Source organism: Kitasatospora sp. NPDC034035 (genome assembly GCF_055575755.1).
In genome coordinates this window covers 115,344-228,814 of sequence record NZ_JBVISA010000001.1, presented here as the reverse complement: position 1 = coordinate 228,814, position 113,471 = coordinate 115,344, and the positions used below count along the sequence as shown (strand labels likewise).

General features: G+C 73.2%; 101 protein-coding genes (1 of these 101 only partly in view). 50 read left to right on the top strand and 51 right to left on the bottom strand.

The window, feature by feature from the left end; translation table 11 throughout:
* Positions 1-1,078, top strand: partial view of an FAD-dependent oxidoreductase gene (locus ACZ52J_RS00990; RefSeq protein WP_360501950.1) — the 3' portion only. Its footprint begins 287 nt before the window's first position; 1,078 of the gene's 1,365 nt are visible here — the last part of the coding sequence; the start codon falls outside the window, past its left edge; the stop codon is at positions 1,076-1,078.
* Between the two features lie 144 nt (positions 1,079-1,222).
* Here ACZ52J_RS00990 and ACZ52J_RS00985 read toward each other — a convergent pair whose 3' ends face one another.
* From ACZ52J_RS00985 to ACZ52J_RS00975, 3 genes are all read right to left on the bottom strand, one after another.
* Complete coding sequence (locus ACZ52J_RS00985) at positions 1,223-1,840, bottom strand: TetR-like C-terminal domain-containing protein (RefSeq protein ID WP_465614900.1); 618 nt, start codon at positions 1,838-1,840, stop codon at positions 1,223-1,225.
* Positions 1,841-2,779: 939 nt separating this feature from the next.
* A complete protein-coding gene (locus tag ACZ52J_RS00980) occupies positions 2,780-4,843 on the bottom strand; it encodes a sensor histidine kinase (protein WP_465614899.1) in 2,064 nt (687 codons plus the stop codon).
* A 134-nt stretch (positions 4,844-4,977) separates the two neighbouring features.
* Positions 4,978-5,172, bottom strand: coding sequence for a hypothetical protein (locus ACZ52J_RS00975; protein WP_465614898.1), 195 nt, complete (start codon positions 5,170-5,172; stop codon positions 4,978-4,980).
* Positions 5,173-5,397: 225 nt separating this feature from the next.
* Here ACZ52J_RS00975 and ACZ52J_RS00970 point away from each other — a divergent pair, with 225 nt between their 5' ends.
* From ACZ52J_RS00970 to ACZ52J_RS00940, 7 genes are all read left to right on the top strand, one after another.
* Complete coding sequence (locus tag ACZ52J_RS00970; RefSeq protein ID WP_465614897.1) at positions 5,398-6,765, top strand: amidase family protein; 1,368 nt, start codon at positions 5,398-5,400, stop codon at positions 6,763-6,765.
* A gap of 125 nt (positions 6,766-6,890) precedes the next feature.
* On the top strand, positions 6,891-7,751 hold the full coding sequence (locus tag ACZ52J_RS00965) for an alpha/beta fold hydrolase (protein WP_465614896.1): 861 nt from the start codon (positions 6,891-6,893) through the stop codon (positions 7,749-7,751).
* Between the two features lie 356 nt (positions 7,752-8,107).
* Positions 8,108-10,909: a helix-turn-helix transcriptional regulator gene (locus ACZ52J_RS00960; RefSeq protein ID WP_465615279.1), complete on the top strand. Its 2,802-nt coding sequence runs from the start codon at positions 8,108-8,110 to the stop codon at positions 10,907-10,909.
* A gap of 144 nt (positions 10,910-11,053) precedes the next feature.
* Positions 11,054-11,551: an SsgA family sporulation/cell division regulator gene (locus ACZ52J_RS00955; RefSeq protein ID WP_465614895.1), complete on the top strand. Its 498-nt coding sequence runs from the start codon at positions 11,054-11,056 to the stop codon at positions 11,549-11,551.
* 128 nt (positions 11,552-11,679) lie between these two features.
* Entirely contained in the window at positions 11,680-12,108 is a 429-nt protein-coding gene (locus ACZ52J_RS00950; protein WP_465614894.1) for an SRPBCC family protein, read from the top strand.
* A 303-nt stretch (positions 12,109-12,411) separates the two neighbouring features.
* A complete protein-coding gene (locus tag ACZ52J_RS00945; RefSeq protein ID WP_465614893.1) occupies positions 12,412-12,879 on the top strand; it encodes an SsgA family sporulation/cell division regulator in 468 nt (155 codons plus the stop codon).
* Positions 12,880-13,055: 176 nt separating this feature from the next.
* A complete protein-coding gene (locus ACZ52J_RS00940) occupies positions 13,056-13,922 on the top strand; it encodes a Bax inhibitor-1/YccA family protein (protein ID WP_465614892.1) in 867 nt (288 codons plus the stop codon).
* A gap of 377 nt (positions 13,923-14,299) precedes the next feature.
* Here ACZ52J_RS00940 and ACZ52J_RS00935 read toward each other — a convergent pair whose 3' ends face one another.
* The 3 genes from ACZ52J_RS00935 to ACZ52J_RS00925 form a co-directional block, all read right to left on the bottom strand.
* Entirely contained in the window at positions 14,300-15,913 is a 1,614-nt protein-coding gene (locus ACZ52J_RS00935; protein ID WP_465614891.1) for a tannase/feruloyl esterase family alpha/beta hydrolase, read from the bottom strand.
* A gap of 163 nt (positions 15,914-16,076) precedes the next feature.
* Positions 16,077-16,781 (bottom strand): cytochrome b/b6 domain-containing protein, encoded by a 705-nt coding sequence (locus tag ACZ52J_RS00930; RefSeq protein WP_465614890.1) that lies wholly within the window; start codon positions 16,779-16,781, stop codon positions 16,077-16,079.
* Positions 16,729-17,451 (bottom strand): molybdopterin-dependent oxidoreductase, encoded by a 723-nt coding sequence (locus tag ACZ52J_RS00925; protein WP_465614889.1) that lies wholly within the window; start codon positions 17,449-17,451, stop codon positions 16,729-16,731. Before ACZ52J_RS00925 ends, ACZ52J_RS00930 begins: the two co-directional genes overlap by 53 nt.
* Before the next feature lie 433 nt (positions 17,452-17,884).
* On the opposite strand from ACZ52J_RS00925, the gene abc-f reads away from it, so the two are divergent.
* The 3 genes from abc-f to ACZ52J_RS00910 all read left to right on the top strand — a co-directional run bounded on the left by abc-f (position 17,885) and on the right by ACZ52J_RS00910 (position 20,815).
* Positions 17,885-19,519 (top strand): ribosomal protection-like ABC-F family protein, encoded by a 1,635-nt coding sequence (gene abc-f / locus ACZ52J_RS00920; protein ID WP_465614888.1) that lies wholly within the window; start codon positions 17,885-17,887, stop codon positions 19,517-19,519.
* 134 nt (positions 19,520-19,653) lie between these two features.
* Positions 19,654-20,217, top strand: coding sequence for a CGNR zinc finger domain-containing protein (locus ACZ52J_RS00915; protein WP_465614887.1), 564 nt, complete (start codon positions 19,654-19,656; stop codon positions 20,215-20,217).
* Between the two features lie 130 nt (positions 20,218-20,347).
* Complete coding sequence (locus ACZ52J_RS00910) at positions 20,348-20,815, top strand: hypothetical protein (RefSeq protein ID WP_396288244.1); 468 nt, start codon at positions 20,348-20,350, stop codon at positions 20,813-20,815.
* Positions 20,816-21,203: 388 nt separating this feature from the next.
* Here ACZ52J_RS00910 and ACZ52J_RS00905 read toward each other — a convergent pair whose 3' ends face one another.
* Positions 21,204-21,629: an Ohr family peroxiredoxin gene (locus tag ACZ52J_RS00905; protein WP_465614886.1), complete on the bottom strand. Its 426-nt coding sequence runs from the start codon at positions 21,627-21,629 to the stop codon at positions 21,204-21,206.
* Between the two features lie 283 nt (positions 21,630-21,912).
* Between ACZ52J_RS00905 and ACZ52J_RS00900 the strand changes: the two genes are divergently transcribed.
* The 4 genes from ACZ52J_RS00900 (at position 21,913) to ACZ52J_RS00885 (ending at position 25,880) form a co-directional block, all read left to right on the top strand.
* Entirely contained in the window at positions 21,913-23,433 is a 1,521-nt protein-coding gene (locus tag ACZ52J_RS00900; protein WP_465614885.1) for a DUF2079 domain-containing protein, read from the top strand.
* A gap of 99 nt (positions 23,434-23,532) precedes the next feature.
* Entirely contained in the window at positions 23,533-23,940 is a 408-nt protein-coding gene (locus ACZ52J_RS00895) for a GntR family transcriptional regulator (protein WP_360501900.1), read from the top strand.
* A gap of 36 nt (positions 23,941-23,976) precedes the next feature.
* A complete protein-coding gene (locus tag ACZ52J_RS00890) occupies positions 23,977-24,879 on the top strand; it encodes an ABC transporter ATP-binding protein (protein WP_465615277.1) in 903 nt (300 codons plus the stop codon).
* Entirely contained in the window at positions 24,876-25,880 is a 1,005-nt protein-coding gene (locus ACZ52J_RS00885; protein ID WP_465614884.1) for a hypothetical protein, read from the top strand. The genes ACZ52J_RS00890 and ACZ52J_RS00885 overlap by 4 nt, the downstream gene beginning before the upstream one ends.
* 81 nt (positions 25,881-25,961) lie before the next feature.
* Here the strand turns inward: ACZ52J_RS00885 and ACZ52J_RS00880 are convergent, their stop codons facing one another.
* Positions 25,962-26,336: a zinc ribbon domain-containing protein YjdM gene (locus ACZ52J_RS00880; protein ID WP_465614883.1), complete on the bottom strand. Its 375-nt coding sequence runs from the start codon at positions 26,334-26,336 to the stop codon at positions 25,962-25,964.
* A gap of 169 nt (positions 26,337-26,505) precedes the next feature.
* Between ACZ52J_RS00880 and ACZ52J_RS00875 the strand changes: the two genes are divergently transcribed.
* On the top strand, positions 26,506-27,354 hold the full coding sequence (locus ACZ52J_RS00875) for a universal stress protein (RefSeq protein ID WP_465614882.1): 849 nt from the start codon (positions 26,506-26,508) through the stop codon (positions 27,352-27,354).
* Between the two features lie 25 nt (positions 27,355-27,379).
* Here the strand turns inward: ACZ52J_RS00875 and ACZ52J_RS00870 are convergent, their stop codons facing one another.
* The gene (locus ACZ52J_RS00870; protein ID WP_465614881.1) at positions 27,380-28,471 is read right to left on the bottom strand and encodes a hypothetical protein; all 1,092 of its coding nucleotides are present in this window, start codon (positions 28,469-28,471) and stop codon (positions 27,380-27,382) included.
* Between the two features lie 103 nt (positions 28,472-28,574).
* Between ACZ52J_RS00870 and ACZ52J_RS00865 the strand changes: the two genes are divergently transcribed.
* The 3 genes from ACZ52J_RS00865 to ACZ52J_RS00855 all read left to right on the top strand — a co-directional run bounded on the left by ACZ52J_RS00865 (position 28,575) and on the right by ACZ52J_RS00855 (position 30,197).
* Positions 28,575-29,042, top strand: a complete 468-nt coding sequence (locus ACZ52J_RS00865) for a nucleoside deaminase (protein ID WP_360501884.1) — start codon at positions 28,575-28,577, stop codon at positions 29,040-29,042.
* A gap of 36 nt (positions 29,043-29,078) precedes the next feature.
* On the top strand, positions 29,079-29,642 hold the full coding sequence (locus tag ACZ52J_RS00860; protein WP_465614880.1) for a YbaK/EbsC family protein: 564 nt from the start codon (positions 29,079-29,081) through the stop codon (positions 29,640-29,642).
* Between the two features lie 117 nt (positions 29,643-29,759).
* Entirely contained in the window at positions 29,760-30,197 is a 438-nt protein-coding gene (locus tag ACZ52J_RS00855; protein WP_465614879.1) for a universal stress protein, read from the top strand.
* Between the two features lie 78 nt (positions 30,198-30,275).
* Here ACZ52J_RS00855 and ACZ52J_RS00850 read toward each other — a convergent pair whose 3' ends face one another.
* Positions 30,276-30,575 carry a hypothetical protein gene (locus tag ACZ52J_RS00850; RefSeq protein ID WP_360501876.1) on the bottom strand — a complete coding sequence of 100 codons (300 nt, stop codon included), beginning with the start codon at positions 30,573-30,575 and terminating at the stop codon, positions 30,276-30,278.
* 123 nt (positions 30,576-30,698) lie between these two features.
* Here ACZ52J_RS00850 and ACZ52J_RS00845 point away from each other — a divergent pair, with 123 nt between their 5' ends.
* The 3 genes from ACZ52J_RS00845 (at position 30,699) to ACZ52J_RS00835 (ending at position 33,725) form a co-directional block, all read left to right on the top strand.
* Positions 30,699-31,958 (top strand): MFS transporter, encoded by a 1,260-nt coding sequence (locus tag ACZ52J_RS00845; RefSeq protein WP_465614878.1) that lies wholly within the window; start codon positions 30,699-30,701, stop codon positions 31,956-31,958.
* A gap of 35 nt (positions 31,959-31,993) precedes the next feature.
* Positions 31,994-33,178, top strand: coding sequence for a CopD family protein (locus ACZ52J_RS00840; protein WP_465614877.1), 1,185 nt, complete (start codon positions 31,994-31,996; stop codon positions 33,176-33,178).
* A gap of 163 nt (positions 33,179-33,341) precedes the next feature.
* A complete protein-coding gene (locus tag ACZ52J_RS00835) occupies positions 33,342-33,725 on the top strand; it encodes a cupin domain-containing protein (protein ID WP_465614876.1) in 384 nt (127 codons plus the stop codon).
* 20 nt (positions 33,726-33,745) lie between these two features.
* Here ACZ52J_RS00835 and ACZ52J_RS00830 read toward each other — a convergent pair whose 3' ends face one another.
* The 4 genes from ACZ52J_RS00830 to ACZ52J_RS00815 all read right to left on the bottom strand — a co-directional run bounded on the left by ACZ52J_RS00830 (position 33,746) and on the right by ACZ52J_RS00815 (position 38,052).
* Entirely contained in the window at positions 33,746-34,960 is a 1,215-nt protein-coding gene (locus tag ACZ52J_RS00830; protein WP_465614875.1) for an ABC transporter ATP-binding protein, read from the bottom strand.
* A 40-nt stretch (positions 34,961-35,000) separates the two neighbouring features.
* Positions 35,001-35,834, bottom strand: coding sequence for a carbohydrate ABC transporter permease (locus tag ACZ52J_RS00825; protein WP_465614874.1), 834 nt, complete (start codon positions 35,832-35,834; stop codon positions 35,001-35,003).
* Positions 35,831-36,676, bottom strand: a complete 846-nt coding sequence (locus tag ACZ52J_RS00820) for a carbohydrate ABC transporter permease (RefSeq protein WP_360502014.1) — start codon at positions 36,674-36,676, stop codon at positions 35,831-35,833. The genes ACZ52J_RS00825 and ACZ52J_RS00820 overlap by 4 nt, the downstream gene beginning before the upstream one ends.
* A gap of 98 nt (positions 36,677-36,774) precedes the next feature.
* Complete coding sequence (locus ACZ52J_RS00815; protein ID WP_465614873.1) at positions 36,775-38,052, bottom strand: ABC transporter substrate-binding protein; 1,278 nt, start codon at positions 38,050-38,052, stop codon at positions 36,775-36,777.
* A gap of 271 nt (positions 38,053-38,323) precedes the next feature.
* On the opposite strand from ACZ52J_RS00815, the gene ACZ52J_RS00810 reads away from it, so the two are divergent.
* Positions 38,324-38,725, top strand: coding sequence for a hypothetical protein (locus ACZ52J_RS00810; protein ID WP_465614872.1), 402 nt, complete (start codon positions 38,324-38,326; stop codon positions 38,723-38,725).
* Between the two features lie 182 nt (positions 38,726-38,907).
* On the opposite strand, the gene ACZ52J_RS00805 is transcribed toward ACZ52J_RS00810, so the two are convergent.
* Both ACZ52J_RS00805 and ACZ52J_RS00800 read right to left on the bottom strand, forming a co-directional pair.
* On the bottom strand, positions 38,908-39,522 hold the full coding sequence (locus ACZ52J_RS00805; protein WP_465614871.1) for a cytochrome b/b6 domain-containing protein: 615 nt from the start codon (positions 39,520-39,522) through the stop codon (positions 38,908-38,910).
* Positions 39,506-40,219 carry a molybdopterin-dependent oxidoreductase gene (locus ACZ52J_RS00800; protein ID WP_360501854.1) on the bottom strand — a complete coding sequence of 238 codons (714 nt, stop codon included), beginning with the start codon at positions 40,217-40,219 and terminating at the stop codon, positions 39,506-39,508. Before ACZ52J_RS00800 ends, ACZ52J_RS00805 begins: the two co-directional genes overlap by 17 nt.
* A gap of 665 nt (positions 40,220-40,884) precedes the next feature.
* On the opposite strand from ACZ52J_RS00800, the gene ACZ52J_RS00795 reads away from it, so the two are divergent.
* The 7 genes from ACZ52J_RS00795 (at position 40,885) to ACZ52J_RS00765 (ending at position 51,152) form a co-directional block, all read left to right on the top strand.
* Complete coding sequence (locus ACZ52J_RS00795) at positions 40,885-41,664, top strand: hypothetical protein (protein ID WP_465614870.1); 780 nt, start codon at positions 40,885-40,887, stop codon at positions 41,662-41,664.
* Positions 41,661-43,043: a lanthionine synthetase C family protein gene (locus tag ACZ52J_RS00790; protein WP_465614869.1), complete on the top strand. Its 1,383-nt coding sequence runs from the start codon at positions 41,661-41,663 to the stop codon at positions 43,041-43,043. The genes ACZ52J_RS00795 and ACZ52J_RS00790 overlap by 4 nt, the downstream gene beginning before the upstream one ends.
* Positions 43,040-46,408 (top strand): lantibiotic dehydratase, encoded by a 3,369-nt coding sequence (locus ACZ52J_RS00785; RefSeq protein WP_465614868.1) that lies wholly within the window; start codon positions 43,040-43,042, stop codon positions 46,406-46,408. Before ACZ52J_RS00790 ends, ACZ52J_RS00785 begins: the two co-directional genes overlap by 4 nt.
* Positions 46,409-46,645: 237 nt before the next feature.
* Positions 46,646-48,187 (top strand): MFS transporter, encoded by a 1,542-nt coding sequence (locus tag ACZ52J_RS00780; RefSeq protein WP_360501844.1) that lies wholly within the window; start codon positions 46,646-46,648, stop codon positions 48,185-48,187.
* Between the two features lie 129 nt (positions 48,188-48,316).
* A complete protein-coding gene (locus tag ACZ52J_RS00775) occupies positions 48,317-48,706 on the top strand; it encodes an SCO5389 family protein (protein WP_360501842.1) in 390 nt (129 codons plus the stop codon).
* A gap of 229 nt (positions 48,707-48,935) precedes the next feature.
* Positions 48,936-49,976, top strand: a complete 1,041-nt coding sequence (locus tag ACZ52J_RS00770) for an LLM class flavin-dependent oxidoreductase (RefSeq protein WP_465614867.1) — start codon at positions 48,936-48,938, stop codon at positions 49,974-49,976.
* A 159-nt stretch (positions 49,977-50,135) separates the two neighbouring features.
* A complete protein-coding gene (locus ACZ52J_RS00765) occupies positions 50,136-51,152 on the top strand; it encodes an NADP-dependent oxidoreductase (protein ID WP_465614866.1) in 1,017 nt (338 codons plus the stop codon).
* 74 nt (positions 51,153-51,226) lie between these two features.
* Here the strand turns inward: ACZ52J_RS00765 and ACZ52J_RS00760 are convergent, their stop codons facing one another.
* A complete protein-coding gene (locus ACZ52J_RS00760; protein WP_465614865.1) occupies positions 51,227-51,688 on the bottom strand; it encodes an SsgA family sporulation/cell division regulator in 462 nt (153 codons plus the stop codon).
* A 384-nt stretch (positions 51,689-52,072) separates the two neighbouring features.
* On the opposite strand from ACZ52J_RS00760, the gene ACZ52J_RS00755 reads away from it, so the two are divergent.
* A complete protein-coding gene (locus ACZ52J_RS00755) occupies positions 52,073-54,889 on the top strand; it encodes a helix-turn-helix transcriptional regulator (protein ID WP_465615275.1) in 2,817 nt (938 codons plus the stop codon).
* An 89-nt stretch (positions 54,890-54,978) separates the two neighbouring features.
* Positions 54,979-55,440, top strand: a complete 462-nt coding sequence (locus ACZ52J_RS00750; RefSeq protein WP_465614864.1) for a hypothetical protein — start codon at positions 54,979-54,981, stop codon at positions 55,438-55,440.
* 92 nt (positions 55,441-55,532) lie between these two features.
* On the opposite strand, the gene ACZ52J_RS00745 is transcribed toward ACZ52J_RS00750, so the two are convergent.
* The 11 genes from ACZ52J_RS00745 to ACZ52J_RS00695 form a co-directional block, all read right to left on the bottom strand.
* Positions 55,533-56,366 (bottom strand): alpha/beta hydrolase, encoded by an 834-nt coding sequence (locus ACZ52J_RS00745; protein ID WP_465614863.1) that lies wholly within the window; start codon positions 56,364-56,366, stop codon positions 55,533-55,535.
* 233 nt (positions 56,367-56,599) lie between these two features.
* Complete coding sequence (locus ACZ52J_RS00740; protein WP_465614862.1) at positions 56,600-57,208, bottom strand: response regulator transcription factor; 609 nt, start codon at positions 57,206-57,208, stop codon at positions 56,600-56,602.
* Positions 57,205-58,440, bottom strand: a complete 1,236-nt coding sequence (locus tag ACZ52J_RS00735; protein WP_465614861.1) for a sensor histidine kinase — start codon at positions 58,438-58,440, stop codon at positions 57,205-57,207. The genes ACZ52J_RS00740 and ACZ52J_RS00735 overlap by 4 nt, the downstream gene beginning before the upstream one ends.
* A gap of 15 nt (positions 58,441-58,455) precedes the next feature.
* Complete coding sequence (locus ACZ52J_RS00730; RefSeq protein WP_465614860.1) at positions 58,456-58,911, bottom strand: hypothetical protein; 456 nt, start codon at positions 58,909-58,911, stop codon at positions 58,456-58,458.
* A 69-nt stretch (positions 58,912-58,980) separates the two neighbouring features.
* Positions 58,981-59,556 (bottom strand): GNAT family N-acetyltransferase, encoded by a 576-nt coding sequence (locus tag ACZ52J_RS00725; RefSeq protein ID WP_465614859.1) that lies wholly within the window; start codon positions 59,554-59,556, stop codon positions 58,981-58,983.
* Positions 59,540-60,475 (bottom strand): class I SAM-dependent methyltransferase, encoded by a 936-nt coding sequence (locus ACZ52J_RS00720; protein WP_465614858.1) that lies wholly within the window; start codon positions 60,473-60,475, stop codon positions 59,540-59,542. The genes ACZ52J_RS00725 and ACZ52J_RS00720 overlap by 17 nt, the downstream gene beginning before the upstream one ends.
* Positions 60,476-60,610: 135 nt before the next feature.
* Positions 60,611-61,099 (bottom strand): Pycsar system effector family protein, encoded by a 489-nt coding sequence (locus ACZ52J_RS00715; RefSeq protein WP_465615273.1) that lies wholly within the window; start codon positions 61,097-61,099, stop codon positions 60,611-60,613.
* A gap of 59 nt (positions 61,100-61,158) precedes the next feature.
* Positions 61,159-62,118, bottom strand: a complete 960-nt coding sequence (locus ACZ52J_RS00710; RefSeq protein ID WP_465614857.1) for a hypothetical protein — start codon at positions 62,116-62,118, stop codon at positions 61,159-61,161.
* Positions 62,102-64,285: a hypothetical protein gene (locus ACZ52J_RS00705; protein WP_465614856.1), complete on the bottom strand. Its 2,184-nt coding sequence runs from the start codon at positions 64,283-64,285 to the stop codon at positions 62,102-62,104. Before ACZ52J_RS00705 ends, ACZ52J_RS00710 begins: the two co-directional genes overlap by 17 nt.
* Positions 64,282-65,259 carry a hypothetical protein gene (locus ACZ52J_RS00700; protein ID WP_465614855.1) on the bottom strand — a complete coding sequence of 326 codons (978 nt, stop codon included), beginning with the start codon at positions 65,257-65,259 and terminating at the stop codon, positions 64,282-64,284. Before ACZ52J_RS00700 ends, ACZ52J_RS00705 begins: the two co-directional genes overlap by 4 nt.
* Before the next feature lie 120 nt (positions 65,260-65,379).
* A complete protein-coding gene (locus ACZ52J_RS00695; protein ID WP_465614854.1) occupies positions 65,380-66,072 on the bottom strand; it encodes a Crp/Fnr family transcriptional regulator in 693 nt (230 codons plus the stop codon).
* Positions 66,073-66,507: 435 nt separating this feature from the next.
* On the opposite strand from ACZ52J_RS00695, the gene ACZ52J_RS00690 reads away from it, so the two are divergent.
* From ACZ52J_RS00690 to ACZ52J_RS00670, 5 genes are all read left to right on the top strand, one after another.
* Complete coding sequence (locus tag ACZ52J_RS00690) at positions 66,508-68,184, top strand: ATP-binding protein (RefSeq protein ID WP_360501815.1); 1,677 nt, start codon at positions 66,508-66,510, stop codon at positions 68,182-68,184.
* Positions 68,185-68,201: 17 nt separating this feature from the next.
* Positions 68,202-68,588, top strand: coding sequence for a roadblock/LC7 domain-containing protein (locus tag ACZ52J_RS00685; protein ID WP_199807809.1), 387 nt, complete (start codon positions 68,202-68,204; stop codon positions 68,586-68,588).
* 95 nt (positions 68,589-68,683) lie between these two features.
* A complete protein-coding gene (locus tag ACZ52J_RS00680; protein ID WP_360501812.1) occupies positions 68,684-69,043 on the top strand; it encodes a DUF742 domain-containing protein in 360 nt (119 codons plus the stop codon).
* Positions 69,024-69,647 carry a GTP-binding protein gene (locus ACZ52J_RS00675; RefSeq protein ID WP_465614853.1) on the top strand — a complete coding sequence of 208 codons (624 nt, stop codon included), beginning with the start codon at positions 69,024-69,026 and terminating at the stop codon, positions 69,645-69,647. The genes ACZ52J_RS00680 and ACZ52J_RS00675 overlap by 20 nt, the downstream gene beginning before the upstream one ends.
* A gap of 11 nt (positions 69,648-69,658) precedes the next feature.
* A complete protein-coding gene (locus ACZ52J_RS00670; RefSeq protein WP_465614852.1) occupies positions 69,659-71,194 on the top strand; it encodes a cytochrome P450 in 1,536 nt (511 codons plus the stop codon).
* 82 nt (positions 71,195-71,276) lie between these two features.
* On the opposite strand, the gene ACZ52J_RS00665 is transcribed toward ACZ52J_RS00670, so the two are convergent.
* From ACZ52J_RS00665 to ACZ52J_RS00655, 3 genes are all read right to left on the bottom strand, one after another.
* Positions 71,277-72,911 carry a purple acid phosphatase family protein gene (locus tag ACZ52J_RS00665; RefSeq protein WP_465614851.1) on the bottom strand — a complete coding sequence of 545 codons (1,635 nt, stop codon included), beginning with the start codon at positions 72,909-72,911 and terminating at the stop codon, positions 71,277-71,279.
* A 179-nt stretch (positions 72,912-73,090) separates the two neighbouring features.
* Positions 73,091-73,918: an SAM-dependent methyltransferase gene (locus ACZ52J_RS00660; RefSeq protein WP_465615271.1), complete on the bottom strand. Its 828-nt coding sequence runs from the start codon at positions 73,916-73,918 to the stop codon at positions 73,091-73,093.
* A 191-nt stretch (positions 73,919-74,109) separates the two neighbouring features.
* On the bottom strand, positions 74,110-75,462 hold the full coding sequence (locus tag ACZ52J_RS00655) for an MFS transporter (RefSeq protein ID WP_465614850.1): 1,353 nt from the start codon (positions 75,460-75,462) through the stop codon (positions 74,110-74,112).
* 145 nt (positions 75,463-75,607) lie between these two features.
* Between ACZ52J_RS00655 and ACZ52J_RS00650 the strand changes: the two genes are divergently transcribed.
* Positions 75,608-77,212 carry an alpha/beta hydrolase gene (locus tag ACZ52J_RS00650; protein ID WP_465614849.1) on the top strand — a complete coding sequence of 535 codons (1,605 nt, stop codon included), beginning with the start codon at positions 75,608-75,610 and terminating at the stop codon, positions 77,210-77,212.
* A 77-nt stretch (positions 77,213-77,289) separates the two neighbouring features.
* Here ACZ52J_RS00650 and ACZ52J_RS00645 read toward each other — a convergent pair whose 3' ends face one another.
* Positions 77,290-77,640 carry a 5-carboxymethyl-2-hydroxymuconate Delta-isomerase gene (locus tag ACZ52J_RS00645; RefSeq protein WP_465614848.1) on the bottom strand — a complete coding sequence of 117 codons (351 nt, stop codon included), beginning with the start codon at positions 77,638-77,640 and terminating at the stop codon, positions 77,290-77,292.
* A gap of 417 nt (positions 77,641-78,057) precedes the next feature.
* Positions 78,058-79,128 carry a phosphatidylinositol-specific phospholipase C domain-containing protein gene (locus tag ACZ52J_RS00640; protein WP_465614847.1) on the bottom strand — a complete coding sequence of 357 codons (1,071 nt, stop codon included), beginning with the start codon at positions 79,126-79,128 and terminating at the stop codon, positions 78,058-78,060.
* Between the two features lie 324 nt (positions 79,129-79,452).
* Between ACZ52J_RS00640 and ACZ52J_RS00635 the strand changes: the two genes are divergently transcribed.
* Positions 79,453-80,097, top strand: coding sequence for a dihydrofolate reductase family protein (locus ACZ52J_RS00635; RefSeq protein WP_360501787.1), 645 nt, complete (start codon positions 79,453-79,455; stop codon positions 80,095-80,097).
* Between the two features lie 79 nt (positions 80,098-80,176).
* On the opposite strand, the gene ACZ52J_RS00630 is transcribed toward ACZ52J_RS00635, so the two are convergent.
* Together ACZ52J_RS00630 and ACZ52J_RS00625 are read right to left on the bottom strand one after the other, a co-directional pair.
* Positions 80,177-81,055 (bottom strand): geranyl diphosphate 2-C-methyltransferase, encoded by an 879-nt coding sequence (locus tag ACZ52J_RS00630; RefSeq protein WP_465614846.1) that lies wholly within the window; start codon positions 81,053-81,055, stop codon positions 80,177-80,179.
* Positions 81,056-81,138: 83 nt separating this feature from the next.
* Positions 81,139-82,527: a family 2 encapsulin nanocompartment cargo protein terpene cyclase gene (locus ACZ52J_RS00625; protein ID WP_465614845.1), complete on the bottom strand. Its 1,389-nt coding sequence runs from the start codon at positions 82,525-82,527 to the stop codon at positions 81,139-81,141.
* Positions 82,528-83,179: 652 nt separating this feature from the next.
* On the opposite strand from ACZ52J_RS00625, the gene ACZ52J_RS00620 reads away from it, so the two are divergent.
* Positions 83,180-84,505, top strand: coding sequence for a radical SAM protein (locus ACZ52J_RS00620; RefSeq protein WP_465614844.1), 1,326 nt, complete (start codon positions 83,180-83,182; stop codon positions 84,503-84,505).
* A gap of 116 nt (positions 84,506-84,621) precedes the next feature.
* Here ACZ52J_RS00620 and ACZ52J_RS00615 read toward each other — a convergent pair whose 3' ends face one another.
* Both ACZ52J_RS00615 and sph read right to left on the bottom strand, forming a co-directional pair.
* Positions 84,622-85,425, bottom strand: a complete 804-nt coding sequence (locus ACZ52J_RS00615; protein ID WP_465614843.1) for a thioesterase family protein — start codon at positions 85,423-85,425, stop codon at positions 84,622-84,624.
* A gap of 161 nt (positions 85,426-85,586) precedes the next feature.
* Complete coding sequence (gene sph / locus ACZ52J_RS00610) at positions 85,587-86,582, bottom strand: sphingomyelin phosphodiesterase (RefSeq protein ID WP_465614842.1); 996 nt, start codon at positions 86,580-86,582, stop codon at positions 85,587-85,589.
* Between the two features lie 275 nt (positions 86,583-86,857).
* Between sph and ACZ52J_RS00605 the strand changes: the two genes are divergently transcribed.
* Complete coding sequence (locus ACZ52J_RS00605) at positions 86,858-87,559, top strand: hypothetical protein (protein ID WP_465614841.1); 702 nt, start codon at positions 86,858-86,860, stop codon at positions 87,557-87,559.
* Positions 87,560-87,634: 75 nt separating this feature from the next.
* The gene (locus ACZ52J_RS00600; RefSeq protein ID WP_465614840.1) at positions 87,635-88,207 is read left to right on the top strand and encodes a PH domain-containing protein; all 573 of its coding nucleotides are present in this window, start codon (positions 87,635-87,637) and stop codon (positions 88,205-88,207) included.
* A 75-nt stretch (positions 88,208-88,282) separates the two neighbouring features.
* Here the strand turns inward: ACZ52J_RS00600 and ACZ52J_RS00595 are convergent, their stop codons facing one another.
* Positions 88,283-89,023 (bottom strand): hypothetical protein, encoded by a 741-nt coding sequence (locus ACZ52J_RS00595; RefSeq protein ID WP_360501766.1) that lies wholly within the window; start codon positions 89,021-89,023, stop codon positions 88,283-88,285.
* Positions 89,024-89,483: 460 nt separating this feature from the next.
* On the opposite strand from ACZ52J_RS00595, the gene ACZ52J_RS00590 reads away from it, so the two are divergent.
* Positions 89,484-90,674, top strand: coding sequence for a hypothetical protein (locus ACZ52J_RS00590; RefSeq protein WP_465614839.1), 1,191 nt, complete (start codon positions 89,484-89,486; stop codon positions 90,672-90,674).
* A 65-nt stretch (positions 90,675-90,739) separates the two neighbouring features.
* Here ACZ52J_RS00590 and ACZ52J_RS00585 read toward each other — a convergent pair whose 3' ends face one another.
* Positions 90,740-90,946, bottom strand: a complete 207-nt coding sequence (locus ACZ52J_RS00585) for a hypothetical protein (protein WP_465614838.1) — start codon at positions 90,944-90,946, stop codon at positions 90,740-90,742.
* Between the two features lie 95 nt (positions 90,947-91,041).
* Complete coding sequence (locus ACZ52J_RS00580) at positions 91,042-91,731, bottom strand: ribonuclease H family protein (RefSeq protein ID WP_465614837.1); 690 nt, start codon at positions 91,729-91,731, stop codon at positions 91,042-91,044.
* A 173-nt stretch (positions 91,732-91,904) separates the two neighbouring features.
* On the opposite strand from ACZ52J_RS00580, the gene ACZ52J_RS00575 reads away from it, so the two are divergent.
* Positions 91,905-92,141, top strand: a complete 237-nt coding sequence (locus tag ACZ52J_RS00575) for a hypothetical protein (protein ID WP_465614836.1) — start codon at positions 91,905-91,907, stop codon at positions 92,139-92,141.
* Here ACZ52J_RS00575 and ACZ52J_RS00570 read toward each other — a convergent pair.
* Complete coding sequence (locus ACZ52J_RS00570; protein WP_465614835.1) at positions 92,117-93,835, bottom strand: PLP-dependent aminotransferase family protein; 1,719 nt, start codon at positions 93,833-93,835, stop codon at positions 92,117-92,119. The two genes, ACZ52J_RS00575 and ACZ52J_RS00570, sit on opposite strands and share 25 nt — an antisense overlap.
* A 160-nt stretch (positions 93,836-93,995) precedes the next feature.
* On the opposite strand from ACZ52J_RS00570, the gene ACZ52J_RS00565 reads away from it, so the two are divergent.
* Positions 93,996-94,487 (top strand): Lrp/AsnC family transcriptional regulator, encoded by a 492-nt coding sequence (locus ACZ52J_RS00565; protein WP_360501750.1) that lies wholly within the window; start codon positions 93,996-93,998, stop codon positions 94,485-94,487.
* A gap of 61 nt (positions 94,488-94,548) precedes the next feature.
* Here the strand turns inward: ACZ52J_RS00565 and ACZ52J_RS00560 are convergent, their stop codons facing one another.
* Entirely contained in the window at positions 94,549-95,190 is a 642-nt protein-coding gene (locus ACZ52J_RS00560) for a TetR/AcrR family transcriptional regulator (RefSeq protein WP_465614834.1), read from the bottom strand.
* Between the two features lie 89 nt (positions 95,191-95,279).
* Here ACZ52J_RS00560 and ACZ52J_RS00555 point away from each other — a divergent pair, with 89 nt between their 5' ends.
* Positions 95,280-95,915 (top strand): NAD(P)-dependent oxidoreductase, encoded by a 636-nt coding sequence (locus tag ACZ52J_RS00555; protein ID WP_465614833.1) that lies wholly within the window; start codon positions 95,280-95,282, stop codon positions 95,913-95,915.
* Between the two features lie 85 nt (positions 95,916-96,000).
* Positions 96,001-96,447, top strand: coding sequence for a tRNA (N6-threonylcarbamoyladenosine(37)-N6)-methyltransferase TrmO (gene tsaA / locus ACZ52J_RS00550; RefSeq protein WP_360501742.1), 447 nt, complete (start codon positions 96,001-96,003; stop codon positions 96,445-96,447).
* A gap of 14 nt (positions 96,448-96,461) precedes the next feature.
* Here tsaA and ACZ52J_RS00545 read toward each other — a convergent pair whose 3' ends face one another.
* From ACZ52J_RS00545 to ACZ52J_RS00510, 8 genes are all read right to left on the bottom strand, one after another.
* On the bottom strand, positions 96,462-97,619 hold the full coding sequence (locus tag ACZ52J_RS00545; RefSeq protein ID WP_465614832.1) for a baeRF2 domain-containing protein: 1,158 nt from the start codon (positions 97,617-97,619) through the stop codon (positions 96,462-96,464).
* 104 nt (positions 97,620-97,723) lie between these two features.
* Entirely contained in the window at positions 97,724-98,164 is a 441-nt protein-coding gene (locus ACZ52J_RS00540) for an ATP-binding protein (RefSeq protein WP_465614831.1), read from the bottom strand.
* 57 nt (positions 98,165-98,221) lie between these two features.
* On the bottom strand, positions 98,222-98,848 hold the full coding sequence (locus tag ACZ52J_RS00535; protein ID WP_465614830.1) for a hypothetical protein: 627 nt from the start codon (positions 98,846-98,848) through the stop codon (positions 98,222-98,224).
* A 106-nt stretch (positions 98,849-98,954) separates the two neighbouring features.
* Positions 98,955-101,420, bottom strand: coding sequence for a PP2C family protein-serine/threonine phosphatase (locus tag ACZ52J_RS00530; RefSeq protein ID WP_465614829.1), 2,466 nt, complete (start codon positions 101,418-101,420; stop codon positions 98,955-98,957).
* Between the two features lie 22 nt (positions 101,421-101,442).
* Positions 101,443-105,306 (bottom strand): HAMP domain-containing protein, encoded by a 3,864-nt coding sequence (locus ACZ52J_RS00525; RefSeq protein WP_465614828.1) that lies wholly within the window; start codon positions 105,304-105,306, stop codon positions 101,443-101,445.
* 210 nt (positions 105,307-105,516) lie between these two features.
* Entirely contained in the window at positions 105,517-105,888 is a 372-nt protein-coding gene (locus ACZ52J_RS00520) for an STAS domain-containing protein (protein WP_465614827.1), read from the bottom strand.
* Positions 105,889-106,048: 160 nt separating this feature from the next.
* Positions 106,049-106,507 carry an ATP-binding protein gene (locus tag ACZ52J_RS00515; RefSeq protein WP_396288247.1) on the bottom strand — a complete coding sequence of 153 codons (459 nt, stop codon included), beginning with the start codon at positions 106,505-106,507 and terminating at the stop codon, positions 106,049-106,051.
* Positions 106,508-106,518: 11 nt separating this feature from the next.
* On the bottom strand, positions 106,519-106,959 hold the full coding sequence (locus ACZ52J_RS00510) for an STAS domain-containing protein (RefSeq protein WP_465614826.1): 441 nt from the start codon (positions 106,957-106,959) through the stop codon (positions 106,519-106,521).
* A 387-nt stretch (positions 106,960-107,346) separates the two neighbouring features.
* On the opposite strand from ACZ52J_RS00510, the gene ACZ52J_RS00505 reads away from it, so the two are divergent.
* The 3 genes from ACZ52J_RS00505 (at position 107,347) to ACZ52J_RS00495 (ending at position 110,071) form a co-directional block, all read left to right on the top strand.
* The gene (locus ACZ52J_RS00505) at positions 107,347-108,021 is read left to right on the top strand and encodes a phosphoribosyltransferase (RefSeq protein ID WP_465614825.1); all 675 of its coding nucleotides are present in this window, start codon (positions 107,347-107,349) and stop codon (positions 108,019-108,021) included.
* A gap of 76 nt (positions 108,022-108,097) precedes the next feature.
* The gene (locus ACZ52J_RS00500; protein ID WP_465614824.1) at positions 108,098-108,700 is read left to right on the top strand and encodes a GNAT family N-acetyltransferase; all 603 of its coding nucleotides are present in this window, start codon (positions 108,098-108,100) and stop codon (positions 108,698-108,700) included.
* Between the two features lie 483 nt (positions 108,701-109,183).
* Positions 109,184-110,071 carry a S1 family peptidase gene (locus ACZ52J_RS00495; protein ID WP_465614823.1) on the top strand — a complete coding sequence of 296 codons (888 nt, stop codon included), beginning with the start codon at positions 109,184-109,186 and terminating at the stop codon, positions 110,069-110,071.
* Between the two features lie 147 nt (positions 110,072-110,218).
* Here the strand turns inward: ACZ52J_RS00495 and ACZ52J_RS00490 are convergent, their stop codons facing one another.
* On the bottom strand, positions 110,219-113,464 hold the full coding sequence (locus ACZ52J_RS00490) for a bifunctional cytochrome P450/NADPH--P450 reductase (RefSeq protein WP_465614822.1): 3,246 nt from the start codon (positions 113,462-113,464) through the stop codon (positions 110,219-110,221).
* Positions 113,465-113,471: the final 7 nt, after the last annotated feature.

Genomic DNA, 113,471 nt, shown 5'->3' with positions numbered 1-113,471 from the left:
CTACGACGCCGTCGTCTTCGCCACCGGCGCGACGGCCGACCGCCCGCTGGACCTGCCCGGCATCGAGCTGGACGGCTCCTACGGCGCGGCCGACTTCGTCTCCTGGTACGACGGCCACCCGGACGTGCCGCGCAACTGGCCGCTGGAGGCCGAGAAGGTCGCGGTGCTCGGCGTCGGCAACGTCGCACTGGACGTCGCCCGGATCCTCGCCAAGACCGCCGACGAGCTGCTGCCCACCGAGATCCCCGGGAACGTCCACGAGGGCCTGCGGCACAACCGCGCCCGCGAGGTGCACGTCTTCGGCCGCCGCGGCCCGGCCCAGGCCAAGTTCAGCCCGATGGAGCTGCGCGAGCTGGACCACTCCCCGACCATCGAGGTGATCGTCAACCCCGAGGACATCGAGTACGACGCCGGCTCGATCGCCGAGCGCCGCGCGGTCAAGCACGTCGACCTGGTCGCGGCGACGCTGGAGAACTGGGCGATCCGCGACGTCGGGGACCGCCCGCACCGGATCTTCCTGCACTTCTTCGAGTCCCCCGTGGAGGTCGTCGGCGAGGACGGCCGGGTGGTCGGGCTGCGCACCGAGCGCACCGAGCTGGACGGCACCGGCAACGTGCGCGGCACCGGCCGCTTCACCGACTGGGACGTGCAGGCGGTCTACCGGGCCGTCGGCTACTACTCCGACGAGCTGCCCAAGCTGCCCTTCGACCCGGTCTCGGGCACCGTCCCGCACACGGCCGGCCGGGTCGAGGACGGCGACGGCTCGCACCGCTCCGCCACGTACGTCACCGGCTGGATCAAGCGCGGCCCGGTCGGCCTGATCGGCCACACCAAGGGCGACGCCAACGAGACGGTCGCCTGCCTGCTGGACGACCACGCGGCCGGCCGTCTGCCCGGCGCCGTCGAGCCGGACCCGGCGGCGGTCGAGGAGCACCTGCGCGGCCAGGGCGTCCGGTACACCACCTGGGCGGGCTGGCAGCTGCTCGACGCCCACGAGCGCGCGCTCGGCGAGGCCGAGGGCCGCGAGCGGGTGAAGGTCGTCGAGCGCGAGGAGATGCTCCGCCACAGCGGGGCGTGAACGCGGCCCGCGCCTTCACCGAAAATCCCGGGAATTACCCCGGAATGAGCACCAGGCCGATAACCGGATGGGCACCGGCCCGATTCCGGCCGATTCCGGGGCCGGAATTCCGAGGGCTGCTGCCGATCGTCCTACCCGCGCCCGTCACGGACGGACGATCGGCAACAGCACCTCGTCGACGATCTCCTCCGGATCGAGCTGCACCGCGTCCCCGCCGCACATCTTGATCCGGTACAGCATCAGTGCCGGCACCAGGTCGGTGACCAGCGGGGTGACCGCCCCGGGGCGGACCTCGCCGCGTGCGGCGCCGTGGTCCAGCACCTCGGCCATCAGCGCGGTCGTCGGCTCGACCACCCGCTCGAACACGATCTCCACGAAGGCGTGCGCCCGCTGGTGGTCGAGCTCGCTCATGATCGCCCGGACCGCGGCGCCCAGCTCGCTGAACATCGCGGCACGCAGCCTGGCCACCACCTCCAGCAGGTCCCCGCGCAGGCTGCCGGTGTCGGGGGCCGACGCGCCGGGCGGCAGGCTGTTCCGCAGCGCGTCCATGACCAGTTCCTCCTTGGAGGACCAGCGGCGGTAGAGCGCGGCCTTCCCGGTCTGCGCAGCGGCGGCCACCCCCTCCATGGTCAGCCGGGCGTAGCCGTCGGTGGTGAGCTGCTGGAGGACCGCCTCGTAGATGGCGCTCTCCAACGCCTCGCCGCGTCGCCGCAGCGGGGCGCCCGTCACCGGTCCTCGCACGGCATCCGTATCAGCGGTCATGGCTGCGCACCTTCTTCAGTCGCCCTTCCTCGATCCCACCGGTACACACATTCTCCCGCGCCGTGGTTCTCCGATCCGCCAGTATCCGCGAATGGTGAAAGGCGCTCGGCCGCCCAAGCAATGGCGAATGCGTTTTCTCCCTCACGGGCCCACTGTCACGGGCCTACTGTCACGGGCCTACTGTCGATGTTAGTGAACGAACCCGTTCCCTCCCACCCCCTCCGCCTTTGCACCCTTGCACCGAGTTCCCAAGTAGCCGAGTTGCAAAGGATGTTCGCCCCGCTACGCTTCCAGAAGAGGCTCCCGCGGTTGCCCGGGCCCGGCCGTCCGCCGAGTCGCCCCCCAGCGCACCGCACCCGCGCCGCACCCGCGCCGAACCCACCCCCCGACCGGAACGCGGGGGTGTCCCGTGCAACGCAGCGGCACCCGGCCGCGGAGGTGCCGGACACCAGACCAGCCACCGCCCGCACCGGCATCACGCACGGTGACCGTCCTCGCGCTCAGCGGGACCGGGACAGGACCCTCGCCCCATGCGGATGGGGCAGGACCGGCGGTGGCATGGAGGAGCAGGTCGGAGCGGCCGGCCTGCGGAACCCACCGTGGAGGTCACCATGACCGACAGAACGGTCGGCACGGCGCTGATGGCGGCCGGTGCGGCCGCGCTCTTCGCCGCCGTGAGCCTCGCCGCAGCCGCCCGGGCGTGCAGGTGCCCGGTCAGGAGCGTCGAGAGCGTCAAGGGTAGCCGCAGGCCGAAGCCGCGGCCCCACCTCGGGCACGGTCACGGCGGCGGCCCGGCCAAGCCCCATTGCCCCAATCCGCCGAACTGCAATTGATTCCGTTGTCAACCCTTGTGCTCCTTAGATCCCCCGCAGGTCCCGCCCCCGGCCGACCGCCCGTCGCGCCGGGGGCGGTGGCGTGCCACCGAAGGGGCGTCCGCGCTCAGCCGCCCGCGGGCCGGCGCGGGAGGACCGCGTGCACCCGGGTGCCGCGGCCCAGGGCGTCGACGGTGCAGCTGCCGCCGATCTCCGCAGCCCGCTCGGACATCGACCGCAGTCCCACCCCCGGGTGCGCCGGGCCACTGCGGCCCGGGCCCTGCCCGTCGTCCTCGACGACGAGTTCCAGCGCCCCGGCGTCCACCCGGACGGACACCGTGGCGCTGCTCGCCCGGGCGTGCCGCAGCACGTTGTTGAGCGCCTCCGCGGTGATCCGGTAGACGGCGACCTCCACGGCCGCGGGCAGCTCCGGCAGCGGATCCGGCTCCAGCCGGGCGGTGACGGCGAGGTCGGCGCCGCTGAAGGTCTCCGCGAGCCGGTCCAGCGCCCGGGACAGTCCGTAGTCGCCCAGCGCGGTGGGCCCGAGCCGGTCGGTGACCCGCCGGACCTCCCGGACCGCCGAGGCGAGGTCGTCCGCGACCCGCTCCAGCGCGCCGGAGAACAGCGCCGGGTCGTCCACCGCGGCCGCCCCCTGCAGCCGCAGCCGCAGGCCGGCCAGCAGCGGGCCGAGTCCGTCGTGGATGTCGCGGCGCAGCTGGCGGCGCTCCTCCTCGCGGGCCGCGACGATCTGCTCGCGGCTCGCCCGGAGGTCCTCCATCAGCTGGAGGGAGGCGACGGCGGGCGCGGCCTGGTCGGCGAGCGAGCGCAGGATGTCGCGGTCGCTGTCGTCGAGGGTCTGCTGGCCGGGGCGCGGGGCGACGGTGAGCCGTCCGATCTCGGCGCCCCGGTGGACCAGGGCGAAGCCCTCGCCGCGGCCGGAGCGGTCCCCGACAGCGGCCAGCGGGCGTTCGCCGCCACGGGTGGAGACGGTCAACGCCACACCGGACAGCCGGAGTTCGTCACTGACCGTGGCGCACAGCACGGCCGGCACGTCCTGCGGGTCGACGGTCTGGCTGACCCGTCCGGCGAGGCTGCGCAGCACCTGGTACGGCTGGGCGCGCGCGCCGTAGTACCAGCGGTCGACGACGCCGGAGGCCCAGCCCACGCCCCGCGGCAGGCCGGCCGCGAGCAGGAAGACGAGGGCGACCAGCAGCAGCGCCCCGGCACCGCGCCGCCCGGGCATCAGCATGGTGGAGAGCACACAGGCCACCAGCACGAACACCACGACCAGTCCGGCGGCGATCAGCAGGCCGACCAGGACCCGCCGGGCCGCCCGGTCGAGCCGCCAGGAGCCGTCCCGGACGACGACGGCGGCCAGGGTGAGCGTCCACAGCGCGGAGGCCACCGCGAAGGCGACGTACGAGGGCGTGCTCTGGTCGTCGAAGTAGTAGCCGAGTTCGGCGCCGCCCCACAGCAGGTAGACGCCGAGGGCGAGCAGGACGTTCTGCCGGCGCCGCTTGGGCACCCCCCGGGTGCGGGCGAGCGGGACCAGGATCACCAGGACGGTCAGCACCACGAACACGACGAGCTGGGTGAGGTGCATCCGGTCGTTGAACGTCCGCAGCCACTCGGCGACGGTGCTGCCGGCGAGCGGGTTGGGCCGGCCGAACACCGTGGGCTGGTAGACGTAGTAGCCGGCCTGGGGCAGCATCCACAGGGCCAGGGCGCCGATCGCGTACCACCACCGGCGGCTCGGCAGGGTCCCGTACGGCAGCCACAGTGGCAGCGCGTGCCAGATGGTGCCGCTGACGGCGTATCCGGCCGACACCAGGACCACCACGGCTCCGACGACCCGCGAGTCGCCCACCTCGCCCCAGACCGGGGCCTGGGCGGCGAGCGGCACGATCAGCGCCGTCCCGTACGCGAGCAGCACCCAGCCGAGCTGGTTGCCCGGGCGGTGCGCGTGCAGCAGCACCCCGCCCGCGACGGCGGCGAGGCCGTAGCCCAGGACCGCCAGGTGGTGGGCGGGTTGGGAGATCCCGGGGACGCCCTGGTGGCTCAGGACGTAGCCGATCCACAGACCCCCGGCCACCAGGCAGACGACGGCGCACAGACCCGCCATGGCCAGCTGCCGCTCCGCCGGGCCGGACCGGGGCCGCCCCCAGGCTCTCCGCGCACTCTCCGCAGCCATGAGCACCCTTTCCTCTCCGCGACCCACCGGATGCCAGCAGTCTCCTGCACCCGGTGTCCCGGGCACATGAGGCAGTGGCCCCGGCGGGGCGCGGCACCCCGGACGGGGGCCGAGGGGGTGGTCTCCGCCGGCGCCTACAGGCTCAGGTCGACGGCGAGGCAGTTGTAGAACGTCCAGGAGCCTTCGGGGTTGTACGGGTCGCCTGCCTGGCCGCCCGGCCCGGTGTCCACCCCTTCGGTCATGTCCTCGAAGCGGATGCGCTCGGGCAGGCTGCCGTAGCGCGCGTGCCGCGCTTCGGCGGCGGGGTCGCGGGCGAGGTCATCGTTCATCCGCTCAGCGTGCGCCTTGATACATCACCTGTCAAGGTGGTGACGCTTCCGGGGTGCCCGCTCGCCGAGGCGGCCGGACACACGTGTTTGACCGATTCCCCACTCTCCGAGGCCCTGCCTGAGGCATCGTTACCCGGGGCGGGCCACGGCGGATTCGTTCACGACACACTCGTCCACGAACACACTCGTCCACCCACACGAAGAGCAGTGCGAAGGAGAACGTTCATGGTCAACCCGGACACGGCCGGCCAGGGCCTCGCGCAGGAGACGGTGTCGGCGGCGCTCGACCGCGCCGCCGCGACCGCCCACCTCAACGCGTTCATCGCACTCGACGCCGAGGGGGCACTCGCCGAGGCGGCCCGTCACGACACCCGGGGCGATGCTCGGGGTGACCAGGAGGGGCAGGCCCACTGGTGCCTCGTCGTCAAGGACAACATCCATGTCGCGGGGCTGCCCAACACCGCCGGCACCCCCGCGCTCAAGGGCTTCGTCCCCGACGCCGACGCGCCGGTGGTCCGATCCCTGCGCGCGGCGGGGGCGATCGTCCTCGGCAAGACGAACATGCACGAGCTGGCCCTGGGTGCCACCTCCTGCAACCACACCTTCGGCGCCGTCGGCAACGCCACCGACCCGGCCCTGTTCGCGGGCGGCAGCAGCGGCGGTACGGCCGCGGCGGTGGCAGCGGGCGTCGCGGAGGCCGGGCTCGGCACCGACACCGGCGGTTCCATGACCATCCCGGCCGCCCTCAACGGGATCTACGGCCTGCGCCCCAGCGCCGGGCGCTACCCCTCGGCGGGTCTCACGCCACTGTGCCCCACGCGGGACACGCCCGGTCCGATGGCGAACACCCTCGACCGCCTCCTGACGCTGGACACCCTCCTCACCGGGGAGACCGGGAGTCCGCAGGACCCGGAACGCCCGCTCCGGCTGGGCCTGCCGAGGCACGTGTTCACCGAGGACCTGGAGGGCCCCGTCCGGGACGCCTGGGAGGCGGCCGTCGACCGTCTCGCCGCGGCGGGGCACACCTGGGTCCCCGTGGACACGGCACACCTGGTCGCGTACGACTCCCGGATCGGATTCCCGCTCGTCTTCGGCGAGTTCGCCGCCGCTCTCGGCCGCTACCTCGAGGAACACCGCGCCGGGCTCACGCCGGCCGACGTCCTCGACACGGCGGGCGACCCGGTCATGGCGGAGACGCTCCGGGCGACCGCCCTGCCCAGCGGCCCGGGGCACCCGGGGCCCGCCGCGCTGCAGGGGGCGCTCGCGCAGCGGCAAGCGATGCAGGCGGCCTACGCGGACCTGTTCGCGGCCGACGGTCTGGACGCGATCCTCAGCCCCACCGTCCCGGTATGCGCCCGGCCGCTGCGCCGCTTCGAGGACTCCCTCCCCCTCAACGGGCAGGACGCGCCCACGTTCTTCACCCTGATCCGCAACACCTCCCCCGCGGCCACGGCCGGTCTGCCCTCGGTGACGGTGCCGCTTCCCGTCACCGCGTCCCCGCCGGTCGGACTGCAGCTGATCGGGCGTCGGATGGCCGACCGGGACCTGCTGTCGGTGGCCGTGCGGGTCGACGCCCGCCTGCGGCACGGGTAGCCGGCCCGACCCGTCACCACCTTGACAGGTGACTCGACGCCACGACAAACTCATCACCAGTCAGAGCGGTGACGGGTCGGCGCGTCCGGCCCGTCCACTGCCGAAATGTCCGAAAGGGGTTTGTCGTGGTGAGCATCAAGGGTGGACGCAAGCGAGTAGTGACGGGTGCGGTCTCGGCGCTCACGGCGGGTCTCGCGCTCTGCGCGCTCACCCTCCCGAGCTCCGCCAGCGGCGCGACCGGCGCCGCCGAGGCCGACGGCTTCGGCGGCCGCGCCAAGCCGACCATCGTCCTGGAGCACGGCGCCTTCGCCGACGGCTCCAGCTGGAACGCCGTCGTCGCCGAACTGCGGGCCGACGGCTACCCCGTGGTCGCCGCCGCCAACCCGCTGCGCGGTCCGGCCTCCGACGCCGCCGCCCTGCGCACCGTCCTCGACCACATCAAGGGCCCGAAGATCCTCGCCGGACACTCCTACGGCGGCAACGTCATCAGCGAGGCCGCCACCGACGACCCCGACGTCAGGGCCCTCGTCTACGTGGCCGCCTTCCTGCCCGCCCCCGGCGAGACCGCCCTGGAGCTCACCGGCAAGTACCCGGGCTCCACCCTCCCCGACGCCCTCGACCCCGTCACCTACCGGCAGGGTGACGGCAGCACCGGCACCGACCTGTACATCCGGCAGGACAAGTTCCGCCACCAGTTCGCCGCCGACGTCCCCGCCGGCCAGGCCGCGCTGATGGCCGCCGAACAGCGCCCGATCGCCCAGGCCGCGCTGGAGGAGAAGGCCACCAGCGCCGCCTGGCAGACCAAGCCCAGCTGGTCCATCGTCACCACGCGCGACCTCAACATCCCCGCCGCGGTGCAGCGTTACATGGCCGAGCGGGCCCACGCCCACACCACCGAGGTGGCCGCCTCGCACTCCGTCGCCGTCTCCCGCCCCCGCCTCGTCGCGGACGTCATCGAGCAGGCCGCCCGCGCCACCGCCCGCTGACCGCCCCACGCCCGGTCCCGCCGCCCAGTACCGCCGGAAACGGCCGTACTGGGCGCAGCCGTGCGGCGGGCCGCAGCGGGTCGCGACGGGTCGCACCGGGCCGCGGCGGCTTCGGGCAGCACACATGTGTCTCGCCCCGGGCGCGGCCGGAGGCTGCGCCACCCGAATATGTTGGCCTGTACCAGGTGACGGAACACCTGCGGGACATCTAGTCTCTTGCGTCAGGGTGGCGGACATGTGTCGGACGACCACCGGCTCGGAAGACCGCACGCAGCGTGTGGACGAAGACGCGTCGGCGGGTGTCAGTCGCCGCGGCGCGAAGGATGTGGGGAACGTTGGAATCGATCGACCGGACCATGGTCGGCCGCGCACACGAGCAGGAGGTGCTGTCCGACTTCGTGACGGCCTCCGGGGGCCGGGCCCTCGTCCTGCGGGGTGACACGGGAGTGGGAAAGAGCACCCTGCTGGACCACGTCGCCGACCTCGCGTCGGGCCGACGGCTCAGCGAGGAGCACGCCAAGGAGCACGGCGAGGATCCCGGCCAGCGGCACCGGGTGATCAGGGCGGTCGGGGTCGAGGCCGAGTGGGAGCTGCCGTTCGCCGGCCTGCACCAGTTCCTCTACCCGCTGCTCCCCGACATGGACCGGCTGGACGACGGCCACCGGGCGGTCCTGGACGTCGTGTTCGGCCGGAGCGAGGGGCCGCCGCCCTCGGTCATGACCCTCGGCATCGCCGTCCTCGACCTGCTCTCCCTCGCGGCCTCGCGGCGGCCCCTCCTGCTGGTGCTCGACGACGGCCAGTGGCTGGACACCCCGAGCACCGAGGTGTGCGGGTTCGTGGGGCGACGGCTCACCGGCAGTTCGGTGAAGCTCGTCGTCGGCCTGCGTTCCGACGTGCCCTCCGGCTTCGACACGGCCGCGCTGCCCCGACTGCCGGTGACCACGCTGTCGGAGCGCGCCTCGGAGGAGCTCCTGGACCTGCACCACCCCGGCCTGGACCCCCTGGTCCGCCGCCTGGTCCTGGACGAGGCCCAGGGGAACCCGCTGGCGCTGCTGGAACTGCCGCCCCACGTGCTGCGCAGCGGCCGACCGGCCGGCGACCGCGCAGAGCCGTTCGGGTACGCCGGCATCCCTTTGCCCCGGCGCCTGCAGCAGGTGTACGGCGCCCGCATCGAGGCGCTGGGTGGGGCCGTGCGCGCGGAGCTGCTGCGCGGTGCCCTGGACGGCGCCGGTGCGGGCACGGCGGGTGCGGCCGGCAACTCCCGCCGTACCCGCTATCGGATGACGGACGCCGCCGAGGCCGCGGACGGCGGGCTGCTGGACGTCGACCCGTTCAGCGGCGACCTGGTCTTCCGGCACCCGCTGGTGCGGTCGACGGTCGTCCAGCTGGCGACCCCCAACGAGCGGCGCGCGGCGCACGCGGTCCTCGCGCGGGTGCACCGCGAGGACGTGGAACGGCACGCCCTGCACCTGGCGGCCTCGATGGTCGACCCGGACGAGCGGGTCGCGGCCGCGCTGGAGGCCGCCGCCGACTCCGCGACCCGGCGCGGCAGCGCGGTGGCCGCCGTGGCCTGGCTGACCCGGGCGGCGGAGCTGAGCGAGGGTCACCGGGAGCGATCCCGGCGGCTGGGCGACGCGTCGTTCATCGCCGGTCACGCCGGTCTGCTGGACCGGGCCCAGCAGCTCGTCCGCTCGGACGGCGCGGCCGGGACGGGCGAGTCGCCGGCATCGGTGGTCGCGTCGGCCTACGTCGCGCTGTACGAGGACGGGGACGTGCGCTCCTCGCGGCGCCAGGTCCTGGCGGCGATCGAGGGCGTCCGCGACGGCGGGGTGCGGGAGCCGAGCGAGGCGCTCGCCCGGCTGGTCAACCTGCTCCTGGCCATCAACCAGTACGCGGGCGACGAGACGGCGTGGGAGCGGACCCACGAACTCCTCGGCTCGCTGGGCGACCTGGTGTCCGCCAACTCCCGGATCTACCAGGACGCGTGGGGCGACGTGGTCCGGCGCGGGGCCGGGGTGCGGGCGCGGGTGGAGCGGGAGTTCGCCGACCTCGGCAGGCTCGAGCCGTGGGACATCAGCCGGCTGTCCGTCGCCGCGTACCACGTGGACACCCTCAGCCAGTACCGGCCGCACCTGCAGCGCACCGTCGACCGCGAGGTGGAGACCGGCGCCATGGTGTCCGGCATGACCATGCTGCACCTGATCATGCTCGACCAGATCGCCGTCGGTGAGTGGGACGAGGCCGAGCGGACCGGAGAGCGCGGACTGCGGCTGACGACGGCGCACGGGCACGCCCTCTTCGCTCATCACACCCGCGCGTACCTCGGCCTGCTGGCCGCGCTGCAGGGCCGGGCGGAGCGCGCGCGGGAGCTCCAGGCCGCCGTCGACGCCTGGGCCCGCCCGCGCGGCGTCGGCTTCCTCACCCAGATAGCCGACGCGATCGGCACCACCGCCGCCCTCGGCGAGGGCGACTACGAGGCCGCCTACCTCCACGCCATCGGCATCACGCCCCCCGGCTCCTTCGCGCCCTACGCCCACCAGGCCTCCCGCACGCTCCTCGACCTCGTCGAGGCGGCGCTGCACACCGGCCGCTCCGAGCAGGCCCGTCGGCACGCGCTCGCCGCCCGCGAGGCCGACCTGCCCGACATCTCGCCCCGCCTCGCCGTCATCACCCACGGCGCGCTCGCCATGACCGCCACCGACCCGGCCGAGGCCGCCGAGATGTACCGTCGCGCCGAAAGCCACCCGGCCGCACCCGGCTTCCCGTTCGAACTCGCCCGCATCCGCCTCGCCCACGGCGTCCGCCTGCGCCACTCCCAGGGGCGGAAGGCGGCCCGACCGGCACTGACCCTCGCCGCCGAGGCGTTCGAACGGCTCGGTGCGGCCGCCTGGGCCGAGCGCGCCCGGGTCGAACTGCGCGCCGCCGGCGCCTCCCCGCTCGCCTCCTCGACCCATCTCGCGGCCCTGACCTGGCAGGAACGCCGGATCGCGGACCTCGCCGCCGGCGGTCTCACCAACAAGGAGATCGGCGCCCGGATGCACCTGTCGCCGCGCACGGTCAGCTCCCACCTCTACCGCGTGTTCCCCAAACTGGGCATCACCTCCCGGGCCGCCCTGCGCGACGCCCTGGGCACGCTGCCCGACGAGCGGAACGCGTGAACTCCAGCATCGCCCGGACGGGGGCCGCGGACGACAGTCGAATGACTGAAGATCGACGGTCGACTTACCTATGTACGGCGACGCCGGGACGGCGAGAGTGGGGCGGACCGACGTCCGTCACACACAGGGAAGGACCCACCCGTCATGAGCGGCCACCGGCCAGGTGCCCGGGCGAACCGAACGACACCCGGCGTACCCGACCTCACCCTGGACATCGAGCGCGTCCTGGGCCTCTCCGCCCGGCAGGCGGTCCGGGCCGGGTTCCGGTACGACCCGGAGCACCCCTTGGTGGTGTCCGTGGAGTTGCGCGTCGACGGCGGCCCCTGTGTGCGGTGGCGCATCGGTCGGGACCTGCTCCGGCGCGGGCTGTCCGCGCGCAGCGGGCTCGGCGACGTCCAGGTCCGGCCGTCGGAGCGCATGGACGGTACGGAAGGGGCGGACGGTACGGAAGGGGCGGAGGGTACGGACCGGGCGACCGCGTGGCTCCGGCTGGTCTCCGCCGACACCGCGGCCCTGTTCGAACTGCCCGTCGCACCGCTGGCGGAGTGGCTGGCGCACACCTACGAGGCGGTCCCCGCGGGACGCGAACTCGCCGCCGTCGACTGGGACACCATCACCACCGGCCTGCTCGACGCCCGGTGACCCCGGCCCCCTCTCCCCGAGCGGCATCATGACACCTCAGCATCGTCACCTCCTTGACTGGTGACGCCTTGCCATGGAACTCTTTCGCCACCGGCCAGAACGGTCACTCTTCGGTGAGGAAACCCCACATGACAGTCGTACGGTTCCATCTCGTCTCCACGCTCGGCCCGGAGGAGGTCCTGGCGGTACTGACCGACTTCGGCCCCTCCCGCGCCGAGACCTGGCCCACGATCGACGCGAAGCACTTCGAGGTCCACGACCTCGGCGACACCTGGGCCGAGGTCACCGAGGGCACCGCCGCCGCCTGGGAACGCGCACGGTACGAGTGGAAGCCGGGCGGCGACACCGTCACCATCACCACCCTCGACTCCAAGCTCTTCGGAGCCGGCGGCGGCTGGGTCTTCCGGATGACCTCCGAGGACAACGGCACCCGGGTCGACGTCGAGCTCACCCGGCAACCCACCACCGTCAAGGGCAAGGTGCTCGCCGCCCTCCTCCCGGTGGCCGCTCCCCCGTCCCTGCGCAAGTCCTTCGCGGGGCCCCTGCGGGCCAAGTGACCTGTCCCGCAGCCCTGTTCGGCGGGGCCACGGCGGAAAACGGAAGACCGAGAGGGGCCGACAGCGCGAGCTGTCGGCCCCTTCGCCATGCCCATTCCGAGCCCCGAGGTCGACGCGGCGGGCGGTGGAACCGTCAAATGACGGTGCGTCCGACAGGCCGCGCGCGGCACGCCGAGCCGTCCCGGCCGCGTGAACTCCCCCGCATCGCACCGGGCCTTCACCGTCAAGTGACCGATGTGCGGGGGCCGCCCCGGGCGAAGAGTGGGGGCCGCACAGTTCGCACCTCGGAGGGGAACGCCTGCCATGTACCGCGACCAACCGCCCCTGTGGGCACGTTCGACGCCCGCGCACCTGCCCTCGCTGCTCCTGGACATCGACCGGATGCTCGACGAGTTCACCCGGCTTCCCGTGCAGGCGGAGTTCCGGTTCGATCCGGCGACGCCCGCGGTGATCACCGTCGAATTCCTCGCGGAACGCGGCCCGATCCTCATCTGGCGGTTCGGCCGCGAGCTCCTGCACCGCGGCCTGACGACGATGAGCGGCTGCGGCGACGTCCGGATGTGGCCGGCGCAGCCCGACGAGCGGGCCTCCTCCTGGCTGCTCCTCGAAACCCCGGAGCTGGAAGCCCTGTTCGAGCTGCCGACCGGGCGGCTGGCGGCCTGGCTGGACGCCACCTACCGGATCACCCCGGCCGAGGCGGAGCTGGACGGGATCGACTGGGACGGATTCCTCCGCGGGCTGCTCGACCGCCCGGGAGCGCCGTCCGAATGAGCCCGGCCGGCCACTTGCCCTGAGGATGACTTGCCGCCCCGTTCGTCACCTGTCAGAGTGGTGACGAATACGGTGTCGTCGATCCACGGGCGAGCAAGTTCACACGTGTGCCGCCCCGGTGGCCCATGACGACGCCGCACCGCAGGCCGCACACGCGGCGGACCAGGAGGAATGACATGAAGAGCACCAACCCGGTCTTCTCCCGTTGGGGCGCCGCCCGCGCCGCCACCCTCACCGACGCCTCGGTGCGTCAACCGGTCGGCGCCATGGCCGGAGGCCCGTCGGCGGGCGGCTTCCGGACCGCCGACACCCTCACACCTGACGCTCCGACCGCTTCCACCGCTTCCACCGCTTCCACCGCGATGACCCTGGACGACGTCGTCATACGCACCGCGACGACGCTCGGCGCCGTGACGCTGGCGGCGGTGCTTTCCTGGCTCCTCCTGCCGGTCGACGAGGCGCACCTCGGCCTCTCGTACGGGATAGCCGTGGGTGCCGCCGTCGTCGCCTTCGCGCTGTCGATGCTCCAGGCCGTCAGGCGGCTGCCGTCCCCGGCCCTGATCCTCGGATACGCGGCGTTCGAGGGCGTCTTCCTCGGCGTGGTCTCCAGCGCGACCTCGACCTACCTCGCCCCGGGCATGGTCGTTCAGGCGGTCCTCGGCACCTTCACCGTGTCGGCAGCCGTGCTCGTCGCCTACCGGATGCGCTGGATCCGGGTCACCCGCCGGTTCGCCGGGTTCCTCACCGCCGCCGCGGCCGGCTTCCTCCTGCTGCTCCTCGCCGACCTCCTCTTCTCCGCCTTCGGCGCGGGCCACGGCCTCGGCTTCCACAGCGGCGGCCTCGGCCTCCTTTTCGGCGCGATCGGGGTCCTGCTCGGGGCGGGCTTCCTCGCCCTGGACTTCCGGCAGGTGGAGGACGCCCTCGCCGAGGGCGCGCCCCGCGAGGACGCGTGGCTGGCCGCCTTCGGTCTCACCACGACGCTGGTGTGGATCTACCTCGAGGTGCTGCAGGTCCTGACCATCTTCAACAACAACGACAACTGAGCTTCCCCGCTGGGGTTTTCCCCGACCGGGTTCCCCCGACGCCGGAGGGGCATGCGCGCCGCGCATGCCCCTCCGGCGTGTCCGCCCACGGGCCGATCGACGCGCTGCCGCCGTCTGGCGAGCTCGACCCCGCCGAGGCCTCCGAGGCCTTCGACGCCCCTCTGCCCCTCTGCCCCGCTGCCCCGTTGCCCCTGCCCGCCTGCCTGCCTGCCTGCCTGCCTGCCCGCCACGGTCATCGCCGATGCCACGCACCCGGGCCACGGAACGATGCCACGCACGCGGGCCACGGAGCAACGCGACCGACCCGGGCCGCGGGAACGCAAAAGGTCCCGGCCCGCGCCACGGGGGGCGCGGGCCGGGACGGTACCGGAGGGGATTCAGTGCCGGGAGGGAAGGACGCAGCGGAAGCTGGTGGCGGCGGCCGGGTCGCCGTGGCCGGTGTAGTGGGACACCTTGGGGTAGGCGCACACGTCGCGGCTGACGTTCTGCCCGGCGGCGTCGACCAGGGTGGCGGGCAGCGTCCTGGGGGCCTTGCCCTGCTCGACCCAGGCGGTCAGCGCGGCGAGGTCGTCGATGGTGCCGGCGCCCTTGTTGAGGCCGCAGTGGCTCGCGCCCGGGACGAGGAAGAGCCGGTAGAAGTCGTCGACCCGCTTGGTGCCGCCCATCGTCCGCTCGACCTGCCGGCGGTAGTCGACGGTTCCCTGGGTGGGGATGTACTGGTCGGCTTGGCCGTGCCAGGTCAGGAGCTTGCCGCCGGAGTCGCGGAAGGCGGAGAGGTCGGGGTCGTCGGTGCCGATGATCCGGTCGTACTCGGCCCGGGACTGCTCGAACAGCTGGGTGAACTGGTCGTAGGTGATGGTCGAGACGTCGAACGACGGCTGCTTCTTCAGCCAGGTCGTGACCCAGAGCTTGGGCACCGGGAACGGTGCGCCCTTGGCCACGCCGTTCGGGTCGGGGGCGGTGCCGGCCAGTGCCGACAGGTCGGCCCCGACCGGGACACCAGACCATAGCTTCCGGCCCGAGGCGGTGCGCGGGCCGTCCCATATCTTGCGCACCACGGCCGCGTCGGCCGCCGTGATGGTCAGCTCCTTGCCGTTGCACACCACCTTGGTGCCGATCAGCCGGCGGGGGTCGAAGTCGCACCGCGCCGCGTCGTTGACGAGGTGGTCCTTGACGCCGTCGAGCGGGTCGCAGGCCTCGACGGCGGCGTCGGTGAAGGCCTTGAACTCGCAGGCGGACGGGTAGGTCTTCTCGTTGTTCATGACGACCTGCGGCCACAGGGTGGCGACTTCGAACTCGTCCCAGTTGACGGCGGGCGCGTTGGCGAGGATGCCGTCGAAGTCGTCGGGGTAGCGCTGGGCTTCCATGTAGCCCTGGCGTCCGCCGGTGGAGCACCCGTTGAAGTAGGAGTAGGCGGCGCCCCGGCCGTACGCGGCGGCGACGACCTCCTTGCCGACGATCGCCGCCTCGTGCTGGGACCGGGAGGCGAGGTTCTCGAGCAGCGCGGTGTTGACCTGCCCCTTGCCGTTCAGCGCCCAGCTGACGTCGACGGCGTCGCCGAGCCCGGCATCGGTGGTGGTCCCGGCGTACCCGTTCTTGACCGCGGTGCCCAGTCCGACGTTGTTGTCCCCGGCCGCGTAGGCGCTGCCGCCGACGGCCTGGAAGCGGCCGTTCCAGCCGCTCAGGGGGAGCCAGGTCCGCACCTTGGCATGGTCGTTGTCGCCGGGGTGGGTGATCGTGACGGTCACCTCGCAGTAGGCGGGGACGCCGGTCACCACGCCGCCCACGACCCCGGTCCCGTCGATGGTGCCGCCCTCCTGGCGGAGCGCCGTCACGGACTCCACCGTGGTGCCGGCGGGGGCCCGCACCGACACCGGCGAGCAGGAGAACGTGGCGGGTACGGAGCCGCTCCGGGCCTCCGCCGCCGCCATCGGCAGGTTCGCCGCGGCCAGGGCGGCGCCGGTCGCGAGCACGATCAGGAATCTCTTCATGGGTATCCCGTCCAGGTAGGTAGGTAGGTGTGTGCCCGGCCGCGAAGAAAGCGTGTGCGCGGCACATGAGCAGGGGGCTGGTCGAAAACATATCACCGGTCAAACAGGTGACGGTAGAGGTGTGGTGACGACAGGTCCGGTGGCGACGAGGGTCCGGTGACGCTCAGGCGTCCGACCGGTCCCGGGGCAGCCACCGGGAGTGGTGCCGCTCGGCCCAGGACCGGCGGACGTACCCGGTACGCATGCCGCGCCTCGACTCCGGGTCCTGGAACGCCTTGCGCAGATGCCCGATCAGCACGATGGCGATCGCCCAGGCCAGGACGTCGTGGACGAAGATCGCGCTGGTGCGGGAGATGGACGGCAGCAGCCCCGTGAACCACATCAGCAGTCCGGTGAACGCCATCACCAGCACGGCGCCGGCGATCCAGCCCGCGTAGAGCTTCTGCCCCGCGTTGAACTTGCCCGCCGGGCGCGCCCCGGGTTCCGTCCGGCGCCTGCGGGCGGCCCGCAGCCACTCCCGGTCGTACGGCGCGAAGCGGTTGAGCCTGCACAGGTCCGCGCGGAACTCGGCGGAGAGCAGCCCGAGCAGGAAGGGCAGCGGCAGCAGGATGCCCGACCACTCGTGGACCGTGACCATCAGGTAGCGCCGGCCGACGAGTTGGGCCAGCGGCCCGAAGTACAGGCAGGCGGCGGAGGCCAGGCAGGCGAGCATCAGCCAGCCGGTGGCCCGGTGGACCATCCGCTCGGCGGTGCTGAAGCGGCGGACCCGGTCGACGCGGTGAGGCCGCCTCGCCGGGCCGGTCCGCCGCGTCGCGTCAGGCCGCCTCGCCGTGCCGGTCCGCATCGTCGAGCCAGCCGTCGACCGCATAGCCGCGCTCCTCCCAGTAGCCGGGGACGACCTTGTCGGTGACCGAGATGCCGGACAGCCACTTGGCCGACTTGTAGAAGTACATGGGCGCCACGTAGAGGCGGACCGGTCCGCCGTGGGCGTGGGTGATGGGCGCGTCCTGCATGGTCAGCGCCACCAGGACGTCCGCGCGGCGGGCCTGCTCCAGGGTGAGGCTCTCGGTGTAGGCGCCGTCGAAGCAGGTGAACCGGACCGCCGCGCCCGGGGAGCGCACTCCGGCGGCGTCGAGGAGGTCGGCCAGCTTCACCCCCTCGAAGGGCGTCCGGTCCACGCGCCAGCCGTCCGTGCAGAGCACGTCGTGGACGACCCGGGTCTGCGGCAGGGCGCGCAGGTCGCCGAGCGTGTAGGTCATCGGCCGGTCCACCAGTCCGTCGATCCGCAGTTCGTAGGTGGTCCCGTCCTTCTGCGGCACCGAACCGACGACGCTGTAGTAGCGGAAGCCGCCCGGGTTGGGCAGCAGTCCGGTCAGGCCCGTCGCGTCGTGCTCCGAGGCGGCGGCCAGGAACCGCTCCCAGCCGCGTTGAAGGTACGGCGCCGCGGCGAGCCCCGCGGCGCCCGCGCCGAGCATGCCGAGCACGGCACGCCGCCCGACCGGCGCGCCCTCGGCTCTCCGCTTCGGTTTTCCCGTCATGGTCAGTGCGCTCCTTCGAGGTGGCAGCCGCGCCGACGAGGCCGGAAACCCAGGCCGTCCGTGGTCGCGGGAACATACACACGTGTGAACATCGTCGAACCGTCCCAGCATCATCACCGGCTCAACTGGTGACGATGCTGACATGGCCCTCCATGGCTGTCAACGAGCCGACACCGCCGGGCCGGTGAGAAATGACGGCTGCCTACGAGCGACACCTGCTACGCTGCATGTGACCTGACGTTCGTGTGATCGAGGAGTGGCAGACATGGCGGGTGACGACGACATCTCCGGGTGAGACCCGGATCTGACGGCCACCGGCCGGCGCTTCAGGAACGCCGCAGCCGAAGTGGTCCGTTTCGTCGTCCCCCCTTCCCCGTGTCTGCCCAGGGCAGAGCTCTCACTCCTGCCCTCAGTCTCCTTCGAGGTCACCTCCATGTCCGACGCCGCCATCGTCTGCTCCAACCTCTCCTTCGCCTGGCCGGACGACACCCCGGTCTTCCACGACCTGTCCTTCACCGTGCCCGCCGGCCGGACCGGCCTGGTCGCCCCCAACGGCTCCGGCAAGAGCACCCTGCTCAAGCTGATCGCCGGCGAACTCACGCCCACCACCGGCTCGGTGACGGTCGGCGGCACCCTGGGCTACCTCCGGCAGAGCCTCCCCCTGACCGGAGAACTCACGGTCGCCGAGGTACTCGACATCGCCGAGGTCGTCCGGGCCATCGACGCCGTGGAGTCCGGCGACGTCGACGAACGGCACTTCACCACCATCGGCGACGACTGGGACATCGAGGAGCGCACCCGCGCCCAGCTCGACCGGCTCGGCCTGGGCCACCTCGCCCTCGACCGCAGCCTGAGCACGCTCAGCGGCGGCCAGATCATCTCCCTCGGCCTCGCCGCCCAACTGCTCAAGCGCCCCGACGTCCTGCTGCTCGACGAGCCGACCAACAACCTCGACGCCGACGCCCGGCACAAGCTCTACGACGTGCTGACGGACTTCAGCGGCTGCCTGCTGCTGGTCAGCCACGACCGCGCGCTGCTCGACCGCATGCAGGGCATCGCCGAACTCGACGGCGGCGAACTACGGTTCTACGGAGGCGACTTCACCGAGTACGAGGAGGCCGTGCGGGCCGAGCAGGAGGTCGCCGAGAAGAACGTCCGCAACGCCGAGCAGGAGCTGAAGCGGGAGAAGCGCGAGATGCAGCAGGCCCGCGAACGCGCCGAGCGCCGCGCGAGCAACGCCGCCCGCAACCTCAAGAACGCCGGTCTGCCCCGCATCTTCGCGGGCACCATGAAGCGCGGCGCCCAGGAGGCGGCGGGCCGGTCCGGCCAACTGCACGCGGCCCGGGTCAGCGACGCCAAGTCCCGGCTCGACGAAGCCGGGCGCGCGCTGCGCGAGGAGCAGCGACTCTCCCTGGAGCTGCCCGACACCCAGGTGCCCGCCGGGCGCAACCTCTTCCTCGGCGAGGGCCTGCAAGTCCGGCATGCCGGCCGGGCCGTGTTCGCCGACGGCGGCGTCGACCTGAACATCCGCGGCCCCGAGCGCATCGCGCTCACCGGGCCCAACGGCGCGGGGAAGTCCACCCTGCTGCGGCTGATCACCGGCGACCTCACGCCGGACGACGGGCGGATCACCCGCAGCGACGGCCGGATCGCCTACCTCTCGCAACGGCTGGACCTGCTGGACCCGGACCTCACCGTGGCGGAGAACCTCGCCGCGTTCGCGCCCGAGCGGCCCGAGACGGAGCGGATGAACCTGCTCGCCCGCTTCCTGTTCCGCGGCGCCCGGGCGCACCTGCCCGTCCGGGTGCTCTCCGGCGGCGAGCGGCTGCGCGCCACCCTGGCCTGTGTGCTGTGCGCCGAACCGGCCCCCCACCTGCTGCTGCTCGACGAACCGACCAACAACCTCGACCTGGTCAGCGCCGGCCAGTTGGAGAGCGCGCTCCAGGCCTATCAGGGCGCCTTCCTGGTGGTCAGCCACGACGAGCGGTTCCTCACCGAGATCGGGGTGAACCGCCGGCTGCGGCTGGCCGACGGGGCGCTGCGGGAGACCGGGGGCCCCGGGGTGTGACCCGCCGGTGTGTGGCGTGGCCCGCGTCCGAGGCTTCGTGCTCGGCGGGCCCGCCACCGCTCACAGTCCGTAGACGGCCCCCACCCGCCTGCCCGGTTCTTGCGCCCCTCACAGTCACCTGTCAGGATGGTGATGTGAACCTTGACCATGTCTTCGTGTGCGGGCACCCGGCCCTCGACTTCGCGGCGACCCTCCGCGCGCGGCGCTCGACCCGGTTCGAGATGTTCGTGACGCCCGAGCGGCTGAACGCCTGGTACCTGGACTGCGGACTCGTGGACACCATCACGCCCGGCGGCGAGCAGGACGTCCGGGACGCGAAGACCGTGCGCGAGGCCGTCTACCGCCTCGTCACCAACCGCCTCTCCGAGGAGGAGTTCGACCGCGAGGCCCTCGCCGTGCTCAACGGCGCCGCGCGCAAGGCCCCCGTGACGCCGCAACTCACCATGACCGGGCGGCACAACGAGGCGACGCCCGAGCAGGCCCTGGCCACCGTCGCGCGACACGCCGTCGAACTCCTCAGCGGCCCGGACGTCCCCTTGATGAAGGAGTGCGGCAACCCGGAGTGCACGCGGATCTACATCGACCGCTCCCGGGGCATGCGCCGCCAGTGGTGCGGCATGGATTCCTGCGGCAACAAGATCAAGGCCGCCGCCTACCGCGCCCGGAAGAAGACCGCGCCGGCCCTGGGTGTGCGCTGACCCCACCCACCGACATGTTCCGCCCCGACCGCGCCGGCACCCTCGGCATGGGTACCATGCAACACCACCCATCTCGAGGAAGTGAACGGTTGTGACCCGCCAACCAGCCTCCACACTCCGGTCCCGGTACGTGGAACAGGTCGCATCGGACCTGGAGAAGAACCACCGGCGACAGCAGGAGCTGGAGGAAGCGATCAGGGTGTTGAAGCAGGAGGAAGCCCTCCTGGTCGACATCCTGTCCCTCGCCGAGCGGTACGAGGGCTTCTCTGACCCGTCACGTCTGCCCGAACAGACCCAGGACGAGCCCGTCGCCGCGCAGGCGCGACCGGCGGCGCACGCGACGAAGGCCGACGCGAAGGAGAACTCGCGCCGGCCTCTGCTCGGTGACCTCCTGGCGGACCTGCTGGGTCACCACGACGAGCCCTGCCCCGCGAAGGAGTTGCGCGAGGAGCTCATGGCGACGTACCCGAAGCGCAACCCGACGCCTCAGGTGGTACGGAACACCCTGGAATCCCTCGTGGCCAAGGGGCGCGTCCGGCGCCACAAGCAGGAGCGCACCGTCCTGTACACCCTCGTGACGCCGGGCGTTACCGACTGACCCACCGGCCCGCCGGCGCCACCACCCTCACCTGCGGCAGGTCACACGCGCCGCGTCACACGAAGTACCACGCTCCGGGACCGTACCCCGACGACACCACGGTTTCCGCCCAGTTCCACACCTGCGCGCCGTCCGGCCAAGGCCGCTCCCCTGAACGCTCCGGGCCCCGGCTCCGGCTGCGCCGCTCCGCAGGGCCCGTGGAACACCGGCCAGGGGCGTGACGACGGTGCGCGGCCGCCCGTTGATACGTGTGTGTCGTGGCGGCCATCTCCGGCCCTCGCTCTCCGGTCGGCGGTTCGGTGTGACGGCGGTGCTGCGTGACGGTGTGACGGTGGGAGCGGGTCCCGTGCGGCGGGGGTTCCGCACGGGACCCGCCGTCTTGGGGGGATCAGGCGGCGGCGGCGTTGATGGTGACGGGGATGTTGTCGCGCGTGGCCTTGGAGTACGGGCAGATCTGGTGGGCGGCGCGGGCGAGTTCCTCGGCGGTGGCCTGGTCCACGCCGCCGAGTACCGGGGTGAGGACCGCAGAGAGCGAGAACTCGTCGTCGTCGCCGTGGGTGAGCGTGATCTCGGCGGTGATGGTGGTGCTGGTCAGCCGGATCCTGCGGAGGGAGGCGGCGCGGCGCAGGGCGCCGAGGAAGCACGCGGCCCAGCCGGCGGCCAGGAGCTGCTCCGGGTTGGTCGCGGTGCCGGCGCCGCCCAGCTCCTTCGGGAGGGCGAGGCCGGTCTCCAGCAGGCCGTCGGAGGACCGGACGCGACCGCCGTTGCGGCCCTCTCCGTCGACGTTGACGACGGCGGTGTAGCTGACTGCCATGGTGCGCTCCCCATCTGGGTCGAAAGGTATCCGTCCGCCGTCTGACCGGGGCCAGGCCGGGGCCGGGGCCGGGGTCGAGACACGTTTCTCGTCACCGGTTGAGGCGGTGATGAAATGATGGCAGCCACCCACATCACCAGTCAAGACAGTGACGCACACCTGCCTCACACTCCGACCCGAACACCAACCCGAACACCGACCCGCACCGGCGACCCGATCTTGACGCCCGCTCAGACCTTCCATCACCCTTTCACTAATCGAATAGTGAAAGGGTTCTTTGTCGATGCCCCTGGCCCTCTCCCCGCACAGCCCGCCCCGCCCCCTCCCGCCCGCGGCCCCGCTCCGACGGGCCGCCCTGCTCGCCCGCCGCCCTGCCGCACTGGCCTGGGGCCTGGCGGCGGGCTTCGCCGCGCTCTACGCCTGCGTCGCCGTCAACCGGCACCGGCGCGGCCTCACCAAGGCCTACGACCTGGGCATCTTCGAACAGGCCGTCCGGGCGTACGCGCACCTCCGGCCGCCGATCGTGCCGCTCAAGGGGCCCGGCTTCCACCTGCTCGGGGACCACTTCCACCCGCTGATCGCCGTCCTCGCCCCCGCGTACCGGGCCTTCCCGACCCCGCTCACCCTCGTGGTCGCCCAGGCGCTACTCATGGCGCTGGCCGTCGTCCCGCTCACCCGCTGGGCCCACGAGGTGGCCGGGCCGCGGGTGGCACTGCTCGTCGGCTGCGCCACCGGGGCCTCCTGGGGGATCGTCAGGGCGGCGGCCGACGACTTCCACGAGATCGCGTTCGCCGTCCCGCTGCTCGCCTTCGCCGCCACCGCGCTCGGCCGGCGCCGCCCGCTCGCCGCCGCGCTCTGGTCGCTGCCGCTGCTGCTGGTCAAGGAGGACCTGGGGCTGACGGTGGCCGCCGTCGGCCTGCTGATCGCCTGGCAGGCCCGGCAGGCCCGGCGCTCTCCGCTGCCGGGGCTCGCCCTGGCCGCCGTCGGCGTCGCCACGACCGCGCTGACCGTGCTCGTGGTGCTGCCCGCGTTCAACCCGAGCGGGGGCTTCGACTACTGGCAGCAGTTGGGCGGCGGCGGACAGCCCTCGGTCTGGGCCCTGCCGTTGCGGCTCGGGTGGCCGCCGGTCAAATGGCTGCTGTTGTTCCTGCTCGCCGCCACGGCCGGCTTCCTCGGCCTGCGCTCGCCGCTCTTCCTGCTCTGCGTGCCCACCCTGGCCTGGCGGCTCTTCTCGGCCAACCCGCACTACTGGGGCGTCAGTTACCACTACAGCGCGGTGCTGATGCCGATCGCGCTCGCCGCCCTGGTCGACGCCGTGCGCCGCTGCGGCGGCCCGCGCCCGGCCGACCCACCGACCCTGACCACCCTGACCGACCCACCGCCCCGGACCGCCCGACCCGCCCCGCTCCCCCGCCGTGCCCGGCGCGCACTCACCGTCAGCGCCCTGGTGACGGCCGTGACGCTGCCGCTCTACCCGCTGCACGAGGTGGTGATGCCGGAGGCCTGGCGCACTTCGCCCCGGCTCACCGAGACCCGGGCGATGCTCCGGCTGATACCGGACGACGCCACGGTGGCCGCCTCCAACCGGCTGGCGGCCCAGCTCACCAGCCGGGCGGAGGTCACCCTGGTGTGCCGGGAGCCGGTGTGGCCGGGGCCGGAGTGGGTGGCCGTCGACCTGCGCGACCCGAGTGTCCAGGCCCCGTGCGCCATCGCCGACACCACCCGCATGCTGACGGTGTACCAGGGTTTCGGCTACCGGCGGCTGGTCGAGCAGGACGGGCTGCTCCTGCTCAAACGCCCCTGACCGGGCCGCTCCTCCCGCCCCCGCCCTCGGTCCGTCTTGACCATCGCGCCGCAGTGGGCCACCATTCCACTATTGAACTAGTGAAAGGCCGGAACGCCGGTGATCGAGTACCGCATCGAGCGGCGCAGCGGCGTCTCCACGTACCAGCAGATCGTGCAGCAGACCAAGCAGGCTCTGCGGCTCGGACTGCTGCAGCCCGGAGACAAGCTGCCGACCGCCCGTGAGGTGGTGGAGCTGACCGCGATCAACCCCAACACCGTGCTGAAGGCCTACCGCGAACTCGAGCGCGAGGGGCTGGTCGAGCCCCGCCCGGGGCTCGGCACCTTCGTCCGGCGCTCGCTCGCCCGGCCGGAGGCGGCGGCCGACGGTCCGCTGCGCGCGGACCTGGTCGGCTGGGTGGACCGGGCCCGGGAGGCCGGGCTGGAGCGCGAGGACATCTCCGCGCTGATGGCCTCCGTCCTGGAGCAGCGTTTCGACACCGGGGTCTCCCCGGAAACACCGAACTGAGAACAGTGGGGGGACCGGGTGGAAGACCCGACAATCATGACGCCCGCGCTGGAGGCCGCCGGCCTCGGCAGGCGATTCCGGGGCGACTGGGCCCTGCGCGACTGCGACTTCACCGTCCCGGCCGGGCGGATCTGCGGCGTGGTGGGCCCCAACGGCGCGGGCAAGAGCACCCTGCTCTCCCTCGCCGCCCGCCAACTCTCCGCCACTGAAGGTGAGTTGCGCGTGTTCGGCAAACCGTCCGGCACCCCGGACGAGCGCGCCCGGGTCGCGTACGTGGCGCAGGACAAGCCGCTCTACCCGGGCCTGACCGTCGCCGAGACGCTACGGATGGGCCGCGAGCTCAACCCGGCATGGGACCACGAGACTGCCCAACGCATCGTCGACCAGGGCGAGTTGCGACCCAAGGCGCGGATCGGCTCGCTCTCCGGCGGCCAGCGCACCCGGGTCTCCCTGGCGCTCGCCCTCGGCAGGGTCCCCGACCTGCTGCTGCTCGACGAGCCGATGGCCGACCTCGACCCGCTCGCCCGGCACCAGCTCATGGGCACCCTGATGTCGGCCGCCGCCGAACGCGGCACCACCATCGTGGTCTCCTCGCACATCCTCCCCGAGCTGGACGGCGTCATCGACCACCTGCTGCTCGTCCAGCGCGGAGGGATCCGGCTGGCCGGCGACCTGGACGATGTCCTGGACGGCCACCAGCTGCTCACCGGGCCCGCCGAGGCCGCCGACCTCCCGGCCGATCTGGTGGTCGAGCAACGCGTCGGCGGCCGCCGGGCCACCGCGCTGGTACGCACCGGGGAACCGCTCGACGGCCCGTGGGAGAGCGAGCGGCCGAGCCTGGAGGACCTGCTGCTCGGCTATCTGCGCGCACCGGCCGATCCGCGACCGGACACCACCCCGGCGAACGACCAGCACCGGAACGAGAAGGCCGCCGCATGAGTACGAACGTCCTGCCCGACCGCGCCACCGCGCCCGTGGGCCGCCGCCCCGCCACCCCTCGACTGCGCGGACTTCTCTGGCTGTCGATCCGTCAGAACCGCGCCCTGCTGTGGGCATTGGCCGCCCTGCTGGTCCTGGTGGGGGCCGACCTCCTCTGGATCCACCTCGTCAGCAGCCACATCGTGGGCGTACTGCGGCGGACCGGCTGCTACAGCCCCGAGAGCTGGTCCGGCGCCCGGTGCTGGAACTTGCTCTCGCCGATCGACCGGCCGACCTTCTGGTACACCCAGGTCCTCCAGCCCGCGGTGACCGCCGTCCCGCTGCTCATCGGCGTCTTCGTCGGCGCGCCACTGCTGGCCCAGGAGTACGAGCGCGGCACGATCCGGCTGGTCCGCGCGCAGTCCGTCAGCCCGATGCGCTGGCTGGCCGCCCGCCTCGCGGTGCCCGGTCTCGCCGTGCTGGCCTTCAGCGGCACGCTCGCCGTCCTGATGACCTGGGTGTGGTGGACGGACATCGTGCACGGGCCGGCCGCCTTCGATCCGCCGTTCCAGTTCTTCACCTATCCGGCGCTCGGGGTCGCGCCGGTCGCCTGGTCACTGTTCGCGCTGGCACTGGGCGTCCTCGTCGGCCGGCTGGTGCGCCGGACACTGCCCGCGATGTTCCTCACCGGCGCACTGGTCGCGGCCGCCCACGGCCTGATCCGCTGGGCCCGCCCGTACTTCCATCCGATCGTGGACGAAGTGGTCCCGCTGAGCCCCGCGCACCCGTACATCGCGCAGCCCACCAACGCGTGGCTGATCGACCGCGGCGCCGTCCTGGCCGACGGCAGCCGCGTCGGCGACGACGCGTGCCGGTACACCACGTGCGACGGAGCCACCGGCTCCTGGCTGCGGTACCACCCGGTCGGCCACCTCGTACCGATCCAGCTCGTCGAGGCCGGCATCCTGCTGGCGCTCACCGCCGTCATCCTGGTGGTCGCCTTCCGCCGGATCCGCACCTGACGAGCCCGGCACGGCCGAGCGGGACAGGGCGGGTCGGGACAGGGCAGGTCGAACAGGCGGGGCAGGTCAAGGCGGGGCGGGTCAGGCCTTCTTGACCACGCTGGACTTGAGCTGCATCGCCCCGAAACCCTCGACCCGGCAGTCGATGTCGTGGCCGTCGACGCCGTCGACCAGGCGGATGTTGCGAACCTTGGTGCCGGCCTTGATGCCGGAGGCGCTGCCCTTGACCTTCAGGGCCTTGATGACGGTCACGGTGTCGCCGTCGCTCAGCACATTGCCGACCGCGTCCTTGACCACCCGCTCGCCGGCCCCGACGGAGCCGGCCCCGGCGGAGGCGGCCTCGCCGGCGTCGGCGGGCGCCCACTCGTGGCCGCACTCCGGGCAGACCATGAGGGCGTTCATCTCATACGTGTACTCGCCGGCGCACTGCGGGCAAGGGGGAAGGTTGTCGCTCATGTGATCAGGATATCCAGTCACCCGAGGGGCGTTTCCCGTGGTCAGCGGGCACGAGGCGCTCGGCGCCGCCTCCCCGGGAGGCGCCGGGCGCGCCCACTGCCGATACTGGGGCCGCACCCGAGGCGGCCGGGCACCGCCCCGATCGAGCACGGGAACCGAGGAGGACGCCATGACCGGATCCGTGGTCGCCGGCTTCGACGACTCGCCCGAGAGCCTGGCCGCCACCGAATGGGCCGCCCGGGAGGCGCGGCGCCGCGGCCTCCGGCTCGAACTCCTCCACGCCTGGCCCTGGCCGAAGCGGGACGTGGTCGGCAGCGACCAGAGCTACCGGCACACCCTGTCGCGACTCGCCGCCCGCGAGGCCGCCCTGCGCGCCCTCGCCCCCGGGCTGACGGTGTCCTCCTCGTCCGTGTCCGCCGAGCCCGCCGAGGCACTGGAGGCCGCCGCGCAGAGCGCCGCCGTGCTCGTCCTGGGCTCACGCGGGCTGGGCACCGTCCGCGGTTTCCTGGTCGGCTCGGTCAGCCAGGAGGTGCTGCGCCGGGCCGCCTGCCCGGTGGTGCTCGTCCGGGCGGGCGAGGAGGAGGCGGACGGCGCGGTGACGGTCGGCCTCGACCTGGCGCATCCGGCGGACCCGGTGCTGGCGTTCGCCTTCGAGGCCGCCGCGCTCCGCTCGGCGCCGCTGCGCGTGGTCCACGTCTGGGCCCCGCCGGCCGGCAGCGAGCACATGTCCTACGGCGCCATCGGCGGGCTGGAGGGCGAGGTGTCCGCCGACGAGCGGGCCGATCTCGCGGAGGCCCTGGAGTCCTGGCGGGCCCGGCACCCCGAGGTGGCCGTGAGGGCCGACCTGGTCCGGGGCAAGCCCACCGTCGAACTCGTGGACGCCGCGGCGACGGCCCGGCTGCTCGTCGTCGGCCGCAGAAGCCACAGGATGCCGCGCCTCCACCACCACCTCGGCCCGGTCGCGCACGCCGCGATCCACCATGTCCACTGCCCGGTCGCCGTCGTCCCGTACGGCTGACCCGGCCGCCGCCGGAAGCGCCCCGTCAGGAGTCGCGGGCGCCACCCTCATGCGCGAAACACGGGTAGCCCGGCAGCGGCTCCACCTGCCAGCCGTCGGCGACCTCCCGCAGCAGTCGCCGCATCGTCTCCGTGAACGCGGGGAACCCTTCGAGCCGCGCCGCCGTCTCCCAGCGGTGCCTGAGCACCTGGCGCCTGGTCGCCACCGGCCGCCGGGTGCGGTGCATCGGGCCGTCCTCGGCGGTGCGCGGCAGCAGGCGCAGGGTCGCGTTCGCCGTCCACACGGCCACCGCCCGCGCCATCCCTGCCTCCCACACCGCGTCCTCCGCCAGCGCCGGATACACCGGGACGACCTCGGCCCGGTACGCCGCCTCGATCCGCCGGGCGATCCCGGCCGGCAGGGCGAAGACGCACCAGCAGGTGGCGAACGGCATCCGGCAGTACGCCGCGGTCAGGAACACCGACTGGTAGCAGGCGACCTCGAAGTCGAGCAGCCGCAGACCGTCCGGGGTGAGCAGGTTGTTGTCCGGGCAGGTGTCGCCCGGGGAGAACGCCGGGTACTCCTGGCCGACCGCCGTCCCGATCCGCGCGAGCTCCTCGACCAGGCCGCCCGGCACGGCGACACCGGCCGCTTCGAGCACGCCGGGGAGGTCGGCGGCGTTGCGGGCGATCCACGGCTCGTCCGCCCAGGTCGGCAGGCCGATGTCGTACCGCGCCCACAGCCGGGTGAGGTCGGCGCGCCGGTCCACCGACCGTGCCGCCAGTCGGCCGAGCCCGACCGCCCAGGCCAGCAGCCCGTCCTCGGCGGCCTTCGGGTCGTCCCCGAGCAGCACGTCCGCGAGCGTCGGCGCGTCGCCGAGGTCGGCCAGGACCAGCAGCGGCACCTCCGGGTCCACCCCGAGCACCGGCGGGCCGGCCAGGCCGAGCGAGAGCCCGGCGGCCTCCGCCGTGAAACCGCGCAGGGCGTCCGGTCCGCCGGTGTAGGCCTTGACGACGACGCTCCGTCCGTCGGCCGTCCGACAGCGCAGCACACTGGTGCGGCTGCTCCCGCCCAGGTCGGCGGGATCGGACAGCCGGGTGGCGAGCAGGCGCTCGGCGGCACGCATGATCTCGTTCACCCGGGCATCCTGTCACCCACACGCCCGGCGTCGGAGCCCTTTCGTCCGGAGACTGACGTCGTACGTTCGACCCCACCACCCGGCCCACCCTGAGGAGTACGCCATGGCCGACCGCGACCACCTGCTCGCCGCCCTCGAACTCGCCCACAGCGCGCGAGCGCACGGCAATCACCCCTTCGGCGCGCTGCTGACCGACTCCGACGGGAACGTCCTGCTCAGCGCCGAGAACTCGGTGCTGTCGGACCGCGACGTCACCGCCCACGCGGAGACCAACCTGGTGCGGCAGGCGTCCCGCACCCTGGCCCCGACACAGCTGACCCGGGCCACCCTGTACAGCAGCACCGAGCCGTGCGCGATGTGTGCCGGCGCGATCTACTGGAGCGGCATCCGGCGGGTCGTCTACGCGCTCTCCGCCACCGAGCTGAACGCCATCGCGGGGGTCGACCCGGAGGAGCCGGTGCTCGACCTGCCGTGCCGACAGGTCTTCGCGGCCGGCGGCAACACCGTGGAGGTCTCGGGGCCGCACCTGCCCGAGGAGGCCGCCGCGGTGCACACGGGGTACTGGGGGTAGCCGGGCGGGGTGAGGGACCGCGCTACAGTCCGTCCCATGAGCGAGTCCGCATCCCCGCCCTTCGGAAACTTCCCAACGGCCTTCGCCGCCCTGGAGGTTCGCGACGACCTGGCCGCCCCCGTGGCCGACGCCCTGAAGAACTGGGACGCCAGGGACGCGGCCGCGGCCGTGCTCTACGTGGACACCGACCCCGAGAAGGCGGACACCGCGGTGTTCTGCGCGGCCTACGACACGCCGCCGGAGCTCTCCGCGAACTGCGTGGTGGTCGCCGCCAAGCGCGCCGGCGAGGTCACGCACGCCGCGTGCCTCGCCCTGGCCACGACCCGGGTGGACGTGAACCGGGCGGTCCGTACCCACCTGGGGGCGCGGAAGGCGTCCTTCGCCCCGGTGGACACCGCGGTCGAGCTGACCGGCATGGAGTACGGCGGCATCACCCCCGTCGGCCTGCCCGGCGCCTGGCCACTGCTCATCGACGAGGCCGTGGCCGCCGCGCCGTACGTCCTGGTCGGCAGCGGTCGGCGCCGGGGCAAGCTGATCCTCCCCGGGTGGGCGCTGGCCCGGCTGCCGGGCGCCGAGGTGCTGCCGGGCCTGGCCGGCTGAGCGGTCGGCCGACGACCGGGGTGCCGCCGCCGTCACCCGGGTGCCGGACCGTACTGGCGGCGGCATCGGGTGGCCCGCACCGTGGTGGAAGGGGCGACGACCGACAGGACGGTAGACATGGACGCGAACGACTCCGCTCCCCGCGTCGTGGTCGGCGTCGACGGCTCGCCGTCGTCGCACGCCGCGCTGCGCTGGGCGGTCCGGCACGCCACGCTGATCGGCGGGGTCGTGGAGGCGGTGGGCGCGTGGGAGCCGCCGAGCCACGTCGGCTGGTCGGCGCCGGTGGTCGACATGTCCTTCGACCGGGACCTCGCCGGGCGGCGGTTCGCCGAGGAACTCCGCACGGTGCTCGGCACGGACCGCCCGGTGGAGGTCCGGCCGACGATGGTGCTGGGCGACCCCTCGGACGTCCTGCTGGACGCGTCGAAGGGCGCCGAGGTCCTGGTGGTCGGAAGCCACGGCCGCGGCGGCTTCACCCGGGCCCTGCTCGGCTCGGTCAGCACGCGCTGCGCGCAGCACGCCGCCTGCCCGGTGGTCATCGTCCGCGCGCAGTGACGACCCGCGGCCCTCGCCCGGGCGTCCAGGCCCGGCGGGGGCGCGCGGGTGCTCGCGGGGAGCACCCGCGGTTTCCGGCTACGCGGCGCCGCTGACGCCCGGGGCGACGAAGCGCCGATGCAGCGGGCTGAACACCGTCTCGGGCTCACCGGGGATGCCGGCCTTCTCGATCGCGGGTGCCAACCGTTCGGCGAAGAACGTCTCGAACGCCTGCTGGGACTCCCACACATCGGTCACGTGCAGGCCCTGCGCGTCGAACCAGGCGACGTGCAGCTGCCCACCGGCCGGCTCGACCTCCTCCCAGCGGACTTCGTCACGCACCGTGTCGTACTGCTCGGGCGTGGCCTCGGCCCACCGCATCGACATCACCACAGCCATGTCACCGCTCCCTTGCTCTCGTCCCTGCTCTCGTCGCGGTTCCCAACCCCCGGTGCTTCCAGCCAACTCCCGCTCCCGCCCGCGCGCACCTCGACCGGCCCGCGCAGCCGATAGGGTGTGGGGATGAACCGGCCCACCCCGGCGGAGCGGTCGACGGGTATGCGACCGTGGCGGTTCGTCGTGTGGTTCGGGATCGTGAGCCTGCTCGCCGACTTCGTCTACGAGGGCGCCCGGTCCGTCACCGGGCCGCTGCTCGCCTCCCTCGGCGCTTCCGCGCTGGTGGTCGGCGTGGTCACCGGAGCCGGGGAGGCCGCGGCGTTCGGCCTGCGGCTGGTGTCCGGGCCGCTGGCGGACCGCACCGGCCGGTTCTGGGCGCTGACCATCGCCGGGTACGCGCTGACCGTCGCCGCGGTGCCGCTGCTGGGCGTGGCCGGGACGCTCACGGCCGCGTGCGTGCTGGTGGTGGCGGAGCGGGTCGGCAAGGCCGTCCGGTCCCCGGCCAAGGACACCCTGCTCTCGCACGCCACCGCCGCCACCGGCCGGGGCCGGGGGTTCGCGGTGCACGAGGCGCTCGACCAGTTCGGCGCGGTGATCGGCCCGCTCACCGTGGCCGGGGTCCTGGCCGTGACCGGTAGCTACGCGCCCGCGCTGGGCGTCCTCGCCGTGCCGGGCGTCGCGGCGCTCGCCCTGCTGGTGTGGCTGCGCGCCCGCGTGCCCGAACCCGCCCGCTACGAGCCCGCCTCCACGCCCGCCCACCCCTCCGGCGGCAACAGCGACGGCGGCGAGGAGGCCGAACCGCCGCGGCTGCCACGTGCGTTCTGGGTGTACGCGGCCTTCACCGCGGCGACGACCGCCGGCTTCGCCACCTTCGGCGTGGTCTCCTTCCACCTGGTCCAGCGCCACCTGGTGTCCGTGTCGTTGGTGCCGGTGCTGTACGCGGCGGCGATGCTCGCCGACGCCGTCGTCGCGCTGGCCACCGGCTGGCTGTACGACCGGGTCGGGCCGCGCGTCCTCGCGGTGCTGCCGGTGCTGGTCACCGCGATGACCGCGCTCGCCTTCAGCGGCACGCGGGCCGCCGTGGTCGCGGGCGTCCTGCTGTGGGGAGCGGTGATGGGAGTTCAGGAGTCGACGCTGCGCGCCACTGTCGCCGACCTCGTGCCCGCCGCCCGCCGGGCCACCGCCTACGGCGTCTTCGCCGCCGTCGTCGGCGCCGCGACCCTGGCGGCGGGCGCCCTGACCGGCGCCCTGTACGAGGTGTCCGTGCCGGCCCTGATCGCGGCGGTGACGGTCGTCCAGGCGGGCGCCCTCGTCCTGCTCGTGGCCGTCCGACCCGACCGCGAGTCACAGGTTGATGACGGTAGAACAACCAAGGGCAAAGAATGAGGGAAGGCTATCCTTAGAAAGGTTAGCCTTCCCTCATGAACAGTCTGCTGTCGGCCGCGAACACGGCCGGATACGCCACGCCCCAGCTCTGGCGGGTCCTCACCAAGACCGGCTACTTCATCGGCCTCAGCGGAGCCATCGGCACCACCGTCACGTACGCCACCACCGTCCGCCCCGCCCTCAGGACGGCTGAGCGCAGCGGGAACAGCGACGACGCCGCGGTCCTGAGGTCCCGATCGGCGGCCTGCCTCGCCGGGGCGGGCGTGGTGCTGCTGGTCGCCGGCTACTTCCAGCTCGCCGCCCGCGTCGCCCGCTCCGGCAAGGGCACGCCCTTCGGCGACGCCCTGGCTCCCGGCCGGATCCGGGACTTCCTCCAGGCCCCCGCCGCCAAGGACGCCTGGGTCGCCCAGGGCACCGTCTACCTGGTCCAGAACCTCGTCCTCCTGGCCACGGCCGCCGCGCTGATCGCCCTGTTCGTCCCGGCCGCCCGCCGGCACACCGACCGCATCGCCTTCGCCGTCCTGCCGGCCGCGCTCGCCGTCACCCTGGTCGCCGCCGTCCCGACCACCTCGCCCGCCGACCTCGACCGCTGGCTCGACCTGGCCCTCGACCAGGTCCACATCGTCTCCGGCACCGTCTGGCTCGGCGGCCTCGCCCTGCTCGTCGCCCTCGCCGGCACCCGCGGCCGCCTCGGCGACGGCGCCGGCCTGCTGTGGGCCGACCTGTGGCGCCGCTTCGGCCTCGTCGCCATGGTCTGCGTCGGCGCCGTCCTCGTCTCCGGCCTGTGGCTCAGCTGGAAGCACGTCGGCTCGGTCTCCCAGCTGTGGACCACCGGCTACGGCCTCGCCCTGCTCGTCAAGGTTGTCCTCGTCCTCGGCCTGGTCGCCGCCGGTGCCGTCAACCAGTTCTGGCTGATGCCGCGCATCGCCCGGGCCCGCCGCGCCGACGACACCGCCTCCCTGCGCCACCTCACGCTGCGCCACTTCCCCCTGGTCGTCTGGGGTGAGGTCGCCCTCGGGGTCGCGGTCCTGGTGGTCGTGCCGTTCCTCGCCGGGTCCGCCCGCACCGAGGCCGGCAGCGCCAAGGCCGTCTCCTCCGGCAGTGTCTTCGCCGCCGGCGCCGCCCTGGTCGTCGCCCTGGCCATCTCCTTGTACGCCACGGCCAAGGCCTCCGAGGCGATGGCCCGTCGCCCGTCTGCCACCCCGGCGGCGACCCTCTGACACCACCGGCCCTCACCACCCCCGCGCGCGTCGCCGACCCGGGTGTCCTCCGGACCGGCAGCGCGCGCTGGGGCGTCCGCCTCCGGATGCGCCCGGCCGTCCGGGGTGGTCGACTCGACACGACGGGAAGTCTCGGGGGGCGTCACCGAGAGGAGCCGTAGCAATGCCGAAGGTTTCCAAGCAATCCGCGCCACAGGTCCAGGAGTTCGGACCGGTGACCGACCGCCGGGCGGAGATGGACGGCTACACCGTCGAATTCGTCTCCTTCGCCGCCGACGCCGACCTCGACGGGCCGCTGCAGGCGCTGCCCGACGGGTCGTGCCAGTGCCCGCACTGGGGCTACGTCATCGCCGGCCGCATGCGCTACGTCTTCGGCGACCAGGAGGAGGTGTACGAGGCCGGCGACGCCTTCTACCAGCCGCCGGGCCACCGGCCGTACGTCGACGCCGGCACCGAACTGCTGCAGTTCAGCCCGACCGACAAGCTCGCCCGGACCGAAGAGGCCATCGAGGACTGGATGAGCCGCCAACAGGGCGGCACGCCGTAGCCCCTGCCCCCGCCCCCGCGCTAGTCCGGCAGGCGTTCCGGGTGGGTCAGGTTGGCCCCGCTTCGGGGGTCGAAGACGTGGATCCGCGCGGTGTCGACCCACAGTTCCAGCGGGCTGCCCTCGGTGGCGCGGGTGGCGGTGTTCAGCCGTGCGACGACGCGGTGCTCCTGCATGCCGGTGTCGGCCCGGCCCGAGTCCGCGGCGAGTTCGGCGAGTTCGTCCGTCGGCGCCGGCCCGCCCTCCTCGGCGAAGTGGACGTAGACGTCCGAGCCCACGGACTCCCTGACCTCGACGGCGACGGTGCAGGTGACCCCGCCGGTGTGCCCGACCCCGGCGTACCCGACCCCGGTGTGCTCGGTCAGGGAGGCGTCCTCGAAGTCCTCGGGGCGGATGCCGACGATCAGTTCGCGCGGGGCGTCCGCGTGCTCGAGGGCGCGCCGGGTGCGGTCGTCCAGCGGCAGCGCGCCGAGTGAGGTGCGCAGCGCGTTCTCCTCCAGCGCGGCGCCGAGGAAGTTCATGCCGGGCGAGCCGATGAACCCGGCGACGAAGAGGTTGACCGGCTCGTCGTACAGGTGTTGCGGCGAGCCGACCTGCTGGACGACGCCGGCGCGCATGACGACGACCCGGTCGCCGAGCGTCATGGCCTCCACCTGGTCGTGGGTGACGTAGACGGTGGTGGTGCCCAGGCGGCGCTGGAGCGCGGCGATCTGGGTGCGCATCTGGACCCGGAGTTTGGCGTCGAGGTTGGACAGCGGCTCGTCCATCAGGAAGACCTTGGGGTCGCGGACGATCGCCCGTCCCATGGCGACTCGCTGGCGCTGTCCGCCGGAGAGGTTGGCGGGCTTGCGGTCGAGGTGCTGGGTGAGGTCGAGGATGCGGGCGGCCTCTTCGACCTTGGCGCCGATGGTCGCCTTGTCGACCTTGGCGAGGCGCAGCGCGAAGCCCATGTTGTCGCGCACGCTCATGTGCGGGTAGAGCGCGTAGCTCTGGAAGACCATCGCGATGTCGCGGTCCTTGGGCGCGCGATCGTTGACGACCTGTCCGGCGATGCGCAGGGTGCCTTCGGTGATGTCCTCCAGGCCGGCGATCATGTTGAGCGTGGTGGATTTGCCGCAGCCGGACGGGCCCACCAGGATGACGAATTCGCCGTCGGCGATGGTGAGGTTGACGTCGTGGACGGCGAGGGCGCCGTCGGGGTAGCGCTTGGTGATGCCGTCGAGGACGATCTCGGCCACGGTTCGCCTTCCTGTTCCTGGTCCGCCGGGTGGGGCGGTCTCAACCTTTGACTGCGCCGGCGGTGAGCCCGGCGACGATGCGGCGTTGGAACAGCAGCACGAAGACCACGATCGGGATCGTGATGATCACGGCGGCGGCCGCGATCGAGCCGGTCGGCTGCTCGAACTGGGAGCTCCCGGTGAAGAAGGCGATGGCGGCTGGTACGGTCCGGGCCGAGGTGGTGGAGGTCAGCGAGATGGCGAACAGGAAGTCGTTCCAGCAGAAGATGAAGACGAGGATGCCGGTGGTGAACACGCCGGGTGCCGCCAGCGGGGCGATGACCAGCCGGAACGCCTGCCAGGGTGTGGCGCCGTCGACCTTGGCGGCTTTCTCCAGGTCCCAGGGGATCTCCCGGAAGAACGCCGACAGTGTGTAGATCGCCAGCGGCAGCGAGAAGGTCATGTAGGGGATGATCAGTCCGGCCCAGGTGTCGAAGAGGCCGAGCACCCGTTCGATGTTGAACAGCGGTGAGACCAGCGAGATCGGCGGGAACATCGCGATCAGCAGGGACACCCCGATCAGCAGCCGCTTGCCGGGGAAGCGCAGCCGAGCCACCGCGTAGGCCGCCATGGTGCCGAGGACGACGGCGATGGTGGTGGCGATCACCGCGATCCCGATCGAGTTCACCAGGGCCCGGGTGAACTCCGAGGTCTGGAAGATGCCGCGGTAGTTGGTCCAGGTCCAGGTGCGCGGCACGAAGTCGCCGTCGGAGAGGGTGCTGGGGTCCTTGAAGGAGAGGGCGACGATCCACCAGACCGGGAAGAGCGCGTAGAGGACGACGACCAGGTTGGCGATGCCCCAGCCGGTCAGCGCGCGGGTGTGGCGGGTGCTCATCGGTGCTCCGGTTCGGCGCCCGGCGTGGCCGCGCCGAACAGTTTGACGAAGACCAGGGCGATGAGCGCGACGCAGCCGAAGATGAGGACGGAGATCGCCGAGCCGATGCCGAGGTTGAGCGCGGTGAAGAGGTTGTCGTAGCCGAGGATCGAGACCGATCCGGTGCCGTTGGAGCCGCCGGTGAGGACGTAGATGTTGTCGAAGATCCGGAAGGCGTCCAGGGTGCGGAAGAGCAGGGCGACCAGGATGGCCGGTTTCATCAGCGGCAGGATGACCAGGCGCAGCCGTTGTCCGAAGGTCGCGCCGTCCACCATGGCCGCCCGGACGGTCTCGTCGGGCACCAGGGCGAGGCCCGCGAGCAGGAGCAGGGCCATGAACGGGGTGGTCTTCCACACCTCGGCGAGGATGATCAGGCCGATGGCGGGCCACTGTTCGGTCAGCGGGGCGCTGCCCTCGGGCAGCAGGGCGGCCAGGTAGCCGGTGCCGGGTGTCCAGGCGTACTGCCAGGAGTAGGCGGCGACGACGGTGACGATCCCGTACGGCACCAGGACCGCGGTGCGGACGGTGCCGCGTCCGAAGACGGCGCGGTGCATCACCAGGGCGAGTGCCAGTCCGAGGACCAGTTCGACGGCGACCGACACCGCGGTGATCAGCACGGTGACGCCGAGCGCCTGCCACCAGAAGTTCGAGGTCAGCACGGCGCCGTAGTTGGCGAGCCCCACCCAGTGCGCCTGTTCGGGGAAGCGCAGGTCGTAGCGCTGGAGCGAGAGGTAGAGGGCGTAGCCGATGGGGTAGGCGGTGACGGCGAGCATCACGATGACCGCGGGCGCGCAGAGCAGCAGGCCGAGCCTGCGTTCCTGGCGGGCGCCGCGGGAGCGCCCGGCCGGGGTGTGGACGGCCGGGGCGGGGGCGGCCGCGTCGCGGGCTCCGGTGGGTGGTGTCACGGAATCAGCCCCTTCGAGCCGAGGGCGTCCTGGATCTGCCCGCGGAGGTCGGCCACGTCCTTGTCCGGGTGGATGTCGGCGGGCGGGGAGAGGGTGTGCGAGATGGCGATGGAGACGTTCTGGTAGGCCGGGGTCTGCGGCCGGACGCTCGCGGAGTCGAGGGCGGTGAGCACGTCGGCGGCGAAGGGGTAGCTCTGGGTGAGTTCCGCCGCCTGGTAGAGGCTGCGCAGGGACGGCGGGAGGCCGCCCTTCAGGGCGTTGGTGAGCTGGTTGTCCCGGTCGCGCAGGCACAGGGTGGCCTCGAAGGCGAGGTCGGCGTGCCGGCTGTAGGCGCCCACCGCGAGGTCGATCCCGCCGATGGTGACGCTGGCGGGGCGGTCGGGGGTGACGGCGGGGTACGGGGCCCAGCGGAAGTGCGGGAACAGCTTGGGCTGGTTGGCCTTCATGGAGGGGTAGACGAAGGGGTAGTTGATTTCGAAGGCGGCCGTGCCGGACTCCATGGCGAGCCGGTTCTGGTCCTCCATCTGGTTGGGCAGCGAGGGGTCGGCGGCCGCGGAGGTCGCCAGGTCGTGCATCACCGTGGCGGCGGTGACGGCGGGGGCCCCGAGCGCGGGTGCCTGCGCGTCGGGGGTGAGGATCGAGCCGCCCGCGCTGGTGACGAGGGTGTTGAACCAGACCGTCAGTCCCTCGTACTGGGCGCCCTGGATCTCCACGTAGTGCGGTTTGCCCGCGCGGGCCAGCTCTTCGGCCTTGGCGAGCATCTCCGCCCATGTCCTGGGCGGGGTGTCCACCAAGTCGTCGCGATACCAGAGCAGTTGGGTGTTGGAGTTGTACGGCACGGCGTACAGCCGGCCTCGCCAGGTCGCGGTGCGCACCGCCGCGTCGAGCGTGTCGGCGGTGGCCCGCTCGCGCATCGCCCCGGTCCACTCGCGGATCCAGCCGGCTTCGGCGAACTCGGCGGGCCAGGTGACGTCGAGGCCCAGGATGTCCACGTCGGCGTCGTGCGCCGCCATCCGGCGCACCAGCTGCTGGCGTTGGCCGTCCGCGCCGCGGGGCAGTTTGTTGTAGTGGATCGTGTAGCGCCCGCCGGACTGCTGCCCGCAGCGGTCGGCGGCCTGCTGGAGGGCACCCGAGTCGTCCGGGAAGTTGTACCAGTTCAGCGCGACCGGGCCGCCCTGCCCGCCGCTCCCGCAGCCCGTCAGGGCGGACGCGACGACGGCCAGTCCGGCGGCGGCACGCGCCCACCGTGAGCGGAGACTGGGGACCCTCGGCATCGTTCTCCCGTGGTGGGGCGGACCGGCCCCGCCGACCCTAGCCCGCCGCTGCCCCCGGTCCCCGGCGTGCCGCGCCGCCGACCACCCGGGCGGGTCAACCCGTCAGGGCCCGGCGCCGAAGTGTCGGCTCGGACGGTGGCCTCGACCGGCCCCGGCGACCCCGTCCGACACGCCACGGGCGGCGGATCATCGCCGCCGCCCCGAGGGGCGGCGCCTACTGTCACCTTCGCCCGCACATGGACATCTACAGACAGAAGCGGAGAAATCCCCCATGAATCGTTGCATCACCCGGACGCTGATCCTCCTCGCCGCCGCCGGTCTCGCCGCCGTGCCGACCGCCGCGAGCGCCGAGGTCGTCTCCGGCGGCAACCACGGGACGGTCATCGTCGGCGACGACAACCAGGTCGCCGGCTACGACATCATCAACGCCGGCCACGACGCCACCGTCGGCTCCCACAACGGCGCGAGCGGCGCGGCCGGGGTGGCCGGAGCCGCCATGGACGCCGCCCAGGCCGCCGGGGGCAACTACGGGACCGTGATCGTCGGCGACCGCAACCAGGTCGCCGGGGACGACATCGTCAACGCCCTCGACGACGCCACCGTCGGCTCCTACAACGGCACCTCCGTGATGGCGGCGACGATGACCGCCGCACTGAAGCCGATCACGGGCTGACGCCCCCGTGCCGTCGCCCCGGAAGCCGCCTTCCGGGGCGACGGCACGCCGTCCACCCCCTGATGGCGTTCCACGCCGGCCGCCCACGGACCCGCTGCCTGGCGTTGACGACACGTCATCCCGCCGCCGGTTCCGGGCGGTCGATCGGCGGGCGCTCGGCGCGCAACGACGGCTCCCCCGGCCTACTCCGGCTCCGCGTCCGCGGCCTGCCAGTGCGGGTGCTCGCGCTCGGCCCAGCCCCGCTCCACCAGCCCGGTCCGCATCCCGCGCCGGGCCTCAGGATCCCGCCAGGCCATCCGGACGTGCCCGGCGACCACGATCGCGATGGCAGCGGCCAGCCAGTCGTGGACGAAGGTCGCGCCGGTCCGCCAGGACGGCGGGGCGAGGTGGGTGAGCCACATCAGCAACCCGGTGCCGACGATCACCAGCATCGACCCGAGCGTCCACTGCGCGTACAGCTTCTGCCCGGCGTTGAACTTGCCCGCCGGCCGGTCCCAGGAGCGCCGCCGGACGGCCCGCAGCCACGCCCAGTCCGCCGGCACGAACCGGCTGAGCCGGGCGACGTCCGCCCGCAGCGCACGGGACGCCAGCCCGAGCAGCAGCGGCACCGGCAGGGCCAGGCCGCACCACACGTGCACGGTGACGACCAGCGGCCGGTTGCCGACCAGCGTGGCGAGCGGCGCCAGGTAGAGGAAGGCGGCCGTGGCCAGGCAGACGCCCATCAGCGCGGCGGTCGTACGGTGCACCCAGCGCTCGGTCGGGGTGAAGCGGAGGATCGGCTCAACTCGTCGGCGCATCGTCCCGCCCGTTCGACCGGCCGACCCAGGCGTCGACGTCATAACCGTTCTGCTCCCAGTAACCCGGCTCCACCGAGCCGGTGACGGTGATCCCCGACAGCCACTTCGCGGACTTGTAGAAGTACATCGGCGCGACGTACAGCCGCACGGGCCCGCCGTGGTCGTGCGAGATCGGATTGTCCTGCATGCGCAGCGCCACCAGCACGTCGTCCCGGCGCGCCTGCTCCAGGGTCAGGCTCTCGGTGTACTCGCCGTCGAAGCAGTTGAAGCGCACGGCCTTCGCCCCGTCCTTCACCCCCGCGGCGTCCAGGAGGTGGGCCAGCGGCACGCCCTCGAACGGGGTGTTCGGCACCCGCCAGCCGGTGACGCACTGGACGTCCTTGACCAGCCGCCGCTGCGGCATCGCCTGCAGATCGGCCAGCCGGTGGGTGGTGGGGCGCTCCACCAGTCCGTCCACCGTGAGCGCGTAGTTCGCGGCGTCCCGCCCGGGGACGGAGGTCACCACCGAGTAGTAGCGGAAGCCGTTGTTGCCCGGCAACAGCCCGCTGAGCCCACTCGGATCCCGCTCGGCCAACGCCGACTCGGCACGCTGCAGGTACGGGCCGACCGCCACGCCGGCCGCGCCGAGCCCGAGCAGGCCCAGCACGACCCGCCGGCCCACCGGACTGCCCTTGGGATGTTCCACTTCTCTCGTCACGCCCCGATTCGACCAGCTCAGGGCGGGCCACGGCCAGCGACCGGGGCGTTCCGTCAGAATTTCGTCATCTCCGGCACCGCACCGCGCGCCGGCCGCGACCAGCGCCGGCACCACCGCGCCGTGGCCGAGGGCGGCGCTCGGCGCGGGCTCGGCTGTCTGCGCTTCCGAGCCGACCGGCCGGATCGTGAGATCGCTCGCCACCGCGCTTTCCGGTTTCGCCTCCCGCAGGTCCGCACCGCCGCAGCGACGCAGCGCCGGTACGAGGCAGACGGCGGGGGCCGGTATCAGATTCCCCGGTATCCATCGGATCACAGGGCAAGGCCGCCTCGGCGCACCTCCTCGGCAACGGCTCCGGAGTCCGTCGTCACCCCGCCCACGGGCCGTGCGGGTACGGGCAAGCGGGCCCACAATGGAAGGAGGAGACAGGACCGAGCGTGACGCAGAGTCAACACGGACAGTGCGGTTTCTCGTCCCGGGCCCGTCTCCTCGCAAGCTCCGGCATGCGGCAGGACCACTGACAGGCCGACGGTCTGACGCGGCCGCGGCCTCCCGCCGGTGACGCCGCCGTCCGGCTGGCCCGGACCGTACACCACGGGAACCCGCACCCTGTGCAACCGGCGCCGCCGTGGAAGCGCGGAACCTCATCAGTAGCACCCGAGGTTGACATGGCCGACAAGAACTCCGAACCCGGTGGGCCCAGCGGCATCGGCGACCGCCCACAGGACGACTTCGTGGCAAGGAACCTCTCCGACCCATCCGAGCGGCCGGCCAAGACGCTGACCCTCAGTGGCCTGCTGGGCGACAGCGACCGCACCGGATTCCGGCGCCTGTACTTCAACAAACAGCTCGACTACTACGCCGAGTTCGCCTCCGCGGACGTGCTCTCGGTGGAGACCGTCGCGAGCGACCAGCCGCCGTTCGTCGGACTCGACGCGACGAAGGTCACCCTGCGTCGCGACGCGACCGTGCACTTCACCCGCGTGGAATCGGCCGCTCCCGTGGACGAGTTCGACCTCGACCTCCGCCTGGGGCAGCCACGCCCGACGGGCATGCAGCCCCTCGGACCGGAGACCGGGGCCCCCTGTCACACCGACTTCGCCTGCGGCACCGACTTCGACTGCCCGACGGAATTCAACACCGGCTGCAAGCCGCACACGTGCCAGTGCACCGACGACACGGTATGCGCCACCCTCCGCAGGACCTGCCAGACCTGCCAGACCTGCGCCACCTGTGGTGAGAACACCTGCGCCACGTGCGGTGAGGACAACACCTGCGTCACCTGCGGCGGAGCCACCTGCGTGACCTGCGGCGGGTTCACTTGCATCACCTGCGGCAGAGGGACCTGCGCCACCTGTGGCCAGGCCACGTGCCACCTGTGCGAAACCCGCGACACCTGCAACCCGCACGTGTTCACCTGCGGACCGAACCCGCAATGCCGGATGTGACGGCATTCGGCACGGCCTCGCCCACACCGCCCGCGCCGGCGGCGCAGGGCCGCGACGGCTGGACACCCCGGCTGGGGCCGGCGGCCGGGGCACGTGCGCTCGAAGCCGCCCGGCTGATCGCCGACCGGGCCACCGACCCCCCGCGCGTGCGGGCGGCGATCGAACTCGCCGCCCGGCAGACGTCGTTCCCCGGATCGGTGCACTGGGACCCCGTGTCGCTGGCGCAGGGCGACACCGGCCAGGCCCTGCTCTGCGCCCAGCTGCACCGCTGCTTCCCCGCCGAGGGCTGGGACCGCACCGGGCACGCGCACCTCGCGCGTTCTGTGGCCGCGCTGGAGCGGCGCGGCAGCGCCCCGCCGAGCGTGTTCGGGGGGCTGAGCGGTGTCGCGTTCTGCGCGGCGGTACTGGGCGGCGGTCGCGGCTACCGGCGCCTGCGCCAGGTCCTCGACGGCCGGATCGCGGCGGTGAGCCTGTCCGCGGCGGCGGCCATGCGCGGGAGCAGCGGCGTGCCGGTGTCGGCCTTCGACCTCATCTCGGGCCTCAGCGGCATCGCCACCCACCTGCTGCCCGCCGGTGCGGACCGGCCCGCGCATCCGGCGCTCCCGCAGGTGCTGCGCGCTCTCGTGGGCCTCGCCCGCTCCGATGGGCACCCGCCCGCCTGGTACACCCCGGTGGCGCTGCTCCATGACGAGGAGCAGGCCCGCTCCTATCCGTTCGGCAACCTCAACTGCGGTCTGGCGCACGGCATCCCGGGCCCGCTGGCGGTGCTGGCCCTGGCCGTCCGCAGCGGGGCCGTGGTCGAGGGCCTCGAACCGGCCGTCCGCGAGCCGGCCCGGTGGCTGTCGGCCCACCGGGTGGACGACGCGGCCGGGCCGAACTGGCCCGCCGTCGTCCCGCTGGTCGACGGCGGGCCCGGCCTGCGCGAGGGCCGCGCGCACCACGCCACCCGCAGTGCGTGGTGCTACGGCAGCCCGGGGATCGCCAGGGCGCTGTGGCTGGCGGGCAGCGCGCTCGGCGACGACGGCCTGTGCGGCGCGGCGGTGCAGGCGATGGAGGCCGTCTACCGTCGGCCCGTCCCCGAGCGCGGCATCGACTCCCCGACCTTCTGCCACGGCGTCGCCGGGCTCCTCCAGGTGACGCTCCGCTTCGCCGACGACACCGGGCTGCCCGTGTTCACCGAGGCCGCCGTCGCTCTGACCGAACAGATCCTGGCGCACGTCGACCCGGCACGGCCGATGGGGATCGCGACGGTGGAGCCGGCGGGCAATCTCGTCGACCAGCCCGGCTTCCTCGACGGGGCGGCCGGGGTCGCCCTCGTCCTGCTCGCGACCGCGACGGACCAGGAGCCGGTGTGGGACCGCGCCGTGGCGCTGTCATGACGCCGGCCCCGAGCCCCGACCCGGCCCCGGCACCGTCCGTGAACACCGGCGCCGCCGCCGACGCGGCCCCGCCGCACCCCCGCAGCCGCGCCCCCCTCTACGAACCGGCCCCCTGGCTGATCGTCCGCACCCCCCTGCTGCCTGCCCGCGGACCGGGCGCCGCCACCACCGCGAACCCCCGCGACGCCCTCGCCGACCCGCGCATCCGCCGGGCCCTGGCCATCGCCAGCCCCGACCTGCTCGAAGCACTGCAGCGCCCCGGGGCGAGCCCGCGCGACGCCGCCCGAGCCGAGCTGAAGCTGGCCCGCTACCTGATCCGGATGAGCACCCGGCCCACCCCGTACGGCGCGTTCGCCGCCGTGTCCCTCGCGGGCTGGGGCGAGCGCACCACACTGTCCGTGCGCAACGACGCCGACCGCATCCGCACCCGCCCGGACATGGGCTGGCTGACCGACCTGTGCCTCACCCTGGACGACGACCCCGCCGCCCGCGCCGACAGCCGGTGGGCGGTCGGCGCCCACGCCGTCGAGCGCCACGGCCGGCTCGCCCTGGCCGACGGCGGACCCGCGCAGAGCACCGGCTCGGTCCGCCTCACCACCGCCGTACGCGAGGCACTGCGCGCCGCCCGCCGCCCCGTCCCGTACGCGGCGCTGCGCCGCCACCTGTTGGACCACACGGGCGGCAGTCCCGAGCAGGTCGACCGGCTGCTCACCGACCTGTGGCGCCAGCGCCTCCTGGTCACCGACCTGCGCGCCGCCCTCACCACCGCCGAACCGGCCGACGAGCTGCGCGGCCGCCTCGCCGACCGGCCCGCCTGCGCCCGCACAGCCGGCCGACTCGCCGACCTGCTCGCCGAGATGGCCGATCTCGACAGGGCCCCGGCGGACGAGGCACCGAAGCGGGCCCGCGGCATCGCCGAGCGTGCGAAGGCCGTCCACCCGGCCGACGGACCGGCGTTCCAGACCGACATGGCCCGGCCCGTGGCCGGCGACCGGCTCACCGCCCACGTCGGCGAGGCCTGCGCCCAGGCGGCCGAGCTGCTCCTGCGCCTGTCGCCGCAGCCGCTGGGCTGCGCCGAACTGTCGGCCCACCGGGGCGCGTTCACCCAGCGCTACGGCCACGACCGGGAGGTGCCCCTGCTGGAGCTGCTGGACGAGCACACCGGGATCGGGCCGCTCGCACACGCGCACGGCGCCCGGCAGGCGCTGCCGCCCGAGGTGGCCGCCCGGCGCGCGAACGCACTCACCGACCTCGCCCTCGGCGCCCTGCGGGACGGGCAGCGCGTCGTCGAACTGACCGACGCCCTGCTGGCCGACCTCCAGACCCGGGACCCGTCGACCGAACCCGTACCCGCGCCGCTCTCCCTGGAGCTGTCCGCCTTCGTCGCCGCCGCCTCCCCCGAGGCCGTGGACCGCGGGGACTTCCTCCTGGTCGTCGGACCCAACCTGGGCGCCAGCAGCGCCGGCCGCTCGCTCGGACGGTTCGCCGACCTCCTCGCGCCGCAGGGCCCGGCGGCACTGCGCGCCCTGGGCGAAGCCGAGAGCCGGGCCCGCGCCGACGCCGCCCTGCCCGCCGAGGTCGTCTACCTCCCCGCGAACCACCGGATGGCGAACGTCGTCGTGCGCCCCGCCGTCCACGAGCACGAGATCGTCCTCGACGTCCCCGCCGGGGTGCCCGCCGAGCGGGTCGTGCCGCTCGACGACATCCTGGTCGGCATCCGCCACGACCGCTACCGGCTCCGGTCTCGGCGGCTCGACGCCGTGCTGCGCCCGACCGCGCGCCACATGCTCAACACCCATCAGGCGCCCGCTGTCTGCCGCTTCCTCGACGAGGTCGCCCGGGACGGCTCACCCGAGTTCGCGGCCTTCGACTGGGGCCCGGCGGCCGGCTTCCCGTTCCTGCCCAGAGTGCAGTACGGCCGGATCGTGCTGGCCCCCGCCCGCTGGCTGCTGCGCCCGGCCCCCGACGGCGGCGAGGGCCGGCCGGCCGGCGCCGAGGCCTTCGCCGCCCACGTGGCCGCCTGGCGCACGCAGTGGTCGGTCCCGGCGCGCCTCTACCTGACCGTGGCCGACAACCGGCTGCTGCTCGACCTCGACGACCCCGCCCAGGTCGAACAGCTGCGCGCCGAGGCCCGCAGCAGCCGGGCCGGGCTGCTCGTGCTCCAGGAGGCACTGCCCGACACCGCCGACGCGTGGGTGCCCGGTGCGGACGGCGTCTTCATGAGCGAGCTCGTGGCACCACTCGTCCTTCGCCCACAGGCGGCAGCACGGGCGGACGGGCAGGCGGACAGGCGGGTGGCCCCGGGGACGGCGACGCGGACGACACCCGGACCACAGGCGGTACCTCAGGCCGTACCGCAGACCGCGCCCGCGCCCGCGCCGACGGTCGCGCGCGGCGACGACCGCCCCGTCCCGATCCGGGACCGGCTCCGCCTGCCGGGAAGCGACTGGCTGTTCGCCAAGCTCTACTGCGACCACGACCAGGAGAACGGCCTCCTGGCCGGCCCCCTCAGGCACCTGTGCGAGATGGCCGAGGTCTCCGGGCTCGCGCAGCAGTGGTTCTTCATCCGGTACGCGGACCCGGACCCGCACCTGCGCCTGCGCTGGAAGGGCGACCAGGAGGCCCTGACCCGGCACCTGCTCCCGGAGATCGCCCGGCTCGCCGCCCGGCTCACCGATGAGGGCCTGGTCTCCCGGCTGGTCATCGACACCTACGACCGTGAACTCGAGCGGTACGGCGGTTCGGAGGGGACCGACGTCAGCGAGGAGATCTTCTGCGCCGACAGCCGGGCCGTGATGAGGCTGCTCGCCGAGACCGGGCCGGCACACACCCCGCCCCTCGCGGACGGCCCGTCCGCCGTGGACAGCCCGGACGGCTCGGACTCCCCGGACGCCCCGGACGGCGGCGACCTCACCGAGCTCGCCGCCGTCAGCACCGACGACCTGCTAGCCGGGCTCGGCCTCGACGCCGAGGAGCGCCTGCACTGGTACACCGACCAGGCCCGGCAGTTCTACGACTCCGCCCGCCGCCAGGCCGGCGAGGACTACCGCGTGCGCCAGCGGCGCCTGCGCACCCTGCTCGGCACACCGCAGGGCCCGGCCCTGCTGGGCGGTGCGGTGCAGACGATCCTGGCACAGCGCCGCAGCGCGCTCGCCGAGGCCGTCGACCGGCTGTCCGGACTGGAGGCTGCCGGGCGGCTCGCCACGGACCGCGACCGGCTGCTCGGCAGCTACGTCCACCTCCACTGCAACCGGCTGCTGGCCGAGCGACGCCCGTCGGAGGGGCTGCTGGTCCAGATGCTCCAGCGCACGCGCAAGGGCCTGAGCGTGGAGAGCGAAGCTGCCCACCGCGACCAGCCGGCCTGACCGACTCGTCGAGGGCGAACAGTCTCGTGTTGCGAGCTCCGGGCCGGCAAGAGGTCTTGCCCGATGACCCGCCATGGCCGGGACGGGGTTCACACCCCCGATCGACGGTTGTCCGGAAATCACCGCTTGTCCGTAATGAACGGTTGTGTTCCCTATCTCCTGGGGATACTGTCGAGGTTGGTGAACGAATCCGTCCCCCTCCCACTCGTTCGCTCCCGAGCCATTGGGGAACCTGCCATGGCCACCTCGCGTGCCCTGGCCACGGCTCCGCCCGCGACCGCACGTCGGGGCCAGCATCCAGGGATAGCCCTCACCGTCATCGCGGCCACCCAGCTGATGGTCGTCCTGGACATCACGATCGTGAACATCGCGCTGCCGCACATCCAGCAGGCGCTGAAGTTCAACACCACCGACCTGTCCTGGGTCATCAACGCCTACACCCTGACCTTCGGCGGGCTGCTGCTGCTCGGCGGCCGGGCGGGCGACATCCTCGGCCGGCGGCGGGTGTTCGTCGTCGGCGTGCTGGTGTTCAGCCTGGCCTCGCTGCTCGGCGGGGTCGCGCAGTCCTCCGCCTGGCTGCTGGCCGCGCGGGCCCTGCAGGGGCTGGGCGGCGCGATCGCCTCGCCGACCGCGCTGGCACTGATCGCCACCAACTTCAAGGAGGGCCCGGACCGCAACCGGGCCTTCGGCGTGTTCTCCGCCGTCGCGGGCGCGGGCGGCGCGATCGGGCTGCTGCTCGGCGGCATGCTGACGTCCTGGCTGTCCTGGCGGTGGGTGTTCTTCGTCAACGTGCCGATCGGCATCGCGATCGCGCTCCTGGCGCCGCTCTACATCAACGAGTCCGAACGCCACCCCGGACGGTTCGACCTCACCGGCGCTTTCACCTCCACCGCGGGCATGGTCTCGCTGGTGTACGGCTTCATCCGCGCCGCCGAGCACGGCTGGACGGACACCGTGACGCTGACCGCGTTCAGCCTCGCCGTCGCCCTGCTGGCGGCCTTCGTGCTCAACGAGCGGCGCGTGACACAGCCGATCACCCCGCTGCACCTGTTCCGTGACCGCAACCGCTCCGGCGCGTACGGGCTGATGCTCTGCGTGGCCGCGGCGATGTTCAGCATCTTCTTCTTCATCACCCTGTTCGTGCAGGAGATCCTCGGTTTCAGCCCGCTGCGGGCCGGCTTCGCGTTCCTGCCGATCAGCGTGGCCATCATCGCCGCCGCCCAGTTCGCCGCCCGCAACCAACTGCGGTGGGGCCCGAAGCCGTTCCTGGTCACCGGCTCGGTTCTGGTGCTGGCCGGAGTCACCTGGGCCACCCGGATCGACATCAACACCAGCTACGTCGGCGGCATCCTCGGGCCGACCCTGCTGTTCGGCTTCGGCATGGGCTCGATCTTCGTCCCGGTGATGCTCACCGCCGTCTCCCGGGTCGCCCCGCACGAGACCGGTGCCGCCACCGGCATGCTCAACACCACCCAGCAGGTGGGCGGTTCGCTGGGCCTGTCGATCCTGGTCACGGTGTACGGCACCGCCAGCCGCAACGAGGCCCGTCAGCAGGTCGGGAAGTTCCTCCAGCAGGCCACCCCGCAGGAGGCCCTCCGCTTCAAGGCGACCGGACAGCTGCCCGAGCCGTACTCCTCACAGGTGCTGGTGCACGGCATCGCGAGCGCCTTCCAGCTGGGCCTCGTCTTCGCGGCGCTCGCCGTAGTGATCGCCTCGCTCGTCATCAAGGTCCGCCGGCTGCCGGAGGCGGATGTCAGCCCTTCGGGGGGCGGCACTTGACAGGGCGTCGGGGATACCGAAATCTTAACCGCAATGGTTTTCATCTTCGATAACCATCGCGGGCAGGTGTTTGCCCACCGATGCCCACGTACCCCCGGCACCCCCGGCACCCCCCGAAAGAGGACACCCATGTCGCTCGACGTCTCCCCCGCCCTCCTCGACCAGGCCCGGGAGGGCCGCGTCGACGAGGCCGACTTCCTGGCCACCGTCCGGGCCTCGCTCCCCTACGCCTACCAGGTCGTCGCCGGGCTCAGCACCGAACTCGCGGACGGTGACGAGGAGTTCACCACCGACAACACCACGCCCAGCGACGAGCAGCGGGCCCAGCTGCTGCGCGCGCTCGCCAGCAACGCCATCCGGGGCAGCCTGGAGGACCACTTCGGAGTGAAGCTCGCCTTCGTCAACTGCCACCGCGTCGGCGCCTTCCGGCCCGGCTCCGAGGACAGCGAGGCGTACCGCGAGTTCACCTCGCTGCACAACCAGATCCGCAACCAGAGCCCGGAGCTGCGCAGCTGCTGACGACCGCCGTACGGAGGGCCCCGCCCGGGCGGGGCCCTCCGCGCGTGACGTCGCGTGACGCCGCATGGCGCCCGGCTGCGTCCCGCTGCGCCCGGTTGCGCCTCGTTTCAGCCGGGTGTCCGGATCGCATTGCCGATCTTGTCGGGCCGAGGGGCGGGCGCTACGTTCGGAGGACACGGACCGTCCGGCCCTCCCCCGGGCCGCCTCACACCCAGCGGAGCCGCCCACCATGCCGGACCCCCGCCCGCTGCGCAGACTCGGCTTCCTGACCATCGGGCTCTTCGACGAGGCGGACCCGCGCCGGGGCCACGAGTCCACCCTGGACCTCATCACCCTCGCCGAGCAGCTCGGCTTCGACAGCGCCTGGCTGCGCCACCGCCACCTCCAGTACGGGATCTCCTCCCCCGTCGCCGTCCTCGCCGCCGCCACCCAGCGCACCAGCCGCATCCAGCTCGGCACCGCCGTCACCCCGCTCGGCTGGGAGAACCCGCTCCGGCTCGCCGAGGACCTCGCCACCGTGGACATCCTGTCCGGTGGCCGGCTCAACCCCGGCTTCAGCGTCGGCCCGCCCACCCACTACAAGCACGTACGCGACGCGCTCTACCCCGACACCGGCGAGCACGAGGACTTCAGCCCCCGCCGTGCCGAACGCCTCCTCGCCCTGATCCGCGGCGAGGACGCCTCCGATTTCGCCGGCACCGAAGGCGTCGAGGTGTACTCCCGCCGGGTCCAGCCGCACTCCCCCGGCCTCGTTTCCCGCCTCTGGTACGGCGCCGGCAGCCTGCGCTCCGCCCGCTGGGCCGGCGGACAAGGGCTCAACCTGCTCACCAGCAGCGTGATGAAGACCGAGCCGGACGACCGGCCGCTCGACTTCGCCGCGATCCAGGCCGAGCAGATCCACGCCTTCCGCGAACGCCACCCCGACGGCGAGCGGGCCCGGGTCTCCCAGAGTCTGGTGGTCATCCCCACCGACAGCGCCACGCCCGAACAGCGCGCCAAGTACGAGGCGTACGCCCTCGCCCGCACCCCGCGCACGCACGCCCCACAGGGGCCGGCCCGGCTCCTGTTCGCCCCCGACCTGGTCGGCACGACCGCGGAGCTCGTCGAGCGGCTGCACGCCCACGCCGGGTACCGGGAGGTCGACGAGGTCGCCTTCGCGCTGCCGTTCACCTTCGAGCACCGGGACTACGTGCAGATCCTCACCGACCTCGCGACCCGGCTCGGACCGGCCCTCGGCTGGCGCCCCGCCCCGGCGCCCGGGGAAGGCTGACCGGCCGAAGATCTCCGACAGCCGGTAGGTCGGGCGGACTCGACCTCCGGGCGTTCCTACGGGTCTCCGTGGGTCATCGGCTCTGGTCAGATGAATAAGCGCTTGCTTAGAATCGGGCGCGTCGGGTTCCAGAGCCGCGTGCACACCCCAGGAGACGTCATGACCGGAGACACCGGAGACAACCGCCAGATCCGCCTTGCCCGGCGGCCGGTCGGGGAGGTGCGGGCGGAGGACTGGACGCACGGGAGTGAGGCGGTCGGGGTGCCCGGGGACGGGGAGTTCCTGGGGCGGACGCGGTACGTGTCACTGGATCCGGCGATGCGCGGGTGGTTGGACGACCGGCCGTCGTACCTGCCGCCGGTCGGGTTGGGCGAGGTGATGCGGGCGGGCTCGGTGGTCGAGGTCGTCGCGTCGAACCACCCGAAGTTCCGGGTCGGGGACCACGTGGTCGGCGCCTTCGGGGTCCAGGAGTACGCGGTGTCCGACGGCAAGGGCGCGATGACGGTGGATCCCGCACTCGCACCGCTGTCCACCTACCTCGGCGCCCTCGGGATGCCCGGTATGACGGCGTACTTCGGGCTGCTGGACGTCGGGGCGCTCAAGGAGGGCGAGACCGTGCTGGTCTCCGGCGCCGCCGGGGCGGTCGGCAGCATCGTCGGGCAGATCGCCAAGGTGAAGGGCTGCCGGGTGATCGGAATCGCGGGCGGTCCCGAGAAGTGCGCGCTGCTCACCGAGGAGCTGGGCTTCGACGCGGCGATCGACTACCGCGCCGAGGACGTCCGCAAGGCGCTGCGCACCCACGCCCCGGACGGCATCGACGTCTACTTCGACAACGTCGGCGGGCCGATCCTGGACGCCGCGCTGACCCGCCTCGCCATGCACGCCCGGGTGGTGATCTGCGGGGCGATCAGCCAGTACAACAACGAGAGCGCCGTCGAGGGCCCGTCCAACTACCTGTCGCTGCTGGTGCGGCGGGCGCGGATGGAGGGCTTCGTGGTGTTCGACTACGCCCGCCGGTACGCGGAGGCGACCGCCGAGATCGCGGGCTGGATCGGCGACGGCCGGATCACGGTGAAGGAGCAGGTGGTGGAGGGCACCGTGGACGACTTCCCGGAGACCTTCCGGATGCTGTTCCGCGGTGAGAACACCGGCAAGCTGGTGCTCCGCCTGGCCTGATCCGCCCCACCCGGGAAGACCCCTCGTCGGACTCTCCCTCGGCCGTGGCCGCCGGCGTCGGTCACGGCCCTCGGTCACGGCTCGGTGCGCAGCTGCGTGACGAAGGCCTCCCAGTCCAGTTCGGCGGCCTCCCGCGTCTGCTCCGCCGACACCAGCCGGTAGGTCGCCTCGAACCACTGCGCCAGCGCGGCGACGGGCAGTTCCAGGACGGCGCTCGTCTCCCTCGACGCCAGCCGTAGCCAGGCCAGTTCTCCCCGTTCGCCGGGCACCGGCCAGATCCGGACGTCGCCCTCGCCGCTCGGTTCGGAGAGACCCCGGTACAGCAGCTCACGGCTGATCCGCCAGGTGACGCTCCGTCCCCGGGGCGGGGTGAGCGTGACGGACACGAGGACCGGTGTGTCCCGATCGAAGCGGAAGTCCGCCCGTAGGGGCTGCCGCTCGGCCCGTCCCAGCACCCGCAGGACGTCCAGTGAGAGCGCGAGGACGTGCTTCGACGCCTCCCGGCAGCCGCCGTGTCCGAACCCTTCGCCGCTCATGGGCGGTCTTCCCCTCTCGTGGATCCCCGTCGTCCCCTCGACTGTTCTGCAACCGGCCGGTCCGGAGCATCCGTCACTTGACCGAAGGTTCCCGTACGTCACGGGCCGCTCGACGGTCCGGCGCGGGGCGGGGCGAGGCGCTGCGGGGCTGTACGGTTCGGGGCGGCGGAGGGGAACAAACCGTCAGATGACTGGTGTGCGCCGCTCCCTCCCGAGGTCACACCTATGTGTGGGGGGAAGCCGATGGTGACGTCGGCCGAAAACCTGATCGGAACACCTTTCCGCCCGTGGGAAAATGGCGGAAGGACACGGCAGCGCTGGGCTTCCCGTGGACCGTAGTCGTAGGGGGAGCCCGTGAACGAGCCGGCCAGGACCGTCCGGACGATGGTCGGCCGCCGGCACGAGGGGGACGTACTGTCCTCCTTCGTGACGTCCGCGCAGGGACAGGCACTCGTCCTCAAGGGCGAGACGGGGGTCGGGAAGAGCGCGCTCCTCGAGCACGCCACCGAACTCGCGGCCGCGAAGGGCCACCGGGTGATCCGGGCGACCGGCGTCGAGGCCGAGTCGGACCTGCCGTTCGCCGGCCTGCACCAGTTGCTGCACCCGCTGCTCCCCCAGCTCAGCCGCCTCGACAGCGGCTACCGCGGGGTGTTCGACGTCGTGTTCGGGCGGAGTCAGGAGAAGCCGCCGTCGGTCATGACCCTCGCCATCGCGGTCCTCGACCTGCTGTCCCTGGCGTCCTCGCAGAAGCCGCTGCTGCTGGTCCTCGACGACGGGCAGTGGTTCGACACCGCCAGCGCCGAGGTGGCCGGTTTCGCGGGCCGCCGGCTCAGCGGCGGCTCGGTGAAGCTCCTCGTCGCGCTGCGCTCGGACATCCCGTCCCGGCTGGACACCGCGGCCCTGCCCGAACTGTTCGTGCCGACCCTGTCGGACGAGGCGGCCGGGCAGCTCCTGGACCGGCAGCACCCGGGCCTCGACCCGCAGTTGCGCCGGGTCGTCCTGCGGGAGGCACAGGGCAACCCGCTGGCCCTGCAGGAGCTGCCGCCCTACCTGAGCCGCAGGCCCGCGCGCGGGGCCGAGGAGGCGTGGGGCTACCGGGGCGTCCCGCTGCCGCGCCGCCTCCAGCACGTCTACGGCACCCGCATCGAGGCCCTGGGCGGGGAGGTGCGCGCGGAACTGCTGCGCGGCGCGCTGGACGGGGTGGAGGCCGGGCCCTCGGTGGGCCACACCCGCGGCGCCCGGTACCGGATGGCCGACGCGGACGAGGCGGCGTTCGGCGGGCTACTGGACATCGACCCGGTCAGCGGCGACTTCGTCTTCCGCCACCCGCTGGTGCGCTCGACCGTGGTCCAGCTGGCGACCCCCAACGAACGCCGCGCGGCGCACGCCACGCTCGCCCGCTTCCACCGGGACGACATCGAGCGGCGGGCCACCCACCTGGCGGCCGCCACGGTGGACCCCGACGAGCGGATCGCCGCCGAACTGGAGGCGGCCGCCGAGTCCGCGACCCGGCGCGGCGGCGCGGTCGCCGCGATGGCCTGGCTGGTCCGGGCCGCGGAGCTCAGCGAGAACCACGCCGACCGCTCCCGGCGGCTGGGCGACGCGGCCTACCTCGCCGGGCAGGCCGGCCTGCTCGACCGGGCGCAGCGGCTGGCCCACGCGGACATCGTCCCGGGCCGCGGCGAATCGCCCGCCGCAGTGCTCGCCGCCGCCTATCTGGCGCTGTACCAGGACGGGGAGGTGCGCTCCTCGCGACGCCGGATCATCGCCACGATCGAGGCCCTGCGGGCCGACGGCCTGCGGGAGGACAGCCCGCGGGTCGACGGCGTGCGGGCCGACGGACTGCGGCGAGACAGCGCGCGGCGAGACAGCGCACGGGAAGACAGCGAGACGGTCAGCCGGCTGATCAACCTGCTGCTGGCGAACTGCCAGTACGCGAGCGACGGCGCCGCGTGGCAGGAGGTCCGCGCGTTCCTGGACCGGCTGGGCGACCTGGTGCCGACGCGCTCGCTGATCTACCGCGACGCCTGGAGCGACGTGGTGCGGCACGGCGCCGGGGCACGGGAGCGCCTGGAGGCCGCGTTCGCCGGCCGGCAGGACCTCGAACCCTGGGACGTCACCCGCCTCGGCGTCGCCGCCTACCACCTGGACACGCTCGGCCCGTACCGGCCGCACTTGCAGCGCGTCGTCGACCGCGAGGTGACGACCGGCGCGATGTCGGCCGGCATGACGATGCTGCACCTGATCATGCTCGACCAGATGGCCGTCGGCGAGTGGGACGAGGCGGAGCAGAGCGGGCTGCGCAGCCTGGAGCTGGCGACGGACCACGACCACGACCTCTTCGCCCACCACAGCCGCGCCTACCTCGCGCTCCTGGCCGCCATGCGCGGCCGCCTGGACCGGGCCCGCGAGCTGCAGGCCGCCGTCGACGCCTGGGCGCGACCGCGCGGGGTGGGGTTCCTCACCCAGATCGCGGACTCCGTCGGCACGACCGCCGCGCTGAGCGAGGGCGACTACGAGGCCGCCTACCTGTACGCGATCGGCATCACCACCCCGGGCTCGTTCACGCCGTACGCGCACCAGGCGTCCCGCACCCTGCTCGACCTCGTCGAGGCGGCGCTGCACACCGGGCGCGCGGACCAGGCGCGCCGACACGCGCTGGCCGCGCGCGACGCCGGACTGCCCGACATCTCGCCCCGGCTGGCGCTGGTGACGTACGGCGCGCTGGCGATGACGACCGACGACGAGAAAGCGGCGGCCGAGCTCTTCGGGCTGGTGGAGACGCTGCCGGACGCCGTCCGCTTCCCGTTCGAGCTGGCCCGCATCCGGCTCGCCCACGGCGTGCGGACCCGGCACTCCCGGGGGCCGGCGGCGGCCCGGCAGCCGCTGGCCCGGGCCGCGGAGGCCTTCGAGCGGCTCGGCGCCCCCGCCTGGGCCGAGCGCGCCCGGGCCGAACTGCGCGCCTCCGGCCTGCCCGCTCGGGCCTCCTCCGCCCACCTGGCCACCCTCACCTGGCAGGAGCACCGGATCGCCGACCTCGCCGCCGCCGGCCTGACCAACAAGGAGATCGGCGAGCGGATGCACCTGTCACCCCGTACCGTCAGCTCACACCTGTACCGGGTGTTCCCCAAGCTCGGCATCACCTCCCGGGCCGCCCTGCGCGACGCGCTGGGCGACGCCCCGGCCCCCGGCGCGGGCTGAGCCGCACACGTGCGCCCCGGACAGGCCGCTGCCGTCCGCCTCCCGGGGGTACCATGCGCAGCACCAGCTACGACGAGGGAGTGAACGTTGTGACCAGCCAATCGGCCGCCACCCGCCGATCGCGGTACGTCCTGCAGGCCGCGTCGGACCTGGAGGACAACCGGCGCCGGCAACGGGAGTTGGCCGAGGAGATCAAGCGGCTGGAGCAGGAGGAGGCCCTCCTGGAGGAGCTCCTGACCCTTGCCGAGCGGTACGAGGGACTGTCGGAGCCGTCGCCCCTCCCCGAGCAGGCGCAGAGCGAACCCGTACTCGCCGGGGCGCGGCCGCGCGGCAAGGCGCGGCAGCCACTCCTCACCGAACTCCTGCTGGACCTCCTGCGCGGTCACACCGAGCCCTGCGCGGCGAAGGAGCTGCGGGCGGAGCTGATGCGCGCGCACCCGGACCGGGAGCCCACCCCGCAGGTGGTGCGCAACACGCTTGAGACGCTCGTCGCCAAGGGGCGGATCGGGCGGCAGAAGCTGGAACGCTCGGTGGTGTACACCCTCCTCTGAGGGGCACACGTGCGGGAGGTACGTGTGTGTGAAGCGCATCTGCGTGGCTCACGTGTGCGTGGCATCCGTGTGCGTGGCATCCGGAGGGGGTCTCAACTCCCCGGCCGGTCCGCCCGGATGTCCTGCCGGGCCAGCCAGTCGAGGACGTGGTCCGCGACCGGGCGCCAGCCGCTGTCCACGAACAGGGTGTGGCTGCGGTCCGCGAACTGCTTCAGCTCCGTCACCGCCGCGGAGTCGCCGTACTGCTTGTAGACGGCGCGGGTCAGCGCGTCGGGTACGAGCAGGTCCTCCTGGCCCGAGATCAGGAGCAGCGGCCCGCGGGCCCTGCGGCCGACGTCCACGGCAGTCAGCTCGGACCGGCCGCCGGCGCCCACCTCGGTGATCAGTCGGCGCGGGGCCGGGACGGCGTACCGCTCGTAGAGTTCCGCGGCTTCCCGTTCGTCGGAGGTGTTCGCGAAGAGCTGCCGGAACTGCCCTCCCGAGAGCGCCAGTTGTGCCTCCGGGCGGCCGGCCGGCGACTCGGTCGAGGGCTCGGCCGACCCGGCGCAGGGCGGCATTCCGAGCGCGGCGAGGGGGCCGGGCAGCGGCACGCCGTTGATGGGCGCCGAGGCGATGGCCACGGCCGCACGCCCGAGACCCGCGGCAAGGAGCCGCTGCACGATCAGCCCGCCCACCGAGTGCCCGATGAGCACGGGCGGACTGTCGAACGACCCGACGACACCCGTGAAGTGCTCGGTCAGTGCCGCCAGCCCGAGGTCCGGGAGCCGGTCCGGACGGCGCCGCGCCTCGTCGGCCGTGGGAAGCTCGCCCGGCCAGCCCGGGGCCACGACGGTGAAGCCCCGGGCCGTGAAGCGCTGGGCCCACGCCTCCCAGCACAGCGCATGGAACCACGCTCCATGGACGAAGACGACGGGCGTACCGGGCACTGCGGGGCCTCCTGGCGTGATGACCGCCCAGCACCGACGTGTGGGCACCCGGCCAGGATCGAACGGGAACGGCAGCACCGAAACAGTCGAATGACTTAATTGCTGTCGGAGCTGCGGTGTTGCGGAGCTGCGGTGTTGCGGTGTTGCGGTGTTGCGGTGTTGCGGTGTTGCGGTGTTGCGGGCCAGGAGGGCTTCACGTCGGCGGGGCGGGTGCGGTCGAGGGTGGCGCGGGCTCAGAGCCAGCCGCGCTCGTCCGCGACCCGCAGGGCCTCCGTACGGTTGCGGGTGCCGGTCTTGGCGATGGCCGAGGAGAAGTAGTTGCGGACCGTCCCCTCGGAGAGGTAGAGCTTCGCGGCGATCTCCGCGACCCCGGCGCCCGGGCGGGAGGAGTTCAGCACGTCGCGCTCGCGGGCGGTGAGCGGGGAGGTGCCCGCCGCGAGGGTGGCGGCGGCCAGGTCCGGGTCCACCACCCGCTCCCCCGCCGCGACCCGGCGGATGGCGTCGGCCAGCACCTCTGCGGGCGCGTCCTTGACCACGAAGCCGACCGCGCCCGCCTCCATGGCCCGGCGCAGGTAGCCGGCGCGGCCGAACGTGGTGAGGATGACGACCCGGCACTCCGGCGCCCGCTGGGCCAGGACGGCGGCCGCCGCCAGGCCGTCCAGTCCGGGCATCTCGATGTCGAGCAGGGCGACGTCCGGCCCGTGCTCGCGGGCCGCCTCCGCGACCTGGTCGCCGCGGCCGACGGCGGCGACCACCTCGAAGTCGTCCTCCAGGTCGAGCAGGGCGCGCAGCGCGGTGCGCACCAGCTCCTGGTCCTCGGCGAGCAGCAGGCGGATCGTCATGTCGTCCCTTCGGGAGGGGAGTCGGAGCCGCCCGGCGGGACGGTGACCAGCAGCCGCCAGCCGCGCGGGGCGAGCGGGCCTGCCTCGACCGTACCGCCCGCCGCCGCGACCCGTTCCCGCAGGCCGGTGAGGCCTTTGCCGTCGCCTTGGCCTCCGGGGCCGCCGGGGCCGCCCTGATCGCCCTGATCGCCCCGACCGTCGTCGCGGATCTCCACCGAGGTCGCGGTGAGCACCACCGAGCAGCGGGCGGCACGGGCGTGCCGGACCGTGTTCGTGATGCCCTCGCGCAGTACCCAGCCGAACAGTTCGCGGTGCTCCGGCCCGACCGCGTCCGCCGCCGTCGGCAGGTCGGCCACCACCCCGGCGGCGCGCAGCAGTTCGCGGGCGCGGGCCAGCTCGCCCGCGAGGGTCACCTCGCGGTAGCCGGTGACGGCGGCGCGGACGTCGGACAGCGCCTGCCGGGAGAGCGTCTCCACGGCCGCCATCTCGGCGACCGCGTGGTCCGGGTCCTTGTCGGCCAGCCGTTGCGCCAGGCGGGACTTGACGGTGATCGCGGTCAGCGAGTGGCCGAGCAGGTCGTGCAGGTCGCGGGCGATCCGGTTGCGTTCGGCCTCGGAGGCCAGCCGGGCCACCTCGGCCCGGGCGGCGACCAGCTCCCCGTTGGTGGCGGCCAGTTCGGCGAAGGCGCCGCAGGTGAGCGCGGTGAACAGCAGGGCCAGCGCCTGGAATCCGCCGGGCCCGGTGTGCCAGGGGCGCACCGCCCACGGCACCAGGAACGCGGCCAGCGTGGCGACGGTCACCACCCGGGCGGCCTGCCGACGCCACAGGGCCGCGACCGCCGAGACGACCACGGTGGCGAGGTAGAAGGCGTCCGCGTGGGCGAACGGGAGCGCGGCGAGGAACAGGGCGGTCATCACCGCCAGCAGCAGTGTGACCCGGTGCCGTCGGCCGCGTTCGAGGGCGAGGGCGGTCAGCACGTAGCAGAGGCAGAACGCGGCGACCACGGCGTATCCGGCGAACGCGGCCGACCCGGCGACGTCCTGACTCACGGCCACGGCGGTGAGCGCCGGGAAGACCAGCATCCCGGCGCCCAGCAGGAGGCGTCGCCGACCCGGCCCCCAGCGGTGGGCGGAGCCCGGCGCGCTCGGCGTCGTCGGCACAGTCGTTGCCGCAGTCGTCGGCGTAGCCGTCGGCGGCGCGCTCGGTGCGGTCTCGCGGTCGAGGTCGGTCACCCTCGCGCCCCCTCCTCAGAGCCTGGCGAACAGGGTACGCAGGTGCCGCCCGTTGACCAGGACGGCCACGCCCAGCAGGGCGAGCCCGCACAGGCCCTGCTCGACCTTCATCCAGACCGGGAAGAGCCCCGGCAGGACGATGATCGTAGCGATCGCGGCGAGCATGGCGGCCGAGATGATCCGCAGCCGCCGGAAGGCCCCCCGGGAGCCGCGGGCCGCGCGGGCGGTGAGCAGCAGGGTCACGGCGGCGCCGGCCACGACGATGGTGCCGCGGACCCAGACCGCCGAGGTGACGAGGGAAGGGTGGTCGCGGAGGGCGAAGGCGACCGCCAGCGTCAGCACGCTGAGGCCGAGGTAGGCGAGGACGAACCGCCGCACGGTGCGGAAGGCCCGCCGGGTGTCGGGGTGGTGCAGATCGGGGTCGGTGCCGGTGCCGGTTTCGCTGTCAGTGGAGGTCTCGGTGGAGGTCATGGACCCATCGTGGGCGCAGGCCCGGTGCGCGGGGCAGTGTGCTCGCGCACCGGTGCGCCATGACAATTGTCAGCGCCCGGCCGCTGTCGGCTCGGCGTCCAGCAGCCGCACCATGTGCAGCTTCGCGACGGCCAGCCCGTCCACCAGCACGGCCCTCGGTTCTCGGCCCCACACCTCGAAGCCGCAGGCGGTGTAGAGCCGCAGGGCGGCCTCGTTGCCCTCGGAGACGGTCAGCAGCACCTGCCGCAGCCGCCCGTCCTCGGCGGCCGTGCGCAGCACCTCCCGCACCAGAGCCCGGCCGATCCCCCGCCCGGCGGCGCTGCGGGCCACCGCCATGCCGTACAGCGTGCCCTTGTGCCGCTCCTGGCTCCGCGACGCCACCTTGAGCCCGGCGGTGCCGACCAGCGTGCCCGTGTCGTCGAAGGCCCCGAGCAGGGCGCCCGGCCCGTCCTCGGCCTCGGTCAGGCGGCGCAGCGTCGCGGCCATCGGCTTGGCGCGCTCCTCGGCGTGGCGGGAGGTGAAGGCGCTGGGCGTCTCGCGCAGGGCTTCCAGGCGGAACGCCCGGTACGGCTCGGCATCCGCGCGGCCCAGGCGGCGCACAGTGACGGGCCGGCGCACCGTGCCCGGCTCAGCCGAGGCGGACACGGGTGCACCGGGTGAGGTACGGCAGGGCGATCGTGTCCTGCCCCGCCAGGTCCGGGTGGGTGGCGAGCAGGTGCCCGACGTCGGCCAGCAGCCGGATGCGTTCGCTCTCCGGCAGCGCGATGACGTAGCTGCGCGAGGCGACCATGTCCACGATCCCGGCCCGCGTGGTCTCGTGCTCCCAGCGGATCTCCAGCCGCTCGGGCGGGCCGAAGGGCGCCGGCAGGACGGGCCTGGTGTCGATCCGCTGCCGCGTCGACCGGTGCATCAGCGCGCCGAGTTCGGCGGCCCAGGGCTCCGATTCGTCCCGGACGTTCCACACCAGGGCGAGCGTCCCGCCGGGGGCGAGCACCCGGGCGATCTCGGGCACCGCGACGGCCGGGTCGAACCAGTGCCAGGCCTGCGCGACCACGACGGCGTCCATGCTCCCGTCCGGCAGCGGGACGCGCTCCGCCGAGCCCGCCCGGACGGCCGCCTTCGGCACCGCCGCGGCCAAGTGCGCCCGCATTCCCTCGTCGGGCTCGACCGCGACCACGTCCAGGCCCGCCTCGACCAGCAGCCGGGTCAACTTGCCCGTCCCGGCGCCCAGATCGAGCACCCGCCGGGCCTCCCGGGGCACCGCGGACCCGATCAGCGCCTGCGGGTATCCCGGCCGCCCGGCCTGGTACGACGCCGCCGCGACCCCGAACGACCGTGCCCGCAGCCGCCCGGCCCACCGCCGCGTCGCGCCCTGCCGGGTCATCCCGCAGGCCCGTCCGATCTCCTCCCAGGTGGCCTCGCGCCCGCGCCGCAACTCCTCCACCAGCTCCGTCCGCCGCTCCTCCAACGCCTCGATCACGCCCGACAGCCGCCGCAGCCCCTCCACTCCGCCCCCACCGGCCACATCCTCCGCCACCCGCCGACCAAGATCGTCCGTCTCCATGGGCCCGCACTGTAGGGACCGCTGCGGCAACGTGTCAATGGTCGTTGCTTCACTACGCAACAGATGTTGCTAGCTCTCTGTCGCAACTTCCCGGATGCCACGGCCCCGGCCGAACCTCGGCCGGGGCCCGCCTGCTCACCGCGGCCGGAGAGTCAGTGTGAACTGGGGAAGTGCCAGGAGGAGCAGGACCATTCCGGCCTCGACCCAGCGACACTTCGCCCGGATGATCGCGCTGGTGCCAGCCAGCGCGGCGAGCAGGGGGCCAGCCGGGTCGCGTCCGACCCGTTCGAAGGCGCTGCGCAGGCGATCCAGGTCAGCTCCGGACGCGATGTGCTCGAAGTACCCCGGACCAGCTAGCCCTCCACGCCGGCCCTTCCGGTGGCGCGGCACCAACGCGGCGACGAAGCACGCGGCGGCCAGCAAGGCGCACGCCACGGCAGTCCACCACAGGAGCCGCCGCCCCGGATCGGGCTCACCGCCGCTGTCCAGCGGAATGAAGGTGGCGAGTACCCCGCCCGTGAATGCCAGGAACACGGAAGCCTTGGTGTCGGCCCGGACGAGTTCCGCACTGTTGGCCGCCATCAGGCGTTCCATCGCCGACAACGCCGACGGGTTGCACGCCATCGTCGACACGGAAGCCAACCGTCGGCGCCGCGCTTGCTCACGACGTACGCCCGCCCGTATCACCGCGGCCTCCCGTTCGGCACGGCGCCGGGCCAGCCGTTGACCTGGGAACGGACCTTGCCGAACTCCGGCCCCGGATCCTGCGGGCCGGGGCCGGGAACCTGCCGTCCGAGGGCTACCAGGCGGTCGCGCAGCATCCTGGAAAGCTCCAGTCGCTCCTGCGTCGTCAGCTTGCCCAGCATCCCGGCCAATTGGTCCTGCCAGGTGGTCTCGCCCCGGAGTAGGTCGGCGTGGTTGACGGCCCAGTCCAGGACGTCGTGGACCTGGTCGGGCTTTCTAGCGAGCCACAGCGCCGCAAGTGCGACCGGCCCCTCCTGGACGGCCCGGCGGCAGAACGCGTACTCCTCCGGGCTCTTCTCCATCCAATCGAAGGGCACGTCCGCCGCGTCAGGCTCGCCGAGCCGCAGTTCGTTGCCGTACTCCCGTGCGGAAACGTCGGCGACACGGTAGGTGAGGCCGTGGTCCGGCATCACGTACGGCGCGGCGAGGTACTGCACCAGCTCGGCTGTGCCCAACCTGGTCCCCGCTACGGCGAACTGGTCCTTGAGCTGGTGCAGGCGCCGGTCGAGATCCTTGCGGACCGGCAGCCAGCCCCGGTTGGTCCGGGTCCGCACGACCTGCGCGGCGTCGTGCGCCCACCACAGGACATGGACCTCCAGTGGTTCCGTGCCGTACGGGGTGGGGAGGCCGACGGCCCGGGTGCCCGAGCGTTCGTCTACCTCGACCAGGTACGCCCGGTCGAACCCGCGCAGACCGAGACGGACGGTCCCTGCGCCCTCCGACTCTCCGTCCTCGGCGGGAAGGCTCCGGCGGCGTTCCCCCAATTGGTGGTAGAGCCCGTCCCGGTCCCGCAGGACCAAGGCACGGTCCCTCCGCCCGGACCAGCGGTACCAGAGGATCTCCCGCCAGGGGGCGCGGGTTGCCTGGGAGTAGAGCGGCTGGTCACTGTCGAGGGTCATCGGTGCCTCCAAACGCAGTGGCGGAGAAGTAGGGCTGCGACTCGCCATGCCGCCAGGCCTCCAGGGCGCGGCGGGCGATGTCGCGGCCGACCAGGTCGGGGTTGTCACTGCCGTCGATCTCGACCAACAGCCTCAGTTCGCCGGAGCGCATGCCCTGGGCGAGGGCGGTGAGGAGCGTCTCCACGGCGCCTCTGAGCGGCTCGTCCCAGGCCGCCTGGTGGCACCAGACGAGCAGCCTGTGACTTGTACGCTCGAAGAGGCTCTCGTCGTTGAGAGAACGCCGGACGAAGACGAGCACAGCCTCGGTGAACTCAGCGCCCGGATACAGTTGTTGCCGGAACCAGGACGGGTCCCGCAGCAGATCCGGAAAGGCCTTCTGGGCGAGTTCGGCATCGCCCCCCGGCTTGTCGGTCCACTCCACGAACTGACGGAAGACAGCTGTCTCGTTCCCGCCTGCAAACAGCCTCTCCAGGGAGCGGCGCGCCGCCAGGGCCACCACATACTCATCGCCTTCATCGCCCCGGTAACAGCGCCGGATCAACGAGATCGCAAGTTCCGGTCGGGCCGCTCCGAAATCCCTTCCGCAGGCGTCGGCCACGGTCGACCGGAGCCGCGCGCCGCCGTCGAGGCTCCATCTGCCGAGGCGGTGCTTCACCTCCCCGGCGAGGATCGGATCCTGTGCCGCGATACCCAGCGCGTATGCGGCAGTACTTCGGCTCTGCGCGCGGTCGGACCGGGCCAGCTCGTGGATGTGGCGCAGCGCCCTACGGCCACCGCTCCAGCTGGCGGCCAGCCCCATCACGCGGCCCACCGGTCCGGCCAACTCGGTTTCAGTGCCGGGAACGTTGTCCATCCACTCGGTCAGCAATCCGGAAACCTCACCGTACTGCCGCCACACGTGCCGAAGCACCGCCTCCGCCTGCCGGTGCCGCTTGAAACGGACCGGTTCCACCGTGTAGGTGTAGCTGCCGACTTCGCGGATCTCGCTGGTTTGGCATTCGGCCCGGATGGTTGCGAGGAGTTCGTCCAGCGAGCGCCGGAAGACGAACCGTGGGTTGGACTGAGGGGCCTCACCGCTCCTGCCCTGCTCTCGATCTTCGTTCACTGCCGGCCGCTGAACCGCGTCGAGTCGGCCGTCGGCCAGCTTGAGCAGCCGATCCGTTTCCTCCTGGACGATCCGGTGGTCGAGTCCCTCGAGAACGCTCGTCACCAGCAGGAACGCCAATGCGTCCGGGTCCTCGCGGAGTGCCTTCAGGATGTCCGGGACCTCCGTCTCCGCGAGGAAGCTCAGCCGCTGGCCGAGGTCGGCCAGGTCGGGGCCGTTGTCACCGGACCGGCTCACCGCGTCGACGAGTTCGGCGACCTGGGCCGGCACCAGTTCGGGTGCCAGCAAGTCGTCCAACTCGGGCCCCAGCCTCGCCAGCAGTTCCTGACGCCGGTCGTCCTCGGGTACTGCAGCCTCGAACCGCGCCTCGAATACCGAACCCGGCGATGGGGGCACGTATCGCACCGGGCTGATGTCCGACTCACGAACGAGGCGACGGAGCGTGTTCGAGTCGTGCGGCAGCAGGACCACCATGTAGGCCCCGGCGTCGTCCAATCGCTGGCGAATCCTGGCAACCGCCGTCGGGCCTAGCCTCACCGTGGGCGACAGGCCGTGCACCAGGTACCCGCGTGCCGCACTGTGAGTGGGCTGCCAGGAGGACAGGTCCTCGTCGCTGTCGAGCGCGCGTAGACCCATGCTCTTCCCGCTGCACTCGAACAGCAGGTTGAGGGCCGTGGTGCGGCGTCCGGTGCCGGGTTCCCCGGCGAGGAAGAGAAGGCGCGTGCCGAGTTCCTCGAGCGCCCTGGGGAAGCACTCCGGCGTCGCGAACCCGGTACAGGCGGCCAGGATCTCCGGCGCGGAGATGGGCCCGTCATGCGCCTCCACCCGCGGGCCGCCACCCGTGCCTGCCCCAGCAGCGCCGCTCTCCACGCGCTGGCCCCCGTGCACCGAGCCGGTATTGATGTTGCCGTTCGGCGCGTAGATGATATGCGGGCGGCCAGCACCCCGGACACCGAACCGGTCCGCGAACTCGCCGTCGAAGTCATCGAAGTCGAAGTCGAGATCAGTGTCGCCCAGAACGTCGGACGGACCTTCGAGGGCCGGGCGCTCCTCGGCGCTCACCGGCGGTGCTCGTTCTTGTCGCCGTGGACCGTGTCCCCCTGGTTGCCCTGGACCGTCCCTGCCTTGTTGCCCGCCACGTAGTCGCCGCCGAAAGAGTCGCGACCCGCATAGTCGCCGCGCACATTGGTGACACTCTGGCCCCCGTGCACCGTGCCGCTGTTCAGGTTGCCACCGTCGGCCCGCTGCTTCACCACTGCCCTCGTCGCACGGTGGCCCTCCGTTCGCCCAGCCCCCGGCTCAACGGCTGCCGTCCGCCCCTGCCGACCCTCCTGCTCCTCGACGACAACCTCGCCGAGGATCCTGCGGTCGTAGAGGTTGCCGGAGGGCGCAGGCACGTACAGCCATGCCCGCTGGTCGAAGTGCTTGCCCTCCACCGTGGCCGGGACCTCGATGAAGTGGTCGGGGTGGCGTCCGGTGAATCCGCCGGCCACCGCGTCCTGATAGCAGCGATCGGAAAGAATGGCGGCCACCTGGGTGATGCTCTCGTTGGATGCGGCCAGCATGGCCTTCACGGGACGGGAGTCGAGCAGGCGGTGGGTGTCGTTCCGAGGGGTGCCGTTGCCGTCGAACTCGCCGCCCGTGTCCGGGAGGGGACCGATGTTGAGGCTGACCCTCAGCCGGACGCGCACCGTCCCGACCGAGTGCACGTTGAACTCGGTCAGCACCTCCTGCAGGGTATTCAGCCAGGGGTGGATCAGGAAGGGCATCCACACCGGGTCGAAGCCGAAGACGTATCCGTCGCCCGTCGAATTGGGGAACCTCCGGTCCTTCCATACCTCCGCCAGTCCGGCCCGCTCGAAGGACCACTGGAGCACCTGCGGGACGGCCTGGCTGATCACGCCGTGCTCGATCGCCGGGTAGCCGGTGAAGTCCTTGGCGTCCACGGCGACGATTCCCCGGTACGGCGGGAGGTGCCGGCTGCGGCTGTAGGGCAGGGCGCTGGCCTCGGGCAGCGGCTGGTCGAACTCCGTCATCTCTGCTCCTTCTCATTCCCGTACTGACCTTGCGCCACCAAGCTTCGCGAGACTGCGTCGCGCGGTGTGCTCGCCCAGTGCGAAAATCAGGTGACAGAGGTCACACCCTTCGAGGGAGCGTCAGTCGCGGAGCATCTCGGCGACACGGCGGAGGGCGGGGAGGTCGCCGAGGGCGATGGCCTTCCGTCCGGCCTCGACCCGCTGAGCGGCCAGGCCCGCCAGCGCCGTCGTAATGGTGTTCCGGGACACGCCGATGTGCTGGGCCAGTTCGTCGCGCGTCAGGGCCAGTTCGATCCGACGCCCCGCCGTCGCAGTAGCGCCCGCTGAGACGTCGGCGAGCGCGACCAGCACAGCAGCCAGTCGCGCCACGACATCTCCGCCGGTCCGGGCCAGGTCCGACTCCCGCAGCCGACCCATGGCGTAGCGCACCATCACGGGGAACAGGTCCCGCTCGGCGACGAAGCGCAGGAACACCGCCTTGGGAAGCACCGCGACCGCGCAGTCCGATATCGCGTGCACGCTCGCCGAGCGGACTCCGTCGTCCAGCACCGCCACCTCACCCAGCAGTTCCCCCGGACCTCGGAACGCCAACAACCTGGCATGCCCGTTGCGCTCCTGGCGGCTGACTTTCGCCACCCCGGCCAGCAGGGCGAGGACATGAGTGCCCGTCTCGCCCTGCCGCAACAGGGTGGTGCCGATGGGGTGCCGACGCTCGAACGCCTCCCCCAGCATGTTCGTCCAGACCTCGGCGCCCATGAGGTGGCGCAGGTTCCAGCCCAACGAGTCCGGGGTTCGGCTGCCGTGATCGGTCATGCGATGACCCTAGGAGGAGCGGCACTCGGTACGCAGACGAATCGGGGCTTCGGGGCGCCCCCGGGGCGCGCCCCGGTTGCCGACCCTTTTCGGGTAACCCGTCAACGGCGGATTGATCGACGTTCTCGCCGTAGCACGAACTCTGCTTTTCGCGCGGGGACTTGGCGTGGAAACCCTTCTGATGGGCGAATCCGGGGCGGGTTGGCGGTGCGGGGGCGGCGGGGCGAGAAGCCTGGTGCGGGGCGGCGTTCCGCCGGGCGCGGGACTGGTGTGCGAGATGTCGGGCATGTCCGGCAAGTTGCCACAAGTCGGTTGAGGGACAGTATTTTTGAGTTTCGGTCAGGATTGTCCTGAACTTGGCTATGCTGCAGCACCACGCCTCCGGAGCCGGTCGCCGTCCGTCCCCGTACTGTTCCGATCGTTTGAGGATGCTGAATGCTTCGAGCTGGATCGTCACCCGCCAGACGGCGCCGCGCGCCCCTGCTCGGCTGGCTGCTGCCGACGGCCGTGATGGCCGCGGCCGTGGCGGTCGCCGCGGCGCTGGTGGGCGCCGGGGCCCGGGCCGGGGTGCTGTGGTGCGGGGCGACGGGCACCGTGCTGGTGGCCGTGGTGGCCGCCGAGTCGGCCCGCCGGGGGCGGGCGTTGAGCGAACTGCGGGACCGTAGCGTCCGGCAGGCGGAGGACTTCCAGCGCCGACTGGCCGGGCAGGAGGACGAACTCGCGCGGCTGGCCGAGGTCGAGCTGCGCCGGGTGGTCGCCGGGGCCCGGTACGGGTACTCGATGGACGTCCTGCTGAACCCGATCGGGCAGGACCTGGTGGCCGTGTCGCCGAGGTTCCGCAAGTCCCTGGTGTCCGTCGCGCACGGCATCGCCGTCGCCGTCGACGACGAGGTCAGCCGGCGCGACTCCGCCGAGCGCGCCTTCGTCAACATCGCCCGCCGGGTCCAGGCGATCATCCACCGGCAGGCCAAGGACCTGCGGGAGATGGAGGACCGGCACGGCAACGACCCGGCGGTCTTCGACGACCTGCTGCGCCTGGACCACGGCAACGCGCTGACCGGCCGCCTCGCCGACAGTATCGCCGTCCTCTCCGGCGCTCGCCCCGGCCGCCAGTGGACCCGGCCGATCGCCCTCTACAGCGTGCTGCGCGGCGGCATGTCCCGGATCCTGGAGTACCAGCGGGTGGACCTGCACCCGGTGGCCCAGATCTCGGTCACCGGCCCGGCCGTCGAACCGCTGATCCACGCCGTCGCCGAGCTGCTCGACAACGCGACCCGCTACTCCCCGCCGCACACCCACGTGCACCTGAGCGCCTCCGAGGTGCAGAGCGGGATGGCGATCGAGATCGAGGACGGCGGTCTCGGCCTCACCGACGAGGCCACGGCCCGCGCCGAACGCGCGATGCGCGAGGCCATGGTCTCCAAGGACTTCGACGACCTCACCGAGTCCCCGCGGCTGGGCTTCGCCATCGTCGGCCGGCTCTGCCAGGCGTACGGCTTCCAGGTGTCGCTGCGCCGCTCCGCGTACGGCGGTGTGCGCGCGGTGCTGGTCGTACCGCAGGAACTGCTCACCACCGCTCCCCCGACCGGGCGGGCGCACGGCATCGGCGCCTTCTCCGGCCCCCGTCCGCTCCCGCCGAACCCGCCCCGGCACGCGGCCCCGGCGCGGCCCTGGGGCGCCCGGACCACCTCGGCCGGCGTCGGCCCGTCCTACGGCTCGACCAGCCCGTGGGGCTCGCCCTCCGTCTCGGCGGCGGCCGGGGACGACGAGGTGATCGTGACCGAGCGGACGGCCACCGGCCTGCCGCAGCGCCGGCGCCACCGGCCGACCGGCCGCGCCGCCTTCGCCACCCCCGCGCGCGGCACCGCCCAGCCGTCCGCGCCGCTCGCCGGTCCGACGGCCGGGCCTGCGGCGGGCCCGGCGGCGCAGGCTCCCCGCCCCGCCACGGAGCCGAAGCAGCCCGGCCTGTGGCTGGAGGCGTTCATGGACGGCATCAAGGGCACCGGGCCCGGACCGTCCGCCGGTCCGGTCGGCCGGGTCGGCCGGCCCGGTGCCGCGCAGACCGGCCCCGGACACACCACTGAAGAGACGGCAGGGAAAGGCGAGCAGTGATTCCGCACCGCAGCAACATGGACTGGATCCTCAACGACCTCGCGCACAGCGTCCCGTGCGTGCGCCACGTCATCGTGCTGTCCGCGGACGGTCTGCGGATCGCCCAGTACGGCACCGATCCGGACACCGCCGACCGCCTGGCCGCCGCCTGCGCCGGGCTGCAGAGCCTGGCCGGCGCGGTCGGGCACGAGTTCCCGCACGGCGACGGCTCGATGCGGCTGGTGGTGATCGAGGTGGACGGCGGCTACTTCTACCTGATGGCGGCCGGTGACCGCGCCTACCTCGCGGTGCTCGCCGACGAGGGCGTGGACGCCGGGCTGGTGAGCCACCAGATGCGTGACCTGGTGGCCCGGATCGGCGAGCACCTGTCCACGCCGCCGCGCAACCCCGAGGTGGTCGCGTGAACCGGCCCCCGGACCCGCGCGGCGGCGGGACGGCCACATGAACGGGCACGCGCATGAACGGCCACGCGCATGAACGAGCACAGTGAGGCGGTTGCATGACGGCAGACCAGGGCGGCTGGGACGGCCCCGAGCCCGACCGCCTGTACGTGATCACCCGCGGCCGCAGCGGTCCGTCCGGGCCGGGCGTCTTCGACCTGGTCACCCTGATCGTCTCCCGCGCGGAGCCGACCCCCGCCCTGCAGCCCGAGCACGCGGCCATCCTGCGGCTGTGCCGCTCCCCGCTCTCGGTGGCGGAGGTCTCCGCCTACCTGGGGCTACCCACGAGCGTGGTCACCGTCCTGCTGGCGGACCTGCTCGACGACGAACTGATCGAGGCCCGCGCCGCCGTGCCGGCGGCGGAACTTCCCGACCGGGCCCTGTTGGAGGCGGTGATCCATGGACTTCAGCGGCTCTGACACGGCGGTGGGGCCGGCCGGCGCGGACCTGCTGCCGGACACCGTCACCACGGCGGTCAAGGTGGTGATCGTGGGCGGCTTCGGCGTCGGCAAGACGACGCTGGTCGGCTCCGTCAGCGAGATCCGCCCGCTGACCACCGAGGAGACCATGACCCAGGCCGGGGTCGGCGTGGACGACCCGACCGGGGTCGAGCTCAAGACCTCCACCACCGTGGCCATGGACTTCGGCCGGATCAGCCTCAGCGAGCGGCTCGTGCTGTACGTCTTCGGCACCCCCGGGCAGGAGCGGTTCTGGTTCCTCTGGAACGGCCTGTTCGAGGGCGCCCTCGGCGCGGTGGTGCTGGTCGACACCCGCCGGCTGGAGGTCAGCTTCGAGGTGATCGGGCGGCTGGAGGAGCGCGGTGTGCCCTTCGTGGTCGCCGTCAACGGCTTCGCCGAGGCGCCGAGCGTCCCGCTCGCGGACCTGCGCGGTGCGCTCGACCTGCCGTCCGACGTGCCGATCGTCAGCTGTGACGCGCGCAGCCGCGAATCCAGCCGGGACACCCTGATGACGCTGATGCACTACCTGTACGAGCTGGCCGCGCCGACCACCCGAACCCTGTGACCGGAGACCCTGTGAGCACCCCGTTCCCCGACGCCGCACCCACCCCGCCGCCCGGCTGCCCGGCGCACGGCAGCACCACCGGCCCGATCGGCCCCGGCGGCCTGCGGCGCCTGTACGGGCCGGAGGCCGAGGCCGACCCGGCCGGCCTCTACGAGAAGCTGCGCGCCGAGTACGGCGAGGTGGCCCCGGTCCTGCTGCACGGCGACCACCGGGCCTGGCTGATCCTCGGCCACGGCGCCAACATCACCGCGATGCGCACCCCCTCGCTGTTCTCGCGCGACTCGCGCCTGTGGACGGCGTTCCGCACCGGCGAGCTCCCGATGGACTCCCCGCTGCTGCCGGTGGTCGCCTGGCAGCCGATCTGCGTGTTCGCGGACGGCGACGAGCACCGCCGGCTGCGCGGCGCCGTGCTGGACGGCCTGAACCGCTTCGACCGGCGCGGCATCCGCCGCCACGTGCGGCGGTTCACCACCGACCTGGTCCAGGTGGTCGGGCCGACCGGCCGGGCCGAGCTGATCACCCAGTTCGCCGAGCACCTGCCGATGCTGGTGATGACCAAGCTGCTCGGCATGCCCGACGAGTACGGGCCACAACTGGTCGACGCCGCCCGGGACTTGATGAAGGGCACCGAGACGGCCATCGCCAGCAACGAGTACGTGGTGGCCGGACTGCGCCGGACCATCGCCCTCAAGCGTGAGGAGCCCGGCGACGACCTGACCAGCCGTCTGCTGGCACACCCGGCCGGTCTGACCGAGGACGAGGTGATGGAGCACCTGCGGGTGGTGCTGCTCGCCGCCAACGAGACCACCGTCAACCTGATCGCCGACTCGCTGAAGATGGTGCTCACCGACCCGCGCTTCCGCGCCCACCTGTCCGGCGGCCAGATGACCCTGGGCGAGGCGCTGGACCAGGTGCTGTGGGACTCCCCGCCGATGTCCCTGGTGGCCGGCCGCTGGGCGACCGCCGACACCGAACTCGGCGGGCAGCAGATCAAGGCCGGGGACCTGCTGCTGCTCGGACTCGCGGCCGGGAACGTCGACCCGGTGGTCCGCCCCGACCTGGCCGCCCCGCTGTACGGCAACCGCTCGCACCTGTCCTTCGGCGCGGGGCCGCACGAGTGCCCGGGCCAGGACATCGGGCGGCACGTCGCCGAGGCCGGCATCGACATCCTGCTCACCCTGCTGCCGGACGTCCGACTCGCCGTACCGGAGGAGGAGTTGACCTGGAGCTCGGCCTGGATCTCCCGGCACCTGACGGCGCTGCCCGTGGAGTTCACCCCGCGCGACATCGACCCGGACCCGGTGTCGGTCGCGGAGGCGGAGCGGGCGGCGGCGGTCGCGGCGCAGGCGGCGCAGGCGGCGCAGGCGACGCAGGCAGCGCAGGCGGCCGAAGCGGAGCAGGCGGCCCGGGCCGTCCCGGTGGCGGGAACCGCCGGGACGGGCGCGCAGGCCGGAACCGGCGGGACGGGCCGGAGCGTGGCCCCGACCGTCCCGGCGCAGCGGCGGCGCAGCTGGTGGCAGGTGCTGACCGGCGCCTTCCGCCGCTGAACCGGCACTGACACCTGGGCGGCCCGGCGCCGGAACCACGACGGTTCGGCGCCGGGCCGCCCAGGTGTCAGCCACGCGGGTGTCAGCCCTCGCGCCCGTCGGTCCGGCGGCGGTAGAGGGTGAAGGTGTCCACCGGGGTGAGGTCGCCGTGCGGTCCGTCGAAGGTGTAGTAGGTGACCTTCATGGTGGTGGTACCGCCGCGCCGGTCGCCGGGGTCGACCTCGAAGGCCGCGAAGCCGTGGGCGTGTTCGCGGTCCTGGACGGCGGCCCACGGCGCGTCCTCGGTGAGCCAGACCGACTCCCGGTACGGCGCACCGGGCTTCGGGTCCTCCAGCCCGATGACCACCCGGCCCTTGGGCGTCGGGAAGAGGTCGTCCTGTGTGGTGGCGGCGTTGCCGCCGGCGCCGATGATCATGTGGACGGTTCCGCGCCCGGTGTCGATCATGTCGGTGCGGGTCTCGGTCGGCACCGGAGTGCGGGTGTCGTTGGGCAGGGTGCCGCGGACGGGGTGGGAGCGCTCGTAGTAGTGCTCGTGGCCGCACAGCACCAGATCGACCCCGTAGGCGTCGAACAGCTTGCCCCAGGTCTCGCGGATGCCGAGGTCGCTGCCGGCGCCGTGCATGGAGCTGGAGATCATCGGGTGGTGCATGCACACCACGATCCAGTCGATCGCCCGGCTGCTCCGGGCGGTGCGCAACTCGCGTTCCAGCCAGCGCTGTTGGGCGCCGCCGGAGTAGCCGCGCAGGTAGATGTCGCCGGAGTTCTGGATGGCCACGTCGTCGTTGGCGAGGCTGATGAAGCGCACCGAGCCGACGGTGAAGGCGTACCACATGCCCCGGGTCTCCTCGTCGGAGGAGGCCGTGGAGTCGGGGAGGGAGAAGTAGGCCTGGTAGCCGAGGGCGCCGATCGGGCCGTTGCCGCCCTCGTTCTCGTGGTTGCCGACGCAGGGCATCCAGGGGCGCAGCCGGGTGGAGCGGCTGTTGCTGATGAACCAGTCGGCCCAGGTCGCGGTGCGGCTCTGGCCGTGGCGCCCGGCGTAGGAGGAGTAGCAGAGGTCTCCGTTGACGAGGTTGAAGAGCGGGCCGACGCGTTCGACGGCCGAGACGATGTCGGCGGAGGCCGAGGTGCCGACCTGGCTGCTCATGAAGACCGGGTACTTGCCGAGCGGCGAGGGCATACCGGCGGGGAACGTGACCAGGCGGCGAAGGTTGGGCGCGGCCTGGTCGCCGAAGCTGGTGAAGGTGAAGGGGGCGCGGCCGCGCGGGGCGGTGGTGAAGGTGCCCGTCTCGGGGTTGGCGCCGTCGTGGCCGGCGCTGTAGAGGTAGGTGGTGCCCGGGCGCAGGCCGGTGAGGCGTGCGTGGTGGACGTACACCTCGATCTTGTCGATCGAGTCCCGGTAGGTGCGGGTCTCGGCCTGGACGACCCGGCCGAGGCCGCCGTCCGTCGTGCCGTACCGCACTTGCGGGCGGCGGACGGACTGCGGGGTGAGCCAGGAGACGGTCATCTCCGTGCCGGCGTCGGTGCCGAACTGTAGGTGCAAACCGGTCACGCCGGCCGTTCCGGCGCGGTGCGGGGTGGTCTGCAGGAGTGGGCTGGTGGGGGCGTCGTCGGCCGGTTGGGCGGCCGCGGGTTGCGCGGCCGCCGTCGAGCCTGCTGCCACCAGGGCGGCTCCGGCCGCCGAGGTGCTTTTGAGGATGGACCTGCGTGCAATGGTCATGGGTTCTCCGCCTGTCGAGTGGGGGTTCGACGGGCAGTCACTTTAATGACACGTACACGTAAAGACGATGGTTTTGGCGCACTCCGGGTTCGACGGACGTCGAATTGACGAAATATCGGCGGTGGCGGACCCTACGGAGGCGACTACGCCTCGCGGGTCGGTTACGCCTCGCGGGCCGGTTACGCCTTGCGGCCCACTCCGCCGTACACCGGGACCTCCTCGTCGGCCAGTGCCGGGGACGGCGCTTCGCCCAGCTCCGGGTGCCAACGGTTGATCAGCACCACGCCCGGGTCGTCCAGTTCGAGGCCGGCGAAGAAGCGCTCGACGCCCTCGCGCGAGCGCATGTGGACCTCGATCCCGGCCTCCGCGTAGCGGCGGGCGCCGATCTCCGCCCGATCGGGCGAGGTGTCGCCGGTGCCGGCGGTCAGCGCGAGGAAGCTGCCCGCCGGCAGGGCGTCCAGGAGCTTGCGGACGGGCGGGTGCGCGGCCTCGTCGGAGAGGAAGTGCACGATGTTGATCAGCGTCAGCGCGACCGGCTCGTTCAGGTCCAGGGTGGCGGCGACCGCCGGGTCGGCGAGGAACTGCTCCGGCTCGCGCAGGTCGCCCTGGACGTAGGCGGTACGGCCCTCGGGGGTGCTGGTGAGCAGCGCGCGCGAATGGGCCAGCACGATCGGGTCGTTGTCCACGTAGACCACGCGCGACGACGGGTCGACCGACTGGACGATCTCGTGCAGGTTGGGCGCGGTGGGGATGCCGGTGCCGACGTCGAGGAACTGGCGGACGCCGTGCAGTTCGGCGAGCCGGCGGACCATCCGGTGCATGACCGCGCGGGCGGCGGTCGCCCCCTCGCGCGCGCCGGGCAGGTCGGCCATGACGCGGTCGCCGACCTCGCGGTCCGCCGGGAAGTTCGTCTTGCCGCCGAGCAGGTAGTCGTAGACCCGGGCGGAGTGCGCCCGGTCGGTGCGCAGGTCGGCCTGCGGCGGCTCCTCGAACCCGGCCTCGGTCAGCCAGCTTTCGGATGCGTCGGCGCCGAACGCGTCGGTGTCGAACGCGTCGGTGCCGAATGTGCTGCTCTCCGCGGCACTGCTGTCCGATGCGCTGCTGTCCGATGCGCTGTTGTCCGGTGTGTTGACGTCCACGCTCGCTCTCCCCGTTCGGCGTAAGTCCGGACCACTCAACCACAGTCGATGATCGTCCGTCAGGCGGTTCCCGGTGAACGCCCGGCCACGGTCTCGGCATCTCGGACGGCGGCCGCGAAGCTTGGCACCTTCATCGCCGTCAGCAGCGCGAGGGCCGGGCCCATCGTGCAGAGGGTGACGTACCCGGGGATCACGCCGAGCCAGTGCCGGTCGCTGAGCCACTCGGCGAGCAGCGGGAAGGTGCCGCCGAACGCGGCGATGGTGGCCGCGTTGACCACGCCGAGGCCGACCGCCCGCACCTCGGTCGGGAACAGCAGCCCGGTGAAGACGTTGAGCGTGCCGAGCACCGTCGCCACCAGCATCCCCAGCAGCACGGCGACGACCTGGAACGGCAGCCAGCCCTGGCGCAGCCCGGCCAGCAGCACCCCGACCAGTGGCACGGGCAGGGCGAACCCGATCCGGGCGACCGGCAGCAGGCCGAAGCGGTCGGCGGCGGCGCCGGTGAGCAGCATGGTGACCAGCACGACGCCGAGCACCACGGTCATGAACGAGGCGGCCGACTCCTTGTCGATCACGTGGTAGGCGGCGGCGTACTGCGGCAGGTAGACCAGGGCGAAGTAGTAACCGACCGTCCCGCCGAGGGTGTTGAGGAAGACGGTGAACGCCGCCCACCGGTGCTCGCGGAGCATCCGCAGGAACGGCGGGCGGGCACCGTCCGCCACGCTCTCCCGGGCCCGGTGGAACTCCGCGCTCTCCGGTGCCGAGCGTCGTACCCAGACGGCAGCCAGCCCGAGCAGTGCGGCGACCACGAAGCCCCAGCGCCAACCGCCGTTCTCCAGGCCGGACTTGCCGATGGTGTGGATCAGCAGCGTGAGCACCCCGAAGGAGAGCAGCGAGCCGAGGATGATCCCGCCGTACGACACCGAGCTGAACGCGAACCGGTGCCGCGGCGGGGCCGTCTCGGTCACGTACGCGGCCACACTCGGCGCCTCCCCACCGAAGGCGAGTCCCTGCACCAGCCGCGCGAGGACCGCCAGCACCGCCGCCCAGACCCCGATCGAGCGCTGGCCCGGCACGGCCGCGATGCCCAGACTGGCGACGGCGATCACCGCCATGCCGAGGCTCAGCGCGAAGCGCCGCCCCCGGGTGTCGCTGAGCCGGCCGATCAGGTACGACCCGACCGGGCGGGCCACGAAGCCCACCGCGAAGGTCACGTACGCCCCCAGTACCCCGCCGACCCCGTGTTTGCCGTGCCCGAAGAGGTCTGCCGCGAAGTAGGGCGCGAGGACGGCGTAGATGTTCCAGTCGAAGGACTCGACCACCGAGCCCACCGTCGCCGCGGCCAACTCCCGCCGCCGTCCGCCGACTTCCGACCTCTTACGGAGTGGGGTGAGCGCACCGCTGTCTGTCATGGCCCCAGCATGGCACCGTTCGGGACCCTGTGGAATCGGGCGCCCCCGGGTCCGGCGCGAGGCCGCCGGGCCACGTCCGGTACGCCTACGGAATATCGAGGTGACTGATGTGATGACCGGGTGATATTTGTGTGCGGTGCATTCCATGATCCCCCGAACCTCGCGGCGCATCCTGCCCGCCACCGTCGCGGCCGTCGCCACCGCCGCCCTGCTGGCCGGCTGCACCAGTGGCAGCAGCGGCAAGACCGCGCCCACCACGGCCGCCGCCGACGCCGCAACGCCGAGCGTCACCCCGACCCCCACGCCGACGGCCAAGCCGACCGGCGCCGCAGACCCGGCGCTCCAGGCGTTCTACGGTCAGCAACTCGCCTGGGCGCCCTGCCCGAAGGACCCGCAGAGCGAGGGGGACAGCTCCGCCCTCCAGTGCGCCTCCCTCAAGGTCCCGCTCGACTACAGCACCCCGGCCACCGGTACCCTGGACGTCGCGGTGGTCCGCAACCCCGCCACCAAGCCCGACCAGCGGATCGGCTCGCTGCTGCTCAACCCGGGCGGCCCGGGCGGCTCCGGCGTCCAGATGGTCACGTACAACTCCAAGGGCTTCGACGGCCCGCTGCACGAGCGCTACGACATCGTCGGCTTCGACCCGCGCGGCGTGGCCGGCACCAGCCCGCTCAAGTGCCTCGACGACCAGGCCCGGGACGGCTGGCTCAACACCGACGAGCCCGGCGCCGACCACGGCAAGCAGCTCGCCGACGCCTGCCAGGCCAAGTACGCCCAGCTGCTCCCCTTCGTCGGCACCCGCAACACCGCCCGGGACATGGACGTGCTGCGCGGCGCCCTCGGCGACCAGAAGCTCAGCTACCTCGGGATGTCCTACGGCACCTACCTCGGCTCGCTCTACGCCGAGGAGTTCCCGGACCGGGTCGGCCGGCTCGTCCTGGACGGCGCCACCTCGCCCTCCTTCTCCCTGGTCCAGCACAACATCGAGCAGGAGGCCGGCTTCGAGCGCGCCCTGAAGGCCTTCGCCGCCGACTGCGTCACCAAGGACCCGTGCCCGCTCGGCACCGACGCCGGCCGGGCCCCGCAGAAGCTCGCCGACTTCCTCGACGGGCTCAAGGACAAGCCGCTGAAGACCGCGAAGGGCCGCACCCTGACCTCCAGCGCGGCGTGGACCGGCGTGATCAGCCGCCTCTACGGCGGCGAGAAGGCCTGGAGCGGGCTGCGCAACACCCTCGGCTGGGCGATGGTACGCGGCAAGGGCGACGACCTGCTCGCCCTGGCCGACGGCTACAACGGCCGTGACAAGGACGGCCGTTACACCCCCTCCGTGGACGCCTACACTGCCATCCACTGCGCCGACGGCGCCACCGACGCCCCGGCCGGCGACCAGCTGCAGGCCTCGCTCACCGACCTCGCCGCCAAGGCCCCGCTGGTCAGCAAGCACGACCCGCTCGCGGCGCTCTTCGACCCGGACTGCCGGATCTGGCCGTTCCGCGCCACCGAGAAGCCGCACGTCATCACATCGACGGCCACCACGCCCATCGTGGTCGTCGGCACCACCGGCGACCCGGCCACCCCGTACGCGTGGTCCGAGAAGCTCACCGCCGAGCTCGGCAACGCCGTCCTGCTCACCCGCGAAGGCGAGGGCCACACCGCGTACGGCGCGAGCAAGTGCATCCGCGCCTCGGTCGACGCCTTCCTGGTGGACGGCACCGTGCCGACGGCGGGCACCCACTGCCCCACGGACTGACCCCCGCCCGAACGACAGCGGTCCCGTGTGCCCGGCCGACCGGCCGCGCGCCCGGGACCGCTGTGCGTCGCCGCCGGTCAGTGCCCGGGGTGGTGGACGAACCGGTAGGTGTCGCGGTCGAGTTCGGTGACCTGGACGCCGAGGGCGGCGGGCTCTGCTATCCGGGAGCGGAGGGCGCCGAGGACCCGGTTGGTCAGCTCGGCGCGCTGTTCGGCGGTGCGGCCGGCCAGGATCTTGACCTCGACCAGGACCACGGCCTCGCCGGTCGTGCCGTCGCCGACCCGATGGTGCGCGGCGGGACGGAAGACGGTCTTGCACTGCGACACGGTCGTATCGATCACCTCGGTGATCGCCTGGTGGACCTCGTCGGCCAAGGCCGCGCGGTCGAAGTCGAGTTCGGCCGAGTGATCGACCAGGATCTGCGGCACGGGAACCTCCCGGAGTCGGACAGTACGGCGCCGACGCTACCGCGCGGCGGTGGGTGGTCGGCGGGCGGGGCCCCGGACGGCGAGACGGGCGGTACAGCGGGCGGCGCAGGCGAGACGAACGGCGCAGTGGATGGCGCAGTGGACGGTGAAGCGGGCGGTGAAGCAGACGGGCCCCGGCGCGGGGTGCGGCGCCGGGGCCCTGCGGTGGAGCGGTGGCCGGGTCAGCAGCCGAAGTCGACCTTGCGGAAGGTCGCGTAGTGGTCGGCGGTGTAGTAGTCCTCGTGGTACTGCTTGCCGGTGATGATCCAACTCTTCACCTCGGGTCAACTCGACGTACCCGAAGGTGACGTGACCTGGCCGGTTACCGCAGCGGCCGGACGCCTGCGGGCCCATCCGGGGCCCGCAGGCGTCACGCCGTCAGCCGCGCGGCAGGACCAGGGACTGCGCCGCCGGCAGCTTGCGCCAGTCGCTCGACACGATGCTCGCGTGCGCCTTGGCCAACTGCTCGACGCGGGCCCGCGCCTGGTCGGCCGTCGGGTCGGTGCCGCTGATCTCCGGCGCGACCTTGTGGGCGTCGGTCATCACCAGCAGGTAGTGCGCGTTGTCGTACCACGCGGTGTCGATGCCGTTGACGTAGGTGGCCGCATCGCCGTCGAAGACCACGAACCACGGCCGGATCGAGGCGTCCGCGCCGGTGTACTGACCACGCGGGTCGCCGGCCGCGGCGCCCAGCACGGCCGGGAACACCTGGGCCTGGCCGAGCCGGCCCGCCGCCGCCAGGTCGCGCAGGTGCCGCCCGTACTCGACGTCGGTGTGCAGGGTGTCGAAGGGGTTGCCCAGCTCGACCGTGCCCGGGATCGCGTACAGCAGCACCTTCCCGGCCAGCGCCGAGCGGCTCGGCCAGTTGCCCGCCCGCACCGCCTCGTCGAGGCTCGCGTACGAGCCGCCGCCCGGCTTGGCCAGCAGGTCGGCGGGGCGCAGCACGGCGGAGCCGAGGTGCTGGGCGATCAGGGCGTCCAGCTGGTCGGGGCCCATCCCGAGGTTGGCGGAGAAGCCCGGCTTGAGTTCCAGCTTGATGACCAGCGTCCCGGCCGCCGGGTGCGCGGCGAGCCAGACCCGGACGTCGTCCAGGCAGTTCTCCAGGTTCTTGTTGGTGCCGCCGCTGTAGAGCTGGGCGGGGGTGGTCGCGGCGGTGCAGTTGTTGCCGTTGCCGAGCGGGTTGGAGTGGCTGACCTTCCACTCCTTGGTGACGATGTTCGGCCAGAGGTCCAGCTCGATCATCCCGGTGCCGGTGTCCAGGCCCTGAGCCAGGTACGGGAAGGCGGCCGGGTCGTAGGTGTTGTGCAGGCCGACGGTGGTGGCCGAGCCGAACGGCAGGTCGCCCGTCCCGCTCGGGGCGGCGCCCGCCGGGACGGTCGTGATCAGCGCGGCCGCGCCGGCGAGCAGGCCGGCCGCCAGGAATCCGGACAGAGTACGGCGTACGGTCATGGGAACCCCCCGAGGTTCGGAACGTGCCGGCTGCCCTCCTCCGGGCAGCCTGACGAAGCATCGCCCACCTGGGCGTGCTCCGCGTGAAGAAGGCCCGACAATAGCGTGACGGGCGCACTGCTTCTCCGCCGGTCCCCTCCCCCTCCTCCACATCCGCCACTCGCGGCCCATCGCCCACACCTCCGCCCCGCCACCGCCCCCGCCACGCCACGCCACGCCAGAGACGGTGACGGAGCCTCAGGGTGTCGGACCCGCGGGTTAGCGTGGGCTCGCGAACAGGGTGCGGCCCGCCCGCACCGAGGCGCCGAGCGGCGGAGGAAGCCGATGTCCCTGGTCCGGGTCCACAATTTCTCGATCTCCCTCGACGGCTACGGCACGGGCGAGGGGCAGAGCCTCGACGCGCCGTTCGGCCACGCCGCCCACCGGCTGCACGGCTGGTTCTTCAACACCCGGACGTTCCGGCGGATGCACGGCGAGGAGGGCGGCGACACCGGCGTGGACGAGGCGATGGCCCGCGCCTGGGGCGACGACATCGGCGCGGAGATCATGGGCCGCAACAAGTTCGGCCCGCAGCGCGGCCCCTGGCAGGACGAGGAGTGGAAGGGCTGGTGGGGCTCCAACCCGCCGTTCCACACCCCCGTCTTCGTGCTCACCCACCACCCGCGCCCGACGCTCGAGATGGAGGGCGGGACGACCTTCCACTTCATCGACGCGACGCCCGAGGAAGCGCTTCGCCAGGCCCGCGAAGCGGCCGGCGGCAAGGACGTGCGAATCGGCGGCGGCCCGAGCACGGTCCGCGCCTTCCTGGAGGCCGACCTCATCGACCACCTGCACGTGGTCGTGGTGCCGATCGTCCTCGGCCGGGGCGAGTCGCTCTGGGCGGGGCTGGAGGGCCTGGAGCAGCGCTTCCGCACCGAGGCGGTGACGGGCCCGAGCGGCGTCACGCACCTCACCTTCACCCGGCCGTAGCGAGCCCGCACACGTGACGGCGGCCTCCCCGCGGGTGCGAGGGAGGCCGCCGTCGGTGTTTCGGTCGATCAGACCGCGATCAGACCCGGTCCGCCGCGATCAGCACGTACTGGAACGAGCCGTCCTTGTAGGACTCGATGAACGCCTCCTCGATGCCGGTGACCAGCGAGGTGGTGTTCCGCAGCTCCCAGTAGGGCAGGGTGTCCGGGGTCAGGTCGATGACGGCCTGGGGCACCAGACGGTTGTCGGCCATCGCCCGCAGGTACTCGCGGCGGGAGTGGATGTTGCACTCGAAGTGGGCGTTGATCTGCGAGACCCACTTCGACGGCTGGCCGTACCGCGGGTTCCAGCAGCCGGTGATGGTCACGTACCGGCCGCCGACGCTGAGCACCCGGGAGTGCTCGGCGAACAGGTCGTGCAGGTCGACGTACATGCTGGACTCGTTGTTCCAGGAGCCCGCAGCCGAACCGGTCTCGATGGGCATGTCCAGCATGTTGGCGACCCGGGAGCGGACGAACGATCCGATGCCGAGCTCAGCGGCGCGCTTGTTGCCGAAGTCGGCCTGCTGGGTGGAGAGGGTCAGGCCCTCGACCCGGCAGCCGAAGCGCTGGTGGGCCATCACCATCGAGCCGCCGCGGCCGCAGCCGGCGTCGACCAGGGTGCCGTCGGCCGGGATGGCGCCGAGGTTGTCGAGCAGCACGTCGGCCTGGGCGGACTCCAGGCGGTGCAGCTCGGCGATCACCTTCTTCTCGCGCTCGCTGTCGGCCGGGTCGCCGATCGCGGCCTGGTCGATCTCGCCGATGCCGTAGTGGTGGTGGTAGAGGCCGTCGACGTCGCCCAGACGAAGGTTGACCGGGCGAGCCTCGTGGTCCCAGTAGCGTGCGATGTCGCCCTGGTACGGAGTCGCCGGGCCGGGGATGGCCTTGCCGGAGGTGGTGCGGTCGTCGGTCAGGGACATGGGTCAACTCCAAGGTTCTTAAGACTGGTTACCGAGCACGGGTGTCGTCGCCGAGCTCGGGTGTCAGCGCCGGGGGCGAGTGGTCACCAGAAGTCGGGCAGGGTGTAGCGGTGGGTGTTGGTCTGGTGCCAGTAGTGGTTGCCGTCGAGCCACGCGGCCACACCGCGCAGGAAGCGCACCAGAGTCGGCACCGGACAGGCGACGGCCAGAGCGGCCGACTCGGCCTCGAAGGCGCGCATCAGGTCGTTGTGGACCTCGACGGCCTTCAGGTAGCCCTCCTTGCGCGAGACGCCCTCGCGTTCCGAGATCACCACAGGCAGGTTCAGGTGCAGGCCGGGGCCGGCCAGCTCCTTGGTGTACGAGTACAGGTCGTTGACAATCGTGGTGGCGTTGCCCGCGAGCGCGATCACCCGCTGCATGGCGGGCAACGCGTGCAGCTCGACGGGCAGCTCGTAACCGCCGACGGTGTCGGTGATCGTCGGACAGGGGCGGAAGTTGTTGAACTGGCGCATGGCCAGGTACTCCCACACCTCCGGCACGTGGTCCGTCTCCGCCCAGGCCGCCTCGGCCAGGTACCCCAGGTGCAGCCGTGCCATGTCGTGCCGGAAGCGGTCCGACTGGGAGGGCGTGGAGGCACGGACGAAGTAGTCCATCGCCGAGCGGTACGAGCGCCGGGGGGCGTCCTCGGACAGGGAGGCCTCCCAGGCCGGGTGGTACTCCGGCGTGGTGTGCAGCGGGTCGATCGCGGTGTGCGCGAGCAGCAGGCGGCTGCCCAGGCCGACCGGCGATCCGCCGAGGTCCTCGCAGTAGTAGTCGTCCACCGCGTTCTCGGCCACCATCAGGCGGGCCGCGAGCATCAGGTGGTCGATGCTGGGTGCGTCGGGGTGACAGGCCACCATGTAGCGCCCGGTGGAGAACCCGTCGAAGTCCTTCTCCCACTCCGGCGGGTAGAGCTCGATCTCGTCGATCGCCCAGGCCTTGATCTTCAGGCTGAGCGCCTCCACCCGGACCGGGTCGGGCTCGGCGATCGGGTGGTGGTAGAGACCGGGGATGGGGTCGCCGGTCCTGGGCTTGCCACCGCTCGGAGCCTCGGCGGCCGGAGCCACCCCGAGTGCGGCCGATCCGAGCGCCGCCACGCCGGGCAGGGCGGGGACGGACAAGGCGGGGAGGGACAGGGCAGGAAGGGACAAGGCAGGGACGGGCGGCACCTGGACGTCGGGCACCACGACTTCGGACACCACGGCCTCGGACACCGGGGTCTCCGCAGCCGAGACCTCGGGGGCCGACACCTCGGGGATCGCGACCTGCGGGGCTGCGACCTCGGGCTCCGGGACCTCAGGCGTCACGGCCTCAGGCGTCACGGCCTCAGGCGTCGCGGCCTCAGGCGCCGGGACCTGCGGCCTCAACTGCAGCCCGGCGGTGCCCAGTCCGGTGGGCCCGCGCAGGATCCGCTCGATCGCCGGGGAGCTCATGAGCCCACCGCCGGGGCGGCGGCGGGCCCGGGTGGTGAGTCCGCTCGGACACACAGGGGCATGAAGCCTCCTCTGAGAAGGATCGCGCGATATGACGGGTCGTCATCTCGCCCGCCGCGAAGGGAACTCCTGGCGACGGACCCCGTCTTCGCTCGATTCCCAACCGTAGGCGCGAAGGCCCGTTCCGGAACGCAACGGACGATCTTCTACACCCGATAGGGTGAACGTTCATGCTGGCGGCGTTTGGTTGCGCCCCTGTCATGCATCTGCCCGCTCAGCACACAGGGCGCCCCGCCCCGCATCGACCCCCTCGACGCCCCCGCCCCCCGCGTCAACCCGGCGCACCCCACCCGTGTCCCGTTCCGGCCGTCGGCGTTGTGCCCTTCGCGGCGGGGTTTGTTCGAATGCAGATGGCCGACCTCGCTCCGGAGAACCCGCTGGAACGCGGGCCGGCCGACCTCTGGGCCGGCGGGATCCTCTGGTCGGCCCAACTCCTCGAACACGCCCTGGGCCCGGAGCTTCCCCCGTGCCGCCGACATCGTCGACGACCTGTCGGTCTTCCTTCGCGTGGCCGGGCACGGCCGGGCGCGTAAGGGGGAGAAGAATGGCCACGGCTCCGTGGAGGATCGGAGCCAGGAAGGAAGACCAGCGCATGGAGAGCCAGGCCCGCAGCCGCACCGCACTCATCGAGGGACTCATGGAGCGCTATCCCGACGTGCCCCGGGAGGCGGTGATCAAGGAGGACCTGCTGCGGGGCGGCATGGCCTTCGACGAGTCCGCGCTCAGCGGCAGTGCCGGCACCGACGGGGGCGGCGAGGTCAAGCCGAAGTCGTACTTCATCTTCTCCTTCGACCACCGCACCCTGCCCGAGCTGGGCGCCGCCGCGCTCAACCGGCCGCCGGAGGAGATCGTGCTGACCGGCGGGCCGTACGGGCTGCGCCGCACGGTGGTGTCGGTGCGGGTCAACCCGGACTCGCCGTACCGGGTCGGCGCCGGGGAGGACGGCACGCTCGGCCTCTACCTGGACGGTGCGCGGATCGCCGACGTCGGTCTGCCCCCGATGCCCGACTACTACCGGCACACGCTGGCCAACGGGAAGTCGGTGATGGAGGTCGCCCCGACCATCCAGTGGGGTTACCTGATCTACCTCACGGTGTTCCGGGTCTGCCAGTACTTCGGCGCCAAGGAGGAGTGCCAGTACTGCGACATCAACCACAACTGGCGCCAGCACAAGGCCGCCGGCCGCCCGTACACCGGGGTCAAGCCGGTCGAGGAGGTGCTGGAGGCGCTGGCACTGATCGACGAGCACGACACCGCCCTCGCCTCCCAGGCGTACACCCTCACCGGCGGCGCGATCACCTCGCACGTCGGCGGCCGGGACGAGGCCGACTTCTACGGGCAGTACGCCAAGGCCATCGAGGAACGCTTCCCCGGCCGCTGGATCGGCAAGGTGGTGGCCCAGGCGCTGCCGCGCGAGGACGTCCAGCGCTTCCACGACTACGGCGTGCGGATCTACCACCCCAACTTCGAGGTGTGGGACCGGCGGCTCTTCGAGCTGTACTGCCCGGGCAAGGAGCGCTACGTCGGGCGCGACGAGTGGCACCGCCGGATCCTCGACTCCACCGAGGTGTTCGGGCCGGAGAACGTGATCCCCAACTTCGTCGCGGGCGTGGAGATGGCCGAGCCCTTCGGCTTCACCACGGTGGACGAGGCGATCACCTCCACCGAGGAGGGCCTGCGCTTCTTCATGTCCCACGGCGTGGTCCCGCGCTTCACCACCTGGTGCCCCGAGCCCACCACCCCGCTCGGCAAGGCCAACCCGCAGGGCGCACCGCTGGAGTACCACATCCGGCTGCTGCAGACCTACCGCGCGACCCTGGAGGAGTTCGGGCTCTCCTCGCCGCCCGGCTACGGCCCCGCCGGCCCGGGCCGGGCGGTCTTCTCCGTCAGCTCCTTCATGGACTCGCTGCCCGCGTAAGCCCGCCCTCCTGAGCGCACACCGCTACGGCGCCGCCCCCTCGGAGGGCGGCGCCGTCGGAGGCGCTTCGGGGCATCACGGCCGCATCGGGTTGACCGGCGCGATCGTCGGGCCGGTCAACTCCCGTTCTGCGGGCGGACGGTGAGGATCTGCTCGGCGCGGCCCACCGGCCCGTGCTCGTCGTGCAGGACAGTGCTGGTGACACCGTGACCGGCCGGGCCGAAGCTGACGCTGGTGTCCAGGCCGGTCCAGGGGCCCTCGGGGCGGCGGTGGAGGTGGATCGTCAGGTCGGTGTTGGGGAACATCCACTCGGTGGGGTCCTGCCGGGCGGCGATGCCGTTGGCGGTGTCCACCAGCGCGATGAAGGAGGCGTGCGGGCTGCTGGGCTCCCCGGCGACCAGTCCGGCCCGGCTGGAGATCCAGGCGGCGGCGCGGCCGGGGGCCGTCTCGCGGCGGCGGACGTCGATCGAGGAGATGTAGCCGCCGCCCCACAGCCCGCTCATCGTCCAGGGCTCGAACTCCTCGGGCGCGGGCAGCCGCTGGTCGTGGGTCCCGGCGATGGCGGCGGTGTCGAGTTCGGCGAGGAACCACGCGCGGGCCCGGACGACGGCGCGCTCCCCGATCACCACGGTGGCCTCGACCAGTTCGATGGTGCGCCCGGGCCGGACGGTCTCCACGGTGACCTCGAACTCCTCGAGGGCGATCAGGCCGAGTATGTCGAAGCTGATCCGGGTCAGCGCCAGGCCGTTGCCGGGGCGGCCGGCACGGTACTGGTCGATCGCGTGGACGATCAGGCCGCCGAGCGGGCTGAAGTGCTGCTCGTCGGGGTGCCAGGCGCCCTGGGCCTGGAGGGTGGGCTTGTAGCGGTTCTCGCCGGTGCGCTGGTAGTAGCTGTCGGGCGCGGTGGTGGGGGTGGTCACGTGCGCTTCTCCTCGGGCCGATCGCTGGTCACCGGGCGGGCGCCGCCGGGGTACGACGGCGCCCGACCTCGGCGTTCAGGATCGTAAGGGGCCGAACCGCCTCCGGGGCGTGACGGTGACGCATCCCACACCCCGCTGCCCCTTCGGCAGCCCGAGCGTCGTCAGTGCGCGGCGAGCGGGTAGTGGTCGGAGAGGTCGGTGTAGGTGTAGCTCTTGCCCCAACTGCTCACCGTCCAGGGCGCGCTGTGCTCCCGGACGACCTGGTTGGTGTACTGCTGCGGGCGGGCGTGGTCGGCGCGGTAGAGCACGTAGTCGAGGTCCTCCTTGGGCTCGCCCGGGTAGCGGTAGGCGGCGATGGAGTTGTCGGCGGTGTCGAAGGAGTACGGCCAGCCGGTGCGGGCGGACGCCGGGGCGAGGTTGCCGTTGTCCAGCAGCGCCTGGTACTCGGAGCCGTGGGAGTCGATGTTGAGGTCGCCCGCGAGGACGATCGGCTCGCCGGCCGGGATCCGCTTGGCGTCGAGGAAGCCGCGCATCGCAGTGAGTTGCTTGGCCCGGATGTCCGCCGCCTGGCCGCTGGTGCAGCCCGAGTCGGTGGACTGCAGGTGGGTGCCGACCACGTGGGTGCGGCGGCCGTCGACGTCCAGCACCGCGTAGACGAAGCCCTTGTTGGAGAACCAGTCCGAGCCGCACGCGTCCTTGTAGACGTACTGTTCCTTGTGCAGGATCGGCCACTTGCTGAGCAGGGTGACCCCGCCGTCCTCGGGGGTGGTGGAGCTGTAGCTGCCGGAGGTGGCGTCCCAGCCACTCGTGGAGCGGCCGACCACGGGCGTGTGGTACGGGTACGCGGCCGAGGCCTTCGCGGTCAGCGCGTCGGAGGCCGCGTTGTCGAAGGCCTCCTCCAGCACGACCACGTCGTGGCCCTGGAAGAAGTCCGCCGAGGCGATCGCCTGCGCCCGGTACTGCTGGCCCCAGTTGGGGTAGAGCGTGGTGCTCATCAGGAACACGTTGTAGGTGAGCACGTCGAGCGGGGGCGCACTCTTCTCTGTCGACGTGGGGGCCGGCGCGCTCTCGGCCGAGGCGGGGGCGGCGCCGAGCGTGGCGAGCACGGTGGCGGCGGCACCGGCGGCGAGGGCACGGCGGACGGACGACAGCGGCATCTGGGCTCCGTGGGGCGTGTCGTGGACCCGTCGGGTCGCGGGATGTTGTGTATCCAACGTGCCGGTCGGCACGGACCGCAAGACGTCGGGCGAGCATTCGGTGAACCCGCCGGTAACACCCGCACGAACCAGCGGACAGGCGGTCACCGGACCGCCCTGCCTGCCCCCGCTCTTCCGGCCGTCGGGGGCTGCGGTCACACTGTCGCAGGCACGGCAAACGGGCACCGCAATGGGCACGGAAAGAACGCATCACCGCACCACCGGACGGGGGCCACATGGCAGGCAGGAAGAAGCAGAAGAGACCGCTCGCCGAAGGGGTGGTCCGGCCGCCGAAGCGGGTTCGCAGGCGCCCGGCACCGAAGCTGTCGCCGCGGGCGGTCCGCCGGACGGCGTGGCTGGTCGGGCTGCTCACCCCGGTGCTGATGGTCGGCCTGCTGGCGATCGCCACCGACCCGGACTACCAGCTCCTCTGCACGATCCCCGCGTTCCTGGTGTTGTCGACGGGCATCATCGGCATGGGGTTCGTCCGGGCCCGCGGCTGGGTGATCTGGCCGGCCGTCCTGCTCGGTGTGCTGCTGATGGTGCTTCCGACGACGAGCATCCGCGCGCAGATCCTGTCCCATCGCGCGGTGAAGACCGAGGTCGTGGTCACCGGCGCCCACAGCGCGAAGGACCGGAGCGGGAAGGTGAGCTGGACCTGCGACATCCGCCGCGCCGACGGGCAGCCGCTGCCGCACGGCCAGGTCGGCGGCTTCGGCTGCTCGGGCAGGTCCGACGTCGGCACCGCCATGAACGTGCTGGTCGACCCGGAGGGCTGGGCCCCGCCGGCCTCGCTGGACGAGGACCTGTCCTTCCGCGGCGGCGGCCTCTACGTCACCGCCGCAGCCGCCGTCCTGTGGGGCCTGCTCACCCTGGGTGCGGCGCGCCGCACCCTCCGCGAGACGGCCGCGACCGCCGGTCGGAAGGGCCGCGGGTAGCGGGCGAGGAGGTCCCCGGGAAGTGATCCGCACCCCCCTGTTCCGGCCCGGGGGCGCAGGCGTAATCTGCGCCGTGTGAACGAACTGATCTTCCGGGGGAAGGACTTGTTCCGGCCCTCGTGGTCGAACCTCGGGCCGCTCCTCGTCGTGATCGTGCTCCAACTCGTCTTCGGCGGGATGAAGCTCGGCACCTGGGGCGCACTCTGGCTGCTCCTCGGGACCCTGGTGCTCGCCGTCCCGGCCTTCGTCCTGAGCTGGCGCTGCTGGAGCCGGGTCGGCGGCGACGGCGTCACCGTCTGCTGGGGTGTCGGCCGCGGCCGCACCTACCCGTGGCACGAGGTCCGTTGGATCGATGTGCGGGAGACCAAGAGCAACGGCTCGACGTCGTACGCGGCGCGGATCCACCTCACCGACGGGCGGCGCCGCTCGCTGCCGGGCCTGCAGACCAGCGCGATCTACCCGGCCGCGGACTTCGAGGTGAACTTCCGGCGACTGGTGAACTGGTGGGAGTACAGCACGGACGCGACGCAGCGGGTGAAGCCGGCGAAGCAGTTCCGGGACCGGCTGACGCCGACGGTGATCGGCGTGCTCGTCGGGATCGTCGTCGTCGTGGTGGTCTTCGTCGTCGTCGCCCTGCAGGGGCAGTAGTCGCGGAAAGCCGATCGGCCCCGGCTCCCATCGGGGAGCCGGGGCCGACGCGTGTTCAGGCGGCCTACGGCGAGGTCACTGCTGCCCGGGGTAGCCAGGCTGGCCGCCGTAGGGCGACGCCTGCGGCGGGTAGGGCTGGGCCGGGGCCGCCGGGTAGGCCTGCTGCGGCGGGTAGGGCTGCGCCGCCGGGTACGGCTGCTGCTGCGGCGGGTACGGCTGGGCCGGCGGGGCCGGGTAGGCCTGCTGCGGCGGGTACGGCTGCGCGGGCGGCGCCGGGTAGGCCTGCTGCTGCGGGAAGGGCTGGCCCTGCTGCGGGTAGGCCTGGCCGGGCTGCCCCGGGTACGGCATGCCCGTGGGCGCGAGCTCGAACGGCTGCGAGGACGGGTCGATCGACCCGGGCGGGAAGGCCGTGCTCAGCTGGTCCATCTCGGCCCGCCAGTAGCGGTGGATGTTCAGCCGGGTCGGCTTGGTGCTGGTGGGCAGCTGCAGGTACATCGAGCTCCAGATCGAGGCCCGCTTGACCCGGCTCACCGGGAAGGCGTTCCGCGGGAAGACCGCGACCACCTCGCCGGGGCGGTTGGTCCAGCGGCTGGCCGTGTTGACCACGATCGAGCTGTTGGTGAGCGTCAGGAAGTAGAACTGACGGGTCAGTGCGACGATCAGGCCGAGCAACGGCACCTCGTCGAAGACCGCGTTGAGCCACGGGCTGGGGCCGGTCTCCACGTGCACGCACGCGATGAACGTCTCCCCCGGCGGCGCCACCTGCGAGAGCTTCTCGATGACCTGGGCCTTCTGCTTCGCCCGGCGTATTGCCATGCTTTCGGTACCTCTTACCCCGTCGTGTCCGCCGACCTTGCCCGGCGGGAAATCGGCTGAGGCTAGCAGGTGGTGGGCGGGCTCTGAACATCCCTTCTCGGCAAAGGTTTTGCCATGTTTCCGCTGGTCAGCGCGGCGGCCACCGCCATCGCCCGGCGGGCGGACGACGGATCAGGCCACATCGGGCGTTCTCGGGCCGGATTGGTTAAAGCCTGGGCCAAATAATCGTGTGACTACTTGCTGATAATGTGTTCACCTGTGTAGGCGCTGTGGCGCTGCATGCCGCAGGGGAGGAAAGGCCCGTCAGTCCGATCGGGCCCAGTCACACAGGAGTTGCACCATCAACACCGCCATCCGCAAGGCCGCTCGCGGTGCGATACCCGTCGCCGTCACCGCTTCCGTCCTCGCCACCGGTCTCGCCGCCTGCGGCACCGTCGAGCAGCTCTCCGCCGCCCAGAAGGTGTCCAAGGCCTTCGACAAGGTCGGTGACGGCAAGTCGGCCGGCTTCGCGCTCTCCATTGACGCCACCCCCGAGCAGATCGTCGCCTTCGCCAAGGCCACCGGGGAGAAGGGCGTCGGAGGCAAGGGCGCCGGAGGCAAGCGCGCCGACGGACAGATCGACGAGAAGAGCGCCAAGGCGCTGTCCGGGCTCACACTCGCCGTCGCGGTCTCCGCCGACAAGCCGCTCAAGGACATCGACGCCTTCAAGAGCGCCAAGGGCTCGGCCGCCGGCAACGACCTGACGCTCGACAAGTCGGTGCGCATCTCCTACGTGCTCTCCGACCGCAACGGCGCCGCGCTGCTGGAGTACCGCCAGGTCGACGCCAAGGGCTACCTGCACGTCGACGCCAAGGGCCTGGTCAAGCTCGTCGGCGAGGACCCGTCCCAGGTGGACGCCGTCAGCAAGGACCTGCCGCCGGACATGGGCCCGGTCAAGGAGGTGCTGGCCGGCACGTGGGTCTCGCTCGACCTCCAGGAGCTCGCCGACGAGGCGAAGAAGAACGACGGCAAGAAGGCCACCCCGAGCGCCGCGCCCACCGCCGACCCGGAGGCCGCCAAACAGCTCGTCAACTCGCTGAAGGACGTGCTCAGCCGCACCGTCACGTACGAGGACAAGGGCAAGAAGGACGGCGCCGAGCACATCTGGCTGAGCGCCCCGGCCCGCCAGCTGGTGGACGAGATGTTCAAGGCCGTCAAGCCGGTCGCGGACAAGTTCCCGCAGCAGTTCGGGAAGTTCCCGAGCCAGGCCCCGAGCGACGTGCCGGACCGCAAGGTCGGCGTCGACCTCTACCTGAAGAACGGCGCCTTCTCCTCCGCCACGTTCGACCTCGCCCAGCTGCAGGACAAGATCGAGCCGGGCGTCAACTTCCCGGTGAAGCTCGCCTTCAACCAGTCGGCCCCGAACGTCCAGGTTCCGGCCGGCGCGGTGAAGATGACCAGCGCGGACCTGACGAAGGCGGTGCTCGGCCTCGCCGCCGGCCCCGGCGGCGGCCTCGCCCCGGAGGGCGGCCCGGCCACCGCCGCGGCACCGCTGACCGACGCCCAGCTCAAGGAGCTCGCCAAGCTCGGCGTCCCGGAGTCCCAGGCCCGCGCGTTCAACTCGCTCGGCATGAGCTTCGAGGACATCAAGGAGATCACGCAGGAGAGCTGATCCAGCTCGACCCCGCCACCACGATCGGCCGGCCGCACCTGCGGCCGGCCGCTCGCGTTCCGCCCCTACACCGCCTGCACGGCACGCCTGGCCGACAACTCGACCCGGCCTGACCGCAGATGGCTGCGGTGACCGTCGGTGAACTCCAGCCGCAGGCTGCGGTCCACCGGGGCGGCCACGACGACGGCGCTCTCGACCGCGGCGTAGGACGACTCGCGGTAGACCCACACCCGGTCCCCGACATGGAACTCCGCCGTCTCCGAGACGATCACCGCACCCACCTCCGGCTCCGCCGGGACCTTCCCACCGGGATGTACGGACGGGAGCCCCGGCGGACTCAGCGCGACGGCGGTCCAGGTACCCGCTGTCAGGCGTGGGCGGCGACGCACTCCGGGTGGCCCCAGCTGCTGCCGACCTTGGTGATCTTGTCGCCCTTGGCGTACGGGCGGCTGCACGGGCAGGTGCCGGGGTAGCGGGCGGCGAGGGTACGGGCGGTGCCCGAGGAGGCGCGCTTCGCCGGGCTGCCGGCCGAGGCGGTGCGGGTGGTGCGGGGCTTCGGGGCGGCGGCCGGGTCGGGCTCGGGGAGGTCGGCGGCGGTGCCGGAGGCGTCCCGCTGGGTGCGGGCGGCGTCGCTGGCGGCCTTGTCGGCGATGGCGTTCAGCGGGTCGCCGTCCACCTGGTGGGCCGGGACGTAGACGAAGGTGACGTCCCGGTCCTCCAGCAGCGCGTCGATCGCCTGGATCAGCTCCTGGTTGGCGACCGGCTTGCCGGCCGCCGTCTTCCAGCCGTTGCGCTTCCAGCCCTTCAGCCACTTGGTCACCGAGTCGCGGGTGTAGGTGCTGTCCAGCCGCACCTCCAGCGGCACGGCCGGGTCGGTCGCCGCCAGCAGCCGCTGCAGCGCCGTCAGCTCGCCCACGTTGTTGGTGCTGTGCCCGAGCGCCCCGGACTCCCAGCGCTGGGGCGCCCCCTGGGCGTCCGCCACCACGTACGCCCAGCCCGCCGGGCCCGGGTTGCCCTTGGCTGCTCCGTCACACGCTGCAATGACTCGTTCGACCATGCCCCGATCATGCCTGGTCGGGCAGCCGGGAACCAAAGCCGCTCGGCCGCACAGCCCGCTCAGGCCCGCAGGCCCGCAGTCCGGCAGTCCCGCGGAGAGCGACCCGACCTGGTGGGCGGCGAACGGCCGCTCCGGACTCGCCGTCGTCCCGACTCCGTGCTGTCGTAGGGCGCATGATCACTTCATCGCCGGCCCGCCTGGCCGTCCCGCTCGCGGCCGCCCTCCTCGTCTGCGCCGCCGGCGCCCCCGCCTGGGCGCTCCCGTACGACGTCACCGCCGAGCAGTGCCAGGAGGCCGGCGGCACCGTGCAGGGCGTCGGCTACTGCGTGGGCGCCGTCGGTGCGGACGAGTGGGGGGCGGACATCGACGGGCAGGGCGTCAACGCCTACCCGAACGCCGGGGACCGGTGAGCGTCCTCGACCGGTAGGCCCAGGATCGCCGGGTCCTCGGCGAGTTCGGCCAGCAGGGCGTCCAGCTTCGCGCGGTCGACCGAGGGCATCACGAAGACGTGCACGTAGCTGCGTCGGGTGGTCTCGTCGCCCGGGACCAGCAGCACGTCCTGGGAGGACAGCGACCACTTGGCCACCAGCTCCGGGCTCGGCTGGCGGAACCGCACGGTGACGGCGCCCGGGGTACGGGCCGGCCAGAGCTCGACGCCGAGCTCCTGCTCCATGGCGACCAGCCGCCGCTCCAGGTAGGCGGCGAGCTCCTGGGCCGCGCGGATCCGGTCCACCTGGTCCTGGTAGGAGTACCGGGACAGGTGGTCCCAGAGGATCAGCGGGGAGAAGCCGTTGCGGGAGCCGGCGAAGGTGGTGTCCGGCGCGCCGATGTAGTCCGGCTGGGACGGCGGCGAGATCTGGTACTTCACCTTCGTCATGTAGATCCCGCACGGCCACGGCGCACCGGCCCACTTGTGGCCGCTCATCGCGATCGAGGAGACCATGTCGACCTCGCCGCACTCGGCGCTGGGCAGCCGCAGGCCGAAGTCGAACTCGGGCAGCTCCACCTCGGGGGTCCAGCCGTACGCCCCCGGGTCCTGGGCGGCCAGGCGCAGGAACGGCGCGTAGCCGGCGCCGAGCGCGCCGTCCACGTGGATCCAGAAGCCGCGGCGCACGTCGACCAGCGGCTCCCCGGTCACCGGGTCGGTGCCGCAGACCACCTCGCGGCGGACCAGGCCGTACCGCTCGAAGATCGGGAGCAGCCGCTCGCAGACCGCGCGGACGTCGTCGTGGGCGCCCTTGAAGGTGCTGCCCAGGTTGAGGTTGACGAAGACCGGGTGGCCCTTGGCGGCGAAGAACTCGACGAGTGTGGCGAGGGCGTCGACGTCTATCGCGCCGGGGCCGTCCCAGGACAGGCCGGACGGCCCCGGGCTGGACGGCACCTCGGTGGGCCAGGTGCGGAGGCCGGTCACGGGGTCGACCAGCGGGCACTCGTCGGCGTACTTCTCCAGGCCCACGGCGTGGAAGGTCTCGACGCCCAGGACGCGGACGGCCTTGGCGAAGGAGTAGTGGGTGTCCTCGGAGTAGAACGCCACCGGGTGGTGCGCGTTCGGGTTCGACCGGTCGGGCGTGGCCTTCACGTAGCGCAGCGCGTCGAAGGGGGTGGTCGGCGGCTGGATCAGCGCCTTGCCGCTCAGGTAGTCCCGGGCGTTCCAGAGGGCGTACATGTTGCCCTCGGTCGAGCCCATGGACAGCATGTAGCCCCAGTAGGACTCGGGGTCGGCCGGGTCGTGCGGGCGCTCGGCGTGCCACAGCTTCGCGTAGTAGTCGAGGACGGCCCGCTCGACGACCTTGGTGTTGGGCTTGTAGCCGCCGCTCTGGAACGGGTCGCCGAGGTTGTTGATGTTGTTGGGCATGAACCGGGCCAGGTCCAGCGCGGTGCCCTGCATGTCCTGGGTGGCCTGGTACCCGACCAGGTGCTTGCGCTTGCGGGTCAGGTACTCGTCGACCGCGTCGAGTGCGCGGAGCCGCTGTGCGTCGTCCAGTCCGCCGGCCGGGAGCGCGAAGTCGCCGCCGGCCAGCTCCGGGCCGGGGTCGACGGCCGTCGGGGCGGCGGCGTCCGGGTCGGCGGCCGGGGCGAAGGTGGCGGACGCGGTCGGGCTCATGGGCAGGGCACTCCGGGCTCACGGTGGGTGGCGACGGGCGTTCGCCGGTCGCGGCAAGGATGGAACCTTTCGCCGCCCACGGGAAGCCCCTCCGAAGAACATTCGACCCGTGGCCGATCAGGTTTGCGAATCTGCGGAAACGGCTGCCATCCTGGCGGGCATGCCGAACAATCCGCAGGCCCGGCGGGCACCGGTCGACGACGTGGACCGGGCGATCATCCGCGCCCTGGCCGACAACGCCCGCCTCCCGAACAACGCCCTCGCGGCGGCCGTCGGCATCGCCCCCTCCACCTGCCTGGCCCGGGTCCGGGCGCTCCAGGAACGCGGCATCATCCGCGGCTTCCGCGCCGAGCTCGACCCCGCCGCGATCGGGCTGCCGCTCCAGGCGATGATCTCGGTCCGGCTCCGCGCCCACACCCGCGAGCAGAACGAGAGCTTCCGCAGCACCGCCCCCGACCTGCCCGGCGTCCTGGCCGTCTTCCACATGGCCGGCTCCGACGACTACCTGCTGCACGTCGGCGTCGCGGGCCCCGAGGCGCTGCGCGACTTCGTGGTCGACCACCTCACCACCCACCCGGCGGTCGCCCAGACCCGGACCAACCTGATCTTCGAGCAGATACCGGGCCGCCGCTACCTCGCGCCCGGACGCTGAGCGTCCGTCGCCCTCGGGCCACTGATCACCGGAGGCCGTCGAGTCAGCGGATGGTGCCGAGTCACCGGATTCCGTCGAGCAGGGCCCGCACCGTCGCGGTCGCAAACTCGTCCAGGGTGGCCGGACGGATGGCCTCGGCCGGGCCCTCACCGGCGTAGAAGAGCTCCAGGAAGGCGCGGTGGAAGCAGGCGCCGATCAGGAGCATCGCGGCAGCGTCCGGGTCGACCGCCGTGGAGACGCGGCCGAGCCGCTGCTCGGCGCGCAGGTAGTCGGCCAGGTGCACACCGACGTGGTGCGGGCCGGAGTCGCCGAGCTTGGCGCGGTGGGCGGCGAGCAGCTCGGGGCTGGCGAAGAGCGATCCGGCCATGGGGAACGACTGCCGGTAGAACGGGACGGCGACCCGGACCACCGCCTCCAGGTGCTCGCCGACCGTGTCCTCCCCCGCCCGGCCGGGCAGCTCGGCGACGGCGGCCGCGAGACGCGGGGCGCGTTCGCGCAGGACACGGACGAAGATCTCCTCCTTGTCCCGGAAGTGCTTGTACAGCGCCGCCTCCGAGCAGCCCGCCTCCCGGGCGATCTCCTTCGTGGTGGCCCGGACGAGCCCCACCGTGCCGAGCAGGCGGGCGGCGGCGTCGAGTACCCGCGCCCGGGTCAGCGCCGCCCCGGTGAGCGGCTCGGTTCCGTCATGTCCGTCATGCGTCATGGACGTGATCCTACCTTGACAGGTGGGTGAGTACTCACTCACCATCGAAGAAGAAGGAAGTGAGCACTCACCCACCCCCGGGAGGGGTCATGAAACTCGCTGTTCTGGGCGCCACTGGCGGCGTCGGCCGCCATCTGGTCGCCCATGCGCTCGCCGACGGACACCACGTCACGGCCGCCGTCCGCGACCCGGCCCGGCTGACCGTCCACCACGACCGGCTGACCGTGGTCAGGGCGGACTCCCTCGACCCCGCCTCCCTGAAGCCGGTGATCGAGGGCGCCGACGCCGTCCTCTCCGGCATGGGCCAGGCCGGCCGTTCCGATCCCCTGAAGCCCGCCTCGACCTCCGCCCGCGCGGCGGCCACCGCCATGGCAGCCGTCGGGGTCCGGCGCCTCCTCGTCGTCAGCGCCGCGCCCCTCAACCGCGCCGGGACCGGCCAGGCCTTCGCCACCGCGAAGCTGTTCGGACCCCTGCTGTGGGCGGTCCTCAAGGACGTGTACACCGACCTCGAAGCCATGGAGCGCGTCCTGCGCGACAGCGGCCTGGACTGGACGGCCGTACGGCCCCCGCGCCTCACCGACAAGCCCGGCCTGGGCCGATACCGCCACGCCGTCGAGGCCGGCCCGGCCGGCAACAGCATGCCCCGCGCCGACGTGGCCCGGGCCATGCTGGACTTCCTCCCCGACCCGGCCACCTACCGCCACGCCGTCGGCATCAGCTCCTGACACCCGCCGCCGAGCCCCCGGCCGCCGACGGTCGGGCCCGCTACGGTGCTGGCGGACGGAGTCCCGGACTGCAACGGAGGGCGCAATGACGGACACGGGTTTCCCCGGGCGGGGCGAGCCGGAGCAGAGCTTCGAGGTGCGGGTGATCGGGCGGGTGGAGTCGCCGTTGTTGGAGCGGGCGGGGGCGCCCCGGCAGGGGGACGAGGGCGGGCCGGCCGCGTGGGTGGCGTTCGACGCGTCGGTGGGACGGGGGCTGCGGGACCTGGCGGTCGGCCAGGAGGTGCTGCTGCTGACCTGGTTGGACCGGGCCGACCGGGAGGTGCTCGCGGTGCATCCGCGCGGGGAGCGCTCCCGGCCGGAGACCGGGGTGTTCGCCACCCGCTCGCCGGACCGGCCCAACCCGATCGGGCTGCACCGGGTCACCGTCCTGGCCGTGGACGGCCTGCGGCTGCGGGTCAGCGACCTGGAGGCCATCGACGGCACCCCGGTGCTGGACGTGAAGCCGGTGCTGCCCGGGGTCGGCGAGCGGTAGCGGGCGAACGGCCGTCAGGCGGGCCAGCGCAGGACCGCGCCGAGGCCTCCGGGCGGGCCGGGGACGGTGTCCGGGACGAGCAGCGCCTCGGCGCCGGAGGCCGCGCCGGCGCGCAGCAGGGCGTCGGCGGCGGGGGCCTGCGCCGGGTGGGCGACGCCCATGCTGCGCAGGTCGGCCCGGTGGACGCCGAGGTGTTCGGGTTCGGGACCGGTCCACACCGGGCGTTCCGGGTCGTGGCCGCTCGCCTGTAGGAGCAGCGCGGCGAGCTGGTGCTGCCGGGCGGCGCTCACCACGGCGGGGATGCCCCGGGCGGCCGGCCCGGGCGCGGTCTCGGTGCCGGCGCTGTCGGTGCCGTGCTCGCCGGGGCGGCCGACGGCGGTGTGGAAGGTTTCCAGCACCTCGGCCAGGTGCCGGGCGCGGTGGTCGTCCCAGGCTTCGGCGAGGCGCCGGCCGAAGGCCTCGCCGATGTTCCCGTCGGACCGGCCGCCGCCTTCCAACTCGACGGTCAGGGGCTGCAGTTGCCTCGGCAGCCGGTCGTGGACGGCCCGGCGCTCACGGGCGTCCCCGGTGAGGACGAGCAGGCGGGCGCCGCTGTCCGGCCAGACCCGGGCGAGGTGGTCGGCGATGATCCCGGCGGTGCGGTCCCAGGTGTCCTCGACGCGGTGCCGGTAGTGCCACTCGTAGCGGTCGGCGGGCGGGGCGCGGTGTCCCCGGCCCTGCCACTGCGGGCTCTCGACCGTGCCGAGCGGGTCGCTGCGGCCGAGCTCGTACCGCTCGAGCGTGGCGCCGGTGCGGTCGACGGCGGCGAGCAGGCAGGCGGGCGCGGCGTCGTCCAGCAGGCCGACCAGCGGGCTGGTGTGCGGGAGCGGGGCCCAGGTGGCGGCCACGTCGGGCGGGGAGACGGCGAGCGGGACGTCCAGGGCCACCTCACCGTCGGCTGCGAACAGCGCCCGCCCGGGCGGGGAGCCGGCGGCGGGTTCGGCGGCCAGGTGGTCGCGGACGGCCGCGCAGGTGTCCTCGTCGGTGCCGGCGTCGGCCAGCCGCCGCACGGCGGCGCGGTCGATCAGCGCCCGGCGCCGGACGGCGTCCTCGGTGGCACGGTCGGTGTCGAGGTAGACGGTGGCCCAGGGGCCGGGCCGGTCGAGCAGCGGGGTGAGGAACGCGAGGTCCATGGTGGCCTCCCGTGGTGGATGGGCAGGCTCTACGGGCTTGTCCCGGTGCGCTCGCCCCGGTGGGGCGGCTGCCGGGTCCGCCGTGGACGGCTTACTCGGGGCACCTACCCGCCTGGGCCCGGCGGACACCGCTGCGCGGGCATCCGCAGCTCGCACCAGACCGCCTTCCCTGGGCCCAGCGGGCGCCAGCCCCAGCGCCGGCTGAGCCGGTTCACCAGGAACAGTCCGAGGCCCCCCGATCCGTCGTCGCCGTACGGTGCCCGGGGCATCGGCGGGCGGCGGCTGGGGTCGCTGACCTCGATGCGCAGCGCGCCGTCGCTCCGGACGAGCAGCAGTGCGCCGGGGCCGGCGGTGTGGCGCTGCGCGTTGCCGACGAGTTCGGAGACCAGCAGCACGGCGTCGGCGACCACGGCCCGGTCCGGCACGTCGGCCAGGAACCGGGCGGTGACGGCGCGCGCCTCGGCCGCCGCCCCTCGCCGGCCCGCGAGTGGCAACCGCACCGCTTGCGCGGCCGGGCCGACGGAGGGCGCCCGGGCCCTCGACATGCGATCGCCTCTCCTCCGTGCCGACTCGACGGGCTTCGGTCCGTGTGCGGGCTTCGGTCAGCGGCCGAACAGATGACGGATCCGGCCTCCCGGTTGTGGTGACGCCTCCCGGCCACCCTGCTCGGCGGCCTGTTCCTCTGACGGCGGTTCATCCGGCCGCGCGAACCCCTCGTCGGAGCCCGGCGCCTGGGCGGCGCGGTCGCCGTAGGCGCGTTCGTCGTTGGCGCGGCGGTCGTCGTAGGAGCGCTCACCGTAGGCCCGTTCATCGTAGGCCCGTTCATCGTAGGCCCGTTCGTCGTTGGCGCGCCGGTCGTCGTAGGCCCGCTCGCCGTCGACCGGCGCCGTGCGGTCCGCAGGGGCGGACCGCCGTACCGGCTCCACCCGCTCGACGGGCTCCACCGGCTCCACCGGTTCGGCCTCCCGGTACGCCACCCGGCGCCGTGCCGGTCGCGCCGCACCCACCGCACGCCCGGCCCGCCGGGTCGACCGCATCAGGGCGAGGCCGAGGCAGAAGAGCAGCGCGAGGGCCACGCCGGAGAGGAAGACGCCCAGAGTGTTCAGCGTCACGAGGTCGTTTCCCAGGATCGTGACCTGGTAGTCGGGCCCGCCGGAGAGGTTGTCCGCGATCAGCAGCCCGACGAACGCGCCGGACGCCGACATCAGCAGAAGTCCTAGCAGCAACATGGGGGTCCCTTCCGTCCCGTTCTGCGCCCCCGACAGGTCGCGCCTACCCGGACCGTGCGGTCCGTAACGGGCCGTGTCCTGCGGCCCCCGGTGCTGCCCCGTGGCCCTACTCGGTCTGGACGGCGATCAGGCAGGTGTCGTCGTCGGTGTCGGCGGGGCTGAGTTCGAGCAGCCGGTCCAGGTACTGCTCCAGGTCCGGGCCGGGGGCTCCGGCCGCGCGGATCAGCTGCTCGACGGATTCCTCGACCGGGCGGTCCCGGCGCTCGACCAGCCCGTCGGTGTAGAGCAGCAGGACGTCCCCGGGGTCGAGCCGGGCGGTGCTCTCCCCGTACTGGGCGTCGTCCAGGGCGCCGAGCAGCACGCCGTGCGGCAGGGGCAGCACGTGGGCGCCGTCGGCGCCGAGCCGGATCGGCGGCAGGTGGCCGGCCCGGGCCCAGCGCAGCTCGCCGTCGGCCGGGTCGAGCAGCACGCAGACGGCGGTCGCGGTGACCTGCCCGGGTTCGCGCAGGGCGACGGCGTTGGCCCACTCCAGCAGCCGGCCCGGGCCGGCGCCGGTGACCGCGAGGCCGCGCAGGGCGTGCCGCAGCGCGACCATCCCGGTGGCCGCGCCGACGCCGTGTCCGGCCACGTCGCCGACCGCGAGGAGCACCCGTTTGTCGGGCAGCGGCATGACGTCGTACCAGTCGCCGCCGACCCGGTCGCGCTGGGCGGCGGGGCGGTAGCGGACGGCGGCGTGCACACCGGTGACGCCGAGCGGAGGCGGTGCGGCCGGGAGGATGGCCTGCTGGAGCCGCAGCGCCAGCTGCTCCCGTTCGGCGGACTCCTGCTCGCTGTCGGCGAGCCGCTCCCGGGTGGCGCCGAGCGCGACCTCCGTCCAGTGCTGGGCGGACACGTCGTGGTAGGCGCCGCGGATCGCGGTGAGCTGTCCGGCGTCGTCGAGTACGGGCTCGGCGATCACCCGGGTGAAGCGGTGGGTGCCGTCGGGCCGGTCGAGGCGGATGACGGCCGAGGCGGTGCGGTGGCGGTGCCGGACGGTGTCCAGCAGGCGGCGGATCGCGGGCCGGTCGTCCGGGTGGGTGTGCCGCGCGAGCCGGGCCAGCGGCACCGGCGCCGCGTCCGGCGGCAGCCCGTAGAGCTCGCGCAGCCCGTCGCTCCACCGGATCCGGCCCTCGACCGGCCGCTCCTCGAAGCCGGCCACCCGGACGAGCCGGTGGGCCTGGCGCAGCAGTGCGGTCCGCTCGTCCTCCTCGGCCCGCTCGTCGTCCAGCTGCCAGCACACCAGCAGTCGGCCGCCGAGCGGGACGACCGCGAGCAGGGCGGCGGCGGGGCCGGCGGGCCCGGTGTCCTGGAAGGCCAGCCGGACTCGTTCGGCCGGGCACGGCGTGCCCGTCTCGTACGCGTGGACCAGGCGGTCGAGCAGGCCCGCCGCGCAGGCGACCGGGTAGGACTCCAGCAGCGAGGCGCCCTCCAGCGTGTCCCGGGGGCGGCCGAGCGGGTCGCGGAACCGGGCGTTGAACCGCCGGATGGTGAAGTCGACGGCCCGGTCGTCCCGGACGACGGGTTCCAGCAGCAGGGCGGGGGTGAGCAGCCCCTCCAGGAGGGCGGCGGTCTCCTCGGGCGTCACGGGCTCGCGGGGCGGGCCGAGCAGGGTCGTGCAGAGGTCGGCGAGCGCGTACAGCCGGCGGTGCTGGGGCGGGCCGAGCGCCGGGGCGGAGCCGGACCAGACCAGCTCCAGGGCGCCCCGGCGGCGGCCCTGGTCGACCAGCGGGAGGACGGCCCGGGCGGAGCCGACGCCCACCGAGGGCGCGTCGGTCCCCGGCTCACCGGGCCACAGCGCCACCCCGCCGCCGATCACCCACTGCGCGGGGGTGAGGACGCCGGGCGGCACCCGGTCCCAGGCGGCGGTCTCGTCGGCGGACAGCCCGGCGTGCGCGGCGAGGGCGAGCACGCCGCCGGGCAGCCGCAGCCAGACGGCCACGGCACGGGCGCCGAGGGCCGCGCCGGTCTGGTCCAGCACGGCCTCGGCGGCGCGCTGCAGGTCGGACGCGGCGGCGAGCGCGGGCGCGACGGGCGGGCCGGTGTCGGGCAGGTCCGGGTCGAGCGCGTCGAGGTCGGACGCACTGCCGTCGGACGTACCGAGGTCGGACGTACCGACGTCGGGTGCACCGAGGTCGCGCGGGTCGGCGCCGGGGGCCCCGAAGGTTCCCGCCTCGGGGGCCGGCTCCGGGGCCGACTCCGGGGCCGGCTCCGGCAGCCCGGCGATGTCCGCCGCCAGCCCGGCGACCGGCACGCCCGCCTCCCGGGCCAGCCGGGCGAGGTACGCGGCGGCCTCGGCGACCCGCAGGCCGAGCCGCTCGGCCAGGATGCCGGTGGCGAGGTCGACGGCGGCCCTGGTCCGCGCCTCGGCGTGTGCCCGGGTGGCGGCCCCTTGCAGCCGCCGGACGGTCTCGGCCAACGCCCGGGCCGCGCGGTCCGCGGCCTCCCGCGCCGCGTCGCCCGCAGGTTCCTGCCCCGCGGCGGCGCCCACGGGCTGCGGCTCCGGGCGGTCCGCGGGTTCCCGCGCGGCGGTCATGGCGGGTCCGGTCGGCTCGTGGTCACGAGGCGTCCAGCCGGGTCCGCATGCGGTCGAGCAGGTGGACGGTGTCGACCGGCTTGGTGACGTGGTCGTCGGCGCCGGCGGCCAGGCTGCGGTCCCGGTCGCCGGGCATGGCCTTGGCGGTGACGGCGACGACGGGCAGCCGGTCGAAGCGGGTGTCGGCGCGGATCGCCTCGATGGCCGCGTAGCCGTCGAGTCCGGGCATCATGACGTCCATCAGGACGAGGTCGGTCTCCGGGTGGGCACGCAGCAGGTCGAGTCCGGCGCGGCCGTCGTCGGCGTGCAGGACGGTCAGCCCGTGCTGTTCCAGGGCCGCGGTGAGGGCGAAGACGTTGCGGATGTCGTCGTCGACGATCAGCACGGTCCGTCCGGCGAGCGGGTCGGCCCTCGGCGGGGCCGCCGGGTCCTGGACGGGATCCGCTCCTTGCGCCCCCGCCTCCCCCTTCGCCGCCGCCTCCCCCACCGCCGACGGCCCGTCGTCGAGCAGCCGGATCAGCCGCTCCCGCAGGTCGTCCAGTCCCCGGGCGCGCTCCACGCTCCCGGGTGTGTCGCCCTCGCCGCCGTACCCGAGCACGGGTGTGCCCACCGCCGCGGCCTCCGCCAGGGCGGGTGCGAGGCCGGCGGAGCGGGCGAGGTCGAGCAGCACGCACCGGTACGGGCCGCCGGCGAGCGCGTCCCGCAGCGCGGCCTCGTCGCCGACCCCGTCGACCCGCACCGGCGGTGCCGATCCGCCCAGTTCGGCGGCGGCGGAGCGGGCGAGCTGGGAAAGCAGGGCCGGCGGGTCCGGCTCGACCACCAGGACCTGCGGCGCGGCGTGCGGGTCGTGGTCCGACGGCTGTTCGGGGGCGCCGAGCGGCAGGTAGAGGGTGAAGCTGCTGCCCCGTCCGGCGGTGGAGCGGACGGTGATGGTGCCGCCGAGCAGCCGGGCGAGTTCCCGGCTGATCGACAGGCCGAGGCCGGTGCCGCCGTAGCGTCGCGCGGTGGAGCCGTCGGCCTGCTGGAAGGCGCCGAAGATGGTGTCCAGGTGGTCCGGGTCGATGCCGATCCCGGTGTCCTCGACGTGGAAGGCCACCGCCGCTTGCGGGCGGCCGAGTTCGGGCGGCAGGTCCGGCCCTTCGGCGCGTTCGATCCGCAGTTCGACCCGGCCGGCGTCGGTGAACTTGACGGCGTTGGAGAGCAGGTTGCGCAGTACCTGGCGCAGCCGGGCCTGGTCGGTGACGATCCGTTCCGGGACCGCCGGGCCGACGGTCACCTCGAAGGTGAGGCCCTTCTGGTCGGCCAGCGGCTCGAAGCCGGACTCCACGTACTCCAGCAGCTCGCGCACGGCGAAGGGTTCGGGGGTCAGCTCCATCTTCCCGGCCTCCACCTTGGAGAGGTCGAGGATGTCGTTGATGAGCTGGAGCAGGTCGGTGCCGGCCGAGTGGATCACGCCCGCGTACTCGACCTGTTTGGGGGTGAGGTTGCCGCCGGTGTTCTCGGCGAGCAGCTGGGCGAGGATGAGCAAGCTGTTGAGCGGGGTGCGCAGCTCGTGGCTCATGTTGGCCAGGAACTCGGACTTGTACATCGAGGCCAGGGTCAACTCCCGTGCGCGTTCCTCGAGTTCCTGGCGGGCCTGCTCGATCTCCAGATTCTTCGCCTCGATGTCGCGGTTGCGCTGGGCGAGCAGGGCGGCCTTGTCCTCCAACTCGGCGTTGGAGCGCCGTAGTTCCTGCTGTCCTTCCTGCAACTCCTCGGAGCGGGCCTGGAGTTCGGCGGTGAGCCGCTGGGACTCGCCGAGCAGCTCGTCGGTGCGGGCGTTGGCGAGCAGGGTGCCGATGTTGACGCCGCAGGCCTCGGTGAACTGCTCCAGGAAGTCGCGGTGGACCTCGGTGAAGGAGTGGACGGAGGCGAACTCCATGACGCCGATCAGCCACTCCTCCAGCGCGATCGGCAGGACGACGACCGAGCGGACGTCGGCGGCACCCGCGCCCGAGGCGACGGTGGCGTAGCCGGGCGGCAGGTCGTCCACGAGGACGGTCCGCCGGGTGCGGGCGGCCTGTCCGACCAGGCCCTCCCCCAGCCGCACCCGCCGTTCCTCCCCGGCCGGGCGGCCGTAGGCGCTGATCAGGGCCAGCTCGGTGCCGGCTTCGCCCTCCACGGCGAGGAAGAACGCGCCGTACTGGGCGCCGATCAGCGGGGTCAGCTCGTCGGTGATCATCTCGGCGACGGAGCGGATGTCCCGGCGGCCCTGGATGGCGGCGGAGAAGCGGGCCAGGTTGGACTTCAGCCAGTCCTGCTCCTGGCTGGCCAGGGTGGTCTCGCGCAGTGACCCGACCATGGCGTTGATGTTGTCCTTGAGCTCGGCGACCTCGCCGGAGGCGTCCACGCTGACCGAGCGGGTCAGGTCGCCGGCCGCGACGGCGCTGGTGACCTCGGCGATCGCCCGGACCTGCCGGGTCAGGTTGCCGGCCAGCTCGTTGACGTTCTCGGTGAGCCGCTTCCAGGTGCCGGCGACCCCCTCCACCCGGGCCTGGCCGCCCAGCCGGCCCTCGCTGCCGACCTCGCGGGCCACCCGGGTCACCTCGGCGGCGAACGAGGACAGCGTGTCCACCATGGTGTTGACGGTGTTCTTGAGCTCCAGGATCTCGCCGCGCGCGTCCACGTCGATCTTGCGGGTCAGGTCGCCCTCGGCGACGGCCGTGGTGACCTGGGCGATGTTGCGTACCTGGCTGGTCAGGTTGTGCGCCATGAAGTTGACGTTGTCGGTGAGGTCCTTCCACGTCCCGGCGACGTTGGGTACCCGGGCCTGGCCGCCCAGGATGCCCTCGGTGCCGACCTCGCGGGCCACCCGGGTGACCTCGTCCGCGAACACGGACAGGGTGTCGACCATGGTGTTGATCGCGTCGGCCAGGGCGGCGACCTCGCCCTTGGACTCGACGGTGATCTTCCGGGACAGGTCGCCCTTGGCCACGGCGGTCGCCACCTCGGACATCGAGCGGACCTGGCCGGTCAGGTTGGAGGCCATCACGTTGACGTTGTCCGTGAGGTCCTTCCACGTCCCGGAGACGCCCCGGACGGTGGCCTGGCCGCCGAGGTTCCCCTCGGTGCCGACCTCGCGGGCCACCCGGGTGACCTCGCCGGCGAAGGCGGACAGCTGGTCGACCATCGTGTTGATGGTCTCCTTCAGCTCGAGGATCTCGCCGCGCGCGTCCACCCGGATCTTCTGCGACAGGTCGCCCTCGGCCACGGCGGTGGTCACCGAGGCGATCGCCCGGACCTGGGCGGTGAGGTTGTCGGCCATGACGTTCACCGAGTCGGTCAGGTCGCGCCACGTCCCGGCGACGCCCGGCACCTGCGCCTGCCCGCCGAGCCGGCCCTCGCTGCCGACCTCGCGGGCCACCCGGGTCACCTCGGCGGCGAACGAGGACAGCGTGTCCACCATGGTGTTGACGGTGTTCTTGAGCTCCAGGATCTCGCCCCGAGCGTCCACCTCGATCTTCTGGGTGAGGTCGCCGCGCGCCACCGCCGTGGTCACCTGGGCGATGTTGCGCACCTGCCAGGACAGGTTGCCCGCCATCGCGTTGACCGCGTCGGTCAGGTCCAGCCAGGTCCCGGCCGCGTCCGGCACCTGCGCCTGGCCGCCGAGCCGCCCGTCGGTGCCGACCTCGCGCGCCACCCGGGTCACCTCGGAGGTCACCCGGGCCAGCTGGTCGGCCATCCCGTTGAAGACCTCGGCGATCTCCCCGAGCACGCCCGGCCGGTCCGGGGCGAGCCGGGTACGGAAGTCCCCGTCGCGTACGGCGGTCAGTCCCGCGAGCAACTGCCGCAGCGCCTGCTCGGCCGGGTCGGCCGCCGCGGCGCCGGGTACCGGGTGCTCGTCCATCCGTCCACCGTCCGGATCGCTCACACGGCCGGGGTGCGCCGTCCGGGCACCTCGGGTCCGGGGACGGCGGGGTCCACCGCCCTGCTCCCACTGTGCCACTGCGGGCCCCGGGGCCGCAGGTGGGGCAGGCGGTGCGGGCCGGGGCAGGCGGGCAGGCCGGGGGAAGGGAAACGATACAGGCGGCCCGGCCGGGAGCCGCGCCGGGCGGGCTCAGTCCGGCACGGCCTCGCGGATCACGAAGGCGTCGGTAACCCCGGTGAGTTCGAGCATGCGCAGGATCAGCGGCCTGGGCCGGGCCAGCTCGAACCGGCTCCCCTCGAGGGCGGCCCGGGCCTTGGACCGGAGCAGGGCGTTGAGCCCGGTGGAGTCGCAGAACTCCAGCCCGGCGCAGTCGATCACGATGACGGCGGCCGGCCCGGCGAGGGCGCCCTCGACGGCGGACCGCAGGTCGGCCACCGAGTCCAGGTCCAGCTCGCCGTAAAGGACCAGCACGGTGCCCCGGGCCCACGGCCTGGCCTCGACGACGAGCCCTTCGACCCGATCGGCGGCCGGGCTCCCGGCCCACTGCGGGCGCTTCGTCATGAGCCTCGGGCTCCTCTCGCCGCGTCCGGGCCCCGGAGCCCGGTGCTCCCTGCCCGCTGACGCCTGCGACAGCGCGGTTATCCCGTTCGGGCCGAAGGAAACACCCGAGGCCGCGGACGGGGCGGACGGGAGGGACAGCTGCGGCGCCGAGGGGCAGCCGTCAGCCCCGGACGGAGCCGACGGGCGGGCCCGCCACCTCCAGCCAGACCAGCTTCCCGCCGCCCTCCGGCTCCGAGCCCCAGGACCGGGAGAGCCGGTCCACCACCCGCAGCCCGTGCCCGCCCGGCCGACCCGGGTCGGCGTACGGGCGCAGCCTCGGCGGCACCGGGCTCGCGTCCGCGACCTCGACCCGCAGCCGCTCGCCGTCCCAGCGCAACCGCAGCTCACGCGGGCCGCCGGGGGCGTGCAGACAGGCGTTGGTGACCAGCTCGGAGACCATCAGCAGGACGTCCTCGACCACCAACTGCCGCTCCTCGTCGGCGGTCGGCAGCCAGTGCCAGGACCGCAGCACCTGCCGGCTGAACGCACGGCTGCGCTGCACCGCACCGGCGCTGCCCGCGAGCATCAGACGCCGGATCTGCTCCGGTCCGGGCAGCTCGCCGTCGCCGAGCCGGTCCACGGCCGCCCTCCTCACGTCCGCTCGGGCGGAGCGGCGGGCCCGGCGGTGCCCCGCGGCGCCTTGAGCGCCGAACCGAGGTCGGGGTGGATCCGCAGCACGGTGTCGGCCCCGGTGACCGCGAGGAGCCGCGCCACGACGGGGCTCGGGCCGGCCAGCTCCAGCCGCAGCCCGGCCGCCTGCGCGTCCAGGTGCGCGCGGAGCAGGACGTTCAGGCCGGTCGAGTCGCAGAACCGCAGGTCGGTGAAGTCGATCACGATCCGTTCGACGCCGTCCGGCGGTGGCCCGGCGAGCGCGGCGCGCAGCGCATCGGCCGTGTCGTGGTCCAGTTCCCCGGCCACGGTGACGACCCGTACCGGGCCCTCGTCGGCCACCGCGACGCGCAGGTCGCCGAACGCGTGGTCTCCGGCGGGCTCGCAGGGTTTCTCGGATGGCCCCTCGGATGGCCGTGGCATGGCTCGCTCCCGGTCGGGTCGGGACGGCGGTGCGCCGTCGGGACCATCATCGCGCGCGCCCTGGCGGGCCGCGCGGACGGCCGTCCCCGGACCCGGCCGCCGCCTAGCGACGGCCGGAAGCGCTGTCCGTCGGACGTCCACGACCCGCGTCTGCCCCGGCTCGCCGTGGCCACACCGGCAGAACCGCCGAGGTCGGACGTCAGGGAACCGCGGGGCCGGACGTCAGGGAATCCCGGCCGGACGTGACGGAACCGCGGGGCCGGACGTCAGAGCGTGCCGTGACGGGGAAGCCGCCCCGGTGGCGGGGCCGGTGCCGCACGCACACGGCCGCCACCGCGAGAACCCCGAGAGGGCACGCGGGAGAACCCCGAGGAGGACGAGCCGCCCGTGAGATTCCTCGACCGCAGCACCGCCGGGCACCAGCTCGACCAACGGCTCGCCCCGCTCCTCGACGGCCGGTCCCGTCACCGGGTGGTGGTCCTGGGCCTCGCCCCCGGCGGGCTGCCGGTGGCCGCGGAGGTCGCCGGGGCCCTGGACGCCCCGCTCGACGCCGCAGTGGTCCGGCCGCTGGTCGTCCCCGGCTGCGACCACCCGATCGGCGCGATCGCCGACCGCGACCCGCCGCTGTTCGACCGGTACACCCTGACGATCCTCGGTGTCACCGCGGCGCAGCTCGGCGCGAGCGTCCAGCGCGAGCGCGTCGAGGTGCACCGTCGCGAGTCGCTGTACCGCCAGGGCCGGTCCCGGCACCCCCTGCACGGGCGGACCGCGGTCCTGGTCTTCGACGGCCTGACGGACGCGCTCACCGCCCGCGCCGCCGTCCACGCCGTCGCCGCCGAACACCCGGACCGGCTGATCCTCGCGGCGCCGGTCGGCGACGCCCGGATCGCGGCCGACCTGCGGCGGGACGTGGACGAGCTGGTCTGCCTCCACCTGCCCCGCTACGCGCACGCCGGCCCCTGGTACGACGAGTTCCACGACGTCACCGACCGCGAGGCCGCCGTCCTGCTGCGGCGGCACGCCGTGTCCGTCCTCCCCGGGTCCGTCGGCGAACGGACCTGAGGAGGCCTCACCGCCGCCCGGCCGCCGTGCCCCAGTCCATTTGCCCGATGAGACGGATGCGGACCATCCTCTGTCCATGGAACGCACGGAACGCACGGAGTCCCCGGCACCCCCGGAATGCCCCCGGCACGTCATCGACCTGGGTGAGGTGACGCTGCGCCGCTTCGCCGGCGAGGCCGACTTCCCCGAGTTCTTCGCGGTCATCGAGGAGTCGGTGGAGCACCTGCGGCCGTGGATGCCGTGGGTGGCCGAGCACAGCCGCGCCAAGACCACCGAGTACCTGGCCACCCGGGCTGAGCGCTGGGCGAGCGGGCAGGACTTCGCCTACGCGATCGTGCTGGACGGCGCCATCGTCGGCGCCTGCGGGTTGTACCGGCGCGACGACGCCCCGGACGACGGCCTCGAGATCGGCTACTGGCTCCACCCCGCCGCCATCGGGCGCGGTCTGGCCACCCGGGCCGCGGCGGCCCTGGTCGACCAGGCCTTCGACCTCCCTGGGGTCGAGTGCGTCGACATCGTCCACGACCCGGGCAACCGGGCCAGCGGCGCGATCCCGGCCCGCCTCGGCTTCACCGTGCACCTGCGTCGCCCCTCCGAGGCGATCGCTCCGGCCGAGACCGGCGAGGAGCAGGTGTGGCGGCTCACCCGCGAGCAGGCCGCCGCGAACGCCCGGCGGTGACCCGTTCGGTGATCCGAGCGGTGGCCCCGGCGGTCCGCCGTCGTGGGGGAAACGTGCGGACCGCCGGGCGCGTCCGGCCGGACGGGACGATCCGGCGGCGCGGCGGGAACGGACGCGGTGGAGGCCGCGCCTCCGCGCGGAGCGCCCCATCTCGAACTCCGCAGCCCCGCCGCGGACCTCACCCGCGGCATCGTGCGTCCGTTCCCGTGCCTGGGAGACCCCACCGGGCCGCAGCGATAACACTTTCATCGGATCGCCCCGCACAGCGCTGAATTGACGGACAGTCATACCGGCTGCGGAATCCGCCGACACCCGGTCAGGAAGCTTGTACCGAACCGTCCGTTTCCTGATACTTCCGGTCAGCGCCTGTCAGGGGCAGATCATCCGTCGTGCTACCGGACAGCACAGCCGGAGCCCGCCCACCGTCTGACCGCGCCTCCCGGCCCCCAACCCCCCAGGGGCCGTACTCCCAGGAGGAGATCGGTGAGGACCAAGCGCGGGACCCCCCGCACCGGCACCACTCGACGCCGTACCCGCCTGCTCGCCGTGGCCCTCGGCCTGCTGACCGCCACCGCGGTCGCCGTGCCGGGCGCCGCGGCGGCCCCCACCCACACCGCCGAACCCGGACAGCTCGCGGCCGTCAGCGACGCCGTCCTGCACGCCGAGGTCGACGGCACCGCGTGGTACGTCGACGAGGCCGCCGGACGCGTCGTGGTGACCGCCGACAGCACCGTGTCCACGGAAGCGCTCGACCGGATCACCCAGGCGTCCGGCGGCGACGCGTCCGTCCTGACCGTCCGCCGCGTCCCCGGCACCCTCGCCCCGCTGCTCGCCGCCGGCGACGCCATCTACGGCGGCCAGTACCGCTGCTCGCTCGGCTTCAACGTGGCGGACGCCGGCGCCCACTACTTCCTCACCGCCGGGCACTGCGGGAACGTCGCCCCCCAGTGGTACACGGACGCCGCCCGCACGACGTCGGTCGGAGCCACCGTCGCCTCGACCTTCCCGAGCCACGACTACGCGCTGGTCCGCTACGACAACTCCGCCCTGAGCCACCCCGGCGGCTTCACCTCCGCGCCGAACGCGTTCGTCGGCGAGGCGGTCAAGCGCACCGGCTCGACGACCGGCACGCACGGCGGCAAGGTCACCGGGCTCAACGCCACCGTGCGCTACAGCGGCGGCGGCACCGTGCGCGGCCTGATCCAGACCGACGTGTGCGCCGAGCCCGGCGACTCCGGCGGCCCGCTCTACGACGGCGCCAAGGCACTCGGCATCACCTCGGGCGGCAGCGGCGACTGCACGGTGGGCGGCACGACCTTCTTCCAGCCGGTCAACGCGGCGCTCGCCGCGTACGGGGTCAACGTGTACTGATCCCCCGCGACCCTGAGACGTCGAGACCCTGAGCCGCCCGGACCCTGCCGTCCAGACCTTGAGCCGTCGAACCGACGAACCGACGAACCGACCAGCCGCCGGCCCCGTTGCGCGCAGCAGCGGGGCCGGCGGCCGTGTGCGGCCCGGTCAGCCCGCGTACACGTCCTCGACGTACCGCCCGGCCTCGATCAGTCCCTGCAGCCAGGCCTGCGCCCGCTGCTCGTCGGCCCCCGGCGTCCGCTCCCGGTGCAGTTCCCGGAAGGCCGCCCGGACGCCCGGCGCCATCCGCCCGCCGTCGCCGCACACGTACACCTCGGCGCCCGCCGCGAGCAGCTCCCAGACCTCGGCGGCCTCCGCCGCGAGGCGGTCCTGCACGAAGCGCCGCCCGTCCTGCGGCCGCTCGCTGAAGGCGGGCCGCATCGAGACCGCGCCGGCCCGGTCGGCCGCCTCCAGCTCGGCCCGGTGCAGGTAGTCCGCTTCGGCGGCGTCGCAGCCGAAGTACAGCAGGGCGGGGGCGAGTTCGGCCCCGTCGGCGAGCAGCGCGCGGCGGTCGGCGACGGCGCCCCGGAAGGGCGCCAGGCCGGTGCCGGCCGCGATCATGATCACCGGGGTGCGGTGGCCGATCCGGAACGCCTCCCGGCAGGGCTGGACCCGGGCGAGCACGGTGTCGCCGACCGCGAGCCGGGCGAGGTGGCCGGAGCCGGTGCCGCGGAAGGTGCCCCGCCCGGAGCGGGCCGGGGCGCTGAGCACGGAGACCATCAGGTCCACCTCGCCCGCGCCGCCGGTCGGCGAGGAGGAGATCGAGTAGTGCCGGGGCCTGATCGGCGGCAGCAGCTCCAGCAGCACCGGCCAGGTCAGGCTCCCCTGCAGGGCCGGGTGGTCCTCGATCAGGTCCAGCAGGGTGCGCGGGTCGTCCTCGGGCAGCGCGCGCAGCGCGGCCTGCTCGGGCGGACAGGGGTTGCGGGCGGCCAGCGCGGCGCGCTGCTCGGCGGTCGGGCGGTCCTGCAACTCGACGTGGTGGGTGAGCAGGTCGCGCACCGTCAGCGGGCGGTCGAGGGCCAGGCCGGTGCGCCGGTGGGCCACGATGTTGAGCACGGTCTGCGGGTCGGCGCCGAACAGCTTGGCCGCGCGCTCGACCAGAGCCGGGTCGTTGGCCGGGAGCACCGTGAGGTGGTCGGCGGTCCGGTAGCCGGCGCCCTCGGGCAGGGCCAGCCGGACCAGGCGCTTGACCCGGGGGTAGCCGGGGTCGGTCAGGCTGTCGACGGCGGTGACGGTCAGCTCGGTCATGTCGTGCCGGGCGGCCAGCGCGGCCAGCGGACCGCCGGCCACCTCGGTCACCGTGTACGCGGCCTCCTGCCACGGCGCGGCCGGGGCGTCGGCGTCCCCGTACCGCTCCAGCAGGGCGACGCGCAGCGCCTCGGTGAACTGCCGCACGGTGCCGGCCAGGTCACCGGAGGCGTCGGCCTCGGCGCGGGCGAGCAGCCGGGTGCCGCCGAGGGCGGCGAGCCGGTCGTCGATCAGGACGGGGACGCGCTGGTAGGTGGCGGCGTAGGTGCGGTCGCCGATGCCGAGCACCGCGTACTCCACGCCGTCCGCCACGCCGCCGGCAGCGCCGTCCTCCGGGCCGTCCTCCTGGAGGCGGCGGACGAAGAGGGCCGCGTCGTCCGTCGGCTGCCCGTTGTACGAGGCGGCCGTGATCACCACCGGACGGTCGGTGGGCAGCCCGTCCGCGTACGCGTCCAGCGGGGCGATCGCGGTGTCGCAGCCGAGGTCGGCGGCGGCCTCCGCGAGCTGCCGGCTGAACTCGCGGCAGGCGCCGTAGTTGGAGCCGTGCAGGAGCAGCAGCCCGGTGCCCTGGCGGACCCGGCCGGGGCGCTCGGCGGCCGCGCCGGTCCGCGGGTCCGCGCCGGTGGCCGGCTCGGCGGCCGGGGGGACGGGCGTGCGCCGGGCGAGGCCGAGGGTGAACTCGTCGGGCTTGATGGTGAGCGTCTGCTTGATGGTCAGCCGGTAGTCGGCGTGGTCGATCAGCCGGTAGCGGTGGACCAGCATGCCGAGCAGCATGGTGGCCTCGTGCAGCGCGAACTGCCTTCCGATGCAGGCGCGTTCGCCGGTGCCGAAGGGCTTGAAGGCGTGCGGGGAGCGGGCCGCCTCGGGCTCGGTGTCGAACCGGGACGGGTCGAACAGCTCCGGGTTGTCGCCCCACGCGGAGTCGCGGTGCAGCATCGGGGTCGACACGAAGACCGTCTCCCCGGCGCGCAGCGGGATCCGTCCGCCGAGCAGGGTGTCCTCGCGCGCCTCGCGGCTGAAGGCGGGCGCGGTGGGCCACAGCCGCAGCGCCTCGTTGAGCACCTGCCGGGTGTACCGCAGGCGTCCGACGTCCTCGTACGAGGGCTCCGGGTCGGCCTGGCCGCCCCAGAGGGCGTCCACCTCCCGCTGCACCTCGCGCAGCACGGCCGGGTGCTTGACCAGGTAGTACATCGCGAAGGACAGCGCGCCCGAGGTGGTCTCGTGGCCGGCGATCAGGAAGGTGATCACCTGGTTGCGGATGTTCTCGGCGTCCAGCCGGGTGCCGTCGGAGGGACGCACCGCGCCGAGCATCAGGCCGAGCAGGTCCTCGGCCGGGCCCTGCTCGTCCTCCCCGGCGCGGGCGGCGATCACCTCGTCGACGACGTTGGCCAGGTAGTCGGCGTCGGCCCGGAAGGCCGCGTCGCGCTCGCTGTGGTCCAGCTCCGGGTCGCGGGTGAGCTGGGTCATCGCCCACTCCAGGCAGCGCACCATCGCGTCGACGAACGGGTGCGGTTCGTCCCGCTCGAAGGAGCCGAAGTCGAAGCCGAAGCCGGCCAGCCCGATGGTGTCCAGCGTCATCCGGGTCATGTCGCCGGGCACGTCCACGGGCAGCGCGGCGGCCTCCCGGCGGTCCCAGGAGTCGATCACCCGGCGGGCCACCCGCAGCATCACCGGGTGGTAGGTGCGCATCGAGCCGAGCGCGAAGGCGGGCATCAGGATGTCGTGCGCCCGGGCCCAGTTGGGCTCGTCGTTGTACGCGGTGAACAGGCCGTCGCCGGTGAACTGGCGGACGTTGACCAGGCCCGGGCCGATCGACTTGGTGAACCGGGTCTCGTCGGCCAGCTCCTCGACCAGCTCCAGGCCGCTGACCACCAGGGTGTCCCGGCCGTGCAGCCGCTGGACGAAGGCCGGGCCGTGCGCTCTGGCCAGCTCCATGGTCCGCAGCATCGGGGCGGCGATCGGCGGCGCCGACGAGATGTCCACCAGGGGGACGGCCGGGGTCTCGCTCGCGGCTCCGCTCCCGGCTCCGTCCCGGGTCTCGGCCCCGGCTTCGGCCGTCGCCCCGTCGCTTGCCCCGTTCCTCGTCTCGGTCATCATCTCGGTCATGGTGGGT

Coding starts and splice junctions, on each gene's coding strand:
- ACZ52J_RS00985 (WP_465614900.1), bottom strand. CDS start 1,840: ATGACCGCTGATACGGATGCCGTGCGAGGACCGGTGACGGGCGCCCCG.
- ACZ52J_RS00980 (WP_465614899.1), bottom strand. CDS start 4,843: ATGGCTGCGGAGAGTGCGCGGAGAGCCTGGGGGCGGCCCCGGTCCGGC.
- ACZ52J_RS00975 (WP_465614898.1), bottom strand. CDS start 5,172: ATGAACGATGACCTCGCCCGCGACCCCGCCGCCGAAGCGCGGCACGCG.
- ACZ52J_RS00970 (WP_465614897.1), top strand. CDS start 5,398: ATGGTCAACCCGGACACGGCCGGCCAGGGCCTCGCGCAGGAGACGGTG.
- ACZ52J_RS00960 (WP_465615279.1), top strand. CDS start 8,108: ATGGTCGGCCGCGCACACGAGCAGGAGGTGCTGTCCGACTTCGTGACG.
- ACZ52J_RS00955 (WP_465614895.1), top strand. CDS start 11,054: ATGAGCGGCCACCGGCCAGGTGCCCGGGCGAACCGAACGACACCCGGC.
- ACZ52J_RS00950 (WP_465614894.1), top strand. CDS start 11,680: ATGACAGTCGTACGGTTCCATCTCGTCTCCACGCTCGGCCCGGAGGAG.
- ACZ52J_RS00945 (WP_465614893.1), top strand. CDS start 12,412: ATGTACCGCGACCAACCGCCCCTGTGGGCACGTTCGACGCCCGCGCAC.
- ACZ52J_RS00940 (WP_465614892.1), top strand. CDS start 13,056: ATGAAGAGCACCAACCCGGTCTTCTCCCGTTGGGGCGCCGCCCGCGCC.
- ACZ52J_RS00935 (WP_465614891.1), bottom strand. CDS start 15,913: ATGAAGAGATTCCTGATCGTGCTCGCGACCGGCGCCGCCCTGGCCGCG.
- ACZ52J_RS00930 (WP_465614890.1), bottom strand. CDS start 16,781: ATGCGGTCGACGGCTGGCTCGACGATGCGGACCGGCACGGCGAGGCGG.
- ACZ52J_RS00925 (WP_465614889.1), bottom strand. CDS start 17,451: ATGACGGGAAAACCGAAGCGGAGAGCCGAGGGCGCGCCGGTCGGGCGG.
- abc-f (WP_465614888.1), top strand. CDS start 17,885: ATGTCCGACGCCGCCATCGTCTGCTCCAACCTCTCCTTCGCCTGGCCG.
- ACZ52J_RS00905 (WP_465614886.1), bottom strand. CDS start 21,629: ATGGCAGTCAGCTACACCGCCGTCGTCAACGTCGACGGAGAGGGCCGC.
- ACZ52J_RS00900 (WP_465614885.1), top strand. CDS start 21,913: ATGCCCCTGGCCCTCTCCCCGCACAGCCCGCCCCGCCCCCTCCCGCCC.
- ACZ52J_RS00890 (WP_465615277.1), top strand. CDS start 23,977: ATGACGCCCGCGCTGGAGGCCGCCGGCCTCGGCAGGCGATTCCGGGGC.
- ACZ52J_RS00885 (WP_465614884.1), top strand. CDS start 24,876: ATGAGTACGAACGTCCTGCCCGACCGCGCCACCGCGCCCGTGGGCCGC.
- ACZ52J_RS00880 (WP_465614883.1), bottom strand. CDS start 26,336: ATGAGCGACAACCTTCCCCCTTGCCCGCAGTGCGCCGGCGAGTACACG.
- ACZ52J_RS00875 (WP_465614882.1), top strand. CDS start 26,506: ATGACCGGATCCGTGGTCGCCGGCTTCGACGACTCGCCCGAGAGCCTG.
- ACZ52J_RS00865 (WP_360501884.1), top strand. CDS start 28,575: ATGGCCGACCGCGACCACCTGCTCGCCGCCCTCGAACTCGCCCACAGC.
- ACZ52J_RS00860 (WP_465614880.1), top strand. CDS start 29,079: ATGAGCGAGTCCGCATCCCCGCCCTTCGGAAACTTCCCAACGGCCTTC.
- ACZ52J_RS00855 (WP_465614879.1), top strand. CDS start 29,760: ATGGACGCGAACGACTCCGCTCCCCGCGTCGTGGTCGGCGTCGACGGC.
- ACZ52J_RS00850 (WP_360501876.1), bottom strand. CDS start 30,575: ATGGCTGTGGTGATGTCGATGCGGTGGGCCGAGGCCACGCCCGAGCAG.
- ACZ52J_RS00845 (WP_465614878.1), top strand. CDS start 30,699: ATGAACCGGCCCACCCCGGCGGAGCGGTCGACGGGTATGCGACCGTGG.
- ACZ52J_RS00840 (WP_465614877.1), top strand. CDS start 31,994: ATGAACAGTCTGCTGTCGGCCGCGAACACGGCCGGATACGCCACGCCC.
- ACZ52J_RS00835 (WP_465614876.1), top strand. CDS start 33,342: ATGCCGAAGGTTTCCAAGCAATCCGCGCCACAGGTCCAGGAGTTCGGA.
- ACZ52J_RS00825 (WP_465614874.1), bottom strand. CDS start 35,834: ATGAGCACCCGCCACACCCGCGCGCTGACCGGCTGGGGCATCGCCAAC.
- ACZ52J_RS00815 (WP_465614873.1), bottom strand. CDS start 38,052: ATGCCGAGGGTCCCCAGTCTCCGCTCACGGTGGGCGCGTGCCGCCGCC.
- ACZ52J_RS00810 (WP_465614872.1), top strand. CDS start 38,324: ATGAATCGTTGCATCACCCGGACGCTGATCCTCCTCGCCGCCGCCGGT.
- ACZ52J_RS00805 (WP_465614871.1), bottom strand. CDS start 39,522: ATGCGCCGACGAGTTGAGCCGATCCTCCGCTTCACCCCGACCGAGCGC.
- ACZ52J_RS00795 (WP_465614870.1), top strand. CDS start 40,885: ATGGCCGACAAGAACTCCGAACCCGGTGGGCCCAGCGGCATCGGCGAC.
- ACZ52J_RS00785 (WP_465614868.1), top strand. CDS start 43,040: ATGACGCCGGCCCCGAGCCCCGACCCGGCCCCGGCACCGTCCGTGAAC.
- ACZ52J_RS00780 (WP_360501844.1), top strand. CDS start 46,646: ATGGCCACCTCGCGTGCCCTGGCCACGGCTCCGCCCGCGACCGCACGT.
- ACZ52J_RS00775 (WP_360501842.1), top strand. CDS start 48,317: ATGTCGCTCGACGTCTCCCCCGCCCTCCTCGACCAGGCCCGGGAGGGC.
- ACZ52J_RS00770 (WP_465614867.1), top strand. CDS start 48,936: ATGCCGGACCCCCGCCCGCTGCGCAGACTCGGCTTCCTGACCATCGGG.
- ACZ52J_RS00765 (WP_465614866.1), top strand. CDS start 50,136: ATGACCGGAGACACCGGAGACAACCGCCAGATCCGCCTTGCCCGGCGG.
- ACZ52J_RS00760 (WP_465614865.1), bottom strand. CDS start 51,688: ATGAGCGGCGAAGGGTTCGGACACGGCGGCTGCCGGGAGGCGTCGAAG.
- ACZ52J_RS00755 (WP_465615275.1), top strand. CDS start 52,073: ATGGTCGGCCGCCGGCACGAGGGGGACGTACTGTCCTCCTTCGTGACG.
- ACZ52J_RS00740 (WP_465614862.1), bottom strand. CDS start 57,208: ATGACGATCCGCCTGCTGCTCGCCGAGGACCAGGAGCTGGTGCGCACC.
- ACZ52J_RS00730 (WP_465614860.1), bottom strand. CDS start 58,911: ATGACCTCCACCGAGACCTCCACTGACAGCGAAACCGGCACCGGCACC.
- ACZ52J_RS00720 (WP_465614858.1), bottom strand. CDS start 60,475: ATGGAGACGGACGATCTTGGTCGGCGGGTGGCGGAGGATGTGGCCGGT.
- ACZ52J_RS00715 (WP_465615273.1), bottom strand. CDS start 61,099: ATGGCGTGCAACCCGTCGGCGTTGTCGGCGATGGAACGCCTGATGGCG.
- ACZ52J_RS00710 (WP_465614857.1), bottom strand. CDS start 62,118: ATGACCCTCGACAGTGACCAGCCGCTCTACTCCCAGGCAACCCGCGCC.
- ACZ52J_RS00700 (WP_465614855.1), bottom strand. CDS start 65,259: ATGACGGAGTTCGACCAGCCGCTGCCCGAGGCCAGCGCCCTGCCCTAC.
- ACZ52J_RS00695 (WP_465614854.1), bottom strand. CDS start 66,072: ATGACCGATCACGGCAGCCGAACCCCGGACTCGTTGGGCTGGAACCTG.
- ACZ52J_RS00690 (WP_360501815.1), top strand. CDS start 66,508: ATGCTTCGAGCTGGATCGTCACCCGCCAGACGGCGCCGCGCGCCCCTG.
- ACZ52J_RS00685 (WP_199807809.1), top strand. CDS start 68,202: ATGGACTGGATCCTCAACGACCTCGCGCACAGCGTCCCGTGCGTGCGC.
- ACZ52J_RS00680 (WP_360501812.1), top strand. CDS start 68,684: ATGACGGCAGACCAGGGCGGCTGGGACGGCCCCGAGCCCGACCGCCTG.
- ACZ52J_RS00675 (WP_465614853.1), top strand. CDS start 69,024: ATGGACTTCAGCGGCTCTGACACGGCGGTGGGGCCGGCCGGCGCGGAC.
- ACZ52J_RS00665 (WP_465614851.1), bottom strand. CDS start 72,911: ATGACCATTGCACGCAGGTCCATCCTCAAAAGCACCTCGGCGGCCGGA.
- ACZ52J_RS00655 (WP_465614850.1), bottom strand. CDS start 75,462: ATGACAGACAGCGGTGCGCTCACCCCACTCCGTAAGAGGTCGGAAGTC.
- ACZ52J_RS00650 (WP_465614849.1), top strand. CDS start 75,608: ATGATCCCCCGAACCTCGCGGCGCATCCTGCCCGCCACCGTCGCGGCC.
- ACZ52J_RS00640 (WP_465614847.1), bottom strand. CDS start 79,128: ATGACCGTACGCCGTACTCTGTCCGGATTCCTGGCGGCCGGCCTGCTC.
- ACZ52J_RS00635 (WP_360501787.1), top strand. CDS start 79,453: ATGTCCCTGGTCCGGGTCCACAATTTCTCGATCTCCCTCGACGGCTAC.
- ACZ52J_RS00630 (WP_465614846.1), bottom strand. CDS start 81,055: ATGTCCCTGACCGACGACCGCACCACCTCCGGCAAGGCCATCCCCGGC.
- ACZ52J_RS00625 (WP_465614845.1), bottom strand. CDS start 82,527: ATGAGCTCCCCGGCGATCGAGCGGATCCTGCGCGGGCCCACCGGACTG.
- ACZ52J_RS00620 (WP_465614844.1), top strand. CDS start 83,180: ATGGAGAGCCAGGCCCGCAGCCGCACCGCACTCATCGAGGGACTCATG.
- sph (WP_465614842.1), bottom strand. CDS start 86,582: ATGCCGCTGTCGTCCGTCCGCCGTGCCCTCGCCGCCGGTGCCGCCGCC.
- ACZ52J_RS00605 (WP_465614841.1), top strand. CDS start 86,858: ATGGCAGGCAGGAAGAAGCAGAAGAGACCGCTCGCCGAAGGGGTGGTC.
- ACZ52J_RS00595 (WP_360501766.1), bottom strand. CDS start 89,023: ATGGCAATACGCCGGGCGAAGCAGAAGGCCCAGGTCATCGAGAAGCTC.
- ACZ52J_RS00580 (WP_465614837.1), bottom strand. CDS start 91,731: ATGGTCGAACGAGTCATTGCAGCGTGTGACGGAGCAGCCAAGGGCAAC.
- ACZ52J_RS00575 (WP_465614836.1), top strand. CDS start 91,905: ATGATCACTTCATCGCCGGCCCGCCTGGCCGTCCCGCTCGCGGCCGCC.
- ACZ52J_RS00570 (WP_465614835.1), bottom strand. CDS start 93,835: ATGAGCCCGACCGCGTCCGCCACCTTCGCCCCGGCCGCCGACCCGGAC.
- ACZ52J_RS00565 (WP_360501750.1), top strand. CDS start 93,996: ATGCCGAACAATCCGCAGGCCCGGCGGGCACCGGTCGACGACGTGGAC.
- ACZ52J_RS00560 (WP_465614834.1), bottom strand. CDS start 95,190: ATGACGCATGACGGACATGACGGAACCGAGCCGCTCACCGGGGCGGCG.
- ACZ52J_RS00555 (WP_465614833.1), top strand. CDS start 95,280: ATGAAACTCGCTGTTCTGGGCGCCACTGGCGGCGTCGGCCGCCATCTG.
- tsaA (WP_360501742.1), top strand. CDS start 96,001: ATGACGGACACGGGTTTCCCCGGGCGGGGCGAGCCGGAGCAGAGCTTC.
- ACZ52J_RS00545 (WP_465614832.1), bottom strand. CDS start 97,619: ATGGACCTCGCGTTCCTCACCCCGCTGCTCGACCGGCCCGGCCCCTGG.
- ACZ52J_RS00540 (WP_465614831.1), bottom strand. CDS start 98,164: ATGTCGAGGGCCCGGGCGCCCTCCGTCGGCCCGGCCGCGCAAGCGGTG.
- ACZ52J_RS00535 (WP_465614830.1), bottom strand. CDS start 98,848: ATGTTGCTGCTAGGACTTCTGCTGATGTCGGCGTCCGGCGCGTTCGTC.
- ACZ52J_RS00530 (WP_465614829.1), bottom strand. CDS start 101,420: ATGACCGCCGCGCGGGAACCCGCGGACCGCCCGGAGCCGCAGCCCGTG.
- ACZ52J_RS00525 (WP_465614828.1), bottom strand. CDS start 105,306: ATGGACGAGCACCCGGTACCCGGCGCCGCGGCGGCCGACCCGGCCGAG.
- ACZ52J_RS00520 (WP_465614827.1), bottom strand. CDS start 105,888: ATGACGAAGCGCCCGCAGTGGGCCGGGAGCCCGGCCGCCGATCGGGTC.
- ACZ52J_RS00510 (WP_465614826.1), bottom strand. CDS start 106,959: ATGCCACGGCCATCCGAGGGGCCATCCGAGAAACCCTGCGAGCCCGCC.
- ACZ52J_RS00500 (WP_465614824.1), top strand. CDS start 108,098: ATGGAACGCACGGAACGCACGGAGTCCCCGGCACCCCCGGAATGCCCC.
- ACZ52J_RS00490 (WP_465614822.1), bottom strand. CDS start 113,464: ATGACCGAGATGATGACCGAGACGAGGAACGGGGCAAGCGACGGGGCG.